This is a genomic window from Cupriavidus sp. FW305-3-2-15-C-LB2, from assembly GCF_058787575.1.
Genome location: NZ_JBYSZW010000014.1, coordinates 1 through 112,165 on the forward strand (window position 1 = coordinate 1; position 112,165 = coordinate 112,165).

The window sequence follows — 112,165 nt, forward strand, 5'->3', positions numbered from 1 at the left end:
CCACCACCGCCTCCACCACCGCCAAACACGGTGACGTTTGTGCTTGTTGCTGGCGGCTTTGCGGCGGGTGGCGGCGTGCCGGTTCCAGCGGCTACCCCGTACGCATACTCGTACACATCCCGGCAAGGTTTCGGGGGCAGTAATGTAGAGTATGTGCTGTTCGGCAGTGTCCCCTACGATCAGTTGAAAGCTTCTGGCGGATACGCAGCATTGACGTCTGCGCTGGTCACCGTGAGAAATCCGGGGGCGTCGACGGTCGTGAACGGGTGGGTCATCACTCATGGCACACCGTCAATGCAGTTTCAAGCCGTTACTGGGCCTGGGTTCGACTCGGCCTTGACCGGCGGCGGCAGCAACGGCCCAGGGACGTGCTTCACTTGGACATACCTGGCGCCGGCCAGTGTTTGTAATAACGGCGCTACAGTGCAGTGAGACTAGCCCGCGGAAGAAGAGAAAATGGCCCGCATCGATGCGGGCCATTTCCAATTTTGCAGCTTGGCGCTACGTCAGTATACCGTGAAGCTCCAAGACTTGCTGATGGCTACGCCGTTGCGAGCGCCCGCGAAAGTTGCGGTGTAAGTGCCAGCCGAGAGCGGTTGGGTAGGGAGAAGGAAGGCCACTCCACTGTAGACGTAGGGATCCGAGATAGCCGAAGCGACTGAGCTCGGCTTCGCGGCGCTGGCAACCAGAACTCTGGCGGGAACTGCGTTACCCGCTGGGCCCGTGAGGATAAAGTTTGAGACCGTCAGCACGTCACTTGCATTGGGAGCTGGAACCCTGAACATGACAGGGTGGCCTGCGCTCGGCAGATCTGGTGCCGGGCTTGGCGACTCGGCGGTGGCGGTGAATGTTCCTGGGACGCTTTCGGCGTCGATTGGAGAATAAGCAAAGGCGTTCGTCGCCATTTGCTGTCCACCCCACTGCGGGAGGCCATATCCGCTGCCGTTTGCACCGGTCTTTACGCCAAAATTCATAACGCAATAACCGTCACGAATGGAAAGGCCGATCGTCTCCTGGTTGCTGGTGATGCCCTGCAGGTGATACACCGAGTTCCTAAAGTCCGCCAGGCAGCCGATGGAACCATCTGCCGCTTGGCTGATCCACTGGTCCTTCGAGGCACCCGCGGCTACGCCCTGTTCGTAAGGAGTTGCACCGGTAAAGCCGGGCTTGCCGGCAGTTTCGTCGTGGCCAACCGCAGAATTTGCTTTCAGGTACGCGACGTGGTTGTCCGCGGCAACATCGAGGGCTGTATCTTGCTTCAGGGCACCGACGCCCATCTTGATCCGATAGTCGCTCAGGGCATTGAACGCTGCCAGACGCAGGTCGCCACTGGGGTACGAAGGGGCGGAGACCGTTGTCGCCGGCGGCACCGACGTCGGAGCCTGCGGAACCGTTGGCGTGGTTGGTGTACTCGGCTCCTGCTTGGAGCCACCGTCGTCGCCACCACCACCGCCACATGCGGCCAAAGTGAGCGCCGTGGCCGTGGCCAGGACCGAGAAAGCGAATTTGGAGTTTTGCATTTTTCTTCTCTGATTTTGAATCGGCCGGGGATCGGTCCGTTATTTTTAGCTTAACGTCCGGGGCGCAAAGTCAAGTCCGCGCCCAGCCTTCGGCCGGCGTGAGCATACACGAAGGGGAACACCATCTAGACGACAAACTAAAGCCAACTTTGACCCCCTGAAGGTGGGGCTTCAGCATCAGTGGTGTAAGGGGTCCGGCCGCAGTGGTTGCAAATATGGTGCTGCCGCATGGAGAGGAACCGTTGTTCGCGCCACAGGCGGATGCTGCGCGATCCGCAATAGCAGGCCATGCCAATATTCGTTGCGCATTCGGGATGCTTCTCGCAGTACTGCTGAAGCTTTGGGGTCTCCCTTGACGGCAGCAGATACAGCAGGAAGAGGCCGATGTAATGCGTGCAGAAGCAGATCAACGCCCACTTCCAGCCGCTTCATCCCCATTGCCGCGCGAGCATGTATGCCAGGACCGGGGGCACTACAAAGACGAGAACGAATAGAATAGCGGTACTCATCATCCTTCAGTCCTCTTTGATCTATTTGTGCCGGCGCGCCGCGCCATTTGGACCGCCAAGTAGCCCACTGCAGCCGGGGCAGGAGAATGCGTGGCTGAGTTCAATACGGGGCGCCGCGTTTGCAATGAGATAGGGGGTCCGACATACCCTGCAAGGTGCCAATTCCAATTGCGCATCGGTGGACATGGTTCGGCAAATGTGACATGCCCGATCGGCAGAGATCTTGGACGAAGTTCCGAAGAATTTTTCAAAAAGATCGTAGGCTGCGATGAATGCCTCCGGAACATTGGCGCCGAACGCCAATGCAATGCGATACAGCGTGACGATGGTCGTCGCCTGAAGGCGATGGGTAGGATGTTCGAAGTACCAGGCGGTCGACGTCGGTAGCTGACCGGAGGGAGAGGATTTTCCGTGGATCAGGTGGAACAGCTTGCGGGTACGTGTCGAGGTTATGCCCAGCAGCGATGTGATAGTCGAGGCGCGGCAGTAGCTTCGGACCATCATTTCGCTGTAGACCTTCTTCTGGAATGGCTCCAACCGGAGGTTCGTCCAGCTGTTCTTCGTCGCCAAGCGATCGGCGCGCAGCGGGGTGGAGGTCAGGAAGTGATGCCCTTTCGAATCGGTCCCCAGCCGACTGGAATCAAAGTCGATCCAGAAAGTCTTGCTATGCAGGCGCCAACGGAAAATCGGGAAGTCCACCCGCGCAATGGCCGTGTCAAGGACGTGCTGCGGGAGCGAACGCAGATACTCTGCTAGCTCCTTGGTGATCCCGAGAAGCGGCGCGGCCAGAATGCTGACGTGGAGCAACTCGACCATCAGCCAAATGTAATGGCGATTGTTGTAGAACAAGCGAAGCTTGTCGTCGTTGGTCCAGCCAGGTAACTGAGAACGCAGTGTGTCGACGGCCAGTGTGGTCGTTGTGTTTTCACTCAAGCAACGCCAGTCCTGTACCTCGGAGAGCGTCGGCACGACAACGAGGAACGGGGTGCCCATCAAATCGCGTTGCGTGGCCTCCGCCTTGCGGACCTTGTCGACGCCACCTTTGCCAATATGCAGCATCTGCTCAAGCTCAGGGTGCGCGCCGAGCAGTTCCGCAAGGTGATCGGTGAGGTGATAGTTTGCCGACCGAATCCGATCGCATGTCATCCTGGTGAGTCGCAAACGCTCAAACTCGGCGGTGGGGGAGTGCTGTAGCATAGCTCTTTGCTCTCATCGGGCATTCAGGGCCGAGCGAATGTCGGCGTGGAGACGTGAGACGATGCTGTCGAGCACCGTCAAGGCCGGGCGGAATTCGGAAACGTCTCCGGCCATCTGTACGGCGAGCTGCACCGACGCGAATGTCGAAACGACTTGCTCGAATTCCGTCACCAGTTTGGCGAGTTCATCACGGGCGCGCGCACGCTTATCCAGGACGGACGAGCGTTCTGCGATTTCGTCCTCAATCTGCTGGCGCCGCGACTGGATATCGGCCAGCTCTGCCTTTGCCGCGGAGAGTTCGTCATTCTTGGCGGCCAGGGCGTCTTCCAGGGAGGCGTAGCCTAGCGGAACCACTTGCACTTCAACGGTTTCCGGGCGGGTATTGGCCTTCGAGAACGCCATGCGGTCCTGCAGCTCTCGCTTCTCGCGCTCCAGATCATCGATCTGCATCCGGATAGCGCTGTAGCTCAAGTTTTGCCGGGTCATCTCCTCCCGTACGTGACTCAGCGCTTCCCGATCCGCGTCGCGTTCTGACGCCAATCGTCCGAGCTCAGTGTTGAGGCGCCTAATCTCAAAATCCTTGTCGGCATTCTCGGAAACCGTACTTGCAAGTTCCGCTGTCGCGATGTCCAACTTGGTTTGGACGTCGATAACCTCCTCCTCCTGCTTACGAAGCCGCTCGACGAACTTGCGAATGTCCTTGCGATGGTAGGCCGGGTCGTTCTCCTTGAATTCGATGACCGCGTCAATTTCCTCCGCGGAGTAGTCACGCCGGCGTAGAACCATAAGTTCACCAATATTGAGCTTCGAAAGCGCGCCGTTGTGCTGAAGAAAGCGATGGTAGAGACTCAGGTATAGCTGTGCCTGGCTACGAGTGAGGTCGAGTGCGTCCTCAGCGATGGTGAAGAACATCTCCCGCGCGCGTGACCGTGCCGCTCGGGTGTCGCCATACTCAGCAGCGACGATTTCCGTCGTTGATTCATGCATGAGCTGAAGGTCCGCCCCAAGGTCCTGGAGCAGACGAGAGATCTTGTCCTTCGTGCGCTGAATGTTTCGGACACATTGAAGAAGACGGCTGAATGCGTCCTCGTTGACTGGGACAGTCCCGAGCGCATTGCGTAAGGCTATCTCCGCTCGGGAGACCTCAGGTTGCACAGGGAAATTCACGATGTCTGCCCGCACGGCAGGAACGTCTTCAGTTTTGATTTTTTTCTGCGGCATTTTTCGCTCACTTGGAAGGAACCTGACAACCAGCGTTACGGCCCAGAAGCGTTGTCAAGTCCTCATGGAGAGTACGGAACGTGCGACGCCTTTTGGTCAGCAAAAGCTCTTCATTTAGGGGTGTCATTTGCCGGGACAGGTGCAAAGCTGGTTGCTTATGCTTCGCTTATCGGTACCGTTTGCCCGGGAATTTAGGGGTTTACCCCTAACGTTAGGGGTCGATATTAGACATTCGAAAAACAGAAATAAACAAACCTTAATTTGCGGACGCGACCTCAAACCATGAGCATGCTCATGCGTTTTTCCCGGAAAGCCACCGTGTTTTGGTTAGCTTTCTGCCTACCTTCCTTGATCCTCTGTCGTTAGGATCGTGACAAACCTGCGTTCAGACGCATCGACCTAGTGCGCGCCGAATGGCGGCAGCGCTCAATCTCATAGTCCCCCGCCCACGCCAGCGTGCTTTCGCCATGCGCTACTGCATGCCGCAAGCGCGTTGAAGCGCAGCTGTTCCTCCAGAGATTCCTTGCTCCCTCGGAGCATCGAACCATCGCCTGGCATCTGCCAGGAAATCCCTTGCAACGTTTCTGGAGAGAAACTATGGAATCCTTTGTCACGAATCTCATCAAGCGTCCATTCAAATTCTTCATGCTCTGCATGGTGTTGTACATGGCGTCGCAGTCGTTCATCGTCGGTGCCTTTGTGACCGTCGTTGGACTGTCATTCCTGTATCACCGGGCCATGGTCTGGAACAAGGCCGTGCCCGCAGCGCCGAAGGTTTCGATGCCGGATACCCAATCCAAATCGAAGCACGAATCGCATCAAGTGGGAGATCCGCTCGAGCAACCGTATGAACGCTCGGCTGTGGTGACGCCGCTTCGTCGAGCGGGAACGCACGACCGTTCCTGATCCGTTGCCGCCTCTCTGAGGCGGCGCTTTCCACCTGTCGCGGGTACCCGTTATCCGCCGGCTGGCGGGTCTCCGGGTGCCTGTCCGGAGACCATCATGGAAACGACAACAGCGGGATGGCAGCTCGACTTCTTCGGTGAGGCGGCCGCCATCGTAGTGCCCCCTCCCAAGCTCGACCCGTTGCCCGACCCTTCTCTCTGGAGCAAGGCGGTGCGCGAGAAAATGGTCGACGCTCTCATCAGCCTCGCCTGCGATAGCCGGCGCGGCGACAACATGCCGGAGTCCCTCATCGACTGTGCCGAGATGCTGCGTGCCCGCATGCGCAATCGGCCTCTCGATCTGGAGGAATACTCGATGACGCTCGGCTGGATCTTTGGCTACTGGAATGGCGCGTTGCCATATAGCTACGTCTGCGCAGTATCCGGGGTCGACCCTGAGACCCTGCAAGACGTGATTCTCAATCATGCCAGGCTGCGTTGCGACCTCGATGTGGTCCGACGTTTGTGCTGTGGCTCCCTTCTTTAGACCATGACTTGGCTCAATCTCATCAAGCGTGTGGCCGGTGTTCTGAGCGCGGAACACAGAGGGTCATCCTCTCCCAGCACGATCCCGGTCGGCACGGGCGCCGCCAACGAGCGGCAGTTCTATGTTCACGGCGTCCCCCATCTGCTTCGGGACGAAGGTGATCGCGTGATCCACTTCGTTGGGGGCTTTCATCATCGGCTGCAAAGCACGCCGTATGGCGACAAGCTGCTGCCGGAGGTGATCCCTCGTTGGAAACAGGTCAGCGTGCATCCAGGCGAAGCGCTGGAGAAGGTCGCGGCTGACGTCATTTTTCAAGCCGAGCGCGAACTCACGCCGGACGTGCCGACAAGTAGTGACGCGCCAGCAGGAGGGCGCCGCTTTCAGCCAACGCGTAGCTTGGATGGCGCCCAGCCATCGCGCAGCAAACGCGAAGACGGCGAGCGGGAAGGGGGCGGAAGCGCCTCCTCTGAAAAGGGTTCCTCTTCCGCCTACACCGTGGGCAAGCTCATCGAGTGGGGCGAAATGGAGTTCCCCAACCGTAAGTCTGGCGGGCCTCGTACCTACACTTCGTTTGCCGTCAAGCTGTACACGAGTGCCGGCGAGAAGACCCTGCAGGGCGAAGGTCTGAAGGACGCTCTCGCAGAAGCCGGTTGCAAGCTGGGTGACCGTGTTGCGGTCAAACGCCTGCGCAAGGAAAAGGTGCCAGCCTTCGATAAGAAGACTGGCGATCCCATTAAGGACCCAAGGACCGGAGAGCAGAAGCTCTGGGACAGGTGGGTCTGGAACATCAATCTCGTTCATTGAATAGGAAGCACCATGGCATCCGTCAACAAAGTCATCCTCCTGGGCAACCTCGGGGCAGATCCTGAAACTCGTTACATGCCCAGTGGCGACGCGGTGACAAACATCCGTATTGCGACCACCGATCGCTACAAGGACAAGCAGTCCGGCGAAATGAAGGAAGCCACCGAATGGCATCGCATTTCGTTCTTCGGCAAGCTGGCAGAAATTGCTGGTCAGTACCTGCGCAAGGGTTCGCCGGTCTACATCGAAGGCCGCATTCGTACGCGCAAGTGGCAGGATCAGTCCGGCCAGGACAAGTACAGTACCGAGATCGTCGCCGATCAAATGCAGATGCTCAGTGGTCGCGCGGGTGTCAACGATGACGACGGCGATGCCGGCGCAGAGCGAGCGGATTCGCAGCAGCGTCGTGGGAGCGAGCAGCGCTCGGCTCCGCCAACGCAACGCTCGGGCGCGGCGCGTCAGCAGCCTGCGCAACCGCCGTCGGGTGGATTCGGCGGATTCGACGACAATGAGATTCCCTTCGCGCGACCTGCAGTGCTCGATGGCATTCCCTTCCGCAACGATGGCGCGCCGATGTACTGACGCGCTCCTCCAAGAAGTGCCTCTTTGAACTAACTGCTACCGGCTTGCCCGGTAGCAGCGGTGCCTTTCTCGGCCGCTCGGCCAAATCCCCATATTCCCCTCAGCTAAACGCAATGCTGAAAAGACCTTCTGGCCTCGGCCGGGATGTCTTTTGAGCAAGCGTTCCTTCGCCTGTCTCAGGCATCGACCAACCCTCCACCTGGAGCCATCCCATGAAAGAACTGAGTGATATCGTAAAAAGCTGGACGCCCGCTCAATGGGACGCTCTGGTGAGGCAGTACGTGCCAGCGGAAGTCCTGACGGACAACTTCTGGCGAGGACGCCCAGGTCCGTGCCCCCTCTGTGGTGGCCATGACCGCTTTACCTATGACAACAAACGCGGCCGCGGCGATTGGGTCTGCCGGAAGTGCAATGCAGGGAATCCGAAAGCCGGCGACGGCCTCGAGCTCGTGCGTTGCTACACCGGCATGACCTACTCGGAACTGTGGCGGGACTTGAATGGCGAGCGGGCTGTGCCGATCGACCCCCCCTTTACGAGGCCAAATTCAGCTCGCCGGGGGAAAGCAGTAGATCCCGCCACCAAGATGCGGCGTATTGCGAAGCAGTGGGAAGCTGCTGCCGGGCTGGTGCCTGGCGATCACGCCATGCGCTATCTTGCTGCCCGGGTTCCTGGCCTGCGCGCGCCGCGGCCAACGGCCTTGCGCCTGGCGGTGCAGGACTATTGGTATGAAGGCCAGCTTGTTGGCCGCTACCCGACCATCGTTGCGCAATTCACACGGCCAGATGGGCGCATGGCCACGGTGCATCGCACGTCGCTCGACCCGCGACAGCCCGCCAAGGCGACGATAATCACTGCGGATGGGGAGATCCTCCCGGCCAAGCGCAATGGTGTGTCTGCGTTGCCGCTGACCGGTGGTGCAGTGCGTCTGATGCAACCGCGCGATGGTGAAGTTGGTGTCGCGGAAGGGCTGGAGAGCGCCTATGCGGCGTACATGCTCTTCGGCGTGCCGGCATGGAATTGCCTCAACCGGGTACTGCTGAGTCAGTTTGTGGTGCCGCCGGACCTGGGCATCCGCACGGTCCACATCTTCGCGGATTTTGACAGGATCGACCCGAAGACCCGAAAGTCCCCAGGCATGGCCGACGCGCTCGCGTTGGAAAAGCGGTTGCGCGCCGAAGGGCTGCACACCGTCATGCATCGACCAAAGGTTCGTGGAACCGACTTCTGCGATCAATGGCGCACCGAGTACCAGTTGCGCCTGATGTCTCAACAGGCTGTTACCGCCTGATCAGTTCGCCACCAGCCGGTGGCGCCTTACCTAACCTCTGCCCTGTGGGTCCTTCCCACAGGGAAGGAGTCCCCCCTTGGCAGGCTCTCCGAGGAGAAAAGCAATGCCGCAAAAGGGTTTCACAGCAATCATCAATAAACTGCATATCCAAGCTATGCGTGCGACCGCCGCTACGGAAGTTCAGGCCGGACAATCGGAAGCGCAATTCTTCGATGTGTACCGCCGAGAGCCGTCCGGTGGCTTCACGTTCCTAGACCGGAAGTTCTCGTTCGATTCCGCCCTCGACTACTGTTTGGCGCCGACTCTTCACTGAGAGGCCATCCCATTCACAAAAAAGCCCAGCAAACTGCTGGGCTTTTTTTTGGTTCTTCGCCGATCTGCGTGACCGTTTAGAAACAAAAAGGGCCAACACGCCCACCACTGTTATCTTGGAGTTGCGACACAACAAGAATCAGGAAGGTGGAGGTTGGCCCCACGCGATTGTATGGCCCAGCTCGGCTGCTGGGAAGGCTATCGCATGCGCGATAGTTGGGAAGAGACCCGCAATGGGCAGCGTATTTGCATCATCCGGCTGGAACCTAAGGGGCGCCGTAGGCGGTGCTGCGATGGCTGTGGTCGGGGCGTTAGCAGTATCCATGATCGGGTAGAGCGGCGCGTGCGGGATCTGCCTGTGTTCGAGATTCCGGTGGAGCTGATCGTGCCGCGACTTCGTCTGGCTTGCCGGCGATGTGGCCCGAAGCTGGAGCGCCTGGACTGGCTCGCGCCCTATGCGCGGGTTACGACGCGGCTTGCGGCCAGCGTAGCGCAACTGTGCAAGGTCATGTCGTTGCGCCATGTCGCGGCCTTCTACCGGTTGGCCTGGACCACGGTCAAGCGCATCGATCTGCGCCATCTTGAGCGGGAATTGGGACCGGTCGATCTGAGCGGGGTCACGGTGATCGCGATGGACGAGTTTGCGATCCAGAAGGGCCATCGCTATGCCACAGTCATCGTCGAGCCGTCGAGCAAGCGGGTACTCTGGGTCGGGCGCGGTCGCTCCCGAGAGGAAATCCGGCCCTTCTTCAAGCTGCTTGGCCCTGAAGGCTGTGCCCGGCTTCGCGCCGCGGTGATGGACATGAATACCGCCTACGACCTGGAAGTGCGGATGCACTGCCCGCAAGCGGAGGTTGTCTATGACCTGTTCCACGTGGTGGCCAAGTACGGTCGTGAGGTCATCGACCGCGTCAGGGTGGATGAGGCTAATCGGCTGCGCGGCGACAAGACCGCTCGTCAGGTGGTGAAGTCTTCTCGTTGGTTACTGCTGCGCAATCGGGAGAACGTCACGCGTGAGGCCGATCAGATCCGGCTTGATGAAATACTGGCTGCCAACCAAGCGCTGATGACCGTCTACGTGCTCAAGGACGATCTCAAGACGCTCTGGACATATCGGCATCCCGGCTACGCCCGGCGCTTCTGGCAAGGGTGGTACGAGCGCGCAATGGCCAGCGGCATCGCACCTCTGTGCCTGTTCGCCAAACGCCTCAAGCCATATTTACCCGGCATCCTGGCTCACAGCCGCTGGCCGTTGGGAACCAATCTGGTGGAAGGCATCAATAACCGGATCAAGGTCATCAAACGGATGGCCTATGGCTTCCGCGATGACCATTACTTCTTCCTGAAGATCCGGGCGGCCTTCCCCGGAAATCGGTGAAGAACCTTTTTTTTTTGGTGCGCCCGGCAGGGCGCACTCACTTGAGGGTGCAAGTCCCTTACACACCCGGCAAGGGGAAGTGTTAGCCAGAGACAAGGGTTTCCCGGGCGACTGGGAGTCTGAAGGAAGTCCGAGGCAAAGCGCTGGCCTGACGAACAGGAAGCGGATGAGGCGTCGTATCGGGGTGAGGTAGCCAAAATTGCCAAAGCCCAGTACTTGCACGGAACGGTGCGGCGTATATCCGACAGGCATAAGCGTGAAGGTGGGTGCGTCATACCCGGGGAGATCTGCACCGCTGCCATGGTGCTACCGACGTCGAGAGGCGTCGGGATGGCGGTGTAGAAGTCAGCAGAGGCCATATTGTGCGCTGAGCAGCGCGTTGTTCGGGAGGGTTCAAGTCCCTCTGACGCTCAGATGAGGGGCGTCATATCCAAAAGCGGGGGTAATGCCTCGCTGGCCGGAGAGAGAAGGCAGGTATGGAGATGCCTAACCGGGCACGAAGGCGAAAGCCGGAGACAGCCAAGGCAGACCTGGAGCCACCTTCCCGTAGGTCTCCGGAGGGCAGGGTGTCCACCGCGAGGTGGAATCCGAAGGGCATGAGGAGAAGTACCGGGCCGTAGTCGATGGGGGCTGCCCCGATGACGAACCGGTCGGCCAAAGGTGGGGCAAGGTCGAGCCCGCAGTATGGGGGCGAAGGCGTTCTCATTCACCCACCGCACCAAGGTGTTTGCGGACGGCACGGTACGGAAGAACAGCGTGTGACCTCAGGAGGACTGGCACAGTCTGCGGGTGGCACCGCGGGAAGTGAGCCTATAAGCGAGGAGCGAAGTGGCGAGCGGTGCTGTGCCAGTAGTCGGACGGCTGAGTAGTACCTGAAGCGTGGCCAAAACCACGTGACCGAGCGATCGGCGACAGAAGTGGGTCGGGGAAGGCAGCCGGCGAAGATGATTGGGAAGAGCCCGGACGACAGTGAGTAAGGACACGGAGGAGGATCAGTTCCATGAGTGAAATACCCGTACATCCGCGCCCGAGGAGACTGTCTGACTGGATCAACCCGATGGAAGCAAGGAAGGTCCACTCATTAATTGACAAGGTTTTTCAACGGAAGAATCTGGAAGTCGCCTGGGAGCGAGTCCGGGCCAACCGGGGCAGTGGCGGTGTCGATGGAATCAGCGTGGCAGACTTTGCCGAACAGGCGGACCAGCATCTGGACCGTCTGCAGGCAGAACTGCGTGCGCGGACCTATCAGCCGCAACCGGTCCGGCAGGTCTCGATCCCGAAAGTCGGCAAACCGGGGGAGTTCCGCAATCTCGGCATACCGACGGTGATCTCATAATGCACCTCTCACAGTTGAGTGTGGGAATGTTGCCCCCGAAGATGCCCTGAAGTGCGCACCCAGTCCCGCAGTTGCTGTTCCTTGACGGGATCCAGCGTGATCCACCATGGGCCCCGCCCGTCGAGCTTACGAGCGTGGACGACTTGGCGCTCAATCCAGTAATACACGACGTGTGGACTGATGCCCAGTCGGTGAGCGAGTTGCTGAACCGTGAGTTCGTCAGGCCGCATGAAGTTGGTCGCCGCAATCCCGTACCGGAAGCGGATCCATTTGACCATGGAGAGCGTGAACGATTTGCCAGTTGAACTGCGCAGGCCTTCCTGATTGAGGTGCGCAGCGATTTGCGGGTCGGACAAATGTTGCGACAGTTTGCGCACGTGCTCGACGGTTGCAGTGGGATAGCGCATCGCGTCGGCGACCGGCTTGGGCAAAGTCACGGTGGTGTCGGTACAGGTGCCGCCCTGCCAACGCACGTGTAGGACCACCTGTCTGGTTGCGGGAAGTTTCTCGACCGTAATGTCCCGGATGAGCAGTCGCAGCATGCGCTTGCGATCCTTCGCCGGGGTCGCCGGAGCACGCCAGAGGCGCGGCAGATTGCGCGCCAGTGCGAGGATCTGGGCCTTCTGTTCGGGTGTGGCAACGCGCGCCTTCTGGCTCTGGAACTGGGCGGCTTCCGTCTTGATCGCTGCGAGGCGAAGCATCGCGTCATTCCAGCGCCGCTCGAGGGTGCCCGTGACCAGACGGTTGGCGGGATCGCATTCCTGATAGCGACGCTCGGCAAGAGCGACTTCATACTCGGCGCGTTCGATGCGCATATGCCACTGACGCATGATGGCCTGATCCCGCTGCTCGAGTTCGTTCAGGGCGGTCACGGCGAGTTCGAGTTCGGCTGGCCGCAGGGCCGCGAGCATCGCTTCGCCGATCGCGTTGTCGAGCAGGTCGCTGCGCACGCTCATGCAATCTCTGGTCGCTAAACCCTGGCGGCGCTGCGCATTGCACAAGTACATTGGGTAGATGCCACCGTTACCCTGGTAGCGCACGGTCAGCGCCCGACCACAGCAGCCACAGATCAGCATCCCCTGAAGCAGCGCCAATCCTTCACGCGCCGGACCGCTGAGCACGGTGCCTTCACCGTTGGTCCGGTTGCCCGCCAGGCGTGCCTGGTTCCGCTCAAACTCCTCCGGGCTGATGTATCCCTCGTGATGGTCGGGTAGATGGACGCGCCAGTCTGCCTTGGGTACCGGCTGCACGCGCTTATGCACCTCCCCCTGTGGCGTGATGCGCTGGCGGTACTGGTACCGTCCAAAGACATAAATGCCCGCATACGAAGGATTCTTGATCAGGCCGATCACGCGCTCATGGCTCAGGCGCCCCCAGATGAGCCGGCCCGCCCAGGCGCCGCCATAGGCGCGCTTCGGAAAGCGCAGGCCATCTTCGGCAAAGCGCTTGACGACCGCGTATGCGCTGCCGGTCTCTCGAAAGAGACGAAACACCAACTGCACGGCGCCGCGCACCTCGTCATCGGGATCCAGGACGATGTGGCCTTCGTCGTCATAGCACAACCCAACCGGGAGCGGAAAGCGCAGCTCACCCTTCTGCGCCTTGTTGAGCTTGCCGCCTTGGAGGCGCCCGCGCAAAAAGTGCAGTTCCGCCTGTGCCATTGTGCCTTTGAGACCGAGCAGCAGGCCGTCGTTGAAGTCGCCTGGGTCGTAACAGCCATCGGCGTCGATTACCAGGGTATGGGTGAGGGCGCACAACTCGAGCAGGCGATGCCAGTCCAGATTCGAGCGCGCCAGGCGCGAGACCTCCAGCGCAAACACGGCGCCCACGTGCCCCATCGAGACATCTGCCACCAGCGTCTTGAAGTCCTCGCGGCCCGTCATCTGCGCGCCTGACTGACCGAGGTCCCGATCCAGGATCCGGATCGACGTTTGTGGCCAGCCCAATGCCAGCGCTTTGTCGCGCAACGCATACTGGCGCTCCGTGCTCTCCTGATGGTGTCGCACCTGGGCCAGCGTCGATTGGCGGATATAGATGTACGCCGGCTTGCTCTGATGTTGGGGGGTGATCTTGGTGTTCATCGACGGCCTCCTCGGTCAACTCCAGCGCGGGCTCTGCGATGAGCCAGGCTTCGAGCATGTTGGCGATGAGTACGCCGGCCGATTGCAGGTCGATGGAGTTGGTGAGCGACAGCGGCGACTGGCTCACCGACGCCCCTTATAGCGCCTCGCGGCGGCGTAATAGTTCGCGATTGATCTCGCAGATCTCCTCGATGATCTCGCGGACCCGGTGATAGTTCGCCAGGTGTTCGGTGACGTCGGCGTAATCGGCCTGTGGCACGTAGTCCATTTGTGGTCGGCGCCCGGGAAAACTCACCGACAAGTAGTACTTGGGGCCATGACCTGGGCCATCGGCGCACTTGCAGCCGGGCTTGCCGCAGCGCTTGTAGCGTTCGATGAGCGAGCCCCGCAAGAGCGTGTCCAACGCCGGCATTTGCTTGAGCAATTGCGCGCGACGCCTGCGTAATGTTGACGACGGAATATCTTCCATTGGCGGACCACGTTAAAAACTGGTCTGATAGTAGGGCAATGAAATGCATTGATCAAGCTCCTTTGGTTGATGACTTCTTGGAGGACGAAGCGGCAAGCTGGTCGATCAACGCGATCAGCTCCAGCAGCATGCCCAGATCGAAGCGAGACACAGGGATCTCGCAATCGTCTTCGACGGCAGGCGCGCCCCAGTCGGTCCATTCGCGGGCAATGCTGAAGCTGCCGCGCTCGACATGACCCAGTAGCAATGTGTCGACGCCTGTCACCCGGCGCGTCTTCAGGACCGGAAAACGCTGGCCCCGGAGCGGATGAAACGGATGGCGGATCTCAGCCCATCCCAAATGCTCGTTGAGCGCTTGTGCAGTTCGCGCTGACCGTCCCCTCTGCGCTCGACAGGTTCGTCCAGCAGGCAGTGTTGCAGGTGCTGCAAAGGCAGTGGGACCCGACGTTCTCGGACTCCAGTTACGGCTTCCGTCCGGGACGCTCGGCGCATCAGGCCGTGGAGCGCGCACAGGGCTACATCCAGGCAGGGCATCGCTGGGTTGTAGACCTCGACCTCGAGAAATTTTTCGATCGCGTGAACCACGATATCCTGATGAGCCGGGTGGCGAAGCGGGTCAGCGACAGGCGCGTCCTGAAGCTGATCCGCTCCTTCCTGACGGCAGGTGTGCTGGAGAACGGGCTGGTTGGTGCAACGGACGAGGGCACGCCCCAGGGCGGTCCGCTGTCACCGTTGTTATCCAATCTGTTGCTCGACGATCTAGACCGCGAGCTTGAGCGACGCGGACTGCGCTTCGTGAGGTACGCAGACGACTGTAACGTCTACGTGCGCAGCGAACGCGCGGGCCAACGGGTGATGGGTGGGCTGAAAGCCTTCCTCACCAGCAAGCTGAAGTTGAAGGTCAACGAGGCGAAGAGCGCGGTCGCCCGGCCACACACTCGGAAGTTTCTGGGCTTCACCTTCTTGGGGCGGGAGCAGGTCAGAAGGCGCATCGCGCCCAAGGCCCTGGCTCGCTTCAAGGATCGGGTCCGGGAACTGACGCAACGCTCGCGCGGGATCAGCGTCGACCAGTTGATCGGCACGCTGAAACGATATCTGACGGGCTGGCGTGGCTACTTTGGTTTCTGTGAAACGCCCAGCGTGCTCAAGCAACTGGATGAATGGACCCGACGCCGCCTACGCTGCTTCTTCTGGACGCAGTGGAAGCGTGGCCGGACCCGATTCCGGGAGCTAGTTGCGCGAGGCGTGGACCGCAACCTTGCCGCACAAACGGCGGGTTCGCCCCACGGTGTCTGGCGCCTAAGCCACAGCCCGGCACTGAACAAGGCGCTGTCGAATCGTTACTTCCGCTCGTTGGGCCTTCCGTCGCTGGGACCATCGCCGATCAACTGATCCGAACCGCCGTGTACGGACCCGTATGCACGGTGGTGTGGGAGGAGGCAGGCCGCGAGGCCTGCCCCTATCCCGATCGAAGATCAGCCGCGCTTTCGGTTTTTGACGCCGTTGTAGACGACCAGGACGGCCTCCAGAAGACACCACCCAATCAGGACAGTGAAGACGAAGCGGTTAATGCCTTGAGTCGTGGACAGGTATTCAAACATGGCTCGGTATCCTCCTGTTTTCTCTGAATGCTATTAGGTTGCCACATGAAGAGGCGGAGTCAAGCGCCGCCGTGCGCCGCAGATTCTCGCTTAGCCGAATCGCGCCATTGCGTCATTGAGCGCACCGAGATCCAGTCCCGCAAGCGGATCAGGACCGTCCGCGGCAGGCTCAGATGCGGGCGCCGGTGTAGCCCGTGGCCGCTCCTGTGCATGGGCTGAGGCAACCTGCGGTCGATCCGCAGCAAGCCGGCCTGCCGCAGCCGGCGACAATGGCAGGATCGCGGCTACTGTAGCGTATGGTGCGGCGGTCTCCCGCTCCCTCGCTCCTGAGGGTTCGGGGTGAGCCAGCAGCGGTGGAGGCGGTACCGGTGCTGCAACGGTCGGCGTCGTTGCAGCAGTGGGAGGACGCAGCAGCGTGTCGGGACCAGCGCTGAGCACAAGCTGCAGCCCCCGTTGCGCGAGCAGTTTAAGCATGAACGCCCGCTCCCGAGCTCCCGGGAACTGCCGCAGATACGCGAGCAGATCAGGAGCCGAGTCGGCGGACAGCGTCACGGTCATCTGGAGCTTGTCCATGGCGGGCGTCCTCAGGCGGCCTTGGCGACTTGCCGTGCGGAACCGATGGTATAGAAGCCGCGAACGTTGGCGAAGCAGGGCGCGTCCATGATGTGGATCACGTTGTGCGGGAAGGCAGCACGAATTGTCGGGGCGTAGAGCTGGGCCCCGCCACCAGTCAGGATGATTGCCCGGATATCGTCGGTGCGGCCGACGCGTGCCTGGATTTCCTTGACCGGCTGATGGGTGACGGCCATGGCCTCTGCCAGGTAGGGCGAAACGTCCAGATCCTGACCGAAAAACACCATTGGCTTGGCGTCGCGGATGGCCTTGTCGATGCGTTCGATGCTGTCGGTGGGATGCCCACGGTCAGCCGAGATGAGGCTTGCCACCTGTTGGTAGATGCGCGCGACGCCTCCAGGCACCCCGCCGCTTCGCGTGTCGTCCATGGTGTAGCCACGCGCCACCACCCAATCGGTTGTGAAGTAGCCGACATCGATCACCAGGTATGCGTTCTCAGGGTCGTACTTCTTGCCGTTTTGCTGGATGTACGTAATCAGCGTGCCCAGCGGCTGCGGCAGCGGGAGCACGCTGTTGATGTGAACGTCGCCCCACCCAAAGTTATGGGTGCCGGTGAAACGGTCCTTGAGGTAGGCAGCGTACTTCAGCGTATTGTGCACCGGCAGGCCCAGGACGAGCCGATCAACTTCCATGGCATTGGCATAGTGCAGCGAGCCGGCGAGCAGGGCAGCGTAGTTGGGTGTCGTTACATAATCCTCAGACAGGGAGCGACCGGTATGGACATGAGCGGCGCTCAGCGAAACATCGGGTCCGACCTCGTATCGCGCACCATCGACCTCCACATTCACTACGTTTCGAGCCCGGAAGATGCCGCCGGTATGCGCGGTGAGAGAGGACGTTGCGGCAATGGGTGCCAGCGAGGGGAACATGTTGGTTGCGATGTCCGAGCCAAGCGGAAAGGCGGACTTGGTGTTGCCGTAGCCAACATCGATTGCGACGGTCGAGATTCTCATTTGTGCTCCTTGGCGATTCATTGAAGTGGATGGCTCCGATGTGTCGAATGTCCTTCGTGTTCCGAGCAAGTGGGACTTTGTACCTCCGAGCCCCATTCACTCGCCTCAGGTCGGTGGGAGCATCTGGGACTTGGTCGGACTTTGTCGGTCTTGCTTTGAGAGCGTCGGATTAGATGGCACATCGACATAGCCCACTCTACCGTCGGAAAATCGAAGTCAAGTCGCCGAAAGCTCGCGATTTTGCAGTGGCAAACGTTGCCGTTTGGCCCATGCCTGGTATATGCTTCGAGCACTTACCGCGTCCCCGACGCATCGACCTCGCCGCCAGTTGCGCGGCAAATCCAGCACGCAAAACCCCGACATTCGGGCCTTGCGATCGCCAGTTGTTCACGCCGGAAATTGAAACGGCATTTTTTTCAATTAAATCAAATGGACCGTGTCGGATAGTGAGGACACCGGACACCGCGATACCAAGCCGATTGGCGGTCTGTTCGTGAAAATAGACCGCAGTGTGGACAATTCCGAAGCCGGACACCGGACAGGTGCTCTGTGGAATTTCCACGAATGCCCGACGCCCTTTCAGCCGCTTGGCTGGGCGCGGATCACGAAGCCCGACACACCGCAGCAGGGATGATCCGGCTTTGGGGCGGGGAGCTGTTTGCGTACCGAACGAGCGGTGGACGCAGGCTTCTGAGCAATATCGACCCGGGGGGCGCTACCGGTACCAGAACGGCGCAACAAGTAATCACTCATCACGGCATCGGCCGGCTGCACCAGGACGAAATCCCTGGCGCCGTCAGGCTGGCATCCATTGATGCACCGGATAGGGTGGCCGCGCAGCGGCGTGCAAGGCGAAGGCCTGCGCCCGCACTGCGGACAGTCACGACGCATTGCTTCCATGCTCAGGGCTGATCGGTTTGGCATCGCTAAAGGACAGGAAGGTAGTGGCAAGACCGGCTGGGTGGGCTGGAAAGCTGGGGGTGGTACCCCGGAGCACCGAGGGGACAAAGCCGGATCGGGGGTCGGCGCTGTCCAGCAGCGAGCTGCGAGGTCCCATGGCGGACACTCGCCCGTGGCCGCACGCGCGAAGCGCAAAAGTTCGAGAACGCCGTATGACTAAGACTATCAACCTGCGCCCCATCATTAACCAATACAACCTGCCGGAGAGATTCAAGGCTGAGTTCGCAGTACTGGCTGCGGAACACTTGCACCTGCCGCATAGCGGGACGCGAGTTAGCGGCAGATCGCTGTCGCAGATGTCACAGCGACAGCGCGTGCAGGCACTTCTCGCCATGTTCGTGGAGCTGCGCAGCATTGGTGGCATGGCCGTAACCTCGCCCTACAGCATTCGGCAGAAGCACATCCGCTGGCTGGTCCAGTATTGGGTGGAGGAGCGCAAGCTGAACGTGGGAACGGTGGAGCTACGCCTCACCCACCTGCGTGCGCTGATGTCATGGATGGGGAAGACCAACGTGGTCGGCCGAATCGAAGACTATGTGCAGCGACCGGCCGGATACGAGCGCAGCTATGTTGCGCGCGAAGACCGTTCGTGGGATGGCAAGGGCATTGATGCGGCGGCGAAGATCGCCGAGATCGCGGTCACGGACGCCCACGTCGCACTGCAGCTCAAGCTGGAAGCTGGCTTTGGCCTGCGAGCAAAGGAAAGCTGGCGATTGCGGCCTGCTTTGGACGTCCTGCCATCGGGAATGCTGCTCGTGCATGACGGCACAAAAGGCGGGCGCGCCCGCCGGGTCCCGATAGAGTTCGGCTGGCAGTACGAGTTGCTCGGGCAAGCGGCAACACTTGCATACGTCACGAATCCGGAGCGAGGCACGCTGATGCCTGCTTCCTTCTCCCAGACTCGGTGGCGCCGACGCTTCTATACCGTTCTGGAGAAGCACGGAATCACCAAAGACGGCGACGGTGTGACGGCGCACGGGCTGCGTCACCAATACCTGCAGCAGATGTATAAGCGGGAGAGCGGCCAGCCGGCGGCTGTGAAGGGGAGCGGGCCAGTTGTTGATGTGGAGGCACACCGCGAAGCGATGCGCAAGGTGGTGGAGGCCGCTGGCCACAGCCGGGCGACCAAAGCGAATGCCTATCTTTCTACCTATTCCACCCAGTTGAGCTTGGGTAAGAAGGAACCCACTCTGAATGAGGTCAAGGCCGCTATCTTGGCCGCCGATGGCAACAAAGCAGTGGCTGCGCGGCAGCTTGGGATTTCAAGGACCAAGCTTTATCGAATTCTCGCGAAGGAGGGCTGAGGCCGGGACTGCTCTTCGGAAGCGGGCTCTTATCCGACGCTGGTCGGCCGGCCTTCCGGCCAGTATCGGCAAACGCTCGATCGCGAAGGTATGAGCATGCTCATACTGTTTTCCCAGAATGCTCGCAGGAGAAGGGTCGCTTTTACCGAAAAGCCGCGTCGCTCCATCGAGCAAAATCTAGCGAGGGCTCGATCCAGCGCTGCCGCGAGCGGCACGTTGCCATTTCTGTTGCGGCAACTGGGGGGTCTTTGAGCTAGCAAAGCTATCTGGACTGGGGCTGGCTGGTTCTTTCCATACTCGTACTCACGGCGGTCCTTGCGATCCCTTTTGCAGGAACTGGTAGCGCCATGGCCTGCACTTGGGTCGTTTCGTCCGGTATCGCTTTGCCTTATCGAACCGCGACAATCGACTGCGTGCAAAGCCAGCGTACGGCCGCAAGAGCTCATCCAACAACCGTGAAGGTCGGTGCGCTGTGGAACGCGAGTTGGGGACGATCGTGCGTAGGCTGCCGCCAGCGCGACCAAGGAGCCGGCCGCGCGGACAAGCTCCTGTACAGCGTCTGGAGCCGGCACCGCCTTTGCCGAGTCGGCGCTGGCCAGCCAGGCGAATGAAACGCGCCCGCGCTGGCCGCTCGCCCGGATGCCGGCATGGGCGGTGGCAAGTCCATCGGGGACATTCGCATCGACTTTGGCAGCGATGGGAAGGGATCCACGCCGGCAAAGTGAACCAGTTCTGCGATGCTCACTACACTGTATGCAGGTGCCGCATCATTGCGCGCGATGTAGGCTGCGGCTGGTGCGCAAAAGTCGGCATTCATCCGCGACGCTGGCGCGCTGCGGGGGCGAATCCGCTTCCCTGATTTCGTCCGGAAGGCCTGCCAGCCTAAAGCTCTCGGCCTGCGACGCCTTGTCGCCAAAGTCGGCGCTGGATGCCAGGTGCCACGGTCGAGCCCAGCGCCACGTCCATAGTCGCGCAAGCTGCCTCGCTCACCGGCAGGCAACCGCTCTTCCTCGTAGAAGTCGCTGTCCCGCGGCAGCGCGCGAGCGGCATCAGCCGCCCCCCGAGTGAGGTGTTCGCAGACCAGAGCGCCGTTCGCGTCTGGGCGGAGTGCATGACCGCATATGCGCATTAGCACAGAATTCGGGTGTGGCTGGCCTTGGTGATGACCGGCTGCTGGCCATGAGCGAATACGTAAGCACAGGCTGGTGCCGGTAAGTCCTTGGCGCCGACCTTGGTCGGTGCGAGGAAGAAGAGGATCGAGAGGGCGGGCGGCCGCAGCATTTGGATTTCCAGATCAAAGTAGCGCTTCCAGCTTGCCGCAGGCCGGGCGAAGTCAAGGTTCGGTGCTATCCGGAAGGCTGTCCACGGCTCGGGCGACGAACTCTTCTAGAATTGGGAACGGCCATTCGTCGTTCTCCTTCGCCTCTTCAGCGATGATCGCAGTCAGGGCGGGTACGTGTTCGAACCGGACCATTGGGGCACCATCGATATAGATAACCTTGGATCGCCGAACAACCTTACGATAGCGGCCGGCATCCTCGATGACGGTCTCCGGCGGCGAGACGTGCTTGAACTGAAAACCCGGCTGCGCCAACGCTGCGGCCATGGCTGCGAATTTCGGCCCGTTCGTTGCCCAATCGGTGGTAGTCGATGCGAGCAGGTTCAGGAAATAGGGGATGTCGGACGAGGTCAGCTCACGCCGGGCGAGCATGGAAATCGTCTGCTGGTCTGCCGGCCGGTGTTCCACCCGGGAGTTCCAGATCGCGCGCAACTGCGCAGAAGCGGTGTCCGTGTCGGTGGATTCCAGGCGGACTGGCGACGTTGAGATACCGCATTCCTCACAGACGACGACAGCCTGCAGACGGCCGGCGATGAAGAGGGGGGCGCCATCGCAGTGGGCGCAGTTGAGCAGGCCGGTTGGCATGGCAAGGTCCGGGTGGAGAAGCCGGAATTATGCCTTGCACCGGCCGGCTGCCCGTTAAGATCGCTCGTCGGGCTGTTCGAATACCGGCTCGTTGATGGCGAGGTATCGCGTCGAAGTGCTGAGCAGGCCGCGGCGCGCCGTGCCCTGGAAGCCCTGCAGCATTTCGCTGTGGTCGCGAAGCGTCCGGCCGATCTGCCAGAACTCGTTGAGCCAGTGACCCTCAGGCCCCATCGAACCGCCGTGGCGGCCGGTTGCGATCGCGCCGCGGATGGCTAGGACGGTCTCAGGCTTCGGGTATTCGGATTGGTCGTTTTCGAACTGCTGCATTGCTACCTTGGTTGATTGGCCCAGTGCAGGGCCGGGTGGAGGTGGAACCCGGCGGCCTCTCGAAACAACTCGGCGGCACGGCGGATATATTGAAGAATCCATTCTGAGACGAGCCTGCGTCGGCCAATACGTCCAGCGCCGAGGCCAGTTCGAACCGTGCCGCGGAACGGTTCGATGACCCGGTCGCCTGGTTCGGTGAGAAAGCGGACAAAGAACTCAGGAATTGCCGTCGGCTGCATGGTGCCATGAAGTGGCAACCCGAGCGCTACGGCTTCCTGCCGTACTGCACCGCTGGCCCCGCTCGAGCACATTTCGCGATAGTCGGCCCGGTGTGGGCTCGCCAAAGGACCGGGGCCGGATTCGGTAGGCGCCATCACCATAGACGGTGGTTCTGCGCTCCCCGCCGGCGTCCATCAGGCGCTGGTGACATGCCGTGTGCGCCTCCAGCACACGCAGGTTGTTGGCGCGGACGCTGGCCGGGTCGTTCGTGAGCCAGAGTACTCGGCATAGCAGTTGTCGCAGCCCGGGCCCACTTTCGGGCACCCCTGCCACGGTTTCCAGCTGTGGTCTGCCCACTCGATACGGGTGTTCTCACTCATGCTGGCACATCCTCGAACATGTCGATGGTACGGCGTGTCGCGTTCGGGCTGGCCGTCCTCGGCGAGCAGTATTTGACCGATATAGGCCGATCCGAGACCACAGTAAGGGTAATCGGTCTCGGTCCAGCCATCTTCGAAGTCCGCAGGAGTCCGATAGGGGCCGACCAGCTCGTAGCGCGGCTCCGCGCAGTCGCCCTCGATGTCCCGGCGCTCACGTTTGGTGGCGACGAGCGCGGCCTCGGCGTCATCGGCTTGAATGACGGCGCGGTAGACGATCTCAGTGTTGTAGAGCGGCATTGGTGAATCCTCCTTGCCTACCAGGCTTTCGTGGATGGTGAATGCTTTAGTGGACCGCCTGAACTATCGTGAACCTAGCGTAGCGCGCGCGACCCGAAGTCACGCAAGGAGTGAACCATGTGGACTTGCACGAAGTGCCGTCTCTCGGTGATGTTTAACACGGCAGACCCACAGCTGGACGAACGCGGTTTCTTTTTCACCTGCCTTGGGTGTGAACATAGAAATCCGCTCGCCCGGGTTGGACCAACGCACAGGGGCGACGATGATCCCCTGTATCTCGCTCAAGTCGTGGATGCCTAAGGCTCACCAGAGTCCAGCGCCGCCCCGCTTGCCCTGAAGCATCGGACCGGGAACTCGAAGAGCGTCGCGCAGGCGCACTGGTCGCCGCAACGAGCCGAGACGGTTGTCTCTTCAGCCAGGCCATAGCGAATGGCAGAGGCCCGAAGGTGGGCCGCGTCGATGCAATCTTCGGTAAGCGCGGCCAACACCTCCTGCGCAAAGCCGTTCAGGCGCGCAAGTTCCGCGCCGATAGGGCCGTGGATGTAGAGGTAAAGGCCGTTCTGCATCTTGCGAACGGCCATCGTTTCGGCGGCCATGCGGGCCAACAGTGCTTCCGCAGCCTCCCAGCCAATGCGCAGATGGCGCTGGATTAGCGCCACCGACGCGGCGCGGTGTTGGTGGACCAGTTCCATTGCCCTATGGAACAATTCTCCATCCATCGCTGCGTGTTCAGCCTGCATGGGTGGCCTCCGAGGCTGTCCCGACAGGGGACGGCAGCCGAACCGCGGAAAGCGGTTGCGCGGGAGCGTTCCATTCGACGAACGGCACGCTGGCGGCGCGGTAGTGCTGGCGCTTTGCCGCCATTCGGGTGACGTACTCCGGGTTGCCAGCCATTCCCAGCACTTCGATTACCACCTCCGGCGATGTGTCGGTCAGCACGAAATCGGGATGAACCGGCGCGTTGACGATGTGCCGGAGCGGTTTGCGGAAGGCGCGCCGCTGTGCCACCAGGTGGTCCGCCATCGCCACCTCGTGCGCCGAGTCGCAAGGCAGAAACTGCGCGTTGGTGAGCATCGCGGCCGCGTCCGCGATCGTCAGGTAGTTCGACTTGGATCGTTCGAACAGCAGGATCGCCACACAACGCTGATCAGGTTGACCCGCCCCCGCGAGCGCCGTGCCATGGGAGCGCCGCCAGCGGGCGAGCAGGAAAATATCTCGGTGGCGCCGTATCACTAGCGTCGGGCGGAGCGTGGAGGTCTTGCCCGCGCCGGCGTAAGCCTTGACCTTGAGGGCGTCGCCGCCCTTCACCGCGTCAACGACGGCGTCCCGCTCGTCGGTCGGGGCCATTAGACCACCTCCAGCGCGGCTTGGCGGTTCACGGATTCCCACGCGCGGCGTCGGATCTCGGCGTGGCCGGCGTCGGCCTCGGCCACCCGGCGTGCCCGGTCACCGCTCAGTTCGTCGACGATGTAGATGAAATTGGTTGCGGTAGTCGGGCCGGGCCAGGACAGCCACTTCGCGCGGATCTGCGCCTTGCCGGCTTCCGGCAACGAAAAGAATCGGGTACGGGCCTTGCGCCACACGCGGGCCTCGAACGCACGCTGGCTCGCTTCGAACCTGTCCGCTTGCCGTTGCCGGCGATCAATCTCTTCGTCGGCTTGGTGCTGCTCCGCGGCGACGTGCTCGGGGAAGAGCGGGTATCGGTCGCGCTCGCGCTGCTGCTTGCGCGCGAAAGCGGCCTGCCGGCGGGCGTTGAACTCGATGGGGGTGTAGCGCCCGAAGCGGGTGAAGCGCATGGTAACGAGGTATCGAATGGTCTATGACCAAGATACCGGCGCCATCGCGAAGTCAAGGCCGCCGGCCGGCGAGATTCGCCAAACACATTCTCAAGGCGCCCGTGGCGGGAGTTGCGCCCGAAAGCTATAGAATTTGGGGTATCTTTTCGGGAAATCCCATGTCATCACCCCAGACCCCCGCCGTTCGCGAGGTTTCCCTCGGCGCGCGGCCCAAGAGCGAACGCGAGTTCATCCCGCCCGGCGACCCGCAATACGCGGAAATCGCGATGCTTGATGCCTTCACGTTCAAGCGCTATCTCGACCGGACGTTCTGGTACCCGAGGCGGGAAGTGCTGCGCTTCGAGGTTCGGGCGATGCCGTCGCCGACCGGCAGCATCTACGACGTCGTGGCGCTGGTCGCGTCGGGGGAGGGCGAGGCGTGGTTTTCTGAGGCCGCAGTGCCCGCACGATGGGACTATGTCGCCATCAGCGAAACCAGTCACGGCCTGTCGAAGATGCAGACCGCCAAGCTGAAGGCAGAGGGCAAGCTGCCCGCTGACTATGAGCCGTTCGGGGACGATGGGCCGGTGCTGGATCACTCCAACCTGGAGAACCCGGAAGAGGTTGACCTGCGCCGGTGGGATGTGGTGAACCGCGTGCGCGAGGCAAGCCGGCAGCGACGCGCGACAGGTTGAGCCGCAGCTGGGGGGACTTGTCCCCGAGCGACGATTCGCAGTAATATCCGCCCGATTCTTCGCGCTTTCAGCGCATCGACCCTGCCGGTGTACCGGCCATCTTTTTTTTCCACCCATTGGGGCTTTGCCCAATGGGGAAGGCTCCATTCTTTTTTGGAGCCTTGCATGGTTGTCTCCTCCCGTATCAGCGCTCTGGCTGTCTTTGCGACGGTCATCAACCTGTTCGCGGTCCTGTATTTTCTTATCTTCACCGCCGACGATCGCCTTGCGATGATGCAAGTGCACTTCGTTGCCGAAATCGAGTTTCTGGTCCTGATCAGTTGGCTTCTTGCGAAGCTGTCGATTGCGGAGCAGAAGCCTTCCATTGCAGGCTGACCCATCGCGGGCGCCTGCCAATCCATCCACTACCCACCGGGGAAACGTCCCCGGTGGGGCGTTTCTCCAACTCGCTTGAGGAAACGCTATGTTCATCCACTCTCTTTCCATCGAAGTCGGGCCGGTGCCTGCCGATGAATCCTGCGCGCAGGTCGGGCACCCCGACTATGAGGCGAAATCTCGCCTGGAATGCGCGGTCTACATCCGTCAGCTGAAGCGGGTCTTTGGCAATCCGGATCCGCTCACGCTCACGTTTGAGCGCCGCGGATTTGCGCACGACCTCGGCCGTTACCATGAAGTGGTTGCCATCATGACGGCTGCGGGCGCGGATCTATTCGACGAAGCCAAGGTCCCGACGGGCTGGGATGCGATAGCGCGCGCGGAGCTCACATGGCTGCGCCTACAAGCACGGTGGCGCGAGCAGGTCGTTGCCGGAGCTGTCGACATGACGGAAGTGCCGGCCGTGTTCTGCAGCACCACGATTCCGGATTTCCCTGATCACCCGGTTTCGGCCTGGTGGGCGATGGGCTTCTCGCCCTTGCCCGCTGGTCCGGCGATCTCCCTGCACTAATTTGGAGGCCGCATGTACAACGAAATCATTGAGCGCTTCGTCAGGGCCCAGGAGGCGGCATGTGCAGCCTATCGTTCGGCTGCGAGCTTCGAGCGCGAGTGCCTGGCAGGCATCCCCGGGAACAGCCACACTGTGGAGATTCGCTCCGAGTATGGAACGGCCAGGGAGCTTGAAAGCTTCTGCTCTTCGCTTGCCGGCAATGTGGTCAACCGCGCTCGCCGCGAGTTTGCTCCTGCGGGAACACGTCTGGACATCGACGATACCAAAGAGCATGAGCACGCGGGCCTGGACATCGGCAAGGCGCTCAAGGCTGGGAAGATCCCCGACATTGACGGGCTGTGGGCGTCGCTTCATGACCGCTATGGCGGGAGTGGCGGCAAGGAACTGGCCTACCAGCAAGCTGCGCAGCGGATCATCAAAGGCTTCTGGCTCAACCGGCGCAATGAGGTTCAGCGCACCGCGTCAGCGGTGATTCTGCGCATGCGAGTGACTTCGGAAGGCTGCTACGGGCGATCGTGCAGGAAGGTGGGCTACTACAGCTGCCAGACTGCCGCGGATTGCCTGCAGGGCCTCACCGCTTTTGCTGCCAAAGCGGGTCACTCGTCGCTGGCCAGTGGCCTCTCGCGTATCAATGTCCACAACATTGAGTACAACTACCGCGAGAAGCAAAGCCATCCTGGGCTTGACATCGTCTTCTTCAAAGACGGGTGGGAGTTCAAGTTTTCCCACCAGGTGGCCGAGGCGTTGATGCTGTTCATCGGCGAATTTGGCGCTGCGTTCATGGAAGAGACGGCCTGACACGCGATGTAAGCTACCGATGGTGAGACGCGGATTCCCGTCACCGGCCATGCCAAATCTGAGAAGCCATTCGAGCCGGCGATGCACCCGATCTCGATGACTTCCGGGAAACGTCTGCGCCGCATCTATGGGGCCAACGGACACGCCATGGCCGTTCAGTAAACGGCCCAGACACTCCCACGGGCCCTTGGGCTAGCCAGCAGTATGGCAGCCCGGCGCACAGCCACGGCGATGCGGATGCGTTTGGTGGCGATATCGGAACAGGTCGACGGCGCCGAACATCCGATGCGGCAACTGCATTTCGGCTCGCTGGAGCGGTGATAGCCGCCTTCTTCGCGCTGGCAGTGTTTGCGCGCTGCATGAGCCACGCGCCGCTGGCAAGTTGCCTGGCAAGGTGCCACGCAAGCGATCCATTCCAGCCGCAGCAGCGTCAGACCCTCCCTGGCCTCAACAACATCCAGTTAAACGAGTACTGGGAGTTGCGCTTCGCACTTCCGATCGCGGGCACGTTGCTGGCCTTCGTCCAGCAGCAGGCTGGCACCTACCGAGTTTGAATGGCGGATTTCGCATTCGATCCACTACATGCCTCGTCTTTGATGGGGCGTTTTTCTTATGGGACCTATCATGACCAATTGGTACGAGCCCTTACGGGCTATTGTGAGCCTCGGCTCGCAAGCCGAAAAAGTCGCGCACATGGGCGAGTTGCACGCGGCGCGTAAGCGCCATCTTTCGCAGTTCTTCACCCCGGATGTGATCGCCCGCCTGATGTGGGGTGTGGTGGCCGACTGGTTGCCGGATCGGAAGGTGTCCATCCTGGACAATTCTGTCGGGTCCGGCCGTCTGCTGCAGTTTGCAGATCCGGTCAGGTACAGCCTCTTTGGTGTGGACGTGCACAAACCAACGATCGAGATAATTCAACAAGCAATCGAGGCAGCCGGCTTCGACGGCAGCTTTCGGCACGCTGGGATGGAGGATATTCATCCGCGCAGATTCGATATCGCGCTAATAAATCCCCCGTTCTCGATTCATCTGGAGTCGCCACACCTGCAGCCCTACGACTGCACGACATGGGGCCGGTTTGGCCCGCGTACCAGCGCGCTGAGCCATGAGTACGCACTTGCCCAGGCACTCGACGCCTCACAAGTCGTGGTCGCCTTGCTTCCGACCACGTTTGTCGACAAGTTTGCTGATGGGTCGATTCCGCATGGCGAGCCATATAGCGATGCCTCGCGTCGCGTGGTGGGTGCATTCGACCTACCCGCGAACGCGTTTCGTGAGGAAGGCGCCGAAGTGCGCACCTCCATCGCCGTGTTTGCTCGCTACCGCGTGCGGGGAGGCATTCTGCGCCAGCCGGTGCGGGATCTGTCGACACCGTTGCCGAAGCTCCAGCTGGAGTGGGACGAGCGGCGATATGGAGAGCCGAAGCTGGCACACCAGCTGCTGGACGATCACGGTCCCGCTATCACGCGGCCTGTAACCTCGCAGAAACGGGTACGCATCTCGCATGACGGCCGCCGGATCATCCTCGGCTTCGAGTGCGGATTCACCGAGGCGATGGTGCTCAACCATGTGTTGGAACGCCGAATCGTATCGCAGGAAGGTCAGCGGCTACCGAGCGGCTTTTGCTATGCGGGCACGGGTCGGCTGGATCTGGAAACCTACCTCGTGCAGGCAGATCCGATCGCTGCGCTTCGCGAGCTCGTGAGGCTGGTGAAGCGCGCAGGCGGCGAGCCGGAGTTCGCGCCGGGCTTTCTGGAGCATTTGCACCAGCGGCTGCGCCGCAGTGCGCGGCAGGCGCTGCCTCTGCGCCATGCCGTTTGGACAACGGGCGTCGGCGCCGTGAACATGCTCGTTGCGGTCGCGACCAAGACGCATGTGGTCGACACCACCGTCTGGGGAAGCCCGATTATCAAAGCTGGCCAGGCAGTGCAGTTTGCCCGGCAGGCAGATGGTCGATATGAGTACGAGGTGCGCGGGAAGCGCTACGTCGTCTCGTTGGACGAAATCACCACCCGATACAGTGTCGAGAAATCGGCGCAGGCCTGGGAAATCGTCCATGAAGGGCTGCAACGCCGTTATCCGCAACAGGCCAACCAGCTGCGCAAGCGGCTGCTGGCGTTGGGAATCGACAAGTGGTTGGACTGGCAATTCCAGCAGGAAGACCTGGTCGAGCTGCTGATGAAGCCCAACGGCGCAGTAGCGGCATGGGAGCAGGGCTGTGGCAAGTCGCGGCTCGCTGCGGCACTGATCCTGCTGTCCGGGGTTCGGCATGGCCTGATCGTGGTGGAAGCCAGACTGGTCCCGGAGATGCGCGCGGAACTGGGGCAAATTCTGCCGGCGTCGGATGTTCACGTGATCGAGTCGCCGGAAGACCTGAGTACGCTGGGACGAATCAACCTGATCGCCTACGAACGGCTTCGCATGCCGGTATGCCGGAAGGCGTCGCGGCGTGTCACCTATGCCCATCGGCTGCGCCGGCGTATCAGTCTGCTGGTGGCAGACGAGGGCGAGCGGTTGTCGAACCCGACCAGTGACCAGAGCCGCGCGCTATGGCAGCTGTCGGCCAGACGCCGCTATATCCTGACAGGCAGCCCGATCGCCAACTATCCGCGTGACATCTTCGGACTGATCGCGTTCACGGGTGGCGACGGCACTGCGGCCCAGCCGTACGGCTACCGGCGCGGCTACCTCGAGGCGAACTGGCTGGCCACGGCGCAGCATGCCGAACGAGGTATCGACCGCTTCCGCAGTGATTTTGTGGTGCTGGAGTGGGTGACCTGGGAATTTGCGGAGAGCCTGCAGGACGGGGCGAAGCGCGAAGTGCCGAAGATTGGCAATCTCCCGCGGTATCGCCAGATGCTGGCGCCGCACGTGAAGCGTCGCTTGGTCTGCGAGCCCGACGTGTCGCGGTACATCCAGATCGAGCCACCAGCTGTGGAGGTGGTCGAGACGGACTGGGATCCTGCTCACCTGTCGCTCTACCTGCGTACGGCGGACGAGTTTGCCGAATGGTACCGGGACGTCCGCAAGGATGGCCGGCCGAACAATCTGATTGCCATTCTTGCCAGGATCCGTGCGGTGCATTTCGCCGCCAACTACCCGCAGCACGGGGTAGACGGTGTCGGCGGGCTGGCGCAGCTCACCAGCAAGCAACGCGCCGTGGTTAAACGGCTGGTGGCAATTGCCGCCGAAGGGAAGCAGGCCATCCTGTTTGCCGAGAACCCGGGGGTTATCGACCTCATCGCCAGTCAGCTGAAGGCGAAGGGGGTGGAGACCGTGCCGTTCCATGGTGGCATTCCGATTGCGAAGCGCGTGGCCGACAAGGACAAGCGGTTCGTCGGCGGCAACGCCACAGGGCTTCTTTGTACCAAGGCGTCCGGCCGGGCTGGCTACAACCTGCCCAATGCTGACTACGTCCTCTTCTATGATCGTTCGTGGACGTGGCGCATCGAGTATCAGGCGATGCGGCGCGCGCTGCGGTGGAACCGGAAAGGGCAGTTAAAGGTGGTGTATTTCCATCTGCCGGGAAGCGTCGATTGCTATCAGGACCAGATGGTGGCGCACAAACGGGACGCCATGGAGGCTGGTCTGGACTGGGCGACGCCGGAACTCGAAGACGAGGCGTTCCTGCACATGGACACGCTGTTAGACCATTTTGTTGAAGATCTCGCCAAGCTGCACGGCCGCAAGGTCCGGGATCAACGCGAGCTGCTTAAGGAGGCGGCATGAAGACTGACGACTGCAGGATCGCCATTGGCGATGGCTTGGCGACGATCAAGTGCCGCGGCACCCGCGGTACCACCGTGGCAAGGATCCTGGGTACCGTCGAGGCAGACGGGATGGAGGTGATCTGCCTGGATCGGCTGGTGCATGGCATTTTTGAATCGGAGCTGGACGGCTGGCAAGTTGCCGGCGCGGTCACCACGCTGCTGTCGCGGCCCATCGGCCCGCGGCATGGCGTGCACCACTAATCGAATCGCCTGGTCGCGCGCGGCCGGGCTTTCGCTCGTACCTGACTCGACCGAGTCAATATCAGGCGAAAGACGAAAGAAATTGGCGAGCGTTTGGGCGACAGCGAAAGCTGTTCGCCCCATGCTGGTTTCGGCAGCCCCCGCTACGGAAACCCTCTCGCACTTGCTCCCAGCCCTCCCTTCCAGAGGGCATTTTTTTTTGAACAACCGCAGGAGCCAATCCGTTGCTACGATCATCAGGTCGGGTGGGCTAGCGTGGGCCTATTGATCCGGAGGGCTGACTTCGGATACTCTCTTACCACTTTCCGCGTCCCAGACGCATCGATCCGGCACCGCAAGGTGCCAGCTTCTGCAGTACGGTGGCCGCCGGGCCAGTCCATCCATTCCATCCCGCCGGGAACCACGTTCCCGGTGCGGCAACGGGTTCCCCATTCCTCTTCGGAGAACCCCAATGCTATACCCAACTGCTGTCGCCCTTCGCAAGATCCGTACGGCTCGCAGTCCGCGCACGTACTTTGTCCGGTTGAAATGGCTGAAATCACCGAGTCCATCCGGGCTTCCGGTGTCTACCAACCCATCCTACTTCGCCCTATCAACGGACGATGCGTTCGATTTCAAGCTCGTCGCTGGAGAGCAGCGCTACCGTGACGTCGCTCTCCGCTGAATTACGATTGGGAATCACAATGAAAAAATTGCCGGTTAACGACTACTTGACGCTTTCCGCCTTCCACCTATCGGAAGAGACTTTTTGCTGCTTTGGACAAGAGCCCGTTTTGGCTAACAACTTTGCGAGCTATTTTGTGGAGGTCATCAACGTCTACGCACCTTCTGCTAGACACTATGCAATACCAGAGGACCTGGAGAAGGTAATGCAATACGCGATGTCACTTGGCATCACGTTGCTGCATTTCGATGTCACGGCCGACGAGATAGAGGTTTTGCCGCGGTATGAGTGGTCGTAGCCGTTTCACGCCATGGTAAGAATTGAGGTGCCAATGCATGTTCGTGCTGTAAGGCGCAGAAGCCATGTAGGCGCGGCAAGCGGCCGCCAGCTGTCACCAAAACTTTTACGTTTTCCTCAAGGCCGCCTTCCATACGAACCTGGTCTGTGCCTGGTTGTTATTCGCCGCCACGTGGCAGCAACCATTTTGCGGGATCTTGCTACGCAAGCCAATATTGGCTATCCTCACATCACTTTCCGCGTCCCAGACGCATCGACCCCGCACCGCAAGGTGCCAGCTTCTGCAGTACGGTGGCCGCCCGCTTAGCCGGGCCAGTCCATCCATTCCATCCCACCGGGAACCCGTTCCCGGTGCGGCAACGGGTTCCCCATTGCTCTCCGGAGAATCCACAATGCAATTTCCATCTGCTGTTGCCCTTCGCAAGATCCGTACTGGCCGTAATCCGCGCATGTACTTCGATCCGGTCGAAATGGCTGAACTCACCGAGTCCATCCGGACTTCCGGTGTCTACCAGCCCATCCTGCTTCGCCCCATCGAAGACGACGAGTTCGAGTTCGAGCTCATCGCAGGCGAGCGTCGCTACCGCGGTGCCGTGGAGGCCCACGGCATCGACTGGGTGATTCCCGCCCTCGTCAAAGTAATGACCGACGACGAGGCCGACCGAGCGGCGCTCATCGAGAACGCCCAGCGCGCGAACATGTCGCCGTCTGAAGAGGCCGTTGCCGCCTCGAAGATCGTCGGCCATTGCAAAGGGGATCGCGAGGAAGCCGCCAGGCTCCTGGGCTGGTCCCGCGCGACGCTGGATAAGCGCCTTGCTCTCATGAATTGCAGCCCGGATGTTCAGGCGGCACTGAATGAGCGCAAGATTCAACTCGGTCACGCCGAGTTGCTCGCCACACTCGCCAAGGACAAGCAGGACAAGCTCCTGCCGGTCATCCTCAGCGAGAAGAAGGCGGTGTCGGAGTTGAAGAAAACGATCGAGGCGGCTGCGTGCAGCCTGGAAGTGGCGATCTTCGACAAGACCGACTGCGCCACGTGCCCGCACAACTCCTCGTTGCAAACGGAGATGTTTGGCGAGGCGATCGCTACCGGCAACTGCACCAACAAAGCCTGCTACGCCGAGAAGACCGACCGTAAGCTCGAGGGCATCGTCTACGGGCTCAAGGAAGAGTATCCGATCGTGCGCATCATCCGGTCCGGCGACAACCATACCCGCATTCAGCTGAAGGTGGATGGACCAACCGGGGTCGGTGAGGAACAGGCCAAAGCTTGCCATGCCTGCCAGAACTTCGGTGCCGCGGTCAGCGGTCTGCCGGATTCCATGGGCAAGGTCTATAGCGGCCAGTGCTTCGACACGGCATGCAATCAGAAGAAGGTAGCGGCCCGAATCAAGGCGGAGCGTGATGCGGCCAAGGCGCCTGCTGTCAAGCAGACCGCCGGCAAGACGGCTGCGGCAACGAAGGGCGACAAGTCGTCCGCGGCTGCCGAGAAGCCGGCCACGGTGATCAGCGAGTCGGAGAGGGTGAAGCAGTACCGCACCGAGCTCTGGCGCAAGGCGCTGCGCAAGGAAGTTGCGCAGAACGCTGAACAGGCCAATGCCTACCTGCTGGCCGTCGCCCTGAACGGTCTGTCGCGCAACATTGGCGGCGACGTGATGGGCAAGTTCTTCGAGAAGCTCACCGAGCAGAAGTCGTCCTCGACCCTGCAAGGTTGTCTCACGGCCGTCCATGCCATGGACGCGGGCCGTCGCCAGCAGCTGACGATCGGCATGACGGTGGCGGCAATCGACGGCATGGAGGTGAACAACCTCCGGGAACTGTGCCGGTACCACAAGCTCGACCTGCGCGATCACTGGAACCTGCAGAAATCGCAGGACTTCCTGGAGATGCTGACCAAGTCCGAGATGAAGGTCCTGGCTGACGAACTTGGCATCCGCAAGGTGCTGGGAGATGGCTTTGCCAAGCTGTTCGGCAAATCAAAGGCTGAAGTTGTTGCTGGACTTCTGTCCGTCGACGGCTTCGACTACACCGGCAAGGTCCCCAAGGTCCTCGGCTACTAAGCTTCTTTCCAATCGGAGGCGCCAGGGCGTCCTCCGCCTCATTCATTTCCCAAGGATTCACTATGTTCACTGAATTGGCTGCGCTCGTTCGCGCGAGCGAAAAGGTCGTCGTCACGCTCACTACGCAAGGCGACACTATGTCTGTCGTTGTCGTGCCCGTTGTCAAGGACGCTGCGGATGCTGCGCTGAGCACCCCCTTGGCGCTGTCGGCGACACCGGCGGAGCTTGATGAAGGTTTCGCCGCCGCGATTGCAGGAGTCAGCGCTGCGCGTCAGTCGCTGGCTGAGCAGGTCGAGGCCACCAGGTCCATCCTGGAGGCGGCCAAGACCTCGCAGTCGACCAAAGCCACGAAGGCCCTGACCACGGCGGCGGCGCCGACGGCATCCGAAACGTCCGAGGAGGACGATGACAACGACAAGCCGGAAGGCAGTGTTGGCGCGCAGGCAACGGCGAACGACGGCGCGGCCAAGACGGCCGGCACCGACCTCGCATCGCTGCTGTAAAGGAGACTGGCATGGCACTCGAGGTTAAGAAGCTCACGCGCGAGTTCTCCTATAACGGCATGACGCTGATGGACCCCGGTCCGCAGTTCACGCCCCAGCAGGTGCGCGACGTCTATTCCGCCCAGTACCCCGAGCTGACCACTGCCGCAGTGGATGGCCCGGAGCACAAGGGGGAAGTCGCGCGCTACACGTTCGTCCGCGCTGCCGGCGCAAAGGGCGCTCATGCGCAAATCTGACCTCATGAAGGCACTGTCTACGGGTCAGTTTGCCTCCATCAACAAGGAGCCGCCCGAAAGGGCGGTTTTTATACATTCTGAGGAGACCCAACAATGTTGTTCGATCCTCGCTCGTTTGTTCCTGACATCCATCCGGGACAGCAACCCGCATGGACGCCACACCGACAGCATTCCACTGCCGGACGTCGACCTGCCCATGATTTTCTGACACTGCCGAAGCTTCCAGGCTCTGTTCCAGCCACTGCGCGCCTCACCTATGGCGATGAGTTAGAGGTTACAGATCTGGTGCTGGCGCAATTTGCGGCCGGCATCCTTCGGGCCAGTGATGTGTTGAACCCGACCAGTGCGGGGGATGCTTTCGCGCAGGCCATGTTCGCATGGCTGGGAAAACGAATCCCAGCGTGTCAGCGATTGCAGTTCGGCGCGAAATTATTCGATCGCGGCGCCGCCATGGACCAGGTCATGCAGTTCGGCTGGGAAGACGGGCTGGAAGCGCCGCTCTACCTGGCCATCGAACTGCCCGGCGAGGAGGTGTATGCGATCGGGGAAGCGCGGGCGCACGCCATGCGTGCGGCACACCCGTCGTTGCTCTTCACGGCAATGAACCTGATCAATGCCGCGTGCGGCAAGTCGCTGTTCGTTCGTACGCCTGACATGCTGCTGGACCAGTTCGCCCGCTGGCACTGGGATTACGACGCGACCCTGGCCGACGACGAGAACGCCCGGGAGTTCCTCAAGGAGAACTTCGGTGGCGAGGATGCCGACATCGAGCGCTATCTGCCGTCGGTGGTGCGCGCCGAGCTTGCACCGGACGACACCCTGCCAAGGTATGCGCAAGTCGACGCAGCTTCCGCGCATCTGCGTGAGCTGGGTCCGCGCAACTTGCGCGCTCTGGCGCGCATGCATAGTGGGTGGCTGGGCGAGTTTTGTACGGCGCTCGCCGACCTTCGGCTGCTGCTGGCGAGGGCGGGGGAGCAGTCGGCCATCGCCGGCGCCCAATGGGCAGAGCCGGCCTATTCGGCCGCGACCATCGCCTATCGTCCCAGTGACTATGTGTCGGAGATCCTGGACGACCACTATGAATGCCTGAACAACGCTGGCGACGCCACGATGTTCCAGTGTTTCATTCCTCTTGCAGACGATGCCGCCGCGATTCGCCAGCAGTTCCGCGATCTGGCAGACATGCTGCAAATCATCGGCGCGCTTGACCGCGTGCTCACACTCATTTCTTCATAGGAGGGCCCCATGGCCGAGATCCTGACCGCTTCGCGGTCGCATGATGTGGCCCTGCAAGGGGCCATTTTGCTTTATGGCCGCGCTGTCGGAGACTTTTCGTATGCCACCGCGCATCGAATCGAGCCGGACGGAAACAGCGGCCGCCCCGTGATCGGGGCCGGCACGCCGCTCAATCGGCTGGCGCTGATTCAAGCGGTGCGCCAGGTCGCCGAGGCCTCGTTGCCAAAGGGCGAATTCCTGACGCCCAATGTGCTGTCGATCAGCCCCGCCGCGGTGACGTGGTGGTGTCCGGCAGACCGTCGGCGCGTCTTTTTCAACTGCATGGAGCTTGGCGAGTGCAGCGCCGTGGTGCCGCATCCGGCCCTCGTCTTCCAGGCGTCGCACACGGGGTTCCGTGTCTTCGCACTGCCCGGGCAGGAGCGGCCGGTGCCGGCAACGGTGCTTTACGAGCCGCCTTACTTCAACACGTGGGACAACGGGAAGATCTGCATTGGGAGCGCACATGTGCCAAGGCAGATCGACGTCACCTCCATTGCAGGCTGGGAATCCGGGTTCTTCAACTCGGCATTTACCCATCCCAACCACGGCGGCCAGCGCGTGAAGTACAAGCGCGGCGCCTACGCCTTCTGGAAGGACATGCTTGATGGGAAGTTCCCGGACTACCCGAGGCAGGTTTTCATCCCCATGAAACATACGCTGGCCGATCTGATCGCCGGCAAATTGGACAATTGATCATGCATCCTGCCGATGTGACCCTGCAACAATCCTTCCCGTCCATCATGGTTCCGCGCCTTTCCAGGCTCGAACCCATGACCCGGGCGGGGGAACGGCTGCTCATCGCAGCCAACGGCGTGTTCCTCGAGATCACGCGCCCTTGGCTAAGGGTCGTTCGCCGGCTTGGCGGTTTTCAGCATCGCACGGCTATCCCGTATGGCAACGCGAGCGAAGAGACGGATCTACTGTGCGGCCGCATTCCCGCACGATTGATCGGCGAGTTTGCCGAATTGGCGCGCGCCGCGTATCCCAAGGAAACGGGTGCGTGGGTGGTGTGGAATACCAAGGACCCTGCCTTCAGGCTGGTTCCGGTGCAGATCCTCGAGCACAGTGCGGGTCACCTGAAGTATGACCGGCCAGTGTTGGCAGACGGTGACGTGCTGGTGGTGGACTGCCATTCCCATGGCCGATCACCTGCATTCTTCTCGCCCACGGACGATGAAGACGACCGGCACGACGTGAAGTTTGCGTTTGTGTTGGGCAACTGCGCCGCGGCTGTGCCTTCTTTGGCCCTCCGGCTTTGTGCCAAGGGAATCTTCGAGGTCATCGAGACGGTGCCGGCAGAGTGGTATGCGGCGGCGTCCTTGGAGGTATTGGCATGATCGAGCATCGTATTCCGGAGATCATGACCCGGCGCGCCTGGAATGTCGTCGTCGTCGGTGCTGGCGGTACCGGCAGCGCCTTGCTACCCAATCTGGCGCGGCTGCATCACGCCATGCTCGAACTGGGCCACCCCGGTGGCATCGAGTGCACGGTCTACGATGATGATACGGTCAGCGAGACCAATGTCGGCCGTCAGGGCTTCTATCCCGTGGACGTCGGTCAGCCCAAGGCGACTTTGCTGGTCAACCGGCTCAACAATCTGATGGGAACGCGCTGGGAAGCGCGCGTCTGTCGCGTTGGTAGCCGGGATCGCTTTACCTGCGACATGGTGGTCGGCTGCGTCGACACACGGAAGGCTCGCAAGGCCATCCTGGGCGCGATGAGCCGGGGGATCGGTGGCTACTATCTTGACTGCGGCAACGAGTCGGACAGTGGCCAGGTCATCCTCGGCCAGGTTCGCGGCAAGGCCGCTGAGCGCCTGCCTCACGTGGGCGATCTCTTTCCGGAGCTGTTGGACCCGAAGGGGGACAAGAAGGACACGGCTCCGTCGTGCTCCATGGCCGAAGCACTTAGCAAGCAGTCGCTGGTCATCAATCAGGCGATGGCGGTGCAAGCGTACAACCTGCTGTGGACGCTGTTTCGCACGGGTACCTTGCAGTACTGCGGCGCGTTTGTGAATCTGGCGGTGGGTCGCACGAATCCGCTGCCAGTGGATCCCCAGGCTTGGGAACGATTCGGGTATCACCTCCCCGAGCCGAAGCGGCGTGCGAAACCCGCCCCGCGCCAAGCCGTTTGAGCCCGCCATCCCCGCTTTCCTTGGGAATGGCTTCTTTCATCGGCGAGTTCCGGTTGCATTAACCTGGGGCCCGTTTGAACGTAACACTCGCGCCGCTGGCGCGAACCACCTTCATCAACCCGTTGGGGCACTAGCCCTGCGGGCGTGCTCCATCTCTTACCTTGGAGCACTTCATGAGCAATTCTTCAAACACGCTGCGCGCTTATCGTCGCATCTTCGTGACCGGGAGCTGGCTGCCAGACAACACCGCGGTCGGCGCCTGCTGGAATGGCACGATGTGGAACGGCTTTCCGGTCCCTATGTTCACACGCGAAGACGGCGACGGACTGTGTGCGGTCATGCCGAACCTTGTCTACGTGGAGCGCCGGCAGGCGTTCCTCTTCGACGAAAATCAGCAAGTTGAATGGTTTCGTCCCTCGATCGCCGTGGTGGACGGCAAGGAACAGCACCTCTACGCAATCGGCGATAGCTGGTGTTGGCAGTTCGCGGACTACGCGGACGATCCGAACGTGCAGAACTGGCTTGCGGGTAGCTACCTGCAACTTCACCTGCGACCAAGTGTGCGGGCGTGGATCCAGGAACTCGCATGGGCGAATGGCCAGTCGGTGGAGCACCACGCCGAATTTCTTCTGGCGTGTTTCTGTGAAGAGCGCAGAGACGGGCGGTCCAAGTTCGATCTATCAGGTTTCGAGGCGACAGCGTCGCGCGCGCAGCATGCAACACCCGTTTCGGATGGCGATGCTGTGCGCGTGCGCAGTGGACCGTGGCTCAACGTCGTAGACGCTTTGTTGTCGCTTGTCGCAGCAGAAGACGGCGGCGAGCCATCGAGGCTTTCGCGCGAGATGTTTGCAGAAACCGTTCTGCATGGTCTCGCTCGCGAGCTCGGCGGTGTGGCGTAGCCGGACCTCTCCACATTCGGCGCCGACCCTGCTACCATTGCGGCACCTACCGCGTCTCAGACGCATCGACCCCTTCCGGTTGTATAGCCGGACATCTCTTCTCTCCCCTACGGGCCTTCCTGCCCGTGGGCATGTTGGCCGATTTTTCTTGAGGCCATCATGTTCAAGCGATTCTTCCTGCTTTTCCTTTGCTGCGCCATTTTCACCGGCTGCGCTGCACAGCCGACTTCGCCGAACACCTATCGGGGTTCCGAAGCGCTGCGCCGTGGTAGTGCCGAAACCGTCACCGTCCTCCGGGTCCGTCCCGTCACGATTGTCGACAGCGACGGATTGATGTCCGCAAACACCGGCGTGCCTGGCGTTCTTGGTGCCGTTGTCGGCGCGGTCCTTGGCGCTCGCGTCATTGGCAACGGCAACGGTCGTTATCTGGCTGGCGCCTTGTCGGGCAGCGTCTCCGCGGTGATCGTGCAGACGGCAGCCAACCATCTGAGCCGCCGCAATGGCGTTGAGGTCATTGTCCGCACGGACAACGGCCGGCAGATCGTTGTCACCCAGGATGCCGATCAGCAGTTCGTCACCGGCGAGCAGCTGTACCTTGTCTCGGGTGCCGGCGGTCTTCGCCTGACTCGCTAACGGGCTCCAGTCGTAGCCTTATCTGTTTCACCCTTGCCTCGCGGGCCTCCCGCACGGGGGGCTTTGTCGCGAACTGGAGTTCACCATGTTCGACGTTGCACAAGCCTCTCCTATCACCATCATCCCCACCGAAACGAAAGGGAAATACATCTTTGAAGTCGCGGATGCCATCCGTCGTCAACTGTGCAGTGCTGGGCTCGAGCCGGAATGGCTCAATGCTGCCAACTTCATGGATGACGACAACGAAGCCTTGTACGGTCCGAAGTCGTCCCGTCAGTGGCCCCAGTTCGGTGCGCGTGAACGGCTTGCCGTCTCCGTGCATCGCGGCTGGTCGGAAGGGTGGGCGGTCTTCGTTGACCGCGTCGGTTATACCGGCGATGCGTCCAACCTGGTCACCACTGCCCAGAAACTGTTGGTCGGCAAGACGCTGTCCGAGCGCCAAGCTTGGGCCACCGTCAGGGCGATCACCAAGATGTTCGATATTGCCTGATATCCGGGCCTATCCATTCGCAAGCCCGAGAGGGCTTGCCCAACCCCTCGGGGTTCGGCAAGTCGCTTTCACCCGCGTTATCGACGCATCGACCCACTGTCCGGCAACTCCGGACCAACCCATTGCGGGACACTCGTCCCGACAAGGGAGGGGATGTCCCCATCTGATTCGAGGATATCCATGAAGCTTCCCAAGTCTTTTCTTCGTCCCCACGCTCCCGGCAATCCGGCAGCATGCCAGGCGCTGCGTCGCGACGCATGCCGCATGCTGCGCCGCTTTGCCGGTGACATGTCCTTGCGCCCACGCGATTACACGATCCGCGAGCATCGGCAACGCCGGCGCGCGGTGGCCGTGTTCGCGCTTCAGACGGAATCGTTGCTGCTCGAGATCCAGCATCCGCCAGGCGCCGAAGGCATTCGTATGTCCTACCGGACGTGCCGCGGTCGCAATGACCTCAGCGGTGGCCGCAACAACGCCATCCACTTGCCTTCGCTCTCCACCGATGATGGCTATACCAATCTGCTGACCACGCTTCGCGTGGTTGCCGGTCGGCGCAGCTGAGGGATCATCATGACGACTCCTATTAAGGTCACATTCACATCGACGGCAGGCGAGGAGATAAACGGTCAGGCGCAGTTCGAGCCGATGTCTGAGCTCGTGACGCTACCCTCACAATTGCTTGAGCATGTACAGCGAGCCAGGGCTGCATGTGATGGGCATGCCCTCGTCGCACATGAGGACGGGTATCGCTATCCGCTGCAGCCGGTTGAAGATGGTGTCTACCAGCTTGACCGCTCGCGTCGGCATCGGCAAAGGCTACTGGAGCAAGCTTGGAAGGCTGTTACGGCGCCAACCAAGGATCAGCGGCAGCAGTCTGGCCGCTTTGCACACACGCTGTCAGCCGCTGCGCTCATCGGCGCCAGCGTTTACGTAGGGTATAGCAATGTATGGATGCTGGTCGCCCTAACCGACGTTCTTAGCCTCGTCGGCGTTGGCGCTGTACTATTTCTCGTAGGCGCAGTTCTTTCCAAAGGAGATTGAGTTATGACTCTCGGCCTTTTTGTATTGATTCTCGGCGGTGCCATCTCGGTCTTCCTGCTCTGGGCAGACCGAAACGGTCGTCGTGTACACAAGGACTAAGCGCCGTTTCGTCCACGCCCAGCCATCTGCGCGTCGCAAGGCCGAAAACGCCGATCCAATCGGCTCACCGCATGAACGCACTCCATACAAGGGGTGCGATTTCATTTCCAGACCCACACGGGCGTCGTCCCGATGGGGCGGCTCCCTCCCAAAGGAGTATCCCCCAATGGACGACATCGTCTATGGCGCTGGCTCGGCCAGCTATCCTGCCGGCGTGCTGTTGCGCGTCGGCCTTTATGACTCGAACCTGCGCCCGGCACTGCGACTGGTCTGCGCTGACGATGGCATGCCCTATGCCTCGCTCAGCGTGAACTTGCCGGAGGCGCCATTGCTCGCCGGCGAATTCTGCGTGGCGGCCGACTGGAACCTCCCCGCGGACTTGAAAGCGGCGTTGCTTGCCACCGGCAGGTTCGCGGACACAGGCCGCGGTATCGAAGGCTGTGGCCAGGGCGGCGCCATCTGGCGCATTACGTGTCCCGCGCTGCTGTCGCAGCTGGGGGCTGCCCGCATCGTCGGCAGCCGGTCCCGTCCGACCCCGAGCATGGCCGCCTTCGCTTAGCGCTACATCCCATTCCAACCCTTTCGGGGCACGTCCCCGAAGGGGCGTGCTCCGTCTTGGAGCACATCATGTACGTCATTACCCTCGGCCAGCGAGCCGAAACTCGCACGACGCTCGCCGGCGTGCTGCATCTGCTTAACGACGACCGAAGCGAGACGGCCCAGCCGCGCTTCGAAGAGATCGCAGTGCGCCACGTGGAGGGCAGTAACATCCCCGTTGTGCGCCTGTCGCATGGCAAGCTCGGCGTTCGTCCTGCCGGAAGCGCCCGTTCGATTATCGCGCGGGTCATCGATGAGGTGGATCGCTTCATCGTGCGTGTGTGCGGAAAGATCCTGCGTCCGCAGGAAATGAGCCGCGCGTCCTGGGGTGCCGTGCTGGCGGCGGGCCGCTTGGCCTACTTTCCGGAGGAAGCCATCGACCTGTCACCAGGCGCGGCCGGACCGCTGTTCCAGACAGCGGATCTCTTCGAGGAGTCGGGGCCCTTCGACATTGCGCAATACGTGCAGTCCGAATTTGTCCGGCGTTTTGGCTATGGCACCAACGGGCCGTTGTACGACCCAGCTCAGATCCCGAACGCCCGTCATGAAGTGCACGTCGCGTACGCGCTCTTGCGAGGCGAAAAGATTCGTGATTGTGTGCTGAACACGTACCGCGACAATCCGCGCTTCGGGCAGTCCGACCTGGACTGGCTGCAGCCGCTGATCGCTGTGCCTGCACTGCGTGGCGCGCTGCCGGCCCATCACCTGCGGGCGCTCTGCCGTCTCCTGCGACTCGAGAAGATCGCTATCTCGCCGCAAAACGCGCCGAAGCTCCTGGCGATCGCTCGACGCGTCCCTGCCGACGGCACCGATGTGCACGTGGACGACGCCTTGTACGAGGCTGGCGTACTAGCACCGCGGCCCACCCCTGTGGCGCGCCCGGAAGAGGGGCAGGCCGCAGCGCCCGTCTCTGCGCTCGCCTCGCGAATTCATCACCTCATCTCGCAGCGGCAGTTCCATGCGAAGATGGATAAGGCGAAAGCGCAGCGCGAAGTGTTGGAGATCAGCCAGCGGCATTTCGATGATATTGCTACGCGGGCAGTGCATGCTCGCGTGTCGACCAGCTTCGACTGGCCCAACAAGGTTGCACTGGCGGTCCTCCAGCGGGACGTGGCCACGCTTCTGCACATCTTCGACAATCCGAAGGACTGGAACGTCGACTCCAAGCGTGCCTTGCGCGAAGAGCTCGAAGTGGACCTACTGCAATGCACCGCGTCGGTTCGTCGCCAGCGCATCTTTGAGATGTGCGGCTTCTCACCGACGGAGCAACAACGCTGGGAGCAGCAGGCGGCAGCCGCGAAAGCCAACCGGCTCGCGGTGCAGGACTTCGAGGATGCGCGCAGGCGTGCTGAGGCGTCCAGCTGGCGGCTTGAGACCGGGAAGGTGCTCAATGGCCGCGAGTACGTGGACTTTTGCATCGCCGAGGGCTTCTCGGAGATCGTCGACGTGCCGCGCGGCAGGGCGCGCGAGTATCGCATCCGCGATCCGCGCCGCAGCATGTCGCGACGCCTGCGCGCCAAGGACGGCACGCTGGCATATGCCAAGGCAGTGATCGCGCAGACCAACGCGCCAGTCGCCCTTGCAGCTTGACTATTACCCCTGGCCTACGGGCCGGGGGATTTTCCTGGAAACACATAGCATAAGTGTGAGCTTTCGCCGGCGCCGAGCATCGCGTCGCAGGTTAGTCTTTCTCAACCGCAAGCTGTGTTCGCACTGAACCGAATCAGTCCAAACACAGTTTTACCCGCGTCTCTGACGCATCGACCCACCGCCGGCATGCCGGCCCATCTCTTGAACCTTCCCACAGGGACCGCTCCCTGTGCGGACGGGCCTGTGGGATCTCCGTAAGGAATCCCATGGAACTGAATCCCCCCCAACTGCAAAAGCTGCTCGCCGCCTGCATTCCGGCCACGTTGCCGGTCCTCGTCACGGGCGCTCCCGGCATCGGCAAGAGCGATATTGTCGCCGGGGCCGCTATGGATGCTGGACACGACCTGCTTATCTCCCACCCCGTAGTCGAAGATCCGACCGATTCGAAGGGCTTGCCCTTCCCGTCATCGGACGGCGCCCACGCACGCTTCCTGCCCTTCGGGGATCTGGAGCGCGCGCTGGGTGCCAGGCGTCCGCTGGTCTGGTTTATCGACGACCTGGGCCAGGCCACGCCTGCCGTTCAGGCCGCCAAGATGCAACTGCTGCTGGCCCGCCGGATCGGCGAGCATGCTTTGCCGCCGTATGTCACCTTCGTTGCAGCGACCAATCGCCGCGTCGACAATGCCGGCGTTTCAAACATCCTGGATCCGCTGAAGTCACGCTTCGCGACCATCGTGGAACTGACGACTTCGGTCGAGGACTGGACGCGCTGGGCGGTGGCAACGAACCAACCGCCGGAGCTGATCGCGTTCTTACGCTTCAAGCCCGATTTGCTGCTGTCTGAGAACAGGACTCGCGAAATCGAGAACCTTCCCAGCCCCCGAAGCTGGGGAATGGTCGGCAAGCTGTCGAAGGTGGTCCCTGCCGAGCTCGAGCACGTGGCCTTCGCCGGCGCGGTCGGGGAGGGTGCTGCAACGGAGTTTGTCTCGTTCAAGCGCCTCTTCCGCGAGATGCCGTCTCCGGATGGCGTGCTCGCGGCGCCCGCTACCGCACCGATCCCGACCGATATCGCGGTGCAGTACGGCATTGCCACGGCGCTCGCGCGCCTGGCCAACGCCAACAACTTCGATCGCGTGATGGTCTATGCGAATCGGCTCCACGAAGCGGGGCTCGGCGAGTTTGCCGTGCTCCTTGTGCGGGACGCCGTGGAGCGCGATGCGTCGATCGCCAGTACCCCTGCATTCATCGTGGCGCAGGGCGGCCCGATCGGGGCTCACATCCGCGGCCAGTAAAGCCGCATTTCTGCAACAGCACCACATCTGCCGGCCGGCTCGGGTCTTCCCGAGTCGGCCTTTTCTTTTCGCTGCCGCTTTGCGGCACATCCCAGTGAGGATTCATCATGAACATTACCAATCTGACGTCTCGCGTCATGCTCTCGACCCTCAACATCTCGCTCTGGCGCGCGCGTCGTTTCGACACCCGTGCCACGCAGGAGGTGGAGGCTAAGCACGAGGCCAAGGACATTGGTCGCTTCAACAAGCGGCTACTGACCGACGGTGCAACGTCCTACAAGGAGGTCTGCGCCATCGGCAATCGTGCACGCTCGCTGTTCGATAGCCACTCACTGGACTACGATCAGCTGGGCGTGCGTCTGCTGCCGACAACTGTCTATATGGAGGTCGCGGAGAAGCTGCGTGCCCTGCGGGACGAGTTTGACGGCGCCAAGGCACAGTTTCTGGCCGACTATCCTCGTCTGAAGGACGAAGCGCGCGTCGCGCTCAACGGTCTCTTCGACGAGGCGGATTATCCGACCGAGGCAGAGCTGCGCAAGAAGTTCGGTATCCGCTTCTCCGTGCTGCCTTTCCCCGATGCTAGCCAGTTCGGCATCGATCTGCCTCCCGACGTGCTGCAAGGCATCCGCGATGAGATGGATGCGCGGGTCATGGGAGCTGTGAAAACGGCCAACAATGACCTGGTCGGCCGTCTGTATGAGGCCGTGCAACACTTCGCCAACCGCCTGTACGGGGAGGGCAACGTGCGGCTTGACGTGGCCGACAAGGTGCGCGAGCTGAGCACGCTACTGCCGAAGCTGAACTTCTCCGAAGACCCCGTGCTCGCGGACCTCCTCGCCACGACCCAGGACCAGCTTGCCTGCTACACCGGAGCGCAGCTGAAGGATGACCCGCTGCTGCGGCTGAATGTGGCTGAGCGCGCGATGGAAATCGAAGCGCAGATGGCCGCATTCATGGGTGGCCCGCCGCCGGCGATGACGCGCGAGCAGAGCGACATGCCCATGCTGCAATTGCTTGCTGCGTGAGGTTGCCATGCATGCGCGAATCGTGAAGCAACGCGCGGCGCTGGTGCTATCGCAACCGTTCTTCGGTGCGCTGGCCCTGCGTCTGGCCCTCGTTGAGGATCCTGCCTGCCAGAGCCTGTGGGTCGATGGCGTGCGCCTGGGCTACAACCCAGCGTATGTCGCGTCCCTGGATGACCTCGAGCTGCGGGGCGTCCTCGCGCACGAAGTGCTCCACGTGGCCAATGGCCATTGTTGGCGCATGGGGGCGCGGGATCAGGAGCGGTGGAACCGCGCGTGTGACTACGCGGTGAACCCGCTGGTGCTCAACGCCCAGTTCAAGCTGCCTCAGGGCGTCTTGCTGGATGGGCGATACCTGGGCAAGTCGGCGGAGGAAATCTACGCGATGCTGCGACAGGAAGAATCGTCGCAGCAGCCGGATGCCGAGGCTGGCAGCGGCTCGGGAACTGAACCGTCACCGCAAGCCAGTGGCCAGCAGCCAGCACCACCGTCGACAGGATGTGGCGAGGTGCGGCAATACACGGGCGCCGACCGGCCGGCGGTAGAGGGCGAATGGCGCGTAGCTGTGAATCAGGCTGCGAAAGCGGCCAAGATGCGCGGCGCGTTGCCTGGCGACCTTGAGCACCTGGTGGAAGCCGCGCTACGTCCGTCCGTCGATTGGCGAGCGGTGCTGCACCGCTTCGCCGCCCAGGCGGCCAGGTCAGACTACAGCTGGAAGGTGCCCAACCGTCGCTATGCGCATCTGGGTCTCTACCTGCCGTCGTTGTACTCGGAAGCGGTCGGAGACGCGGTGTTCGTCAGAGACTCCAGCGGCTCGGTGTTTGACGAGACGCAGCGGCAGTTTGCGGCGGAGATTATTGCGGTGCACCAACACCTGCAGCCGGCCCGGCTCATCGTTATCGATTGCGATACGCGGGTCACGCAGGTCCAGATCTTCGAGCGTGACGAGGTGGTTGATCTCCGGCCGTTGAAGGGCGGCGGGGGGACCAGCTTTAAGCCGCCATTCGTATGGCTGGAGCAGGAGGGCATCGAGCCCGCTTTCCTTGTCTACCTCACCGACCTGTACGGTCCATTCCCTGCCGCGGCGCCTGCCTATCCAGCCCTCTGGGCTTCAGTCACGCCGTTGGATCGCATCGCCGCACCACCTTTCGGTGAATGCGTAGAGGTCATCGTTTGACCCAAGCCCTGGCTACGGCCGGGGCACTATCTGCGGAACGAAGTCACTACTGAGCTGTCAACTCATGTAACCCCTCAAGCGAGCCACAGACGTGCCGATGGTGGATACCGAAGTGGTCGTAGCAGGCTCCAGCCCCGGCGCTTTTCTTTTTTGGATTCCTATGTCAGCAAGCATTGCCCAATCCGAAGCATGTGGTCGGACTATTCGCGTAGCCGAAACAACGGCAGGTGCCAGTCGCAGTGAGCGGCTGGACCGTTGCCAAAGGCGGCGCGCGTGTTGCCGGCATGGGACGCCAGAAGAGCGAGCTTTGGAGCCCCAGCTTCTTGTGATGGACGTCGACCGCCTGCCGAAGCATGGCATGGCGCTGCGTGTCGACGAGTGGTTTTCAGTTGTCCGCAACGGAAATTTCTTGCCGTTTGACGACTGGCTCCCGATTGTTGCAATGCCGGTGCAATCTGCGGTGGCGGGCATGCGATTGCCGCAAGGCAATGTCGCGTTCGAATTGCGCCACGGCAAGCAATACGCGATCGAAGACTCGGCGCATGGCGCCAGGACGTTTCAATGCATCATTGACGGCCGCGTGCCGCTTGTGGCCTTCATTGACGAGCCAGGCTACCGGGGACCGTGGATCACGGTCCGAAATCTCTTTACTATCGAAGAGATGGTGAGCATGCGAGAACTGCGCGAATGAGAAAGGAAAGGGCCCAACGCGTCTGCGTGTCGGGCCCTTGTTCTTTACCGGTTTTGGCAGAAAGACGCCGTTTATGTGCGAGCTTTCCGGAAAATTGCTTTGAGCATGCTCATACTTTTACCGCCGGCTCGGCCTCCGCCGTCGGCGCGGCGGCTGTGATTGTCGCCTCCGGACCGTCGCCATAGGTGAGAGCGGGAATCCGCGAGATAGTCCCCTCCAGGGCTGCAGAGCTACCAAGCCGGATGGTACCGGCATAGGCAATCCGGCCTTTCACGCGGCCATTGATATGCAAGGAAATCCGGGCCGCCACATCTCCCTCGACGGTGCCATCGATCAGCACGTGATCGCCTTCAACGGTGCCGCGAATCAGCCCTTCCGCACCGATATGGACCAAGCCTCGGGATGAACGCAAATCGCCATCGACCAGGCCAAAGCAGCTAACGCCGTGATCGCAGGCCACGTGCCCGTGGATACTGAGTCCTGCCTGAATCAAACTGAAGGTTCTTTGCTGGGTCATGTCGGGAATCAGAACAGTTTGATCTCGTTTCCGCGGCTGGATGCCGGGGTTACCTGCGCGGTCTGTGGGGGGGAGGCCGGTTGCAGCCTGGTGGGCGCCGGCGCAGCCATGTTCTGCTTCGGGACTTGCGCCTTGGGCGCTTGGGGCTTCGCCCGGTTCTCGGCAGCGGCTGCTGAGCTCGCCGCAGGCGCGGGCGCGGACACGGCCGGCGCAGCTGACGGCGAGGGGACAGGCGTGGGCTCAGCAGCGGCTGGCTGCGCGACGCTTGGCTGCGACGCGGGCCATTCGTGGCCGCCATCTTCGGCTGGTCCAATGGCCGCTGGCAAAGCGGCAGCCGTCGACGACTCGGGGCGCTTGTGCGTGTCGCCCGACGCGAGCCATCGACCTCCGCCGAAGGCGAGAACGGCAATCAGCACAATGCCAAGGCCCCGCCAATGGATCGGCTTGATACGCGCCCAGGCAGGCACTGCCTCGTTCCCGGACGGCGTGTGAGTTGGGGGCAGCGCCGACGAGGCGCTAAGGCTGGCGGCACCGGACGGGGCCAGTTCGATCGTGACGGGCGGCTCCGCATAGTGCGCGTGCAGGCGTTCGATTTCGTTGATGTCCATACTGTCTTTCAGGTTTCAGGCTTGATCGATCAGCTTTCCGTCGGGGGAGAAGCAGTCGTTGTCGGGGATGCAAAGCCGGTGGATCGCACGGATTTGTCTGGCAGCGCCAAAAATCGCCTCGTCCTTCTCAGCGTCGGTAATAGACTGGGCCATGTATGCCCCGAGCGCACGGTGGAAGAGTCTGTCGTGCTGGTTAAGCAGTCGGATCAGCCGTCCGGCTAGCGAGTGTGTCACCACGAGCTGCCGTTGGTCGAATCTAAGGCTGAGATGGCGCCTTGGCTGCCGCTCAATCCATTGCAGCCTCGCGTCCATCCATTCCTGCGCCGCTCGGAAGGCCTCGTCCAGGGCGAGGATCTTGCCTTTGCTGGCCACCGAGAACTTCGACGTGATGAAGTTGTAGTCGCTGCGCAGGAAGTTCCGTACGAAGTCGGTGCAGTAGGACACTTCTGTGCCGCTGTCCGTTTGAGGAACGATCTTTGCGACGCGTCCCTCGCTGAGCATCCGCCGGATGGGCTTGGGTCCGGCGTCGGATGCGGTGGTGTCAGAAGGCGCGTCCCGCGACGATATCAGCGGTATAGGATGCGGCTCGCCATCGGGCAGATGATGGGAAGGTTCGGCCATGTTCCATGTGGTGGGATCTCTCTCAGCAGGCATTCTGAGACACAACGCTGCACAGATGCCTGGAGAAAGCGACACATAATTGGCGAGCTTTCTGACTTTTTTCCGGGTGCTGATGTGCCACAATTCACTCACACCTCGCGTCACTGACGCATCGACCCTGACTCCTGGCGAGTCCATCTTCTGCTCCAAGTCGTGCCATTTGCGCACGCGCCGACCGGCTGGCTACCGGTGTGGATATTCCTTGTGATAAGTGTTTTCGCCGAACACTTCCCTCATCAGCTCGTAATACGCGTCTTTCGCTGTGCCTCTTCATAAGTGCACGCTGGACACCGTTCGAGCCTGGGACCATGTGGCGTCTCTCTCCAGGCCCCTCCTAGGCAGAACGGCTGACGTCGAGCCGATCCGTGAACCTGCGGCCGAACCTGTGGGTTCGCGAAATGGGTTGTTGTGCAGCGTGACCATGCTGCACGAGGACGACTTTACGTCCTCAGCATGAGCGGCGGGCGATTAGCACGCTGCTCCCTGAGTGCCACGCCCCCGGAAGGGGCGTGGCATGCAGGTCTCTCGAACAAAGCTCGCTCTCCGGCGCATCCGGGACGCGGGCTTTCTTTGTTTGTGAGAAGCCTGTTTCGGGGAGATGTCATGCACCACGATTCCGAGATTTCCGCCGCCATCGCGGCAATGCTGGTTCGTCGGCGTCCGATGTACAAGGACATGCCGGCAGCCTGGCGCAACCTTTGTGAGGCGGCACACGTCGCAAGTCTTCCGGAAGCCGCTCGTGCGGCCTTCCTTTCCACCGTAACGACCCAGCGCGGGGCAGACACAGCCTTGCGCCTACGGGAGCATGGTGCGTCCATCCGGGCGAACGTCGTTCGATTTCTCTCAGAAAGGAGAATGAACGCATGCATGCACCCATTACCTACAGCGGCTTCGACGGACCGAGAAGCCTTCTAGAAGAGCGGCCCATGCGGCCGCCTATCATCGGCAAGATCCGGCCGGGAATCAAAGTCCTGACTCGCAAGGCCCGGGAGAATCCCGAAGCCGTGCGAATCCATGACGCGATGCTTGCCCAAGGGCATTCATTTGAGTCGATCGGCATCCAGATCGAGCGCAAGACCCAATTGCGCAACGCCCTCGTGCCGAAGAACGTGCCATGGTTTACCTGTCGAGGATCGGACTTCGCGAATCCTGCCGTAGCCGACGACATCCTACAGCGCTACGGCGAAGACCGCGGCGATGGCAATGGCCTGAAGCTATGGCGCTTCCCCGTGGTGTTCGCCTTCGATGACTGGCTGCGCAACATGCCAAATGAGCTGGTGACGTACACGGCCAGCGGCAGGCAGTTCTTTTCGGAGTACGGACCGGACGGCTTGCGCTACTGCAAGACCTACGCGCTGGTGCAACGCGATGCGCGAGCCAATCGTGCGAAGCGCGTGTGGGGTGGTCGACCTGTCATCCTCCGTCAGGACGATGCTATCCCGGACGGCCGGTGCGATCCACACAGCTGCCCGCAGTACCAACAAGGCTTCTGCAATCTGTCTGCCTCGTTCTTGTTCGCAGTTCCGAGCACTCGGGGCCTGGGCTTGATCGAATTGCCGACAACGTCAATTTATGTCCTGCAGAAGGCGCACGCGGCCATGCAGACTGTCGCGCTGGCACGTGGGCGTCTGGTCGGGGTCCAGTTCTTTCTGAGCAAGCAGGAGGTCGAGATCAGCCGGATCGAGCCTGAATCCGGCAAGCCGGTTCGGCAGATGCAGTGGCTCATCACCCTCGATGCGGATCTCGATCTGGCCGGGCTGCTTGACGGCTCCGATCGGCCGGAGCTCGCGCATGTCGAAGCCGCGCAACACGCGATCGCAGCGCTCGAGGGCACACCGGAAGTGTCGCAGCAGCGTGAGTCTTCAGGCGATTCTCCGCCAGAGGATGAGCGTGCGTTGCCCGACGCGCAGGCCCAGCACGCGGCCGATGAAGACCTGGCCGCGGAGTTCAACGAGCTCGCCGGGCGCCTCGGCTTCGGCAACGAGCAGGATCGCATGGATCTGCGTGTATTTCTGCAGAACAGCTTTGGCGCCGGATGGACGAAGCGGCCCGAAGCGGTTCGGCAGGTGGTGAACGACATGCGCATTGCGTTGGCGAATAACCCGGTCGCATACCGCGAGCAGGTGAAGGCTATCGCCGCCGAGATCTCTCCCTGAGCCTGGCCTGCGTGCCGGCTCGACTTATGGACGCCCGATGGTGTCCATGCTTCCTTTCGCTTCGCTGGCCAATCCGGCGGCACATTCCCTATCCATAGGAGGTTCCATGCTCAACGAAGGCGAAAGCCTGCGTCTGGGTCATTTCTCAGACCTGCACTACTCGCCCAGCCATCTGGCCGAGGCGGACCATTGCTTTGGCTTTGCGGTCGACGATGCGATTGCGTCGGGCTGCCACGTCGGGGTCGTGTCGGGAGATTCCACCGATCATCGTCTTGACGCGCACACGCCAGCGTTGTCCGCGCTCGCACGGCAGATTCACCGGCTGTCGGCCCACATGCCCGTCCTGCTCCTGCAGGGCACTTACAGTCATGAGCCACCGGGCACGCTGGACCTGTTCCGACTCATCGGTGCGCACCATCCCGTATACGTAGCCGATCGCATCCATCAGGTCGCGCTGTGCGCGGGGCAGTTTGTACCGTCGGACGGCCCGGTTTTCTCGCCCGCGGAAATCGACGTGCTGATGGCCCAGCACGGCATGCCCGAAGTGGTCTTCACCTGCGTGCCGACCGTCAACAAGGCGGTACTGGCTGCTGCCGCCGGCGTGGCCAACGCAGCGACGGCGGTGGGCGACCAGCTTGCCCACTACCTGGCCGCGGCTGGCGCTATCAATCGCCAATGGCGGTCATGGGGCGTGCGCACGGTCGGCGTGTCGCACGGCACGGTGAACGGCTGCCAGACCGAGCACGGCGTACCCATGGCCGGCTTCGACCATGAGTTCACCATTGGCGCGCTGTTCGAGGCCGAGTGTGACGCCTTCATGCTTGGCCATATCCACCGCGCTCAGCAATGGGAGCGGGAGGGCAGGGTAGTGGCATATCCCGGCTCCATCGGGCGATTCCACTACGGCGAGATCGGGGAGAAGGGATACCTGCAGTGGCAGGTGACCCCCGGACATGCCACGGCCTCGTTGGTGGCCACGCCTGCACGCGCGACGGTGTGTGTGGACTTCGATGGCCCGCCGGACATGGCAAGGCTCGCCGACATTGCCATGGAAGCCGCTGAGAAGTTCGTGCGCATTCGTTGGACGGTCAACGAGGAGCATCGTCAACTGGTCGACCGTGACGCGGTTCTAGCGCTGTTCGGAGAAAGCGCCGAGGTCAAGATCGAGACGCGCGTCTTGCCGGCCGTGCGTAGCCGCGCTGAAGGCATCAGCCGGGCGGCCAGTCTGCCGGAAAAGCTCTCCCGCTGGGGTGAGCTGACCGGCGTTGACACTGCCCCGTTGGTAGACCGTTTGACCATGCTGGAAACGCTCGATGCACAGTCGATCGCGGACGGCGTGCTCGCCCAACTGCGCGAGGCTGGTGCGCATGAGCATCCCCGAGCGGAAGTGACACCAAGCGGTGTTGAACGCTCCGACCCGAGCCCGGACCCCGTGGCGGTTCTCGCGTCGGCGCCGCTGGCCGACCAGTCAAGTATGGACTGGCTCACCGATGACCTGTTCGCGGGGCAACCCGCCTAACCCTCTGAACATGCGAGCCCTGTTCCGACAGCCGTGAGTGGCTGTCGAAACCCGGTTTCACCCGCGTCGTTGACGCATCGACCAGCAGTATCCATTTCTTTTCTATCTACCCAGACGTGGTGCTTCCCGTCCGGGGCGCGCTCCGTCCTACCCTGGAGTGCAACATGATTCTCTATCACGCCGGTCCGAAGTGGCTCCATGTTGAGGAAAGTGCCATGACCCGCACGGATCTGGCCAAGCGGTTGTGCGAGAACCACCAGTTCACGCAATGCATGATGTATGAGCCGTTCGGCCGCGGCCGCGGCGCAGTGATTGCCAAGCGCGATCACATACTGGTCATGGCGATTGCCACCGACGGTGGCAACACCTGGTACTCCGTGGCACCGTCCAAGGAGCTGCAAGACGTTATCTGGTCTTTTTCGAACGGCTTTGCCGGACAGTGGAGCGCATTGGAGCTCAGGGCCATGACAGGCCTGGACGACTGGAAGGCGCTTCTGCAAATGGCCGGAGTTCAGTTTGCGGCGGCGGTGCGTTCGGTCGAACGCGCAATCGCGGGCCAGCCGGAGCAGGATGTGCCGGCCGCGGCCGAGATGCCGGTGTTTGATGGCGGCGCCATGGAGCTCCCGTCTGACTATCTCCACTCCTTTGGCGCGGAGGTCCTCGAATGCGCCCATTGAAACTGACCCTCGCCGGCTTCCACGGTATCCGCGATGGCATGCACCGGGACAGCGTTACGGTGGATCTGACCGATCTGCCGGCTGGCCTGATTGCAATTGTCGGCCCCAACGGCGCCGGCAAGACCACGATCATGGACAACCTGCATCCGTATCCGCTCATGCCGAGCCACGCAACGAAGATGTCGGCCGACGCTTTCTCGTACTGGGACCACCTCTGTGCCCCGCGCGCGGAGAAGGACCTGGAATGGGAGCACGGCGGCAAGGTTTACCGGTCGGCATTCGCGTTTCGCAACCCGGGCAAGAGCCGCAAGGCGGAGTACTACCTGTTCGAGAAGAGCGCGACGGGCGACTGGAGCCCGGTGCAACTGTCTGACGGCACCGTTTCCGATGGCAAGGCCGACACGTACGGCCGCTGCCTTGACTCGGTTCTGGGATCGGCCGAAGCCTTCTTCACCAGTGTGTTTTCCGCGCAGAACCGGCGGCCGCTGGCAAGCTACCAGCCCGCCGAGATCAAGAAGCTGCTCGCCGAGCTGCTCGGGATCGATCACCTGCGCGAGCTGTCCGCGAAAGCGGGCGACGTGGCCAAGGCGCTGAGCCGTGCTCTGGATGGGCTGCAGCGGGATGTACTTGTGCTGTCTGGCAAGCGCGACACCGTGGCAGCGATGACCAGGGAGATTCAGGAGATCGACCAGGCCCTTGCTGCTGAGCGGACGCATCGTACGGAGCGGCTCAACCGTGGCAGCAAGCTGGAGCAGGAACGCGCCACGCTGGCTGCCAAGCAGGCGGCATCGGCCGGCACTGAAGCCCGGTTGCGCGAGTTGCATCAGCGCAAGCGGGAGTTGATGGCACGTGGCCAGCAGCTTGCCATGGACGATCGCACGGCGATTGCGAAGGCGACTGCGCGGCAGCGGGACCTTGAGCATACCCTGGCGACGAGCCAGGCAACCCTTGCGCAATCCGAGGCGATCACCGCCGCGGGCGCGCAACAAGATGGCGTGCAGATGGCCCTTGGCCGTCGGCAAGCGGAACTTGCCGAACGGCAGCGGGAGCTGGCCGAAGTCGAAGCGCTTGCGACGCGGCATGCGGGGCTGGTAAGTGAGCTGCGCGGGATGGAGCAGCGCGGCTCGGTGGCGGCACAGCTGGCGCGGACCCTCAAGGCCCAGACCGATGTCATGGATACCGTGCCTTGCAGCGGCCACCCAATGCACAGCCAGTGTCCGTTGCTTGCGCAAGCCCGCGAGGCCAAAGGCCAGTACGAAGCCCAGGCTATCGTGGTGACCAATCTGCGTACCAGCTACAGGGATAAGCAGGAAGCCCTGAGGCCAATGGACGCGGCATTGCAGCGCCTGCCGGCGGCTCGTGAAGCGGTGGCATCCCTGCAGCGAGACATCGCGCGAGACAATCAGCAGCTTCAACGCCTGACTGCCCTGGCGGCTCAGAGACCGTTGCTTGACACCGCCGCCGCTGCGCTTGGGAAGGCACGGGGCGACCTGGCAGCCCTGGCGCAGGAGGAGACTGAACGGAAGGACCGGCTCGTCCGGGATCTCCAGGATGTTGAATCCCAGCTGGCTGTGATGCAACGAGAGGTTGACACGCTGGCCGTAACCGATGTGACGGGCCTGATTGCGGACCTCGACCGCGACATTGCGGGCGTCCGGGAAGGGGTCAGCGCGGCCGACGGCAAGATCGAAACATTGATCCGCCGTCAAAGTGCGCTGGCCACTGAACGTGACCGGATCGAGCGGGAGCTTGGTGGTTTGCCGGGGCTTGAGTCGCAGGTGCAACGCCTGTCCGACGAAATCGCGCAGTGGAAGCTGCTCGGCAAGGGGCTCGGCAACGACGGCGTGATCGCGTTGTCGATCGATGATGCGGGGCCAGCCATTACCGGCATCGTCAATGACTTGCTGCTCGCCTGCTATGGGCCGCGATTCACAATCGCGATCCGGACGCAAACGACGCTGGCTAGCGGGGAAGCCCGGGAGGGGTTCTCGATTGCGGTACTGGATGCCGATAACGATAGCTCGAAGGAGTTTTCCGTGATCAGCGGCGGCCAGAAGGTGTGGATCAACGAATGCCTGACGCGCGGTATCGCCCTGTATCGGGCGCAACACGCGCGGCAGTCCTTTCAGACGCTGTTCACTGATGAAGCGGACGGTCCGCTGGATCCGGAGCGCAAGCGCGCCTTCATGAAGATGAAGCGTGAAGTGTTGCGGGTTGGCGGATATGAACGGGAATTCTTCATCTCCCAGACGCCGGAGCTGGTTGATGAGGCCGATGGCATGATCGACGTCACGGCGCTTGCTGCCGGGGCGTAATCGCCTTCTCTATTTCAATCCATGGCCGGTTCCGAAAGGGACCGGCTTTTCCATTTCTTCTGACAGAAAACTGGAGCAACCATGGGTGAGGGGCCCAGCTTTCATAGCTCGGACGGCTCCAAGGCGGCATGGGAGAGCCGTGTGCTATTCTTGGTGCACAAGTGCACCTAAGCGCGAAGTTATGAACGAAGTCAAAGAGGATAACGGCGCGGAGCTGCGTGCGCTGATCGTGCAAGCCGGCATCACCCAGGTGGAAGCGCTGGCGTTGGTCAACAAGGGGCAAGCCTTTCCGATTTCCCTGTCCACTTGGAAATCATATCTGGCAGCACCGGACAGTACGCGGCGGCGTAATTGCCCGGATGCGGTCATCAATCACGCCAGGAAGACGATCGGGAAGCCAAGCGAGCGCGCTTGACGTGGTGCACGTGTGCACCTGGCATTAAGCCACATTTGATGGAGCCGTCATGGGTACGGCCTATGAGAAGGATGTGGTGGCCTGGGCAGGCGAGCAGGCCGCACTGCTGCGTGGGGGCAAGCTGTCGGCCATCGACGTTCGGCACATTGCAGACGAGATCGAGGACGTGGGCAAGAGCGAACAACGCGAATTGGCAAGCCGCATGTCCGTGCTGCTGGCGCACCTGCTGAAGTGGCAGTTTCAGCCTTCCCGCCGCAGCAAGAGTTGGCAGTTCAACATTCGCACACAGCGCAAGGAAGTTGCCTACGTGCTGAATGAAGCCCCAAGCTTGCGGGGTAAGTTCAGCGATGCTGCGTGGCTCGACATCGTATGGTCAAAGGCCCGCAGCATCGCGAGCAATGAGACCGGCCTGGATCTCGATGTCTTCCCGGAAGCGTTGCCTTGGGCTGTTGATGACGTGCTCTCGCAAGATTTCCACCCTGAATAACGGAAAAGCAAAGCATGGCACAGACCCTCGATGCTTTCATCGCCGAGCTGCGCAGCGATGTGGAGCGATTCGAGCAGGCTTACCGCGCGCGCGTGGTTGAGAAGCCGGATCAGTATCCGCTGAGCCTGCCGGATGGCCAGGAAGGGTTGTGGTTCGAGTTCTTCTTGGACTTCGTGACCAACGATAACGTTTGAGACGGAAAAGAAATTGAACAACGTCATCCTGACACCGGCGATAGTGGCAGCTCTTGTGAGCGACTGTCTTGGAACAGTGAAGGTTCTTGGAATCGTTGGTCGGTGCCGAACGGGAAAGACCTTGTCGTTGAAGCAGTGGACGGAAGAAACACGTGCACAAGATGGCTTGCGAGTTGCGTATGCCGACAGCCAGACGCTACTGATGAGTGAGAAGGTTGAGGTCGATTTCGAAGGCAAGGTGCGGGGTGCTACGGTAGGTCACTACCCGATGTTCGATTTTAACGGTGCTGATATTGTGGTCGTGGATGAGCCGCTGCAGAACCGGGAACTTGTGGAGAGGCTGTTTGCACACGTCGATCCCAGCGGGGGCGCTTTCATGCACCGGCTGATGGTACTGCCACTCCAGACTGAGGATTCCATTGAGCGCTTTGGCATCCCACGTTCGGCGGTTCGGCTGTACTCGGTCGCCGGTCTGCCGCTCTAACATAGGAAAAGAGCGATGCTCCTGCACTACGAGACCGAAGCCGATGCGCACGCGGCGGCGATGCGATTGCGCGCCATGGGGCCACATGCGCGGCGGCTACTCGAAGAGTGCGTGGAAACGCAGGAACTGAAGCGCAAGAAGGTATCAGCTGCGGCGCAGATGCTGTCCGACTCCGGTTTCATTTTCATCCGGGACAGCGGCGATATGTGGCAAGCAGAAGTCACGCTCAGTCCATCGCTGGCAGGGGAGGAAGCACTAGAGGCTCTAGAGTGGAACGAAGAGCGCTTGCGATGACGATGCTGCGATCGAAGCCGATGTACCGCGAAACGGATAAGAGCAATGGGTGCGAGCGATGGATTGGATGTGGGGGATGAGTTAGAAGCGAAAGCGACATCTAGGACTGGAGTCGAAGACGGTAAGCCCGTATTGCTCCACAAGGGGGGCAAACACTACAAAGTCGTTTTCTGTGGGCCACCACGGTTGTAGTCGTCGATGAGACGGGGACCAAGCAATGAGATTGATCGCGTGGATGCCTTCCTTACGACCTTCCATTGGCATCTGTTGGAGGTTGGGTCGCGCATGCACAGCAGTTGAGGCTCATGATGTTCGAGGAGCCAGAGCTGCCGCCGCCTGAGCGTGTGCCGCGTCAAGACGCAATTGGAAGCGGCGCAGGCCGCATTTGATCGGGCGGTACGGGAACACGGTGCCGATTCCTGCGTCGAGCTTCAATTCATGGCGGAGGTCCTCGCGCCGGTGCCGGATCTGCTACTGCGCTCCCGGTATCGCGCGGCTGTCCTGAAGCAGCGCGGTTGACAGGAAAAGGGGCAAGCGCGACGAGCGGCTCACGGCAAACACCAGTTCAGGTTGACGGCGAGACTATCGTAAGCGCTCGTTTGAGCACACCAACACCAGTTAGCGCTGGGTATTGAGACGGCTACTGACTCTCCAAAGATTTTGTAGAAGCCACAACTTTCCGACTTTGGATCGTCATTCGTGTAGGCGTGCCGTCAATCGCGCGTGCTGCTTGCCCCGTTGAAGAGTGAGGCGATCCCACGGGGCGGCAATGCTGAATAACGCTGGCGTTGGATCCCCCGATCTTGACTGCCGACTCATCTCCTTTGGCCTCGTCTTCAAAATTCGACGTCGCACGCAGCTTGTCCAGCACTTCCCGATAGTTGTCATGCAGTTCCGGCCAGTCCTCGCCAGGCTCTAGTGCTGCTGGATCAAGCCGACCGGAGACCACTGCCAGGCGCACCGCGGGATGGCGGTGTCCGACTTTCGCCAGCCATCCAGCGCACGCGAACTCCTCTCCTTGCCGGGATTGATGACACGCAAAGATACTGGCTCCAAAGTCCGGCCCCATGCCCCGGTGGTCAGGGCATGTATCAGCCAGCTTTTCGGCCAGCTCGAGATCGAAGTTTGGAATGTCTCCCGCACCCGCAGCGCGACGCCAGGGACACGATGCACAAGGTTTGCCTGGTGTTTTCATAGTTCAACTCTTGCCCTTACTCTCCAGCTGGGACGTACTCCGGAAATCCAACTTCTTGCGTCCAGAAATGCAGGCGCGGCCAGGCAGCGACACCGTTACGCTCGCGAATCGCGCAAAAGCCGGCGTGAGCGAGTCCGTGTACTCCAATGTAGGCGCGCATCTGCAGCGCCAGCCGGATTGCCTCACCATCACCACCGTACTCGTCGTCTCGAACAATCTCTTCGCCGGGCAGCCCCAATTCGGTACCCGCTGCCCAAGCCCATGCAGTGGCTTCTGGATCCGAGCATTGAATGACTGCACGATAGAGGGGATCGTCCGGATACACACCTGCCTCATCGACGACCTTCAGCATTTCGCGATGACCTGCATAGAGGTTTCCGTTCATAAGTGATCGGAAGCGCCGTGGTGTAATGGCCAGATGCCCCGCTTCGTGCAGAATTGTCGAAATCCGGCACGCAGGATCTACATGTAGCGCACCCTGCGCGATGCAGCATCCTTCGGAGAAGCCGGTTGCGCCGTCTTCGTATCGGGCAGGAACCCCGATTCCATTGAGGAAATGCATCACCCTGTCACGCGTTTCCGGGGCGTCAATTTGATAGTCCGGTGACAAGCTTGTCCGCATAAGTGATTCTCTTCCCCCCGCCGAATTTGCTTACCTGGACCGTATTGTAGCCGGTAGAATCCCCTGTCAAGCGAACCGCTTTTAGCCGTTCGAGTGGCCGCATTTCCGACAGTTCAAACACCGTGTAGCGGGTCAATATAGGTCCGCTGCCAGGCAACGCACGACGTTGCGAGCGACTGTGGTCGACCGACGACGCTTACGCGAACGCGCCGGGATATGCGACCGATTGGCGTTGGCACACGTTAAATCAGGCGCTATCGTGCAATGGCCGTCACGAACGGTGTCGCGCCGGATGATCCTTCCCTTGCCGCGTGCCGGGACTGACTGCATAGAAAAGGCCATGGAACACATCGCGGGATCGCTACCGTGATGGGCGACCCGACGTTTGAGCTTTGGCTTCCCCGTGACGACCGCACAGGCATGAGCGAGATGCAAGCTAAGCTAACGGAGCGCGAAGTCATCGACCATCTCTTTCGGATGGCGACGACGAGACTTCGATGGCACCTCCGAAATTTTGCCCTACCCGTGTGGAAGGAATGGCGAAATCTGACTGAGTGCTTTGCGTTGTCTGATCACGTCTACACGCAGTATGGATGCCTGAAGGGGATGGGGCGCGATGAAATCGCCCGGCGCACTTCATACAAGGATCGCCTCGGGCTAACCCTTGAGTACGACATCGATGCGTTGCGCTTGCGGAGGTGCTTTTCGAGGACCTGCCGGCAACCGGGGCTGGCATGGCGGCAAGTTGCTACGCCGCAGCCCTCGCCCTTCTAAGTAGGGATCCAATGCAAAAAAGCCCCGAAATCGCGAGTCGGGGCTTTTTTGTTCGCGGGAATCGTCGCGATTACGCTGCGGCGTCCTTCAGCTTCTTCAGCGGACGCACCTTGACCTTGACGCTGGCCGGCTTGGCCGCAAACCATTGTTCCTGGCCGGTGAACGGGTTCTTGCCGAACCGCTTCTTTGTGGCCGGCACCTGGATGGCCGCCACTTTGAACAGACCCGGCAGGGTGAATTCGCCGGCGCCCTTCTTATGGATCGCGCTCACCATGGTGTTTTCGAGGTGGGACAGCACAGTCTGAACGGTCTTCTTGTCCAGCTCGGTCTGGGTGACCAGGTGGGCGAGTAGGCTCGACTTGTTGAACGTGTCCTTCAGAGGCTTGGCGACCGGGGCGGCTGCGGCAGCCTTCTTGGCCGGAGCGGCCTTCTTTGCCGGAGCAGCTTTCTTTGCTGCGGTCTTCGTTGCAGTCTTTGCTACGGGTTTCGCTTTCGTGGCCATAGTCGTGTCTGGTTAGAAAAAAATGCGCGCCTGTAAGCGATTTAGGGTGGCGCACCGGCGAAGAATAGCAAAAGCAGGCGCGTATGCAAGAGGGAGGGCCCGATATCGTGTGCGCGCCAAGGGTTGCTCGATCAGCCGATCCTGAGCGCGCGGGAAGCGCGCCGGATGCGTGCAGCTGCCGCTCTCGCGGAGTCGCCCACTGCATGCCAGTCGTGGTGCCACCATGCGATAACGCTGGCAGCGGCCACGGTGTCCTCGGCACGGACGACGGCAATGACTTCCTCCGCGACGGCGGCCCACCAGGCCGCACCCTCACCGTCGCTCGCCCTTGGGTCGATCGCACGGCGGTAAATGACCTTCACAGTGTCCAGTGGAATATCCATGATCTTCCTTATTTGGCCTTTGCTGGCGCGTCAGGCGAGCTATCTTGGTGCATTGGCTCGTCCGCTGCCGGCAGTGTCGCAGCAATTCGGTCACAAGTGCGATGGCTGGCCAGCCCCAACATGCGGCTGACCTCATCACGTGAGCTGCCTGCCAGGAGATGGCGCCGGCAGAAGGTATTGCGCAACGTGCGGGGGCTTGGCTCTGCACCGGAGAACCCCATTGCGGCAAGTGCTGTGGCCACGATCCGACCGAAGCTCATGTCGGTGATCGGTCGACCATCGGGGGTGAGCGTGAATAGTAGGTCGCCCTCGACGGGGAGGATCGAGCGGCGCGCGCACCAAGTCCGCAATACAGGTATCGCGAAGTCGGCGAGGTGAACCGTGTGCGCGTCCCGTGCGCCGTGCGCCGACACAAAAAGATAGGGCGGGCTCGCATCCGGAATCAGATCCCTCAAACGCGCTGCTCGCGCTTCCCCCGCTGTAATACCCGTTGCGAGGAATGTCGCGACGATCGCGCGGCTGCGCAAGCCGGCCAGATCCTCGGCAGGCGATAGCAGATAGGCCTGTAGCCGCGCATCCTCAGCCTCATCAAGGAACAGGGGTGTGGGTTCTTCGTCTGGCCAGCGCTCAGCAAAGAGAAGTGCGGCCGCTGGGTTGTCCTGCCGCACGCCGGCGAAGACCAGATGCCGGCACAGGCGGTCCAGCAGCTTCACATACCGCATGCGGGTAGCCTGGGAGTACGACCGGCCGTCGGTCGTCTGCCAGAACGCGTCGACATCGGCGGTGCCAAATGAGGCGATGGTCGAGCCCCTGGTCATCACGTGTCGGCGGAAATGCTCGAACATTGCCTGATGTTGGACGATCGAGCGTGCTGAGAAGGGGCGGCGATCTGCGCCGGCCGCCTCACGCGCCTGCCAGTCGCGATAAGCCTGGGTCGGGTTGCTGAGCCAGAGGGAGTCCATTTGCGCCATACCCGCTGTTATATACTGAAATTATCTCATCTCCCACTCGTGCCGCCGCTTCGCGGCGTGTATTGCTTCCAAGAGAGGGTTCGGAACCGCGGCCTGCCATAGCAGTTGCGGCGCGCGGCAAGTTTTGCGCGGGTGCAGGCATAGCGTGGATAGGTGGCATCCAGCATGTCCGCGATCCGCTCCAAGCGGAGCTCCTGCGTGAAGCAGCACGCGAGCAGGCATTCCCAGGCGCAGTAGCGCATGATTTCCTGTAACAGCGCATACCGCTATTCGGGCGGAAACTGGAGATTGCCGACCTTCGCCCACACCTTCAGACCTGCATGGGCTAACGCCACGAGTTTGTCGGGCGGGGCTGGCCAGTTTCCTTCGGCATAGAGGGCCGCCACAGCGTTGTGGAGTATAATTTCACGTTCATGAAACAATCGTGACGAGCAGCTTCCACGCTGACCTCTCTTCTTCACGGGACGGGCCTCCATGCCGCGACCACTACCTGATCCGACGCCGCCTTCGCGCGCGACAATTCGCGCCATTCACCAACTGGGCGAGCGCATTCGAGCCACGCGGGCAGGGGAGGGGATGCCGATTGACCAGGCGGCAAGGCATTGCGCTGTCTCGATCGGCATGCTGTCCAAGCTGGAGAACGGCAAGGGCGTCAATCTCGAGCACGCCCTGCGTGTGCTGGACGGCCTGGGTTTGACGATGCTGGTCGTACCCAAGGCGCATGCGCCTTGGCTCGAACAGGCAGCGGCTCATGCGGCCAAGATCGGCGATGCGGCCAGGGATCAGCATGCCTGGCTGGAAGGCTAGAGACGCCGATCAGGACGGGCGTCATGCCCGGGTGCGGTCTTCGACCGGTACGGAAATGCCATTCGCTTGGCATGCTGACGCGCCTTATGCCTTGCTGGGCCATCCGATTCAGTGCCGATCCTGTGGGCGGCTTTTCCCCGGCTGCGGCGTGGGCGGCCGCCCATGCGTGCGGGGAAAATCGGCGAAGAAGCGCTCGTTGGGGCGGTCGCATTCGAGGGCACGGACGGCGGTCACACTTCCCTAGCGAGGAAGAGGCCATTGCCGCCGGGACAGAAAAGGCCAACCAAGACAAGGTCGAACTGCTGATCCATGGTCGGGACGGTCAGCTCCGCGAGCGCAACTCTTTCGGCAACGATCCACGCTCGATCAAGGGGTGATACGCTTCCCCCACGGGGTGGCATCTGGCGTCGCGGCATGGCCTGCGGCGATCTTTGGAGCTTCTGATGCCTGCAAACAGTATTAGCGTCGTGCCGGCCGAACATCAGTGGGCGCTACAAATAGACGGCACACCGGAGCCGCGTCAGTTGTTCCCCACGCTAGAAGCCGCGATTTGTGCCGGCTGGGCCAGAGCTCGTCGAGAGAATATCGAGCTTCACATCCAGCCGCTAGCTGGCAGCGTACGACTGCGCGCGGAGAGCGTCAATCCGGCGGACGTGGTTGGATAGGGCAGTCCGACATGGCGGCTATCGCCCGCCTCGGACGAGGCGGATATCGCTGGCAGCTGTGGCAGGGCACGCACCGTTGGCACGTTAGACGCACGGTCTGCCATAGCGGTTGCGGCGCGCACGCAGACGCGCTCGCGTGCACGCATAACGTGGGTACCGCCCATCCAGCATCTCGGCAATCTCCCGCAGGCTATCCCATTGCGTCGGATTGCACTCGAGCAAACTCCCGTAGGCGCAGTAGCGCAGGATCTCGTGGAGCAGGGCGTAGCGCTTTGGCTCCGGGAAATGCAGATTGCCTTCCTTGGCCCACGCCTTGTAGCCGGCGTGCGTGAGGGCCAATAGCTGGCCAGCTGTGCCATCGAGATTCTCGCTGAGCGCCTTCGCCTCCTGGTGCAGCGCTTTTTCGAATTCGCTCACGCGGCCTCCTGCAGCGGGTGAAGATCCGCCACGCCGACCCAGCGAGGGCCAATGCTGGTGCGACCGCGGATGATTTCCTCGACCTCCGCGTCGGCGGTCGGTCCGGATGGGCCTTGGAACAAGGCAAGCACACGGGCCTTGACGGCGGGCAGGTAAGGGGCCGCCCGGTAGATCAGGCCAGTCACGGCACCGGCTTCGATCCAGCCGTAGCGCCGGTAGAGCGGCGTGCCATTGGGGTGATGGCCCATCGGCTCGTTGAACCTCGGCGCAAGACCGTCGAGAAACGCGCCGAGTTGTGAGCGTTGCATGCCGATGCCGCCGGTCGTTTCCTGAAAGGCCGGCAGCGTGGTGTTGTATTGGCGAGCGAGCGCGGCGCGCATGACACGGCGGTACTCCTTGCCGCCGGCCAGCAACACCTTGCCGACCTGGGCTGGCCAGTTCGCCGATCCCGCGAATGCCGGCAGATCGGCCAACATCGCGTCGGCACGCTGCGCGGTCATGCGCTGGTCGTAGGGATCGATCACCGCGTGCGGATCCAGGAAGCCGTGACGTGCGGAGAGGATCAGGACATTCGGTCTAGCCTCCCGTCGCAGGTGCGCCCGATAGGAGTCGTACATCACGCCTTGGTAGAGGTCAATGGCACGCGCCTGCCGGTCGAGCTTCGTGCCGGAACAGGCAAGTAGCAGTAGCGCCGACGCGCTGGCGGGATGGACGCGGCCCGACGAGGTCGGGAACAGGGGGAGCTGCGTTTGGTGGGAGAGCATTGGCATCGTTGTCGAAGGGATGCTTTCACTCTATCGGCACCAACGCGAAGTCAAGGAGCGACGCCCGAACGGTTGGCGCTAGATTTCGCGCTTTCGATTCCGCATCCATTCCGCCGGAAATCGAGTACCTCGGGTCGTTGCGGCCCCTTGCGACGGGGCGCCTACCAGTCTCGAGGTAGACCCTTGGCCGCTCGCGGCCTTTCCACCCAGCCTGTTCGGCGGCCGAGCGGCTCGGCGGCGTCTGCCGGGGCCATGCACCCGTTTCCCCCTTCACCGTCGTTTCGTACTTGTTTTTCGTATCGTATCGTATTATTTTCAATACGATATCAACGGAGCACGAGCAATACGAAATGGCACGTCCGGGCATCACCTACGAGCAAGTGGCCGCGGTTGCCGAGGCGCTGGTCGCCCAACAGCTAAAGCCAACGCTGACCGCGGTGCGCGAGCGGTTGGGCAGCGGCAGCATGAACACGATTCATCGGTACTGGTCGACCTGGCAGGAACAGCAGCAGAAGCGGCCACCACGCAAGCTCAGCGAACCGAATTCACGCCTCCTTGCCGCGCTGGGCGCCGAGTTGTCCAAAGTCGCCGAGGAAGCGGCCGCCGAAGCGGAGGCCGCCCTGGCGCAGGCGATGAATGAGCTCGCCGCGATGGCAGCGAACGGCGAAGCGCTTGAAAAGGAGCGAGACGACCTGGCGCAGCAGCTCTTGGAAGTGACGACCGATCGCGATACCGTCGCGGGCAGGGCGAACGAGCAGGCCGACGAAATTGAGCGTCTGCAGCAAGGGGCGGCACGCCAACAGGAGGAGTTGGCACGCGTACGGCGCGCGCTGGCACAAGCGGAACTGCGCCTGGAAGCAGTGTCTCGCCTGGAGGACGAAGTGGTCGCGGTACGGGGTCAATGGGGGAGCGAGCAGGCTTTGCGCGCCGCGGCCGAGAAGGCCGCGGCCGTTGCCGAAGCCCAGCGCGCGGCAGAAGAGGCGGCTCGCCAACGCGCTGAAGCGCGCTTGAGTAGCGCCGAGACGCGGGAAGGGCAAGCACGCCAGGAACTGACAGAGGTGCACGCCGCGCATCAGTCCACGCGGGACAAGCTAATCGAAGCGGTCAGCCTGGCCGCTGAGGCACAGGCCGAGCTGAGAGCGTTGCGTGCTCACTTGGAGGCCAAGGGCGCGGAGACGTCCGCCGTTGGGAGTCAGCAACCGGACGAAGCGAGCGCGAACGCAACGGGGGCCGACGAAAGCAAACCGCCGGCGCGACCCCGTCGGCGGCGCTAACGGCGATCGGCATCTCCAGCTCGGGTCCTTGGGTGGTCGTATAGCAGAGCCGGGCGCTGCGTGAGCCTCTGCACTTGAGGCAAGCGGTTCTCGCTTCGGTGTTAAACACCCGCCTTTCAACCGCCCCGCGCGGCCGGCGCGCACGGCTCGACTGGGTTTTGCCGGGTAAGGCGTTCTGAGCCGTTCGCGCACTTTGATTTTCAAATGGTTGCACTATTGATACCACGCTGTCATGACAGACACCCGTAAGATCTTGGCGCAGATGCGCCAGGAGCCTGCCAGCCAATGTGCGGTTTTCGAACCTCATGAAGGTGTGCGAAGAATATTTCGGTACCGCCAGGCAATCGGGCACTAGCCATGCAGTGTTTAAAACACCTTGGCCGGGCGACCCACGTGTGAACATTCAGAATGACAAGGGGAAAGCCAACCAAGTGCTGAAGGCGATTGAGAAGCTGCACGAGGGAAAAAATGCCAACTGACCACTATACGTACCGAGTAACCTGGTCGACCGAGGACCAGGAGCACGTCGGGCTATGCGCAGAGTTCCCGTCATTGTCTTGGCTCGCCTCCACGCCTGAAGACGCCTTGGCCGGTATCCGGCAGGTCGTGGCGGAAGCCGTTGCCGACATGAAGTCCGGCGGCGAAGAAGTCCCCGTTCCGCTGGCGGACAAGCAATATAGCGGCGTCCTATCGCTTCGCATCCCGCCGGAGTTGCATCGTTCCTTGGCGACGCAGGCGGCGGAGCAAGGCGTCAGCCTTAACCGGCTCGTCAGCGCTCGCCTGGCTGTTCTGGCATAGGTAATGCCAGTCAAATTATCCCGGCGAAAGCGGCCTGGGCGCCATGCTACATCCTGCCATAAGTGATTTATACGGCATATGACGCATTCTTGGTGGGTCGGGATGGTGTTGCGTGACCCTTGGCAAGAGCCGATGCAGCGGTTTTCAAGGTCAAAAGACGGCTTGCAGAGGAAAAAGCCAATGGCCCGCTGTTGCGCGATGGTAGTCGCCGCATCTGTTGCGCAGAATCGCCTGGAAAGCCTTGAACTACTGTGGCCGACCGCCGCCACAGCGCAACACTTCAAAACATACCAGTTGTCAAAGCTAAGTTGAAATGTCCGGGTCGGGGGTGCGGATGAATTCTTGGACTGAGTTAAGTTGCGATTCCAAGGTGGCGCCGGTATTCGACCGGACTCATGCCGCGCAGCGACAATTTGATGCGCCGCTCGTTGTACCACTGGATGTAAGAGTTTAGCTCGTGCATGAATCCTTCTACCGTCGTGCCAGCCCAGTTGCGACAGTAGTACATCTCATTTTTCAGGCGACCGAAGAAGCCTTCGCAGGCTGCGTTGTCAGGTGAGCAGCCCTTTCGCGACATGGAACGGATGAGACCAGCCGCCTTGATGCGCTGCAGCCATCCCGGCCAACGATAGTGCGAGCCCCTATCACTGTGTACTACGGGGCTGTCGCCATCGGTGAGCGTGGTGATGGCGCCGTCGAGCATGCTATTGACCAATTGTGCGTCAGGCCTCGTGCCGATAGACCAACTTACAACCTTGCCGTCAAAGCAATCGATCATGGGCGATAGATACACCTTGCCAGCTGGAAGCTGGAATTCGGTGATGTCTGTCAGCCATTTTTGATTTGGCGCCTGCGAATGGAAATCCCTAGCAATCAGGTTCTCGGGGGCAGCGCCAATCTCCCCGCTGTAGGAACTGTACCGACGACGAGGCCGACGGACAGTAAGCTGCTCCTCCGCCATCAATTTGCGCACGACCTTTTCGGAGATCCGAATATCTCGCTGACGCAGCATCGCGTGGATACGACGGTACCCATAGCAGCGATGGTTGCTGTCAAAGATCTCGACCATGGCCTTACGTACATCGCCGTACTTATCGCGCAGCCTCAAGCCTGTCTTGTGATAGAAGTAGCTACTGCGCGCAAGCCCGACGACGCGAAGAAGCTCAGGCAACGGATACGTAGCTTTCAAGGCATCAACCACCTGTGTCTTCTCCCTGTTTGTCAGGGTCAGGGAGTTGATGCCTTGGTCTTTTTTTATTAGATCGCCCGCCTGCGCCAGGATGTCGCGCTCAAGTTGCAGCTGGCGTACCTGCTGTTCGAGCTGCGCGATTCTTTCCAGCAACGCTGCATGCTCGTCTTCAGGCGAGGCCAATTTACGTTTGCGCATAGATCGATATGCCTCGTCTCCGAGCAGTTGATCTTTCCACTTGTACAGCATCGGTCGGCTTACTCCAACCTTTTTCGCTACTTCCTCCGCTGAGCCCCGGCGGGCGCAAAGGTCAGTGACTGCCTGACGTCTCTGCTCGGACGCAAACGGCGCACTGGTGTTTGTGCTCGTGACCATGCGACGCGAGCCAGGGCGCAGCTCCTCAATCCAGCGGGCCAGCATTTCGGTGCTGGGATACCCGAGGGCTCTGCGGGTACCAACTAGAGAGCAGCCATGACCGAAGTAGTGATCCACCGCCACGCTTTTTTGCTCCAGCGTGTATCGATGCCTTGGACGGCGGTGCTCGGGCAGGTCCCCCAGTGCCTGGTAAAGGTTGACCCACCGCTTCAGGTTCTTACCCGACGGATAGCCCAGCTCACGAACGACCGTTGCCGTCTTTCCTCCATACTTTAAATACAGCTTGACCGCCCTGATGCGATCCTCGTACGAATACATGAACTACCTCCAAGTAGTCCAAGAATTCATCCGCACCCCCGTCCCGGCAAAGTTAAAATGTCCGGTTGTCCGGTGTCTGTCCAGCTTGTTTGTTCTGTCTTTTTTGGGGTTCCCGTAGGGCGGTGGTGCTGGCCTGAAGCGGCAGAGTTGTGATCAGGGTGAGGCCGTCATGCCAGCAGGGCGGATTTGAATTTCCAGGTGTCAAGCTGAAATCAATTCTCCGTTCCGTTCAGCGGCCACGGCTGCTGCTGCAACCGTTGCAGCGCTTCCAACATATCGTTCTGGCCCAGCGAGCGCTGCGACTTCTTGCCGGGCGGTCGTCCACGCTTGCGGGGAGCCCCCTCCGTGCCAGGCACAGAGAGTGACCGCGTGTTGTCGCGCTTCTCCTGAACGTATTGCGCTAATTGCAATACGTGCCCCAGGCGCTTGTTATCAACGATCGCGCCTTGATCCACTTCCGAGAGCCGATCGTAAATCGTGTAGGGCAGGGCGGCGCCATTTGCGCGTGGCTCGATTCTGCCGTCCGGATAGTGATAGACATCGATATAGCGACCGGCCAGTTTCCGATGCTCTGGCGTATCCGCCAGCAGGTAGAGCATCTTGTCGTACTGAATCGTCAGGCTCTTGGACACACAGCGCGGCTCGCGCCACGCGAAGATGAGATCCAGGTTCTCGTCGGGTCGCAGCGGCCGATGGGCGTTGTGGTCATTGCGCGGCGCCTTGGCAAAGCGCGCGTTATAGTCGGCGATGAATTCCGCCATGAAGGCATTGGCTGCCTCCATCGTGTTGATCCCACGCAGGCGCAACTCCTTGACCAACCGGTCCTGCAAGGTCAGGTGAGTCCGCTCGACACGGCCTTTTGCCTGGCTGCTGTTGGCGCAGATACCTTCGATGTTCAGCTCGAACAAGGCCCGCGCAAACTGGGTGTGGCCGTCGCCACTGGTTGCCCCTTTCTTGTTGACCCGAAAAACGCTGGCCTTGTCGCTGTAGAACGCCACCGGCTTGCCGTGGCGCTCCAGATAGGCCCGCGTCGCCGCAAAGTATGTGAACGTGGATTCCGAATGAGTAAAGCGTAGTTCCATGATCTGGCTGGTGGCGTCGTCGACGTAAACCAGCAGGGTGCAGGCTGGGGCGCGCTCCTCAAACCAGCGGTGATCGCTGCCGTCGATCTGGATCAGTTCGCCATAGCAGGCGCGCCGGTTACGAGGCTGGTAGACCTTCGGCGGCCGCTGTTTGCGCGGCACCCACAGGCCGGCCACCGTCATCAGTCGGCGGATCGTTTCTTTGGACAACGTTAGCCCATGACGCTCTCGCAGCTTCTCGGCCGCCAGGGTCGGGCCGAAGTCGGCGTAGTGTTCCCGAATCAGGCCGAGGGCCACGGATTCGCGGTCCGCTGGCATGCGATTGTTGCTGGGTCGACCGCGCCGGCGAGAAACCAGCCCGGATGCGCCTTCTTGCCTATAGCGCTCCAGCAGCCGCCGGAATTGCCGGTCCGTGATCTCCAACCGTTCGGCAGCCACCCCGGGCCGCAACTGACCATCCACGACCGCCTGGACGATCTTGAGCCTGTCTAACTCACGCATGCTTACTGTAATGACCTCGGTTCCCGCCATCCCCGGACATCCTCCATTGCATTCAACCGGGCAGGCTGAATACCATGGACAGGCGCCTCAGGCGGACATTTCAACTTTGCTAGAAGGGGGTGCGGATGAATTCTTGGACTGAGTTAAGTTGCGATTCCAAGGTGGCGCCGGTATTCGACCGGACTCATGCCGCGCAGCGACAATTTGATGCGCCGCTCGTTGTACCACTGGATGTAAGAGTTTAGCTCGTGCATGAATCCTTCTACCGTCGTGCCAGCCCAGTTGCGACAGTAGTACATCTCATTTTTCAGGCGACCGAAGAAGCCTTCGCAGGCTGCGTTGTCAGGTGAGCAGCCCTTTCGCGACATGGAACGGATGAGACCAGCCGCCTTGATGCGCTGCAGCCATCCCGGCCAACGATAGTGCGAGCCCCTATCACTGTGTACTACGGGGCTGTCGCCATCGGTGAGCGTGGTGATGGCGCCGTCGAGCATGCTATTGACCAATTGTGCGTCAGGCCTCGTGCCGATAGACCAACTTACAACCTTGCCGTCAAAGCAATCGATCATGGGCGATAGATACACCTTGCCAGCTGGAAGCTGGAATTCGGTGATGTCTGTCAGCCATTTTTGATTTGGCGCCTGCGAATGGAAATCCCTAGCAATCAGGTTCTCGGGGGCAGCGCCAATCTCCCCGCTGTAGGAACTGTACCGACGACGAGGCCGACGGACAGTAAGCTGCTCCTCCGCCATCAATTTGCGCACGACCTTTTCGGAGATCCGAATATCTCGCTGACGCAGCATCGCGTGGATACGACGGTACCCATAGCAGCGATGGTTGCTGTCAAAGATCTCGACCATGGCCTTACGTACATCGCCGTACTTATCGCGCAGCCTCAAGCCTGTCTTGTGATAGAAGTAGCTACTGCGCGCAAGCCCGACGACGCGAAGAAGCTCAGGCAACGGATACGTAGCTTTCAAGGCATCAACCACCTGTGTCTTCTCCCTGTTTGTCAGGGTCAGGGAGTTGATGCCTTGGTCTTTTTTTATTAGATCGCCCGCCTGCGCCAGGATGTCGCGCTCAAGTTGCAGCTGGCGTACCTGCTGTTCGAGCTGCGCGATTCTTTCCAGCAACGCTGCATGCTCGTCTTCAGGCGAGGCCAATTTACGTTTGCGCATAGATCGATATGCCTCGTCTCCGAGCAGTTGATCTTTCCACTTGTACAGCATCGGTCGGCTTACTCCAACCTTTTTCGCTACTTCCTCCGCTGAGCCCCGGCGGGCGCAAAGGTCAGTGACTGCCTGACGTCTCTGCTCGGACGCAAACGGCGCACTGGTGTTTGTGCTCGTGACCATGCGACGCGAGCCAGGGCGCAGCTCCTCAATCCAGCGGGCCAGCATTTCGGTGCTGGGATACCCGAGGGCTCTGCGGGTACCAACTAGAGAGCAGCCATGACCGAAGTAGTGATCCACCGCCACGCTTTTTTGCTCCAGCGTGTATCGATGCCTTGGACGGCGGTGCTCGGGCAGGTCCCCCAGTGCCTGGTAAAGGTTGACCCACCGCTTCAGGTTCTTACCCGACGGATAGCCCAGCTCACGAACGACCGTTGCCGTCTTTCCTCCATACTTTAAATACAGCTTGACCGCCCTGATGCGATCCTCGTACGAATACATGAACTACCTCCAAGTAGTCCAAGAATTCATCCGCACCCCCGAACCGGACATTACAACTTTGCCGCTACACCAGTAGTTCGCATAAAAAGATTTATGTTAAATCATTCAGTGCGACCGGGCACAGCACGCACATAACAGCGCAGCGTGGACCTCTTCCTGGCTTCTTTCCATAAATGGAGGCCTGCGGTACGCGCTATCAAATGACCAGCAAATAGAAGCGCTTCTTCTAACTTACTGAAATTATTAGCATTTATATCAGAGAGAGGCTCGTAGCTTCGAGGTCGTGAAGTAAGCTATCAAATTAGTTAGCGATTGTGACAGCGCCGGCCGCAAGTTCATCGTGAGGCCGCGACAAAAGGCCTCTAGCCGCTGGCTGTCACTCTAAACGCACGAGCCTGGCGCGCCGACTTCGACGCCGGTCGCCGCGACCTCCGACCAGGCACTCGCCTGGAGGAGTGGCTGCATCGAGGGCAAGGCCGTGCGAGGTTGTGCCATGAGCTGCTGCAGCGAAGACCATACCACCGTGGTGGAAGGGCTGCGGCTGGAGGAACTGCTCAATCGTTCAACTACCGTTGCAAAGACTTTCTGGTCCGAAGGGGAACGTTTCTGCCATAAGAAGTGGCAGCCCAGGAACAGAAGATTGGTCGCCCCTCGAGAAGTCCCAGAAGGGCAAGCCAGTAAAACTCCTGCCACGCATTCTTCCAGATTTATGAGCCCACACAAGGCCGATGGCCGACCCCTTGTTCAGCGTGGACACCAAGGACTTCGACATCGACAAGTGTCGGTTCGCCCTGATCGCCAGCAGCGCGTTGCAGATCGTGATCGGCGTGACGGGGCGCCCACTACAGACGCCTGCCGCCATTTCCGACAACGGATAGGGCACGTCCGTCCGGCCAAGTAGCGTCCATAGCGAGATCATTTTGAAGCCCGGCCCTTTGGTGTGCCTCATAATGGCACCCTCATATAACCAACGCATCACGCATGACCTCCAGCTTTCGCGTCTATATCGACGAGTCGGGCGACGAAGGATTTGTGTTCCTTCCCAACGAGCAAGGTAGTTCGAGGTGGTTCGTCCAGTCCGCCACGGTAGTTCGCACTGTGAACGACCTAGCAATGGTGCAACTCGTCAAGAACGCTAGGGAGCTACTGAGGAAGCCTGCTAAATCGCCCCTGCATTTTCGCAACCTGCGGCATGAGCACCGGGTGCCTCTGGCGCGCATGATTGGGGAGGCGCCACTGCGGCACGTGCATGTGCTGGTCCACAAGCCCTCAATCGCCGACCCGGAGGTTTTTCAGCAGGAGGCGTTTTCCTTATACCGCTACACGATCCGCCTTTTGCTGGAACGCGTGAGCTGGCTGTGCAGGGATACCGCGCGCCCTGGTGAGGGTGATGGTAAGGCCGAACTGATTTTCTCGAACCGATCGGCGATGTCCTATGCCGACCTCCATCATTACCTTGTGCGACTGCAGGGCCGGGAAGACTGCCGCATCCATTGGGACAGCCTCGACCTTGATGGCGTGCGCGCAGTGAATCACGACCAGTTGGCAGGCCTGCAGGTCGCCGACGCCGTGGCGACGAGCGCGTTCTACGCAGTCCACAGAAATCAGTATGGGGAGACGGAAGACCGATACCTGCGCATGCTCGCACGCAACCTGTATCGGCGCAATGGACAGGTGGACGGCTACGGCTTGAAGTTTTGGTGCGGCGACGCAGAAGATGGGGAGCGTCGGCGTGTGATCGCCGCGGTGCGCGACGACTGAGAAAAGACGGTTGCAGGCCCCGGATTCGAGGATCCCACCCAAAACGGGCTGCCGTCTTTCGACGACCTCTACAAGCTCCGCGCTTGCCTGCAACACCCAAATTATACGAGCCCTGATGCGATTTTCGCAACAGGGCTGGTTGGCCGCTGGTGGCAGCGATCGCGCGATGGAACCGCTCATGTGACGGATAATGCAGGTGAATACTGTATAAATATACAGTACACTGGGGGCAGGAGCTCGCCATGCTAACCGTCGCCCCAGAATCCATTCATCCGTCACTTTGGCTTGCCTCGCAGCTTGCTCGGGGCAACGCACGCACCGTTCCAACCGGGTATCCGTCGCTCGACAAGGAGCTTCCGGGCGGCGGCTGGCCGATCGGTTGCCTGACGGAGTTGCTGCAGCGCCAGCCGGGTATCGGCGAGTTGCGCTTGCTACGCCCTGCTCTCGTCGCGCGCTCGAACCGCCCTGTCGCGCTTCTGGCACCGCCGCACGCGCCTCAAGCGTTGGCGCTCGCCAACTGGGGCGTCCCGTCCGCGCAGACTCTCTGGATCGAAACCCGGCACACCGCTGACGCCCTGTGGGCCGCGGAGCAGATCTTGCGCGCCGGGACCTGCGGAGCGCTCGTCTTTTGGCAGTCGCACCTGCGTAACGATGCGCTTCGGCGTCTGCATCTTGCCGCCCAAGCCTCCGATGTCCTTTTCTTCGTGGTTCGTCCGACGGCCTGTGCACGCGATGCCTCGCCGGCGCCGCTGCGCCTGACATTGGAGCCCGCATCGGACGGAATTCGTGTGCAGTTCGTTAAGCGTCGAGGCCCGCAGCAGGAATCGCCGCTCCACATAGCGCTGCAGCCCTCCCCCATTCTGTTGTATCGCCATGCTGCGCCTGTGGATCTGCCTGCGCCTGTCGTCCCTGCCCCTCGAAGTATTCCGACCGAACTGGTCCACTGAGCTAGCGGTTGCTGTCCTGGACAGGGAGCGCGTGCATATGGCGTCGCCGCTGGCCATTGCGGCCGGCGTGAAGCCGGCAATGCGCCGCGGTGGCGTACAGACGATCGCACCGCAGACCATTCTCTTTGACCGCGATGGTTGCGCAGAACTGGCGGCGCTCGAGCGTGTCATGATGGCGATGCTGCAGTTCTCGCCCAATGTCGCTGCGTCCGAGGAGGCGGCGGTGCTTGTCGACATCAGCACCACGCTGCGACTATTCGGCGGCGTCCGCAAGCTGCGGCAACGGATGCTGGCGGCCGTCAGGGCAATGGGGTTCAGTCCTGTCGCGGGATGCGCACCAACCGCCGAAGGCGCTTGGCTACTTGCGCGCTCTGGTGGCGGAACGGCATTAAGTATGCCCACATTGGTGCGAGCGCTGGTCGGCATCCCCGTTGCGATCCTGCCGGCGGCGCGGCCGTTTGATGAGTGGCTGGACGGACTCGGCTGTCGGACGCTAGGAGACCTGCGCCGGCTGCCGCGCGCAGGCCTGCAGCGCCGATGCGGCGCCGCCATCCTTGAGGCGTTGGATCGCGCCCATGGGGAAGCACCTGAAGTCTTCGAATGGGTCGAAGCTCCCCCATCGTTTGACGCCGCGGTGGATCTTCCGGATAGGATGGACAACGCTGAGTCCGCCCTTGCCTACACTCGCGGCTTGCTGGTACAGATGGTCGGCTGGCTAACCGCCCGGCACCTGGCCATCAAGCGGTTTGCGGTCGAACTGCGCCACGAGCGCGGCCCCGCTGCCATCGCACCAACGAAGATTGAGATTGCGCTGGCCGAGCCCAACTGGCATGAAGAGCATTTGGTTCGCCTGCTCAAAGAGCGTCTGACGCGGCTGACTGTCGAGGCGCCGATGATTGCCGTCGCGGTGTCTGCCATCGAGACCGAGCCGGTGGCACCCCCCAGCGATTCATTGTTTCCAGAACCGGGCGGCACGCCGGCGGACCATGCACGCCTGCTTGAGTTGCTGGTGGCACGCCTCGGCGCTGACAATGTCCGCCAACCGTGCTTGCGTGCAGACTACCGCCCGGAAGTCGCCAACAGCTGGCAGTCTGCCACTGACAAGCCGCCCAGCGCAACGTTGCCCGCAGGCCTGCCACGTCCTGTTTGGCTGCTCGGCAAGCCGGTGCCGCTGATTGAACGCGACCACCGTCCCTTCTACGGATCGCCACTGCGTATCGTCTCACCGCCTGAGCGCATCGAGTCGGGCTGGTGGGGCGGCCAGCTGGTGACACGCGACTATTTCGTTGCGGAGGCGAAGGACCACACCTGCTACTGGATCTTTCAGGAACGCATGGGCAGCCGAGAAGGCGATGAGGCTCGGTGGTATCTGCATGGCCTCTTCGGCTGAAAACCATGGACATCAACGCCAAGGCAGGTCTGCCCGCCTACGCGGAACTGCACTGCCGCTCCAACTTCTCCTTCCTCGCCGGCGCCTCACGGCCGGAAGAGCTCGCTGAGCGCGCCGCTCAGTTGGGCTACCACGCGCTCGCCATCACGGACGAGTGCTCGCTAGCGGGCATCGTTCGTGCCCACACAGAGGCCAGGAATGCCGGCCTTCGCCTTGTAATTGGCGCCTGGTTCCGGCTGCAGAACGCCGACGGCTCTCCCGCGCTCTCATTCCTTGCGCTTGCCCGTAACCGCGAAGGTTATGGCAACTTGTGCGAACTGATCACGCTCGCGCGCATGCGCGCCGCCAAGGGTTCCTATGTGCTGACCCCACGCGACTTGGCCGCGCCCGAAGCGCCGTCCGAGCATCTGAAGGGGCTGCCAGATTGCTTGATCGTGTTCACGCCGGACTATGGCGTGGCGGCCGAGAAGCTGGAGGCGCAATCGGCATGGGTGAGCGCGACTTTTGCTGGCAGGGCGTGGATGGGATTGAGCCTGCTCTACAAGCCGATGGACGATATCCACCGCGGCACGGTCGAAGCGGCCGCGGCGCGACATCACCTGCGCATCGTCGCCACTGGCAACGTCACCATGCACGTACGCTCGCGCAAGCCGATGCATGACGTGCTGACTGCCATCCGTGTGCATCGCCCGGTTCCCGAATGTGGGTATGACCTCCTGCCTAACGCCGAGCAGCACCTGCGCTCCCGCTTGCGACTCGCCAACATTTACCCGCACCGCTACCTGACGGAGTCGGTCCACATTGCAAACCTGTGTCAATTTTCGCTGGACGAGCTCCGTTACGAGTATCCCGAAGAAGTGGTGCCGGATGGCGTCACGCCGTCCGACTATCTGCGGGGCGAAGCCTATGTCGGCGCGCACCGTCGCTATCCGGACGGCATCCCCCTTGCCGTCCAGCAGCAACTCGAACATGAATTCGCACTGATCCGCGACATGTCGTATGAACCCTATTTCCTGACGGTCTACGACATCGTGCGGTTCGCCCGCTCCAACGGCATTCTCTGCCAGGGTCGCGGGTCCGCAGCCAATTCCGCCGTCTGCTACTGTCTCGGCATTACCGAAGTTGACCCGGCACGCGGCAACCTGCTGTTCGAGCGGTTCATTTCAAAAGAGCGCGCCGAGCCGCCCGATATCGACGTCGACTTCGAGCATCAGCGCCGCGAGGAGGTGATCCAGTACCTGTATCGCAAGTACGGGAGGGACCGCGCGGCACTGGCTGCCGCGGTGACCACCTACCGGCCTCGCAGCGCGCTGCGCGACACAGGCAAGGCATTAGGTGTGGATCCCGCGATCGTCGACCTGGTCGCGAAATCTCACCATTGGTTCGACAGCAAAGCGGATCTCCTTAAGCGTTTTGGCGAAAGCGGCGTGGATACGGAAGCGGCATTGTCCCAACGCTGGGCACACATGGCCGTGTCGCTGCTTGGCTTCCCGCGGCATCTCTCCCAGCACACAGGAGGTTTTGTGCTCGCGCGTGGCAAGCTTTCCAGGCTGGTGCCAATCGAGAACGCGGCCATGGCCGATCGCAGCGTGATCCAGTGGGACAAGGACGACCTTGACGCCTTGGGGTTGCTCAAGGTTGATGTCCTCGCGCTCGGCATGCTGTCTGCGATCCGGCGAGCCCTGGATCTGGTGACGCAACAACGCGGAGAAGCCTTTGAGCTGCAGGACATTCCAGCGGAAGATCCGAAGACCTACGAGATGATTTCGCGGGCGGATACGGTGGGCGTGTTCCAGATTGAGTCGCGCGCCCAGATGTCGATGCTGCCCCGCTTGAAGCCGCGCACCTTCTATGACCTCGTCATCGAAGTGGCGATCGTTCGGCCGGGCCCGGTTCAGGGTGGCATGGTGCATCCCTACCTGCGTCGCCGGCAGGGCTTGGAGCCGGTCAGCTATCCGAGCCCGGAGATGGAGCAAGCCCTGTCCCGCACGCTGGGTGTACCGATCTTTCAGGAACAGGTGATGCAGGTAGCCATGCTGGCGGCAGGCTTCTCAGCTGGGGAAGCGGATCAACTGCGTCGCGCCATGGCCGCCTGGAAGCGAAAAGGTGGGTTGGAGCGATACCACGAACGCATCGTGACGGGCATGCTCGAGCGCGGCTACGATCTGGAGTTCGCGGAGAGCATCTTCCGGCAGATCCAGGGCTTCGGCGAGTACGGCTTTCCGGAAAGCCATGCAGCAAGCTTCGCACTTCTCGTCTACGCGAGTGCGTGGCTCAAGTGCCACGAGCCTGACGCCTTCCTCTGCGCCATGCTGAATAGCCAGCCGATGGGCTTCTACACGCCATCCCAGCTGGTGCAGGACGCCAAGCGCCATGGCGTCACGGTTCTTCCTGTTGATGTGACAGTGAGTGGCTGGGACGCCAGCCTGGAAAGTCATGAAGGCTCGGTGCTGGCTGTACGCCTGGGCCTCTCGCAGCTGAGGGGCATGCGCCGCGAAGCGGCCGAACGCATCGAAACGGCACGCGCACTCCGGCCCTTCGCCTCCGTCAAGGTTCTTGCTCGCAGAGCGTCGCTAGACCGGCACGATGTCAATGTACTGGCCGCTGGCAATGCGTTGATTGGCCTTACGGGTAGTCGACGCCAGGCGATGTGGCAGGCGGCTGCAGCGGTACCTGACAAGGATCTGCTGCGGCCCGCGGATCTGGACGAGCCAATGCCCGAACTCTCACAGCCAACGGAAGGCGAGGAGATCGTCAGCGACTATCGCTCGCTCGGCCTCACGCTGAACCGCCACCCGCTTGCCCTGCTCCGCCACAAGCTTGCTGCATTGCGCTTTGTGCCCGCCGACGTGCTTGCCACCTACGCGACGCGGCAGATTGCCCGTGGCTGCGGAATCGTGACCGTACGGCAGCGGCCGAGCACGGCGAATGGCGTGGTCTTCTTGTCATTGGAGGACGAGACCGGTACCGTCAGCGTCATCGTCTGGCCGTCCGTGATGGAGAAGTACCGACGCGAGGTATTGACGGCCTCCCTACTCGGTGTCTATGGCCAGTGGCAATGCGAAGGCGAGGTGCGGCACCTGATCGCGCAACGCTTTGTCGACTTGTCGCCCATGCTTGGATCCCTGGACACCGCGAGCAGGAATTTCTGCTAACAGTATCCTCGTTGCCCTCATCAGGAACCCGAAGGCTCTCGCCCACGTGAGGCCTGGAACTCGGCGATGCATTGGATGGCCTGTTCGCACTGCTCAAGCGAAAGGGCATGGATGCTGGGACTGTCGACTGGAATGCGGAGCGATGCAATCAGCCACTTCATTGCCTTGCCCCTCGCCTCAAAGGCATTGACACCGTCGCGCCGCATCTTCGCAGTGACCAACGGATCGAGGGCATCGTGCAGTCGGCTCTTCTTTTCGCGCAATGCCGCGTCGGCCAATCTTCCAAGCGGGGTGTGTTGCTTGCTTCGCGCACGCACGCCGATCCACGCCTGGCACGGGGAGCAGATCCACACAGGCCCGTGGTCCTCCAAATACGGGTATGCCTCTTCTCCCACGCGGGCAAGAACCGCCTTCCCGCCGCAGTAATCGCAGAGGGGCTGAGGAGGAGCAGGTATCGGTCGGCCAACACGCATCAATGACCCTGAGTTGCCAGGAGGTGAGCGATTCTACGACATGGAATCGGGATTCTTCGTTCCCTACGCTGCCAACCGGTGCTCGTAGTAGGGCTGGTTCCGGTCGTCCAGGATTGCATCGAGCGCGGCCAAGTTCTTCGCGTCGGGATTCAACCAGGCTTCCACATGCTCGGGCTTGACTGGCACGATACAACGATCATGCCCTGCGGCCGACACCTCAGCGGGCGGCTCGTCGGTAATGGCAGCGAAGGAATAGAGATCGGCCTCGCCCTCTCCTCCTTTGCTGATCGACCATAGACACGCCACCAACATGTCCTGCTGCGGCTCGGGCCTGAACTCCAAAACCACGCTCTCTTGCTGCTCGCCAGGTGCCAGCTCTCGCTGCTCCATCCGATGCCGTGCGACATTTTCGTAGAAAGCATTGACGATCATGATGCCGTGTCGATAGCCGTATAGCTGTCGCCATGCCTTCTTCAAATTGTCGCGTCTGGCGTTGTTCTGGAACCTTGTATCTGTTAGGAATTTTACTAGTCTTTCCAAGACGAGTAGCCGGTGGGGGCGCGGGGGAGGGAAAAATGGGTCGGAGGGTTGTGGATAACTTCACTCTCGCGCGCTGGCGAAGACTGGAGGCGGTCGTGGTCCTTCGTGCAGTTGCTGAATACGCCAAGCAGGATGGGCAATTTAGACCACGGCAGAGCCATGGCACAACTCGCTGGCACGCGAACGTGGACGGCGTGGACTACGAAATCCTGTGCACGGGACCCCGGTTCCTAGATACACGTGCGAACCGAGGCGGTGGAGGTGCGGTCGATCTGGTAATGCACCTGATGCGGCTCGACTTCAAGCGCGCCGTAGCAGTGTTGAAGGCCAAGCAGCTCTGATGCGTCTTGTCGCATCGACTGAGGATCTTGTTATGGGCGGGCGGCCCTACCCCGGCTTCCCAATCCTCCTATGGGACAGCATGGAGAGCTGCGCGGAAGCCAACGAATTCCTGCGCCACTACCTGCTCCGCGGTGCTATCGGCTCGCGTAATTCTTGGGAACCGACAGGGCGTTCTCTTTACGACTACTTCAGCTTCCTTCAGGCGCACGACCTGCGTTGGGACGACGTAGATCGCGGAGAGAAAAAAACGCTGCTCGCCGCCTATCGAGACTACTGCTTCAAAACTGCGGGTCTCCAACGCAATACTGTACGGAACCGTCTCTTATACGTGTGCGAGTTCTATTCCTTCGCACAGCAGAGGGGCTGGATCAAGCAGCTTCCTTTTGGCTATGAGACGCGACGAACGATGCGTACGGGGGGCTTTCTCGCGCATGCCGATGGAAGTGGCGGAACGAAAGCCGTGCGCGATGTGATGCCGAGGGCTCGCAAGGACCTGCCTCAATATCTCACCCTCACACAAGTCCATGCCCTATTGACTGCAGCCGCTAACCCTCATCATCGCATGATTATTAGGCTTGCCGTGGGCTCTGGCCTGCGCCGGGAGGAACTGGCCTCCTTCCCGCGCGCCTATGTCTTCGATCCAGACCTTGCCGGACGGCCAGAGCGCAACATCCGTGTCCACCTTGATCCTGAGGATGGCCAAGGGATGCAGACCAAAGGCAACAAGCCGCGCTCAATCTACATCGGCCGGCGGCTGATGAAGGACCTGAACCACTACGCAATCCATGAGCGCGGCCTGCGCTCCTCGCTAAGCGGGGCGCCGCAAAAGGCGCTGTTCCTCAATCAGTTCGGCGAGCGGTTTACGGACGATGGAAAAAGTCTGAATCGTATTATCAAGGAGATCGGCAGGAAGGCCGGCGTTCGCGTGTGGGCTCACCTTCTGCGCCATACGTACGCGACTCACACCCTCGTCTCGCTCCAGCGGGTCCGCGACCGAAGCCGAATCGAACCCCTGGTGTTTCTGAAGCAGCAGTTGGGCCACGCCTCAGTGCAGACCACGATGGTGTACCTGCATCTGGTCAATGAATTGGCTGACGAGGCTGTGCTGGCGTACGACGACGAACTCAATGACCTGGCGGATGCGCTGAATGGGCAAGCGTAAGACCTTCTTCAAGACGGATCTGACAATTCCTCAGATAGAGCATGAGCGCGATGCTGAGGGGAGGATCGTCATCACCGCGGCAGCAATGCCTCCGAGCTGCACTGAAGTGAGATTCGGACGGAACACCACCAGGCTCCGGACATTCGAGTTCGCCCCTTGGTACGGCGTCGGCATTGACCCGATCACCTATGCCTGTCAGCGGCAGGTTGAGCGCTTCCTCGGCAAGCAGGACTCAGACGTCCAGGTGACGACTGTCGTGGGCTACTGCAAACTAGGCCTCGCGAGATTTTTGACGCACCTAACCATGCTCGGCACCGCAAACGGCCGACCGATGCGCCTGACCGACATCACCCGCGACACCATAGATAGCTACCTGCTCTTTCTCCGAGACCAAGGCATCGCCACGGACTCGCAGCGAACGGCGTACAGCTATACCAAGTCCGTCTTGCAGGCCTTGGGACGGCGAGGACTGGTCCACGTGATCGAACGCGGCAGTGAAGCCACGTTCCCCAGCAACCCCTTCCCCGGCTCGACACGCGGAGGCAAAGGGGAGCGCCCGCTATCTGCCACCGAGAAGAAGGCCTTCACGCTTGCCGTGAGGACGGCGGTGCAGCCACTGTTTGGAGAGGACGCAGAACCCACGGCAACACTAGCAGCCTATGCCCTGCTGGTCGTAGCCTTGCACACGGGTCGGAACACCACGCCATTGCTAGAGATGCCGATGAACTGCCTGCGCGCGCATCCAAAGGAAGGAATAGAGTTTCTGGTCGTGTTCAAGCGCCGAGGTTACTCCTCCACCAAGGTGGCGCTGCGCGCATCCAATTCCGTGATGCGTGTTGTGGAATCTACGCCGACACTGCGCTCCACGGTAGCTGGGTTGATTCGCCGCGTTCTTGCGCTGACGGCTGGCCTGCGCCGTGAGGCGCCGGAAGACATTCGTGATCGAGTATGGCTGTATCGACGAAGTAGGGACAGTGAAAGTCGCGTCAGCGCACTGACGCACGGCACCCTCGAAGAGGCAATCAAAAAGCTGGTCAGGACGTACGACCTCCGGGGCGATGACGGCGAGCCGATGCGGATCAACGTCAGCCGGCTGCGCAAGACCTTCGTCAACCGCGTGTACGAGATTCTGGACGGCGATGTCGTCGCCACCGCGACCGCGGCTGGGAACTCACTCGTCGTCACCATGCGCAACTACCTGCGACCTAGCGAAGATGCCCGCAAAAACTGGCGCTTCATGGGCCTGGTGCTGGTCGAGGAGCTTTTGACAAACACCCTCGGTGCCACTGAACGAACGCCGGTTGGCCGGTGCTCGGACACCACCGCCGGCGAGTATGCCCCAAAACGAAACGGCGACCTTTGCCAAAGCTTTCTGAACTGTCTTCGCTGCCGCAACTACGTCGTCACCGGCGATGACCTATGGCGGTTGTTCTCGTTTTACTTTCGGATCTTGCGCGAGCGCCCGCGCGTGGATAAGCGCCGCTGGGACCACCACCTTGCCCACATCCCTCGTCTGATCGACCGCGACGTCATCCAAGCCGGCCTTCGCCGCAAGTTGTTCAAGCCTGAGCAGGTGAATGCCGCCCGAGAACGGGCACGACACGATCCTCACCCCCTCTGGGCCAGCCCCACAATCATCAACGAATTGAATTCACTGGCGTGATGTCCCTAGCCAGAAGAGCGCTGGACCAGGAGCCTGTCGGCCAGCCAATCCTTGATCAGGACAACCTCGCCGCCACCATCATCTCGACTTGCACGATCAACGGCAAGGTGGTCATCCTCAGCCGGTACGGCGACCCAAAGTGGCGGCTCGTCGGGCAGCCTACGAACAAGGGAGCGTCGGAACAGTACGTAGACTTCAACGCCATACCCGCGGGCTGGCGGGCCACGATGAAGGCGATCTTGTGGCACTACATGCGCCGCGGACGCGAGGGAAAGAAAAGGCCGTCGCCTCGCGCCGTGACGAAGCTCCTTGTGGACGCCAAGTCATTCCTGCAGCACTTGGTGCGATTGAACATCACTAGGCTGGCCGATGTCACGCCCTTCGCGTGCTCGCTGTTCGTTGACTTCTGCAGACAGCATCGCCAGCGGCAAGGTTCCGCCAGAGCGGGAGAACTGCTGAAAGCCTCCTCGCTTGGACAGCTATACGGCGCTGTCGAGGCGCTCCATGAGTTGAGTCAGTACACGAGGGATGTAATGCCTGACCATCCTTGGGCCGGCACGTCGGCCACCCACTTGGCCGGTCTGACCGGTCAAGGAACGGGGTTTCGGGGAGGCAAGACCCCGCTTATGCCGGACGATGTGTTCACCACTCTCTTTCAGCGCGCCTGGTCATTGGTTGAAGCAGCCGATGATCTTCTTGATGTCCGCGATGAGATCTTGATCCTGCGGCAGGCGGCCGGCGGGAAGACACCGGCCGAGGGTATTTTCGTCCGAAGTCGGGGCTGGGCGGACATGTGGGAGTTCAACAAGGCGGTGATCGAACTGCGCACCGCCTGCTACATCGTCGTGGCGAGCCTTTCCGGGTGCCGCAACCATGAACTCGGCTTTGTCCAAAGGGGAGCCTGCTACGCCACGGAGGCGGCCGCAGACGACAAGGGTGAGCCCCGGACTTACAACTGGATGCGTTCGCAATCCACCAAGACAGGCGAAGGCCGCGCAGAGTGGATGGTTCCTGAGGCGGTTGTGACTGCGCTGAAGGTGATGGAGCGGTGGTCTGCTCCCTATCGGGCCGTGATCGAGGCCGAGATCGAAGCTCTTCGTTCGCAGAACCCCCTGGACCCTGAGCTTGCCGAGGCGCAACTGCATATGAACGCCGTCTTCGTGGCCATGACGCCGAACAGAGGCAACCAGGTGCGCACGATGTCACTAGGGGCGTGGAACAAGGCGTTGAAATCGTTTGCGCAGAATTGCGGCTTGGATTGGGACTTGGCCAGCCATCACTTTCGCCGGAAGTTCGCAAGCTATGCCGCCCGGAGTCAGTTCGGAGACCTGCGGTACTTACGATCACACTTCAAGCATTGGTCGATGGACATGACGCTAGGCTACGCTCTCAACGAGTCACAGGAGATTGCCCTCTACGCCGAGATCCAGACTGAACTCGACGACATCAAGAATGAAGTCGTGGAAGGCTGGCTGCGACCCGGCACCGCCCTAGCCGGTGGATACGGTCGAAATATCGTGTCCTGGCGGGGCGGCCAGGCCGTGACCATTTTCAAAGACCACCGCCAGATGGTTCGGTCGTTGGCGGAAAGTACGTCCATCCGCAGCAACGGGCATGCGTGGTGCACAGCCGACGATAACCGGTGTGTCGGCAATGATCTAGAGCGCACGCGTTGCAGCGGCTGCAATAACGCGGTCATCGGGCCAGAGTACGCTCCGCTCTATCGGGGCCTCCATGATCATCTGCAGGAGGTGCTAGCCTGTGATGACATCGGCGAAGGCGGACGAAATCTGGTCCGCCGAGACATGCAGCGTTGTCGCGATGTGTTGGTGACCCTGAGTCAGGGGGACAATTCGGAGTCTGCCGCGCCATGAGCAAACAACGCAAGCCAGCAGATCAGCGCGAGAAGGATCTACGCCTGGCGATGTTTCGAATCCAGCAAGGTCGTGCTCGCCACACCAAGGCGAAGAAGCTTACCATCAGCGCAGTTGCCGAAGAGGCTGGGGTGACCGGTCCGCTCATCCACAACCACTACCCCAAGATCGCTGAAGCCATTCGACTAGCCCAAGGTCGCGACAGTCGCGCTCAGCGCAACGCAAAGCAACTGGAGCTAAAGGCGGCACGTGACAAAACTCGTGAGCTTCGGCAGGAGATTGCAAACCTCCGCTCGGATGTGAGTCGGCTGGCATCGATCAACGAGGTATTGCTCGCTGAGAATGCCATGCTACGGTCGCGGCTGGGCGATTCCGACGTGGTGCCGATGGTCAAGCGACGTCAAAACTGACGCCCACGGCTTCGCAGGCTGATCATGCCGCTACGAAACCATACCAAGCGCGGAACAGACTCCGATAATTGTTGGTCCGGATACCAATTCACAGACATCGCCGTTTGTGCCGTTGGCGGAAGTCGCTTTCCGGCCATGAAGAGCCGTTCGATTTTTCATACCGAGCGTCCGCTGCCGATCGCGATGCGGCCGCAGAGAGAGCCGTCTATCAGCACAAGCTGAATTGTAGGCTCCGCTGTACCCTCGGCCGTAGGTGTCAGTGAGAGACGGTCGACGACTGGCGCTCGCCAACTGCAAATGCCTCACGCGTCCGGCGCCACCGCCAGTGCCATCAGCGGCGCCATGCATGGGCTGGCCGCCGCCAGCGCGCGCTGTTCGTCGAGGATGTCCTGCAGGATGGCATGCGTCGTATCCGGGTTGGCCAGCACCACGCGGAAAACGGCAATCGGGCGGCCACTCCACTGTGTCGACGTCAACTGCGTGCGCGATACGAATGAGCGGCCGGCATCGCGCTGCATTTCCTGAATGCTGATGGTCAGCGCATCCAGCGCGTCCAGCATCTTCTCGCGCCTGCCGGCCGAAGCGGTTGCCAGCGCGGCACGCACGGTCTCGGGCACATGGCGATAGGTCAGGATGCAAAGCTGCGGGTGGCTGTCGAGCTCGAAATCCGGCTGCTGCACTATCAGGGATGCAAAGTAGCGGGCGTTATCGATGCTACGTTCGATCAACTGCGCCAACCCCTTGCGACCGAGCAGATGAAAGTTCGCATAGAGCATGATCGCCGCCGCGCCGCGCGATCCTTCGAGCGTATGGCGCCCCAGGTCCACCGAGCCCTTGCGCACGATGTAGTTCGCATGCTGGATGATGTCCTGCGTCCACGCCGCGTGCCGGAACAGCACCATGCCGGCGCCCATCGGCACGTAGAACTGCTTGTGCGCATCGATGACGACGGAATCGGCACGCTCGATGCCCGCGAAGCGCCAGCGCTCGCGCTCCGACAGCAGTGTTGCGCCGCCCCATGCGGCATCCACGTGGAAATGGCAGCCGGCCTCCTGAGCAACATCCGCGATCGCGTCGAGCGGATCGACCGCGCCCGTCTCGGTCGTCCCCGCTATGCCGACGATCGCCATCGGCCGGATGTTGCGCTGCTGCAGGTCACGCATGGTATCGCGCAGCAGGTCGATGCGCATGCGACCGTCTGCATCGACCCCGACCGGCACGAGATTGTCGCGCCCGATGCCAAGGACATCGGCTGCCTTTCGCAACGAGTAGTGCCCGCGCTCTGAGACGACGACCGCAAGCCCGTCATGGCCGTAATGGCGCAGCGCAGCCACCAGTCCGGCGCGATGGATGCCGGCGAAGCCATCACGCGCGCCCAGCAAGTTGTTGCGGCTCGCCCATAGCGCGGTGAGGTTGGCAACCGTGCCGCCGGAGCAGATCGCGCCGAGCGCGTGGTCGGCATCGTGCAACCATCTCGCATAGAACGCGGTGTCCTGGGCAAACACCAGCTTGTGCAGCATGCCGATGACCTTGCGCTCAAGCCCAGTCAGCGCGCCGGACGTCTCGAGCTTCACGACGTTCTGGTTCAGCGCTGCCACCACCTTGGCCAGCGAGGGCATGAACGACGGCAGCGACGACGTCATGTGTCCGACGAACGTGGGCGATGCCACGGGCATCACGTGCCGAAACACGTCGTTGAGCAGATGATCGGCATGCGCTTGCGGCGATGTCGGCGTCTCGGGCAGCTCAACCGACGCGAATACAGCCTCGCGTGTAGCGCACGCGCCAACCGGATCAAAATGCTCACCCGCAAAGAAATCCGCCGGATGCTCGGCGATCCATCGCTCGAGCGATTCGAATGCACCCCGATCCGCGTCGAACCAGCGCAAGGGGCAGTCGTCGCCCCCGTCCGTGCTTTGTGAGGTCCCTTCGCGAGAGATGTCCGGCTTCATTTGCATTACCCAATGTTGATCGGTACCAGATCCAGGTGTCGCAGGACCTCTCAAGTTGAGACCTCGAGGCCACGTCCGGTCGACTCCGGTCCCCCGAATTGCGCAATCTCACGGACAAGCTGCATGACGGTGCGGCACGCTAGCGTGAGTTCACCATGGCGCGACATGGCCAACGCAATATGGCGGGTGATCTGCGGATTGATGATCTTCGATGCCTGCAAGCGGCAATCCCGGCCGGCGTTGGAAATCGCATACGGCCCCAGCAGCGCGTACATGCCCCCGTCGGCGACGATATGGGTCTGCAGGCTTAGCGAATCGGCCTCCACTGCGACATTCAGCGCAACACCATGCTCCAGTGCCAATTGATCCAATCGGTCGCGCCAGCTATTGGGTCGGCAGAACATTACCAGGGGAAGGTTGTGCAGCGCGGAAAACTGTACGGTGGGGTTGGCGGTCACGCGGTCTCCCTCGGCGCCCACAAGGTAGGTCACAGTTTCGACTAAGTACACGTCGCCGTGCTTTGGCATCGGACTATGGCGGAACAGAATAGCCAGATCGACGTGTCCAGCTTCCAGCCAGTTCTCCAGTTGCGCGCCTTGCCCCTCGCGAACACTGAGTTGCACCAGGGGGTAGCGCTCCTTCAAGCGGTAATAAAGCGTGCTGACCAGTGGATGCGCCATGGAAGGCAGGATTCCGATGCGAACTGTGCCGATAGGCTTGCCTGAGGTCGAGTGGATGTCGTTGACCAGTTGGTCCGTGCCTGCCACCCACGCCCGGACCTTGGGCGCCACGCGCTCTCCGAATTCGGTAAGCACCACCCCGCGACCCGTGCGCTGGAATAGACGCCCCCCGCACTCCTGCTCAAGTTCATTGAGTTGGCGGCTGATGTGGGGCTGACTCGTGCCATAGGACTGAGCCACCTTGCTCAGACTGCCCAGGTCGGCAGCCGCCAGGAACAGTTTCCATGCGGAGTAGTTCATCGCTTGCCTTGGCTTCCATGCTATACGGAATCAGTATATCTGAAATATCCAGCATGGCACTTCCGGTATGCCATGGCGACTCCTAGACTGCCTCACATGCCCGCCGCCGTTATGGAGACACTAGCAGCGGCAGGCTCTCCGGGCAAAGCATCCGGCACCCGGTGAACCCCATACTCATACAGGAAGTGACATGAAAGATATCGACCTCCGCGGCCTCAATCCTGCCCCGGTTACGCCCTTCACCCGCGACGGCGCGGTGGACTACGCCGCCTGCAAGAAGCTGGGCGCCTGGCTCGGCAGCATCGATGGCGTGAAGAGCCTGACCGTGCTCGGCCACGCTGGCGAAGGCACCTTTCTGACGCAGGCGGAGCAGATGAAGGTCATCGAAACCTTCGTCGAGGCAGTCAATGGCGCCATTCCCATCATCGCCGGCATCACGTTGGAAGGCACCGAGGTGGCCGCCGAGGAAGCCAAGCGCGCGGTCCAGGCGGGCGCGTCCGCCGGCCTGCTCTACCCCTCGCACGGCTGGCTGCGCTTCGGCTACCAGAAGGGCGCACCTCAGGACAAGTACCGCCAGGTGTTTGAGACCAGTGGGCTGCCGCTGATCCTGTTCCAGTACCCCGATGCAACCAAGTGCACCTACGACCTGGAGACCCAGCTTGACATCGCGGCGCAGCCCGGCGTATTCGCGATGAAGAACGGCGTGCGCAACATGCGCCGCTGGGACACCGAGATCCCCGTGATTCGTCGCGAGCGCCCTGATCTGCAGATTCTGAGCTGTCACGACGAGTATCTGCTGCACACCATGTTTGACGTGGACGGTCTGCTGGTGGGCTACGGCAACATCGCGCCGGAACTTCTGGTCGAGCTAATCAAGGCCGGCAAGGCACGGGACTACAAGGCCGCCCGCGCCATCCACGATCGCCTGCTGCCTGTCACGAAGAACGTCTACCACCGCGGCTCGCACATGGAAGGCACTGTGGCGCTGAAGCATGCGCTGGTTGCCCGCGGCATCCTGGAACACGCCACCGTGCGTTCTCCGCTGCTGCCGCTCGCCCCGGGTGCTGACATTGAAATCGCAAACGCGATGCGCGCCGCCGGCATCGTAGGCTGAACGGTGGCCAGGCGCAGCCATCCGGCTGCGCCTGCTAGCCGCGTCAGTGTTTTTCCCATTTTGCTGTAGCCAGCAGGCATGCACAACGGGAGGAATACGAGGCTTCACGCTGACCTGAGCTTCTGGGCTGCCCCCTGTCGCGGACTTCCAGTGGCTCTTGGGGTGCGAAAGACCGTGGCGACGGCAGAAGCGGATGACGCAAAAATAATGATGGCCGGTGCTCGCACACCATGAGCCAGTCAACTTGGAGACAGCATGGACACCACTACGGTCGCACCCATGTACAGCGGCAGGAACGATGCGGCAAGCAGTGCGCCATTTGATCCGCAGCAGCGGGCAGCGCAACTTCTCTTTCGCATCGAGAATGTTCCCTTTAGCAGGTGGCACACCAAAGCCCGCATTGTTATGGGCAGTGCTACCCTGTTCGATGCATTCGACGCACTGTCCTTGGCGTTTGTCATGCCGGTCCTGGTTGGGCTTTGGCACTTATCGCCGGGCGAGATCGGCGTCCTGATCGCTGCCGGGTACCTTGGGCAGGTCATCGGCGCACTATGCTTCGGGTGGCTTGCCGAGCGCCTGGGCCGGGTGCCGAGTGCCACCGTAACCGTGGCCCTGATGTCGGTCATGAGTGTGGCGTGCGCCTTTGCCGGCAACTTTCACATGCTGTTCCTGTGCCGCTTCATCCAGGGCATTGGTGTCGGCGGCGAGGTACCGGTTGCGGCAACCTATATCAATGAACTGTCGCAAGCCCATGGCCGCGGCCGCTTTTTCCTGCTCTATGAACTGATCTTCCCTGTTGGCCTAATGCTGGCGGCCCAGGTAGGTGCCTTCTTGGTTCCTCGCTTTGGCTGGGAGTACATGTTCCTGGTTGGCGGGATACCCGGCTTGGTCGTGGCACTGCTGATCATGCGGCTGCCGGAATCACCACGATGGCTGATCGCCAAAGGCCGGTTCGACGACGCAGAGCGCGTGATCGGCGAAATCGAGGCCAGCACCCCCAAGCGAAACCTCGATCCGCAGCACAACGCCGCAGAGATGGACCGGCGCATCTCGGAACTGTACGGGGGCCTCCATTCGCAGAAAAAGGGCAACTGGAAGGAGCTGTTCTCGCCGTTCTATCGTGGCCGTACGGTGGTGGTATGGCTGCTATGGGCGAGTTCCTATTTCGTTGCAAATGGCATCAACAACTGGTTGCCGAGTCTGTACAAGACGGTCTATCACCTGCCATTGCAGGAGTCGCTGCACATGGCCTCGCTCTCCAACGTGCTCAGCACCTGTGCCGTTCTTGTCTGCGCACTCTCGGTGGACCGCGTGGGTCGTCGTCGCTGGGCCATGGGGTGTTTCGTGGTCAGCGGCATACTGCTCGCCGTCCTCGGAGCGTTCGGCGCCGCCAGCCCCTGGTCGGTCATGCTGCTTGCATCCTCAGCTTATGCCGTGATGGGTTCGGCGACGGTGCTGCTGTACCTGTACACGCCGGAAATCTATCCCACGCGTATCCGTGCGATCGGAACCGGCCTGGCGACGTCATGGCTACGAGCTGCCTCCGCCACCGCACCGACCGTTGTCGGCATGGTACTGACGGGACAGGGTATTGCCACCGTCTTCCTGATGTTTGCGGGCGCCTGCGTGGTCGGCCTTGTCGCGGCCAGCCGAATGACCGAAACCACCAACCGCCCGCTGGAAGAGATTTCACCCTGACTGGCTGACCTGCCAAACGCAGCAGCGCAGACCGCTGCCGTCAGACGCTTCACGGCGATCATCGGACCCAGTATCCCTTGCAGCCGTGCACTCGAAACGTATCGAGCGCACGGTGCTGGGGGGAGACCGCTCGCCTGCCTTCACAAGTTTGTAACGACTCGCCATAACAAGGAGACACCCATGAGGAGTTGCGGGAAATGGTACGCGGGCCTTCTTTGCGCCGCACCGATGTTCGCTTCGGCACAATCAGTGACGCTTTACGGCCTCGGCGACACCGGGGTCGAGTATGTGAACAATATTGGTGCCAGCAAAGACAGTGTCGTGCGGATGCCGAACCTGACTGCCACCGTGCCTTCGCGCTGGGGGATGCGCGGGACTGAAGACCTTGGGGGAGGCCTGAAATCCGTCTTCGTCCTGGAATCCGGCTTTGCCCCGGACTCCGGATCGTCAAATCAGGGGGGACGCTTGTTCGGTCGCCAGGCCTTTGTGGGGCTGAGCAATCAGTGGGGACAACTCTCCTTCGGCCGTCAGTGGACGATGACCTTCTGGTCAACGCTGGACTCTGACGTACTGGGGCCCAACATCTACGGCGCCAACTCGTTGGATAGTTATCGACCCAATGCCCGCGCCGATAATGCCATCGCCTACAAGGGTACATTCGGCGGATTGACTGTCGGCGCGACATACAGCCTCGGGCGCGACACAGTCAATGCTGGCCAGAACCCCGCGGGAACCAACTGCGCCGGAGAGAATCCCGCCGACAGCAAGGCCTGCCGTGAATGGTCAGTGATGCTGCGGTATGACGCAAGCTGGTGGGGCCTGGCAACTGCATACGATTCCTTGCGCGGAGGCGCCGGTGCTGCAGCAGGGCTGGTGAACAGCGGCCTCAAGGACGATCGCCTGCACTTTGGTGGCTACATGGTCCTGTCCAGGACGAAGCTTGGCATCGGTGGCACCTTCCGGAACAATGAGGGCAGCACCACGTCCCATAGCCAGTTGTACTATGCGGGCCTGGCCTACGACATCACGCCCGCCTTCAATCTCGCGGGGCAGATCTACTATCTGGGATTCAACCATAGTGCCAACAAGGCATGGCTCGCGGCCCTGCGCGGTGCCTACGCCTTCTCCAAGCGGACCTCCGCCTATCTTACGACTGGCTTCATTGATAACCGGGGCCAACTGGCCATGTCGGTCAGCAGTGGCAGCGCCGTCGGAACCAGCGCGCCGGCACCGGGCGGCAACCAGTTTGGTGCGATGATTGGCATAAAGCATGTCTTCTGAGTCGGCGCCATACCTGTTTATGGCAAGAGCAAGAGCTCAGGCGAAAGCATCGGATGCAAGAATCCCTTCTCTGGACGCTCGCCAGTCGAGGCAGAGCGGCAAGCATGCAAGTCAATATCAGGAGACGACAATGAGAAGTATTTTGAGAGCGCTAGTGGCCACAAGCTTTGGTCTTGCCGCCACGCTGGCTCTCGGCCAGAGCTACCCCAACAAGCCCGTCAGAATCGTTGTGCCGTACCCCGCTGGTGGAACAGTGGACGCTGTTACGCGGGTTGTTGCGCAACGCCTAAGCGAAAACCTCGGCCAGCAATTTATTGTCGATAACCGGCCCGGAGCCAGCGGAACGCTGGGCAGCAAGTTGGTAGCGACCTCGGCGCCAGACGGTTACACCCTACTTGTGCAGGCATCGACCTTCGTGGCCACGCCGATGCTGATGAGCGCAACGACCTATGACATCGAAAAGGACTTCACGGCGATCACACAACTGGGTAGCGTCCCAATGCTCGTGACGGCGCATCCCAGTGTTCCAGCAAAGGACCTCAAGGAGTTCATGGCCGCCATCCGCAAGGAGCCCGGGAAGTACACCTTTGGAACTTCAGCAGTCGGCTCGGCTAGCCACCTGGCCGAAGAAGCGATCAAGCACGACGGGAAGCTCCAGTTCGAGATCATCCCCTACAAGGGTACGGCTCCGGCGTTGACGGAAGTCATGGGCGGCCACATCAATGCCATGGTGGATGCCTTGCCATCGACGCTGCCCCATGTGAAGAGTGGAAAGCTGAAGCCGCTTGCAGTCACTAGTGCGAAGCGCATTGCCGCGTTGCCGAACGTTCCGACGGTTGCAGAGTCGGGATTGACCGGCTTCGAGATGGTTTCCTGGTACGGCTTGTGGGGACCTGCGAGAATGCCCGCCGAACTGACTCAACGCATTCGGAATGAAGTCGCGAAGGCATTGGCTTCGGAAAAAGCGGTCAAGGTATTGGGCGAGTATGGATTCAGCGCCACGACGTCCCAGCCGGCGGACTTCACCGCATACATTAGGCAGGAGAAGGCCAGATTCAGCACCCTGATCAGGGAGGCAAATATCAAGCTCGACTGAGCGGCATTTGGAGAGCCACGATGAGCACATATACCGCACGCGACCGGGCCAGCACGGTGGAACACATCCATGGTCGCGGTGCCGGCACGCTTGAGTTGGACTACGAGACCGCATGGCAGGACGCGATCGAACTGGAGCAACTCGGCCGTCAATACGGTGTCGACGTGTAGTATCGCGCCGTCGAGCATGTCTCCGTGGCATCCCCCGAAGCATTGGTGCACGGCCTGCGCATGGAGAAGCCCACATTCAGGCAGCGCTACCTCTACTGCAGGTTCGACATGGCCGCGCTGTCTGAGGATACGCTGCGCAATCTGGAGGAGCTTGCCATTGAACACGGCGACTACCTCATGGCCGGTCACCTCTTTACGGAGGAAACGCTGACCTGGGTGTGAGCGGCCGGATTCACATGCCGGTCCTCGGCCGCCGCAGGAATTCCCCTTTGAGCAGGATCGGTGACTGCAATACCACGGTCATTGGACATTGAGCTCGCGTTCGCGGATGACCGAGAGGGGTCGAGGCTGTGTGAAAACGTCTCGATCACCTAGACTGAGTCAACGCATTCAGACTGGGGGATCGGATGAAGCGATTCATAGAGGGAGAAGACCGCAAGCAAGCTACCCTGCTTCCAGAATGCCTCGATGATTTCATCGCCGAGGACAACCCCACCAGGATCATCGACGCGTTTGTTGAAGAACTGGATCTCGAGTCGCTCGGGTTCGAAGGTACCAATCCCTCGACTACAGGTCGCCCTTCATATCATCCTGCTGTCCTGTTAAAGATATACATCTATGGTTACCTCAACCGGGTCCACTCCAGCCGCCGTCTGGAACGCGAATGCCAACGCAATATAGAACTGATGTGGCTTACCGGTCGACTGGCGCCGGACTTCAAGACGATTGCAGACTTTCGGCGGGATAACGGCACGGGCATTCGCAATGTCTGCCGTCGCTTCGTTGTACTGTGCCGAGATCTTAAGTTGTTCTCACAGGCCCTGGTCGCCATCGACGGCAGCAAGTTCAAGGCAGTCAATACTCGGGACCGCAATTTCACCGCTGGCAAGGTCGACAAGCGCCAGCAGCAAATTGAGGAAAGCATCCAGCGGTATCTGAGCGCGCTGGAGACTGCGGATCGCACGCAGCCTGCGGAGGTAGAACTCAAGACAACTCGACTGCGCGAGAAGATTGTGCAACTGCGTCAACAGATGCATAGCCTTGACCAGATAAAGGAAGAGCTCAAGACGCTGCCAGATGGTCAGATCTCGATGACCGATCCTGATGCGCGCTCGATGGCGACAAGTGGCAAGGGCTCTGGAATGGTCGGCTACAACGTACAGATGGCCGTAGATGCCAAGCATCATCTGATCGTTGCTCATGAGGTCACCAATATCGGCAATGATCGGGCGCAACTCAGCTCGATGGCTCGAGCTGCTCGCGATGCGATGGGTAAGACCAGGCTTAAAGCCATAGCTGATCGTGGCTACTTCAGTGCGCAGGAGATCAAAGCATGCGCGGATACGGGCATTGCTGCCATCTTGCCCAAGCCAGCAAGGTCCAGCGCGAAGGTAGGTGGTCGATTCGTTCGGGCGGACTTCATCTACATTGCCCGAGACGATGAATATCAATGTCCCGCCGGAGAACGTGCGATATACCGCTTCACCAGAGAAGAACACGGACTGCAGCTACGCCGCTATTGGAGTAGTGCATGTCCTCAGTGCACGATGCGGTCGCAATGCACGCCGAGTCCGTACCGGCGCATCTCCAGATGGGAGCATGAGGAAGTGCTGGAGGCCGTCCAGCGCCGGCTCGACAAGATGCCGGATGCAATGACGGTTCGCAGGCGAACCGTCGAGCATGTCTTCGGAACCTTCAAACATTGGATGGGCTACACGCACTTCTTGACGCGCACGCTGCCGAATGTAGGAACTGAAATGAGCCTGCATGTTCTGGCGTACAACCTGAAGCGCGTCCTTCGAATTCTCGGGTTCTCGAAAACAATGAAGGCCATGCGCCTGGTGGGTGCGTAAGCACCCATTTGCGCGCAAAAGATGGGGCTGAAGATCGCTCTCAGGGGCCCCATTAGCGCTGTTCCCACCCGTTTCGACGCCGCCGACGACCGGATTGGCCGAAAATTCGATAAGGCAGGCTACGCCCCGGAGGGGGCGCGCATTGGTGCGATTCGAGAGACGTTTCCACACGGCCTCGGTCGATCAGAGACGATCGCCTTCCCAACTCTGCCTGAGAGTAGGAGCAGCCGCTGAGTTGAACTGGCGTCAATCCTTCGAGTACCGCAGCGAAGTTGGCGCGCCGGCCGCACCGCTGGCCATAGGCCCACAAAGGATTCAACCTCAGAACGAAAGGGTTAGGGAAAAGAGTTAGCCGCCCTAAGTGGTTGATTGGAACAAAAATTTTTCCACCTAACTGTTAGCAACGTTCCCAAAGCGTTGTATGTACCGGGTTTCTGTCGCTCCATCGCGGGCGTCCACCCCGGCATCCTGCATTGATAGCGCATCGGGATCACAACTCGCTGGCCATCCTGCACCACCATCACGGGCGCGTAGTGGCCCGGGAAAATACGCGAGTCTCGATCCAGCAAATCAGTTCGCTGCAGGTCTGCTAGATTGCGCTGCGCCCTCGCGATCTTGTCAGTCGCGACGCGTTGATCGTTTTCCGCCTTCTTTGTCGGCTTGCCTGCCAATGCGCGCTCGGCGGCAGTCAGCCGTGTCTTCTGCTGGAACAGCTCCGTCTCCAAGGCTATCGCCTGATCTTTGTCACCCGCCGCAACAAGGTCGGCGACAGCGCGCTCCTTGTCGTTCGTGGCAGACGGCACGCATTGCTTTAGGCAGTTTGGACCAGCCGCCGTCTCTGCGCTTCTCCCAGAAGAGTTCGACAAAATGCTCAAAACTGTCAGAGGCCCCGAATTCCCGAACGTACTTTCGATAGCTGGCGTGAATCTGCGCGGAATAGCACATCGCTGTCACCGTGGCGTTGTGGCTAAAGAAGCCATTCTAGTGGCGGCGGCCTGACCCTGCAGGGGCACGCCCTTAACGGGTGAGCATGCCGGTTGCAAGGCAGGCCTTCCGGGTGGACGTGTAAGACGCTGCCTTCTACAGGGCATTGAGATAGCGGCCTAGACTGCAGAAATATGGCAACCCGAGGAGCCGACATGTCAAACGTTTATGTAGTGCCACGCGGCGACCGACGGAAGGTTGAGGTAGGTGCCGCATAGTTAACTTATGTTGGGACGCAGCGATTGGCTCCGGGACGATGCTGGCATAAAGACAGAGGGGCCAAGCGGATCGTCCACGGAAGGGAGCGATCCGGATGCGAAACGCCTATGGCAACGACACCAGGGATGTCAAAGGTTAGAGCGCGCACCGCGGAGCGGTTGCCCGACCTCGACCGCTATCAGAAGAAGCGCAACTTCAGCGTCACCCCAGAGCCGGCGGGAACACGAAAACGGCGCAAGAATGCCGAACAGTTGCGTTTCGTGATCCAGAAGCATTGGGCGCGGCGGCTGCACTACGATTTCAGGCTCGAACTCGATGGCGTGCTGCTCAGCTGGGCGGTGCCCAAGGGGCCTTGCTACGATCCCAGCGAAAAGCGTATCGCGGTCCATGTGGAGGACCACCCGCTCGACTATATCAACTTCGAGGGTGAAATCCCGGCTAAACAGTATGGCGCCGGCTCGGTGATCGTCTGGGATCGTGGCACGTGGGAGCCAATCGGCGATCCGCGTGAAGGTATGGCCGCAGGCAAGTTGCTCTTTGAACTTTACGGAGAAAAGTTGGCCGGCCGTTGGGAACTGGTACGCATCGCCAAGCCCGGCGACAGCTCAGAGCAGTGGTTCCTCTTCAAGAAGCGAGATGCCTGGGCGCGACCGCTGGCAGAGTTTGACGTGTTGGCAGCTTTCCCGGATAGCGTCATCAAAAAACCGCTGGGTGCGCTGACCCAAGCGTCGACGGGCTCTACTGAAATGGCGTCCGATACCGCCATCGTGAACGCCCCGCTCGTCCCCTTGCCGGCAAAGCTCGGGCCGCAGCTCGCCACCCCGGCACCCGCACTTCCGACTGGTACCGGGTGGGTCATCGAAACAAAGTTCGATGGCTACAGAATCTTGGCCAGAATCGAGGATGCCCGAGTAGCGCTCTTTACTCGTAATGGCCATGACTGGACGCGCAAGCTGGGATCCCTGGCGGCAGAGATCGAGACGCTAGACATCTCGGAAGGCTGGCTGGATGGCGAGATCGTCGTGCTTCGCGATGGCATGCCGGATTTCAATGCCTTGCAGAACGCAATCGATGGGCATCGCAACGACGCAATCGTCTTCTTCGGCTTCGACCTACCCTTCTGGGAAGGCCGGGATTTGCGCAATGTGCCCCTGACCCAGCGGCGCGCGAAGCTGGCGGAGCTTGTCGGAGATCGCTCCGAACGGGTGCGCTTTAGCGAGGCCTTCGATGCTTCCCCAGTGCAGATCTTCCAGGCGGCGTGCCAGCTCGGTCTCGAAGGCTTGATGTTCAAGCGGGCCGACGCCTCCTATGTTTCCGCACGCACCCAGACCTGGCTGAAGGCCAAATGCAAACTGCGCCAGGAGTTTGTGATTGGCGGGTTTTCGGACCGCAGTGGTGCAACAGCCGAGGTAGGCAAGCTATTGCTTGGCGTATATGCGGATGGAGAACTCCGTTACGTCGGCGGCGTTGGAACCGGCTGGGACAGCGCGACGGCAACAGAACTCAGAAGACGCTTGACCACCTTGGAAACTGAGCGAAGTCCCTTTTCGACGGAGGCGCGTTCCAGCCGGCGATGGGGCGGAGGCCGGGAAGGCGTTGTACGTTGGGTGAAACCGACCCTCGTTGCAGAAGTCGAGTTTTCCGAGTGGACCCCTGAAGGCCAGGTACGCCAAGCCTCGTTCAAGGGCCTGCGCGCCGATCATCCGGCTAAGTCGACCCGGCGAGAGGCGATCCAGACTGCCGTGACGCCGCACGGCGTCAGCGCTATCAAGGTCTCCAATCCGGACCGTGTCATCGACAAATCCACAGGCATCACGAAGGTCGAGCTGGTTCGCTACTACGCGAGCGTGGCGGAGCGGATGCTGCCCCACCTCAAGGATCGGCCGCTATCCTTGGTGCGCGCGCCGGAGGGCATCGATGCCCCGACCTTCTTTCAGAAGCACGCGGAAACGGCGATGCCTGGCCTCACCGAGCAGCTCCCGTCCCTTTGGCCCGGCCATGCCGCATTACTCACTGCTGATTCGGCAGACGCAATCGTCGCCGCTGCCCAGATGAATGTGCTTGAGTTTCATACGTGGAATTCGACGGCCCACCACATAGATCGTCCGGATCGAGTCATTTTCGACCTCGATCCTGGCGAAGGGATTGCATGGGAGACGATGATCGAGGCCGCCATGCTGGTGCACACGCTGCTGGATGAGCTGGGGCTGCAGTCCTGGTTGAAAACGAGCGGCGGCAAGGGGCTGCACGTCGTCGTGCCATTGGCGCCGCAGCGTTCCTACGACGAAGTGAAGGCGTTTTCGCGTGCCGCCGTCAAACACTTGGCGGCCACTCTGCCCCAGCGCTTCACCGCCCGCTCTGGGGCGGCTAACCGCAAGGGGCGGATTTTTGTGGATTATCTGCGCAATGGCTTCTCCCAGACCACCGCAGCCGCGTTCTCGGCGCGAGCGCGGCCAGGACTCGGTGTCTCCATGCCGGTGTTCTGGGAGCAGCTTACCAAGCTGAAAAGTGGCGCACAGTGGACTATCCGCGATGCCCGCGAATACCTCAGTTTCCAAGTGGCGGATCCCTGGCAGTCTTACTGGGAGGCACCCCAAAATTTGACCGCAGCCATCGAACGATTAAGCTAAATGCTGGCGCATCTGCGCTGTGGAGTATCCAATGCCTGCACGATCCCTCGCCTCTTTGTCGCTGTCTTTCGGCCTGGTGTCCATCCCCGTCAAACTCTACACCGCCACCGAGACAAGCTCTGCTGTGCGCTTCAACTTACTGAGCAAAGAAGGCGCACGGCTGAAACAACAGTACGTTTCCGAGCAGACCCAAAAGGTTGTCGACCGTGCAGACATGGTGAAGGGCTACGAGTTTGAGAAAGACCGCTTCGTGACGTTCTCCCCCGATGAACTCAAAGCCTTGGAAGAGAGTGCCAGCCACATGGTCGATATCGTTGCGTTCATTCCCGAGCGCAGCGTGGATCCGCTGTATTTCGACAAGGCGTACTTCATCGCTCCAGATAAGCGCGGCGGTAAGCCTTACAGCCTTTTACGCGAAGCCATGTCGAAGACCGGTCGCTGTGCCATTGCGAAGTGGGCCTCGAAAGGCAAATCGCATATCGTGCAGATCCGACCGGTCGAGGGCGGCCTGGTGTTCCAGCAACTGTTGTTCGCGGATGAAGTGCGCAACATCGCCGAACTGCATATCGAGGAAGTGGCAGTCTCAGATGCGGAGCTAAAGCTGGCGATCCAGCTGATCGAGCAAGCCTCGGAAGACCAATACGATCCGGCCCAGTACAAGGACGAGGAGAAAGTCAGGATTCTCGCCGCCATCGACGCAAAGATCGCCGGCAAGCAGATCGTATCGCCCGAACCAGTTGAAGTCACCGCCGGCGGGCAGGTCATCGATCTGATGGATGCACTTCGCGCGAGTCTGTCCAAGAAAGGGCTGCCCGCGACAAAAGCCAAAGCCGCCGAGCCATCAACTCGCAGAGCCGGTAAGCGGGGCACAGCGCCTTCCGAGCCGACACCGATCCGACGCACCACTAAGAAGTCGGCATGAGCCACGGCGAAGGGTTGACCAGGCGCGAGCTGGAGACGCGCCTGGGCGCTTCGCGCCGGCTGATCTCCAGCCTGGTAGCCGCCGGGCTGGTCACGCCTGCACGAGGCCCACGCGGCCAGTACGTCTTCTCCTTTCGGGACGTGGTTCTGATTCGTACCGCCGAATCCCTGCACAGGTCGAGCGTTGCGCCTGCACGGATTCTGCGGGCGCTGCGTCGTCTCGAACGGCTCACACCGAACCGACACCTATCGGCCCTGCGAATCTCCGCAAGCAGCGGCAACGTATCGGCATGGGACCGGCACGGCGCGTGGCTGGTTGAGAGCGGCCAACGGCTGATCGAGTTCGGGCCGGATGAAGCCGATGTGCGAGTCGTTGATTTAACGCGAATGCGTGCCAACGAACCGACCGCCGAGGAATCCTTTGCGCAAGCCTATGCACTTGAACCTGTCGACGCCAATGCGGCTGAAGCGGCCTACCGACGCGCCTTAGAGATCTCGCCAGGAATGCTGAACGCCTACCTGAACCTTGGGTGCATGCTGGCAGACCAACAACGATTCGACGAAGCCATCATGCTCTATGAGGGGGCGTTGTCCGTCCTTCCGAACGCGCCGCAATTGCATTTCAACCTGGGGGTTGCACGCGAGGATGTCGGCGCCCCGCAGTCAGCTCTGGCAGCGTACGAGCGATGCATCGAACTTGCACCGGACGACGCCGATGCCCACTACAACGCAGCGCGTTTGCATCAGGAACTGGGCCACTTCCAGAAGGCGCTGCGACACTTCAACGCATTCCGGAGGCTCGACCGTCCATAAAGCCAAGCCGCGGCATTATTCGGCGACCAACCTGATGCGTCGCCCCAAGAGGGCCGCATAAGGCACGTATCGAAAGAGGCTCAATTGATCACTTCCACGTGCAAAAGTGATGACCGCTCCATTCTAGTAAGACGCGGGAGCCTTCTGCTGAAAAAAGCGCGTTAAATTCGGACTAATTCAGACTTAAGCGTTTCTTGCGACGTCATATCATGCCTGGGTAGTCCTGCTACCGCCCGCTTCGCCGCCCTGGTGACGCGGGCTCTTTTTTGGGTAAAGCGAGCCCGTGCGCAACAGTGGGCAGGCCGATTGCCTGGTGCGGGGCGACTGGGCGATACTGGGCGCGGGAAACTCCACAAGTTTCCCGATTTCTTCATGGACGTTCTGCGGCTCTCTGCTACCGGTCGAGAGCCGTCTTTTTTCGGTCATCGCCCGATTTGACCGCGTGTGTTGCGCGGTCCGCCGCGGGGTGGCCATTCCCATGACGAGTTGCCTGCCCCGACCCGCTCACATTGGCGTTGCAAACAGCTCATTCCTGCTGGATAAGGAAACGCTCGGGCCGCTTGCCCAGCCAAGCCGGCGTCCGGCCACGTCCCGACCAGGTCTTGCCGGTTTTGGGATCCATATACTTCGGCGGCAGCGGCGCTTTCTCGGTGGCAGCGGACGCTGTACCGGCAGGCCGGCCCCGACGACGCCGCGGCGCCACGTCTTCCGGCGACAGCTCATACCGAGTCATCAGCTCGCGAATCTGCTCGATGACGCCAGCGACCTCAGTTGAACGCGCCTCTTCGAGCTGGGCTTCCAACGCTTGCTTCCGCGCCATCAATTCTTGATACGTTGCCATCTTCGCCTCCAATTGTTCAGTCGCTTTTGACTTATACGCATTCTAAAGTCGGCCTGCAAGGTATTCGTTCTCTACCTTCATACGGAACTTAACATTCCATTCACTTTAATGAATATTCGTATGGGCCTGTGACAGCGGTCGGCGGCGAATAAAGTGACACGAAGATATCGCCCTCCCCAGGAATGGCGGCCATTCGCCCCAAAGCCGTAGCTCGCAGAAATAGGTACGCTCGGCGGCGTGAAATCCCATTGGGCGATGTAATGGAGCTCGGCGCAAGCGATCCGCATACAACGAAGGCTTCACGATGAAGTCGCCGCTGCGCATCTGCGGTTGAATGGTGGGCCTCCCGTGAGTCGAACACGGCACCAACGGATGAGTCCGCTGCTCGAACCAGGCATGAGCTAGAGGCCTAATTGGAAGGGGGAAAGCTGTCAGCACAAAGTTTGTCGGGCCTCAGCTTTCCTCAGCAGTGCTCCTACCTTGCGCCAATCGGCTGGTTGCGGATAGGCGTTACCAGCCGATGCAAGGATCACACCGACGCTTCAGGCGAAGCTACAGCTGGAACCACCTTCTTCGCCGAAGCCCGTTTCTTCGTCACGGATTTCACTGCTGCCGCCTTCGGCGCTGCTTTCGCGGCGACCTTGCCCTTGATACCGGGTGCGGCCTTTTTCGCGGCCTCTTTCGTTGCGGCAGCTTTGTTGCTCGTCGCCTTCTTGGCGCCTGCAGCCTTGGCCTTCTTCGCCGCGAGCTTGTCCTTTGCGGCTTGCTTTTCAAAGCGGGCCGCGGCCTTTGCGGCTTCCACGGCCTGGGCAATTTCGCGCTTTGCCGCTTCAATTGCCTTCTTCGTGTCGGCGCGCAACTTCAGCAAGCGCTTCTTCGCTGCCTGAGCCTCACGGGCGAGCACGCTAGCCTTTTTCGTCGGCACTGTCATCTTCTTCGCGGCAGACCTTTTCTTCGTGACTGCCTCTGCAAGAACAGTTCTTTTAGTTGCTGCGACCATGTTGATTACCCGTTAGTTGTGGAGAGCGGAGTATAACCGCAGGGCTGGCGTACCTAATAGCGGTCTGGCTTGTCCTTGTGGGCGCGACGCCTTTGGCAGCCTGGCGCAATTAGCGGCGGCCAAAAAGCGGCATCACGATTGAGCCAATACGGCGCTCTGGCGCAATTGGCGGAAACGACTCATCATTCGCGCCGGCTTCTCACGTCGTTGCCCACCCCTTCCTCTGCTGCTAGCCTGCGCAGCGGACACCGCTACTCTCGATCATTTCGGCGCCGCCTTCCGGCGTTCAGCCGGGGGCATCACGAGGTAGCCAATCGCGCGACGCTCGAGTTGAGCGAGGGGTCACCATGATCAGGCCGTAGTGGCGTGCCTGACCGCTCTTCCACATAGGCTCCGAACAGAGGGTCGGAGATGATCGGCACGCCGCCGATGGTAGGTGCGCGCAACATCGCCTGGTTGCGTTGCTTCATGCTGCTGCGTTGCCGCATTCTTTTGGCTTGATGCCGGCGACAAAGAAGTTTATTGTGGCCGCTCGGTGTACGCTTCCCCGCCCTCCTCGCACCAATCCACCATTGCCCCGGCCACTGTCCACATTGTCGACTGGGGAATCTATCTCGCGGCAGCAGTAGTAGTAGTTCGTTTTTCCAAACCACGACAACGGAGGCCGACATATGCTAAGCCCGCATGAGATCGCCGCGCTACTGCTGCTCGGCGACGAGGAGGAGATCGACGACCTCGAACCTGAGCAATTGGACACCTTGTTGGCTCACAAGCTGGTCACGATGGAACATGGTCATGCCAGCGGCAATGCCTATCCTCGCCTGACAAGTCAGGGGCATTCCATTCTCGAAGCGGTGCGCCGAATTCGGTAGTCAGTCAGCTTTAGCCCAAAAGCAGACGACCGTCGCGGCCGAAGCCGCGAACTGGTTGATAAGCTGTGGCTTCCTGGCGTGTGGCGCCTGTGGCTGGATCCTGGTGCATTGTTCGGTGTCACATTGCCGTGGCAGCGGCTGGCGCGGGCGGCTGCGTGTTGCGCCTATGATCTTTCCCCCGCTTCCCCCGTTCCGCGGCTCCCGTGCCCAGACGCGGACCTCCAGCATATTGCTCGGTTCAACCTGCTCCCATGACGGGACCTGACAAAGACGGCCGCTCCCCGCTTACAATGCTGCTATGCAATATGGATCAGGGCTGAAGAAGCGCGAATAGCCACACGCCCTGTATGTAGTGGAGGAGAAAATGGCGACAGCTCTGGCTGGGACGAAAAGCGAGGCGCTGAAGCTCCTGGAAACAGAGGGAGTAACGGTCGTGGATTTGAACTACGAGTCTGGTTGGCAAGATGCGATTGAGCTTGGCAGGCGGGGTGAAAAGCTCGGTGTACACGTCCAGTATCGCGGCCATGAGAGCATTGCCGTTAGCTCCCCGGCGGCGCTCGTTGGCGGGCTGATTCGCCCGAAGTTGACCTTCCGTCAGCGCAATCTTTACTGCCAATTTGAGCTCAGCAAGCTGCCAACGGGTGAGCTAGAGCGCCTGGAGGCAAAGGCGGCCAGGCTTGGCGATTACATCCTCGCGGGACACCTAACAAGGGATGTCGATGCGGTGTGGTCGGAGTAACGCATCGCCAGGCAGCCTTGGTGAAGCCGAGATCAGATTCAGCTCCCCGAGTCACGCCTTGATGCTCTGCCCCGCCCCAACAGACCCGCATGGGGACGAGCACGGCCAGTGTAGTCGTACCTAGCCACGGGCCTTTCTACCGGAGCAGCTCAAAGATCTCTTTTGCGTGCTCAAGGTGGCGCCTTCTGCTCTGACAGCGTCGATGCCTTCGATTTGATCGCAGCCGGAGGAGGCCTGAGCCTCGGCAGCCTGCGACTAGCGCTGAAATCGCGGGAGGATGCTGAGCTCGCCGAGTGCTTGTGTCCGAAGGTGCACGGTGCCGGTCCGGACGATTTCCGGACGTGCCCTTCGCGAAACAGGTGATGGTATCGCCCGTGAGCACCGATACGGGATATGCGCCTCGTCGAGCGCGGTGGCAACGAGCTCGAGCATGCTGGTGAACTGCGAGAACAGGAGAATCTTTCGACCTTCCTCGACGAGGCAACACTACCCACCGCATATTGCGGCGCACAACGTCGTCCGGTATTATTCAAAATTCCCCCATTCTGCGCACACCGGATTCCGCGAGAGGCATTCTGACCTCGACTGTCCGTGCGTCATTCCACGATTTCGTTCGCACCCCGACAGGCTTGAACAGCCGTCATGTCCGCGACGATCGTCGGCCAACCTGTCGAGGAGAGTGTATTGGCAAATCCAGTTCGCGACGATTCAGCATCCCGCACGATCGCGGTCACGTCAAAGACCGGCCGCCGCTCTCCAAAAGGAAAGATCCAGGCGGTCGCAACACCGCTGGACATCGCGTCCATGGCGCGCCAGGACGAGGAGCGTCAACGCCAGATGCGCGCGCTGATCGCGCTTGGCCGTGAGCGCGGCTATCTCACCCACGCGGACATCAACGATCACCTGCCCGACAACTTTACGCAAACTGCTGCGATGGAGACGATCGTCAGCACATTCAGCGACATGGGGGTGGCCGTGTACGAGCAGGCGCCGGACGCGGAGACGCTCCTGTTAAGCGATGCCGCGCCTGCCGCGGCATCCGACGATCAGGCGGATGAGGAAGCGGAAGCTGCACTGTCGACCGTCGATTCCGAATTCGGCCGCACTACTGATCCGGTCCGGATGTACATGCGAGAAATGGGCGCCAGTGAACTGCTGACTCGCGCCGGCGAAATCGAGATCGCAAAACGCGTCGAAGGCGGCCTGCAGGACATGATTCAGGCGATCGCCGCGTGTCCGTCAGTCGTGTCCACGATTCTTGCCGATGCGGACCGCATCGTTGCCGGCGAACTGCGTATCGACGAACTGGTCGATGGCATCAGCGACGACGTGAACGAAAGCGAAATGGCGCTAGAGTCCGATGACGTTCAAGTGGAAGCAGACGCCTCCGACGATGACCCGGATGGTGATGACGCTGAAACGGACGCCGCGGATCCGGAGAAAGCGAACGCAGCCCGCCTCGAACAACTCACGATCGACAGTCTTGCGATTTTCGCGCGCGTGCGTGTACTGTTCGAGCAGTTGCCGGATGCACCCGTTACTGGGAAAGCCCGTTCCGCAGCCGTTGCGCAATTGCGCTTGGAGATCCAGCGTGAACTGGCTCCGATCCGCTTTACGGCCAAGACTATCGACCGCCTGTGTGCCAGTGTGCACGAACAGGTTACCGAGGTTCGTGCAATCGAGCGCAGCATCCTGGAGATCGCCGTCGACCGTTGCGGCATGCCACGCGAGGCGTTTGTCGAGTCGTTCCCGGGCCACGAGACCGACCTTGAATGGACCAGCCATCTGGCGGCGACTTCGCGGCAGTTTGGCGCAGCGCTCGAGCGACATCTGCCGGCCATTCAGGCCGGCCAGCAGAAACTCATAGACATCGAGGCCGGGGTCTCGCTGCCGCTCCAGCAGCTCAAGCGGATCAACCGCCAGATGAGCGCCGCGGAGTTGAAAATGCGGCAGGCCAAGCGAGAACTGATCGAAGCGAATCTTCGTCTTGTCATTTCAATCGCCAAGAAATACGTGAACCGCGGCATGCAGTTCCTGGATCTAATCCAGGAAGGCAATATCGGCCTGATGAAGGCGGTGGACAAGTTCGAATACCGGCGCGGCTGGAAGTTTTCGACGTACGCCACTTGGTGGGTCCGGCAGGCTGTCACGCGTGCGCTTGCCGATCAGGCGCGAACCATTCGTGTGCCGGTCCACATGATCGAGATGATCAACAAGCTGAATCGGATTTCGCGCGAATTCCTGCAACAGACGGGACAGGAAGCGCATCCCTCCGTCCTCGCCGAGCGCATGGAGATGTCCGAGGAAAAAGTGCGCAGTATCCTCAGGATCGCGAGGCAACCTGTCTCGCTCGAGACCCCTGTGGGCGACGACGCCGACGCGACGCTCGGCGACATGATTGAGGATGTCTCTGCGAGTTCACCGGCTGAGGCCGTGATTCACGCGAACATGCGCGCCGCGATCGATGAGGCACTCGACGGGTTATCGCCGCGCGAGGCCAAGGTCCTGCGGATGCGATTCGGGCTCGATACGATCTCGGACCACACGCTTGAAGAGGTCGGCAAGCAGTTCGACCTGACCCGCGAGCGGATCCGTCAGATTGAGAGCAAGGCGATGCGCAAGCTGATGCATCCCAGTCGTGCTGACAAGTTGAGGCCCTTTCTCGAGCGCTGAGCAAAGGCGAGGAGTACGCGCCCCCTTTCGACGCCCTACTCCAGACCCACAGCGATCACGCATCGGCCCGATCGCTGCCCTGGCAGGACGCGTTTGCTGCGCGGAGAACTTACAGCGGTTTGATGTTCGCTGCCTGTTTCCCCTTGGGGCCTTGCTTGACTTCAAAACTGACCTTCTGGCCCTCCTGAAGTGATTTGAAGCCATTTCCCTGAACCTCGGAGAAGTGCGCGAACAGGTCATCGCCGCCGTCGTCCGGCGTGATGAAACCAAAACCCTTCGCATCGTTAAACCACTTGACGGTACCTGTTGCCATGTTCTGAATGTTCCAAGGAAGACTAGTTGTAGATGACGCCACCGGCCTGCGCCAGACGTGCGGCTATCTTGTATCACAGGTGAGCCGTCGCAGACAATCCAGGTTTTTTCGAACGGGCTCCGACGAGCTGTACCATGACGTTGTGCGCGAAGGTTTGCGTCAACTCGCCGGTCAGCGTGGTTTCGACTTCCCCGGCCACCTGAACGCGACCGGTTGCCGCAGCGTGCGATCGCGCTGCAGCAGAATGCGATGTTCGTACAGCCACCGTTTGAGATCCCGCAGCAAGCCATTGCGATCCTGTTTGCCCGAGATCGCCCTTGAACCAGCGCACCACATAGCGGCGCTGATGCTCCGTCATCGCGCCGAAGCCGAGTGCCCGATACGCGCAGGTCTGTGCTCGACCAGCGTGTCGATGTGACATCATAAGGCGCGTACAGCGTGCCGAGATCGGGCGGCTCAATGCCCAGTTGCTCGCCCGGGTGTTGCCTGAGATTGCGCGGTACGTACCGGCAGGCCTCGGTGCGCCCCGACTGCAGTGAAGCGAATGTTATCGCCGAGGGCATCGAGCGCCGTCCCAGCGCGGATGGTGACTGGGCAGACTACGCGAACACCGGTCTAAGCACCGACGCCCGCGGAGTTACCGATCGCTGTGGGAGCAGATCCACGGCCCCGGCTCATGGATCGCCAACCCGTGAGTGAGCCTGGTGGAGTTCAGGTTTCAGACATGAGCATCAACCCACGCCCTCGCCCAGACGAGGCCTTCCGCGACTGCCCGCTGGAAGCTCGGGTAGAAGCCAATCGGATCGGAGGTCTCCAGCACTTGGGTGCCCTTCTCTACGGCCCCCGAAGCTTCGAACGAGCCGTCCCCCATGGGCTTCGCAAAGCCTCGAATGGTGTATCCCCCGTAGGTCTCTGTTGCCATAGTCCCCCCCGTCCGTTTCGGAGGATCGTAGCATGACGAAACAAACGCCCCATCCCGGCCATAAGCGGTCCCTCCACATTGTCAGCGCGAAGCGGTCACTCGCCGTATATCATCAAGGCTCCGCACGAGCGGACCCGCCAAGGAGATCACGTTGAAGGAAAATAGTCTTCGCCTATATGCCGATGCTCAGTTTGCTAGCCCCTACGCCATGTCGGCTTTTGTGGCTCTTCACGAAAAGCGATTGCCATTTGAACTTTCGACTGTGGATCTCGGCAGTCGTGCAAACTATGACGAGAGCTATACAGCCAAGTCGTTGACCCAGCGCGTACCCACGCTGATGCATGGGGACTTCGCTTTGTCGGAATCGTCAGCAATCACGGAGTTCCTTGACGATGCTTTTCCGGAAACGCCCGTATATCCCCAAGACAGATATCTTCGCGCGAGGGCACGCCAGGTGCAAGCCTGGCTCCGCAGCGATCTGATGCCCATCCGACAGGAACGCTCAACTGAGGTGGTGTTCTACGGGGTGTCCGGACCGGCGCTTACCCCTGCGGCCCATGCAGCGGTGCAGAAGTTGTTTCGTGCGGCCGAGGCTTTGCTCTCTGGAGATGCGCCAAATCTCTTTGGGGCTTGGTGCATCGCCGACACAGATTTGGCGTTAATGCTGAATCGCCTCATCCTGAATGGCGATCCGGTACCAACAAGGTTAATGGACTACGCTGCGCGTCAGTGGGAGAGGCCCTCCGTGCAGCGATGGGTTGGACTGAAACGTCCTCCGCTTTGAATGTGCGAAGCCAGACAAGAGTTGACTTTGCGGCTCCAGTCCAATGCTGCTGGCAACCTGACTCTTGTTTCGGCTCGATGTCCGCTCGTCAGAAAAGCGAACGGCGGAGATGGGTTGCGCCGACCGCCGCCTTCCATTCAGCTGACGCCAGTCGACCCGAAGAGTCAGTCAGTTCCTAGCCGAAGCGGCCGTTCCCCGATTACGATCGAAGGGGGAGACTGGTCCCGTGGGCTTCAGAGTGAAACTTCGACAAACTGCTCGCCGGCCATCGGATAGAGGGGCTTGAAGCTCGGCCACCCTTCCGGTTTGAGGCGCCATCTCGAGGTGTGCGGCACGTCGTAGTTGAAGAAGATCTCTGGGTGCTTGCCTTTGGCAATCAGCCGCGCGATCAGCTCGTTGTCGGGATGCCGGTACTTCTTTCCGCTCGTGCTAATCAAGAATCGCGAGCACCGGAGGGACGTCAGGAGATCCAGGTCAGTATTGGCCTTGCTGCCATGGTGAGACACCTTGAGCAGATCGATCGGCTCTTGCTTCGAGTGATGGACCGCGAGCCCAGCCTTCACCACTTCGGCGAACGCGTCTGCGGCCAACAACATGCGCTTGTCGCCGAACTGCAGTAGTAGAGCAATACTGCTGCCGTTGGGAGTGGAGCTATCGGACCGGGACTTTGACTTGGACAACTGTGAGAAGTCTCCTGGGGGCCAAGGGTCCTTGCGTCCCAGTCGGTCACCGGGGCCTGCGGGCGGCTCCGTCGGCGGCAACTCGGGATTCGCCCATTCCTCCGACAGCTTCTTCAGCGCCAAGGCATCTGGTGACAGCACCCGCACCTGTAGCTTGCCTTCAAGGATGACCTCCTTACACGATTGTTGGATCGTGCCCCTATCCGGAAACGCGTGATTCCAGGGAAGATTCCGGCGCCGGATCAACTTCGACAGAGCGTCGCCTTCACTCGGACCAAGCCTGTCTGCCTGTCGCAGGTGTTGATAGCCGTTGAACCATACGTCCGCGATGTCGAGCCACTCGGGCGGGTCGCTCAGCAGTTCGATCATCCCCTCGATGTGATCGAGGTCATAATGCGTCACCACCAGAGCCTCCAGTCGAAGCCGGCCGTTGACGCATAGCGGCTTCAGTACGGCCAGCAGCGCTTCCCGGGTGCCAGCGGGTCCGCCGTCGACTAGCACATGGCGAGGCCGGTCCGGGTTGCCGTAGCTGACGAGCAGCGCGTCGCCGTGTTCGGCTTGGATGGCTCTGATTCGAAACATGCGCTTCTCCACTCCGCTCATTTGTTGCCGAGCACCGTGTCGGCATCGCCGAATGCCACCAGGGCCAGGCCAAGCGCGATCTCGTCCGCCAGGAATTTGCGCCGCAGCGTGCCCATGATCTCCCCGACCAGAACAGGTGTCGGTGACTTCGCCGCACTGAGAAACCCAATCGCTAGATCCCGTGCCGCCCGATTGGCATGGCGACCTAGCACGTCCGTCATCGCCGCTACGACCATGCGCGCGCCATGCCTCAACAACACCGTCGGCAAGGTGCCCCCCGGCAGGTCTCCGTAGCCGGTGCTGCATCCAATGGTGATTGCCACGGGCGCCCCCATCCCGACATGCATCCGGGATATCCCCGCCAGGTTGAGGCCGACCTCTTCTTCCAAAAAGAGTTGGGTATTCTCCATGTGGACCACGAGCAGCAGCAGCGACGGGGACTGTTCGGCGACGCGGGCCTTCCAATGGGCCCAGGTTGGAAGCCTTTGAACCCCCAAGGACTTTTCGATGTCGGCGAGTCGAACCACCGCGTGTGGAGCGACGTCTTCGTCTTTGAAGTCATCGGCGCGGTCGCTTGCCGCGAAGGCGACGGTAGACAAGTCCTTGATCTCCAGTCGCGTCCGTGCTCCTGGTGCGGCCGGTCTCCACAGAGGCGCGGGAAGTCCAGGCTTCCATGTGTGTCGTTCGACGATCGCGGACACGCCGACAAAGCCCATGGGGCACAGCTGCACGGCGGCCTCCCGAATGGGACATCCCGGAATGGCATGTCCGCTCTTCAGGCATCCGTGGCGTTGTGAGCACAGTTCCGCATCGCTCGACTCCGGCACTGTGCCTTCATAAAGATACTCGATCGGGAAAAAGGCATTGCTCTGCGTCACCAGCTGGACGCGTGTCAGTTGGCCCGGCCAGGTGGGCACGAGCTCGCGGAGGCTGGACAACAGCAGGGAACCCTGATTGGCCAGGTCAAGCAGCATCGGCGCAAGCGGCGTTTCGGGGTCCACCACGGCCTGTTGAAGGATAGCCAACAGCTTTTTGCGGGCCTTCTCGGTGTCCGTATCGGTCAGCGGGGAGAAGATCGCTTCG

Annotated in this window: 114 protein-coding genes and 2 pseudogenes (1 of these 116 cut by a window edge); 75 read left to right on the forward strand and 41 right to left on the reverse strand. The window is 61.2% G+C overall.

Annotated elements, in window-relative coordinates:
* Nucleotides 1-506: 506 nt before the first annotated feature.
* The 3 genes from AC3WRR_RS12630 to AC3WRR_RS12640 all read right to left on the reverse strand — a co-directional run bounded on the left by AC3WRR_RS12630 (nt 507) and on the right by AC3WRR_RS12640 (nt 4,447).
* Nucleotides 507-1,520 (reverse strand): CAP domain-containing protein, encoded by a 1,014-nt coding sequence (locus AC3WRR_RS12630; RefSeq protein ID WP_058698188.1) that lies wholly within the window; start codon nt 1,518-1,520, stop codon nt 507-509.
* Nucleotides 1,521-2,050: 530 nt separating this feature from the next.
* Entirely contained in the window at nt 2,051-3,226 is a 1,176-nt protein-coding gene (locus tag AC3WRR_RS12635) for a FlhC family transcriptional regulator (protein WP_058698187.1), read from the reverse strand.
* Nucleotides 3,227-3,238: 12 nt separating this feature from the next.
* On the reverse strand, nt 3,239-4,447 hold the full coding sequence (locus tag AC3WRR_RS12640; RefSeq protein ID WP_058698186.1) for a coiled-coil domain-containing protein: 1,209 nt from the start codon (nt 4,445-4,447) through the stop codon (nt 3,239-3,241).
* Nucleotides 4,448-5,044: 597 nt separating this feature from the next.
* Here AC3WRR_RS12640 and AC3WRR_RS12645 point away from each other — a divergent pair.
* From AC3WRR_RS12645 to AC3WRR_RS12680, 8 genes are all read left to right on the forward strand, one after another.
* Complete coding sequence (locus tag AC3WRR_RS12645; RefSeq protein WP_058698185.1) at nt 5,045-5,353, forward strand: hypothetical protein; 309 nt, start codon at nt 5,045-5,047, stop codon at nt 5,351-5,353.
* Between the two features lie 96 nt (nt 5,354-5,449).
* Nucleotides 5,450-5,878, forward strand: coding sequence for a hypothetical protein (locus tag AC3WRR_RS12650; protein WP_058698184.1), 429 nt, complete (start codon nt 5,450-5,452; stop codon nt 5,876-5,878).
* A gap of 3 nt (nt 5,879-5,881) precedes the next feature.
* The gene (locus AC3WRR_RS12655) at nt 5,882-6,682 is read left to right on the forward strand and encodes a hypothetical protein (protein WP_058698183.1); all 801 of its coding nucleotides are present in this window, start codon (nt 5,882-5,884) and stop codon (nt 6,680-6,682) included.
* Between the two features lie 12 nt (nt 6,683-6,694).
* The gene (locus AC3WRR_RS12660; protein ID WP_058698182.1) at nt 6,695-7,264 is read left to right on the forward strand and encodes a single-stranded DNA-binding protein; all 570 of its coding nucleotides are present in this window, start codon (nt 6,695-6,697) and stop codon (nt 7,262-7,264) included.
* Between the two features lie 212 nt (nt 7,265-7,476).
* Complete coding sequence (locus AC3WRR_RS12665; protein ID WP_058698181.1) at nt 7,477-8,553, forward strand: primase-helicase zinc-binding domain-containing protein; 1,077 nt, start codon at nt 7,477-7,479, stop codon at nt 8,551-8,553.
* A 103-nt stretch (nt 8,554-8,656) separates the two neighbouring features.
* On the forward strand, nt 8,657-8,866 hold the full coding sequence (locus AC3WRR_RS12670) for a hypothetical protein (protein ID WP_058698180.1): 210 nt from the start codon (nt 8,657-8,659) through the stop codon (nt 8,864-8,866).
* Nucleotides 8,867-9,019: 153 nt separating this feature from the next.
* Nucleotides 9,020-10,243: an ISL3 family transposase gene (locus AC3WRR_RS12675; RefSeq protein WP_116318649.1), complete on the forward strand. Its 1,224-nt coding sequence runs from the start codon at nt 9,020-9,022 to the stop codon at nt 10,241-10,243.
* A gap of 1,000 nt (nt 10,244-11,243) precedes the next feature.
* Complete coding sequence (locus AC3WRR_RS12680; RefSeq protein ID WP_176844252.1) at nt 11,244-11,579, forward strand: reverse transcriptase family protein; 336 nt, start codon at nt 11,244-11,246, stop codon at nt 11,577-11,579.
* Nucleotides 11,580-11,587: 8 nt separating this feature from the next.
* On the opposite strand, the gene AC3WRR_RS12685 is transcribed toward AC3WRR_RS12680, so the two are convergent.
* From AC3WRR_RS12685 to AC3WRR_RS12695, 3 genes are all read right to left on the reverse strand, one after another.
* On the reverse strand, nt 11,588-13,660 hold the full coding sequence (locus AC3WRR_RS12685) for a recombinase family protein (protein ID WP_058698177.1): 2,073 nt from the start codon (nt 13,658-13,660) through the stop codon (nt 11,588-11,590).
* Between the two features lie 136 nt (nt 13,661-13,796).
* Nucleotides 13,797-14,129 (reverse strand): DUF6788 family protein, encoded by a 333-nt coding sequence (locus AC3WRR_RS12690; protein WP_058698176.1) that lies wholly within the window; start codon nt 14,127-14,129, stop codon nt 13,797-13,799.
* 52 nt (nt 14,130-14,181) lie between these two features.
* A complete protein-coding gene (locus AC3WRR_RS12695; protein ID WP_058698175.1) occupies nt 14,182-14,469 on the reverse strand; it encodes a DUF5372 family protein in 288 nt (95 codons plus the stop codon).
* A gap of 17 nt (nt 14,470-14,486) precedes the next feature.
* Between AC3WRR_RS12695 and ltrA the strand changes: the two genes are divergently transcribed.
* Nucleotides 14,487-15,521: a group II intron reverse transcriptase/maturase gene (ltrA, locus tag AC3WRR_RS12700; RefSeq protein ID WP_081050307.1), complete on the forward strand. Its 1,035-nt coding sequence runs from the start codon at nt 14,487-14,489 to the stop codon at nt 15,519-15,521.
* An 83-nt stretch (nt 15,522-15,604) separates the two neighbouring features.
* Here the strand turns inward: ltrA and AC3WRR_RS12705 are convergent, their stop codons facing one another.
* From AC3WRR_RS12705 to AC3WRR_RS12715, 3 genes are all read right to left on the reverse strand, one after another.
* Nucleotides 15,605-15,730: a hypothetical protein gene (locus AC3WRR_RS12705; protein WP_256333827.1), complete on the reverse strand. Its 126-nt coding sequence runs from the start codon at nt 15,728-15,730 to the stop codon at nt 15,605-15,607.
* A 90-nt stretch (nt 15,731-15,820) separates the two neighbouring features.
* The gene (locus tag AC3WRR_RS12710; protein ID WP_143010732.1) at nt 15,821-16,303 is read right to left on the reverse strand and encodes a hypothetical protein; all 483 of its coding nucleotides are present in this window, start codon (nt 16,301-16,303) and stop codon (nt 15,821-15,823) included.
* Between the two features lie 11 nt (nt 16,304-16,314).
* Nucleotides 16,315-17,316: a PRTRC system protein D gene (locus tag AC3WRR_RS12715; protein WP_058698174.1), complete on the reverse strand. Its 1,002-nt coding sequence runs from the start codon at nt 17,314-17,316 to the stop codon at nt 16,315-16,317.
* A gap of 1,112 nt (nt 17,317-18,428) precedes the next feature.
* Here AC3WRR_RS12715 and AC3WRR_RS12720 point away from each other — a divergent pair.
* Nucleotides 18,429-19,580 carry an integrase domain-containing protein gene (locus tag AC3WRR_RS12720; RefSeq protein WP_058698173.1) on the forward strand — a complete coding sequence of 384 codons (1,152 nt, stop codon included), beginning with the start codon at nt 18,429-18,431 and terminating at the stop codon, nt 19,578-19,580.
* Nucleotides 19,581-20,708: 1,128 nt separating this feature from the next.
* Here AC3WRR_RS12720 and AC3WRR_RS12725 read toward each other — a convergent pair.
* The 7 genes and pseudogenes from AC3WRR_RS12725 to AC3WRR_RS12755 all read right to left on the reverse strand — a co-directional run bounded on the left by AC3WRR_RS12725 (nt 20,709) and on the right by AC3WRR_RS12755 (nt 24,523).
* Entirely contained in the window at nt 20,709-20,861 is a 153-nt protein-coding gene (locus AC3WRR_RS12725) for a hypothetical protein (protein WP_158577659.1), read from the reverse strand.
* A gap of 52 nt (nt 20,862-20,913) precedes the next feature.
* Nucleotides 20,914-21,504 carry a hypothetical protein gene (locus tag AC3WRR_RS12730; RefSeq protein ID WP_058698171.1) on the reverse strand — a complete coding sequence of 197 codons (591 nt, stop codon included), beginning with the start codon at nt 21,502-21,504 and terminating at the stop codon, nt 20,914-20,916.
* 54 nt (nt 21,505-21,558) lie between these two features.
* Nucleotides 21,559-21,831: a hypothetical protein gene (locus AC3WRR_RS12735; protein ID WP_058698170.1), complete on the reverse strand. Its 273-nt coding sequence runs from the start codon at nt 21,829-21,831 to the stop codon at nt 21,559-21,561.
* Nucleotides 21,832-22,316: 485 nt separating this feature from the next.
* A pseudogene (locus tag AC3WRR_RS12740) lies at nt 22,317-22,430 on the reverse strand (DUF5131 family protein); the annotation flags it as partial.
* A 593-nt stretch (nt 22,431-23,023) separates the two neighbouring features.
* Nucleotides 23,024-23,467, reverse strand: a complete 444-nt coding sequence (locus AC3WRR_RS12745; protein ID WP_058698168.1) for a DNA translocase FtsK — start codon at nt 23,465-23,467, stop codon at nt 23,024-23,026.
* Nucleotides 23,457-24,074, reverse strand: coding sequence for a DUF1173 family protein (locus AC3WRR_RS12750; protein WP_081050304.1), 618 nt, complete (start codon nt 24,072-24,074; stop codon nt 23,457-23,459). The genes AC3WRR_RS12745 and AC3WRR_RS12750 overlap by 11 nt, the downstream gene beginning before the upstream one ends.
* Entirely contained in the window at nt 24,074-24,523 is a 450-nt protein-coding gene (locus tag AC3WRR_RS12755; protein WP_058698167.1) for a hypothetical protein, read from the reverse strand. Before AC3WRR_RS12755 ends, AC3WRR_RS12750 begins: the two co-directional genes overlap by 1 nt.
* Nucleotides 24,524-24,681: 158 nt before the next feature.
* Between AC3WRR_RS12755 and AC3WRR_RS12760 the strand changes: the two genes are divergently transcribed.
* The 26 genes from AC3WRR_RS12760 (at nt 24,682) to AC3WRR_RS12885 (ending at nt 47,612) form a co-directional block, all read left to right on the forward strand.
* Nucleotides 24,682-25,197: a hypothetical protein gene (locus AC3WRR_RS12760; RefSeq protein ID WP_058698166.1), complete on the forward strand. Its 516-nt coding sequence runs from the start codon at nt 24,682-24,684 to the stop codon at nt 25,195-25,197.
* Nucleotides 25,198-25,362: 165 nt separating this feature from the next.
* Entirely contained in the window at nt 25,363-25,572 is a 210-nt protein-coding gene (locus AC3WRR_RS12765; protein ID WP_058698165.1) for a hypothetical protein, read from the forward strand.
* Nucleotides 25,573-25,660: 88 nt separating this feature from the next.
* Nucleotides 25,661-26,143, forward strand: coding sequence for a hypothetical protein (locus AC3WRR_RS12770; RefSeq protein ID WP_058698164.1), 483 nt, complete (start codon nt 25,661-25,663; stop codon nt 26,141-26,143).
* A 12-nt stretch (nt 26,144-26,155) separates the two neighbouring features.
* The gene (locus AC3WRR_RS12775; RefSeq protein ID WP_058698163.1) at nt 26,156-26,941 is read left to right on the forward strand and encodes a hypothetical protein; all 786 of its coding nucleotides are present in this window, start codon (nt 26,156-26,158) and stop codon (nt 26,939-26,941) included.
* A 317-nt stretch (nt 26,942-27,258) separates the two neighbouring features.
* Nucleotides 27,259-27,495 (forward strand): hypothetical protein, encoded by a 237-nt coding sequence (locus AC3WRR_RS12780; RefSeq protein ID WP_058698162.1) that lies wholly within the window; start codon nt 27,259-27,261, stop codon nt 27,493-27,495.
* Nucleotides 27,496-27,565: 70 nt separating this feature from the next.
* Nucleotides 27,566-30,670, forward strand: a complete 3,105-nt coding sequence (locus tag AC3WRR_RS12785; RefSeq protein ID WP_058698253.1) for a DEAD/DEAH box helicase — start codon at nt 27,566-27,568, stop codon at nt 30,668-30,670.
* Entirely contained in the window at nt 30,667-30,912 is a 246-nt protein-coding gene (locus AC3WRR_RS12790; protein ID WP_058698161.1) for a hypothetical protein, read from the forward strand. The genes AC3WRR_RS12785 and AC3WRR_RS12790 overlap by 4 nt, the downstream gene beginning before the upstream one ends.
* 644 nt (nt 30,913-31,556) lie before the next feature.
* The gene (locus tag AC3WRR_RS12795) at nt 31,557-31,874 is read left to right on the forward strand and encodes a DUF5983 family protein (protein ID WP_143010731.1); all 318 of its coding nucleotides are present in this window, start codon (nt 31,557-31,559) and stop codon (nt 31,872-31,874) included.
* 391 nt (nt 31,875-32,265) lie between these two features.
* Nucleotides 32,266-33,933, forward strand: coding sequence for a PRTRC system ParB family protein (locus tag AC3WRR_RS12800; RefSeq protein ID WP_058698159.1), 1,668 nt, complete (start codon nt 32,266-32,268; stop codon nt 33,931-33,933).
* Nucleotides 33,934-33,995: 62 nt separating this feature from the next.
* A complete protein-coding gene (locus AC3WRR_RS12805; protein ID WP_058698158.1) occupies nt 33,996-34,436 on the forward strand; it encodes a PRTRC system protein E in 441 nt (146 codons plus the stop codon).
* Between the two features lie 11 nt (nt 34,437-34,447).
* Nucleotides 34,448-34,672: a PRTRC system protein C gene (locus tag AC3WRR_RS12810; RefSeq protein ID WP_058698157.1), complete on the forward strand. Its 225-nt coding sequence runs from the start codon at nt 34,448-34,450 to the stop codon at nt 34,670-34,672.
* 93 nt (nt 34,673-34,765) lie between these two features.
* Nucleotides 34,766-35,908, forward strand: coding sequence for a PRTRC system protein F (locus tag AC3WRR_RS12815; protein ID WP_081050303.1), 1,143 nt, complete (start codon nt 34,766-34,768; stop codon nt 35,906-35,908).
* A 9-nt stretch (nt 35,909-35,917) separates the two neighbouring features.
* Nucleotides 35,918-36,640 carry a PRTRC system protein B gene (locus tag AC3WRR_RS12820; protein WP_058698155.1) on the forward strand — a complete coding sequence of 241 codons (723 nt, stop codon included), beginning with the start codon at nt 35,918-35,920 and terminating at the stop codon, nt 36,638-36,640.
* A gap of 2 nt (nt 36,641-36,642) precedes the next feature.
* On the forward strand, nt 36,643-37,284 hold the full coding sequence (locus AC3WRR_RS12825) for a PRTRC system protein A (RefSeq protein ID WP_058698154.1): 642 nt from the start codon (nt 36,643-36,645) through the stop codon (nt 37,282-37,284).
* On the forward strand, nt 37,281-38,081 hold the full coding sequence (locus AC3WRR_RS12830; RefSeq protein WP_058698153.1) for a PRTRC system ThiF family protein: 801 nt from the start codon (nt 37,281-37,283) through the stop codon (nt 38,079-38,081). Before AC3WRR_RS12825 ends, AC3WRR_RS12830 begins: the two co-directional genes overlap by 4 nt.
* Before the next feature lie 173 nt (nt 38,082-38,254).
* Nucleotides 38,255-38,980: a hypothetical protein gene (locus AC3WRR_RS12835; RefSeq protein WP_116318648.1), complete on the forward strand. Its 726-nt coding sequence runs from the start codon at nt 38,255-38,257 to the stop codon at nt 38,978-38,980.
* A 159-nt stretch (nt 38,981-39,139) separates the two neighbouring features.
* Nucleotides 39,140-39,613, forward strand: coding sequence for an outer membrane lipoprotein (locus AC3WRR_RS12840; protein ID WP_070940837.1), 474 nt, complete (start codon nt 39,140-39,142; stop codon nt 39,611-39,613).
* A gap of 85 nt (nt 39,614-39,698) precedes the next feature.
* Entirely contained in the window at nt 39,699-40,103 is a 405-nt protein-coding gene (locus AC3WRR_RS12845; protein WP_058698151.1) for a hypothetical protein, read from the forward strand.
* Between the two features lie 180 nt (nt 40,104-40,283).
* Nucleotides 40,284-40,664, forward strand: a complete 381-nt coding sequence (locus tag AC3WRR_RS12850) for a hypothetical protein (RefSeq protein ID WP_058698150.1) — start codon at nt 40,284-40,286, stop codon at nt 40,662-40,664.
* 9 nt (nt 40,665-40,673) lie between these two features.
* A complete protein-coding gene (locus AC3WRR_RS12855) occupies nt 40,674-41,144 on the forward strand; it encodes a hypothetical protein (RefSeq protein ID WP_081050302.1) in 471 nt (156 codons plus the stop codon).
* A 265-nt stretch (nt 41,145-41,409) separates the two neighbouring features.
* Nucleotides 41,410-41,802, forward strand: coding sequence for a hypothetical protein (locus tag AC3WRR_RS12860; RefSeq protein ID WP_058698149.1), 393 nt, complete (start codon nt 41,410-41,412; stop codon nt 41,800-41,802).
* Between the two features lie 68 nt (nt 41,803-41,870).
* Nucleotides 41,871-43,430: a hypothetical protein gene (locus AC3WRR_RS12865; protein WP_058698148.1), complete on the forward strand. Its 1,560-nt coding sequence runs from the start codon at nt 41,871-41,873 to the stop codon at nt 43,428-43,430.
* 266 nt (nt 43,431-43,696) lie between these two features.
* The gene (locus AC3WRR_RS12870; RefSeq protein ID WP_058698147.1) at nt 43,697-44,722 is read left to right on the forward strand and encodes an ATP-binding protein; all 1,026 of its coding nucleotides are present in this window, start codon (nt 43,697-43,699) and stop codon (nt 44,720-44,722) included.
* A 107-nt stretch (nt 44,723-44,829) separates the two neighbouring features.
* On the forward strand, nt 44,830-45,747 hold the full coding sequence (locus tag AC3WRR_RS12875; RefSeq protein ID WP_058698146.1) for a DUF3150 domain-containing protein: 918 nt from the start codon (nt 44,830-44,832) through the stop codon (nt 45,745-45,747).
* 7 nt (nt 45,748-45,754) lie between these two features.
* Complete coding sequence (locus AC3WRR_RS12880) at nt 45,755-46,921, forward strand: vWA domain-containing protein (RefSeq protein WP_058698250.1); 1,167 nt, start codon at nt 45,755-45,757, stop codon at nt 46,919-46,921.
* Between the two features lie 328 nt (nt 46,922-47,249).
* A complete protein-coding gene (locus tag AC3WRR_RS12885) occupies nt 47,250-47,612 on the forward strand; it encodes a hypothetical protein (protein ID WP_058698145.1) in 363 nt (120 codons plus the stop codon).
* Between the two features lie 109 nt (nt 47,613-47,721).
* On the opposite strand, the gene AC3WRR_RS12890 is transcribed toward AC3WRR_RS12885, so the two are convergent.
* The 3 genes from AC3WRR_RS12890 to AC3WRR_RS12900 are packed head-to-tail and all read right to left on the reverse strand — an operon-like array spanning nt 47,722 to nt 49,358.
* Nucleotides 47,722-48,129, reverse strand: coding sequence for a bactofilin family protein (locus AC3WRR_RS12890; RefSeq protein WP_058698144.1), 408 nt, complete (start codon nt 48,127-48,129; stop codon nt 47,722-47,724).
* A gap of 8 nt (nt 48,130-48,137) precedes the next feature.
* The gene (locus AC3WRR_RS12895) at nt 48,138-48,737 is read right to left on the reverse strand and encodes a hypothetical protein (protein ID WP_058698143.1); all 600 of its coding nucleotides are present in this window, start codon (nt 48,735-48,737) and stop codon (nt 48,138-48,140) included.
* Between the two features lie 15 nt (nt 48,738-48,752).
* Nucleotides 48,753-49,358 (reverse strand): hypothetical protein, encoded by a 606-nt coding sequence (locus AC3WRR_RS12900; protein WP_143010730.1) that lies wholly within the window; start codon nt 49,356-49,358, stop codon nt 48,753-48,755.
* 714 nt (nt 49,359-50,072) lie between these two features.
* Between AC3WRR_RS12900 and AC3WRR_RS12905 the strand changes: the two genes are divergently transcribed.
* From AC3WRR_RS12905 to AC3WRR_RS12950, 10 genes are all read left to right on the forward strand, one after another.
* Nucleotides 50,073-50,312 (forward strand): DUF7696 family protein, encoded by a 240-nt coding sequence (locus AC3WRR_RS12905; protein WP_442875270.1) that lies wholly within the window; start codon nt 50,073-50,075, stop codon nt 50,310-50,312.
* Nucleotides 50,261-51,553, forward strand: a complete 1,293-nt coding sequence (locus AC3WRR_RS12910) for a recombination directionality factor (protein WP_058698141.1) — start codon at nt 50,261-50,263, stop codon at nt 51,551-51,553. Before AC3WRR_RS12905 ends, AC3WRR_RS12910 begins: the two co-directional genes overlap by 52 nt.
* A 106-nt stretch (nt 51,554-51,659) precedes the next feature.
* Nucleotides 51,660-53,072, forward strand: a complete 1,413-nt coding sequence (locus AC3WRR_RS12915) for a metallophosphoesterase family protein (protein WP_058698140.1) — start codon at nt 51,660-51,662, stop codon at nt 53,070-53,072.
* Nucleotides 53,073-53,236: 164 nt separating this feature from the next.
* Nucleotides 53,237-53,749, forward strand: a complete 513-nt coding sequence (locus tag AC3WRR_RS12920) for a hypothetical protein (protein ID WP_058698139.1) — start codon at nt 53,237-53,239, stop codon at nt 53,747-53,749.
* The gene (locus tag AC3WRR_RS12925; RefSeq protein ID WP_058698138.1) at nt 53,737-56,064 is read left to right on the forward strand and encodes an AAA family ATPase; all 2,328 of its coding nucleotides are present in this window, start codon (nt 53,737-53,739) and stop codon (nt 56,062-56,064) included. The genes AC3WRR_RS12920 and AC3WRR_RS12925 overlap by 13 nt, the downstream gene beginning before the upstream one ends.
* A 181-nt stretch (nt 56,065-56,245) precedes the next feature.
* Nucleotides 56,246-56,479 carry a hypothetical protein gene (locus AC3WRR_RS12930; protein ID WP_058698137.1) on the forward strand — a complete coding sequence of 78 codons (234 nt, stop codon included), beginning with the start codon at nt 56,246-56,248 and terminating at the stop codon, nt 56,477-56,479.
* A 49-nt stretch (nt 56,480-56,528) separates the two neighbouring features.
* Nucleotides 56,529-56,966, forward strand: coding sequence for a DUF29 domain-containing protein (locus AC3WRR_RS12935; protein ID WP_058698136.1), 438 nt, complete (start codon nt 56,529-56,531; stop codon nt 56,964-56,966).
* A 14-nt stretch (nt 56,967-56,980) separates the two neighbouring features.
* Complete coding sequence (locus AC3WRR_RS12940) at nt 56,981-57,160, forward strand: hypothetical protein (RefSeq protein WP_058698135.1); 180 nt, start codon at nt 56,981-56,983, stop codon at nt 57,158-57,160.
* A 13-nt stretch (nt 57,161-57,173) separates the two neighbouring features.
* Nucleotides 57,174-57,644: a hypothetical protein gene (locus tag AC3WRR_RS12945; protein ID WP_081050300.1), complete on the forward strand. Its 471-nt coding sequence runs from the start codon at nt 57,174-57,176 to the stop codon at nt 57,642-57,644.
* Between the two features lie 15 nt (nt 57,645-57,659).
* A complete protein-coding gene (locus AC3WRR_RS12950; protein WP_058698133.1) occupies nt 57,660-57,938 on the forward strand; it encodes a hypothetical protein in 279 nt (92 codons plus the stop codon).
* 640 nt (nt 57,939-58,578) lie between these two features.
* Here the strand turns inward: AC3WRR_RS12950 and AC3WRR_RS12955 are convergent.
* The 5 genes from AC3WRR_RS12955 to AC3WRR_RS12975 all read right to left on the reverse strand — a co-directional run bounded on the left by AC3WRR_RS12955 (nt 58,579) and on the right by AC3WRR_RS12975 (nt 62,385).
* A complete protein-coding gene (locus AC3WRR_RS12955; protein WP_143010729.1) occupies nt 58,579-59,133 on the reverse strand; it encodes a DUF6283 family protein in 555 nt (184 codons plus the stop codon).
* Nucleotides 59,134-59,149: 16 nt separating this feature from the next.
* Nucleotides 59,150-59,755: a hypothetical protein gene (locus AC3WRR_RS12960; RefSeq protein WP_201025223.1), complete on the reverse strand. Its 606-nt coding sequence runs from the start codon at nt 59,753-59,755 to the stop codon at nt 59,150-59,152.
* An 844-nt stretch (nt 59,756-60,599) separates the two neighbouring features.
* Nucleotides 60,600-61,031 carry an HU family DNA-binding protein gene (locus tag AC3WRR_RS12965; RefSeq protein ID WP_058698129.1) on the reverse strand — a complete coding sequence of 144 codons (432 nt, stop codon included), beginning with the start codon at nt 61,029-61,031 and terminating at the stop codon, nt 60,600-60,602.
* A 131-nt stretch (nt 61,032-61,162) separates the two neighbouring features.
* A complete protein-coding gene (locus AC3WRR_RS12970; RefSeq protein WP_058698128.1) occupies nt 61,163-61,414 on the reverse strand; it encodes a hypothetical protein in 252 nt (83 codons plus the stop codon).
* Between the two features lie 8 nt (nt 61,415-61,422).
* Nucleotides 61,423-62,385, reverse strand: coding sequence for a tyrosine-type recombinase/integrase (locus tag AC3WRR_RS12975; RefSeq protein ID WP_070940836.1), 963 nt, complete (start codon nt 62,383-62,385; stop codon nt 61,423-61,425).
* A 576-nt stretch (nt 62,386-62,961) separates the two neighbouring features.
* On the opposite strand from AC3WRR_RS12975, the gene AC3WRR_RS12980 reads away from it, so the two are divergent.
* From AC3WRR_RS12980 to AC3WRR_RS12990, 3 genes are all read left to right on the forward strand, one after another.
* Nucleotides 62,962-63,192: an XRE family transcriptional regulator gene (locus AC3WRR_RS12980; RefSeq protein WP_233528059.1), complete on the forward strand. Its 231-nt coding sequence runs from the start codon at nt 62,962-62,964 to the stop codon at nt 63,190-63,192.
* A gap of 86 nt (nt 63,193-63,278) precedes the next feature.
* On the forward strand, nt 63,279-63,569 hold the full coding sequence (locus AC3WRR_RS12985; protein ID WP_081050317.1) for a DUF2188 domain-containing protein: 291 nt from the start codon (nt 63,279-63,281) through the stop codon (nt 63,567-63,569).
* A gap of 66 nt (nt 63,570-63,635) precedes the next feature.
* Nucleotides 63,636-63,857, forward strand: a complete 222-nt coding sequence (locus tag AC3WRR_RS12990; protein WP_081050298.1) for a DUF2188 domain-containing protein — start codon at nt 63,636-63,638, stop codon at nt 63,855-63,857.
* A gap of 84 nt (nt 63,858-63,941) precedes the next feature.
* Here the strand turns inward: AC3WRR_RS12990 and AC3WRR_RS12995 are convergent, their stop codons facing one another.
* Nucleotides 63,942-64,274 carry a hypothetical protein gene (locus AC3WRR_RS12995; RefSeq protein WP_233528058.1) on the reverse strand — a complete coding sequence of 111 codons (333 nt, stop codon included), beginning with the start codon at nt 64,272-64,274 and terminating at the stop codon, nt 63,942-63,944.
* On the reverse strand, nt 64,271-65,038 hold the full coding sequence (locus AC3WRR_RS13000) for a DUF6884 domain-containing protein (protein ID WP_233528057.1): 768 nt from the start codon (nt 65,036-65,038) through the stop codon (nt 64,271-64,273). The genes AC3WRR_RS12995 and AC3WRR_RS13000 overlap by 4 nt, the downstream gene beginning before the upstream one ends.
* A gap of 287 nt (nt 65,039-65,325) precedes the next feature.
* Here AC3WRR_RS13000 and AC3WRR_RS13005 point away from each other — a divergent pair, with 287 nt between their 5' ends.
* The 3 genes from AC3WRR_RS13005 (at nt 65,326) to AC3WRR_RS13015 (ending at nt 67,110) form a co-directional block, all read left to right on the forward strand.
* Nucleotides 65,326-66,312, forward strand: a complete 987-nt coding sequence (locus tag AC3WRR_RS13005) for a DNA-binding protein (protein ID WP_233528056.1) — start codon at nt 65,326-65,328, stop codon at nt 66,310-66,312.
* 305 nt (nt 66,313-66,617) lie between these two features.
* Complete coding sequence (locus AC3WRR_RS13010) at nt 66,618-66,791, forward strand: toxin HicA (RefSeq protein ID WP_233528055.1); 174 nt, start codon at nt 66,618-66,620, stop codon at nt 66,789-66,791.
* A complete protein-coding gene (locus AC3WRR_RS13015) occupies nt 66,781-67,110 on the forward strand; it encodes a type II toxin-antitoxin system HicB family antitoxin (protein WP_058698124.1) in 330 nt (109 codons plus the stop codon). Before AC3WRR_RS13010 ends, AC3WRR_RS13015 begins: the two co-directional genes overlap by 11 nt.
* A gap of 352 nt (nt 67,111-67,462) precedes the next feature.
* Here AC3WRR_RS13015 and AC3WRR_RS13020 read toward each other — a convergent pair whose 3' ends face one another.
* From AC3WRR_RS13020 to AC3WRR_RS13030, 3 genes are all read right to left on the reverse strand, one after another.
* Nucleotides 67,463-68,992, reverse strand: a complete 1,530-nt coding sequence (locus tag AC3WRR_RS13020; protein WP_058698951.1) for an IS3 family transposase — start codon at nt 68,990-68,992, stop codon at nt 67,463-67,465.
* Between the two features lie 212 nt (nt 68,993-69,204).
* The gene (locus AC3WRR_RS13025; RefSeq protein ID WP_058698950.1) at nt 69,205-70,605 is read right to left on the reverse strand and encodes an ISNCY family transposase; all 1,401 of its coding nucleotides are present in this window, start codon (nt 70,603-70,605) and stop codon (nt 69,205-69,207) included.
* Nucleotides 70,606-70,718: 113 nt separating this feature from the next.
* Nucleotides 70,719-72,248 carry an IS3 family transposase gene (locus AC3WRR_RS13030; RefSeq protein WP_058698951.1) on the reverse strand — a complete coding sequence of 510 codons (1,530 nt, stop codon included), beginning with the start codon at nt 72,246-72,248 and terminating at the stop codon, nt 70,719-70,721.
* 728 nt (nt 72,249-72,976) lie between these two features.
* Between AC3WRR_RS13030 and AC3WRR_RS13035 the strand changes: the two genes are divergently transcribed.
* The 5 genes from AC3WRR_RS13035 (at nt 72,977) to AC3WRR_RS13055 (ending at nt 79,501) form a co-directional block, all read left to right on the forward strand.
* On the forward strand, nt 72,977-73,126 hold the full coding sequence (locus AC3WRR_RS13035) for a hypothetical protein (protein ID WP_158577658.1): 150 nt from the start codon (nt 72,977-72,979) through the stop codon (nt 73,124-73,126).
* A gap of 103 nt (nt 73,127-73,229) precedes the next feature.
* Nucleotides 73,230-74,009: a DUF3800 domain-containing protein gene (locus AC3WRR_RS13040; protein WP_058697666.1), complete on the forward strand. Its 780-nt coding sequence runs from the start codon at nt 73,230-73,232 to the stop codon at nt 74,007-74,009.
* A 242-nt stretch (nt 74,010-74,251) separates the two neighbouring features.
* The gene (gene imuA, locus AC3WRR_RS13045; protein WP_058697665.1) at nt 74,252-74,956 is read left to right on the forward strand and encodes a translesion DNA synthesis-associated protein ImuA; all 705 of its coding nucleotides are present in this window, start codon (nt 74,252-74,254) and stop codon (nt 74,954-74,956) included.
* Nucleotides 74,883-76,346 (forward strand): Y-family DNA polymerase, encoded by a 1,464-nt coding sequence (locus AC3WRR_RS13050; protein ID WP_058697664.1) that lies wholly within the window; start codon nt 74,883-74,885, stop codon nt 76,344-76,346. The genes imuA and AC3WRR_RS13050 overlap by 74 nt, the downstream gene beginning before the upstream one ends.
* A 5-nt stretch (nt 76,347-76,351) precedes the next feature.
* Nucleotides 76,352-79,501: an error-prone DNA polymerase gene (locus AC3WRR_RS13055; RefSeq protein WP_058697663.1), complete on the forward strand. Its 3,150-nt coding sequence runs from the start codon at nt 76,352-76,354 to the stop codon at nt 79,499-79,501.
* A 20-nt stretch (nt 79,502-79,521) separates the two neighbouring features.
* On the opposite strand, the gene AC3WRR_RS13060 is transcribed toward AC3WRR_RS13055, so the two are convergent.
* The gene (locus tag AC3WRR_RS13060) at nt 79,522-79,974 is read right to left on the reverse strand and encodes a zinc-finger-containing protein (protein ID WP_058697662.1); all 453 of its coding nucleotides are present in this window, start codon (nt 79,972-79,974) and stop codon (nt 79,522-79,524) included.
* Nucleotides 79,975-80,037: 63 nt separating this feature from the next.
* Nucleotides 80,038-80,469: pseudogene (locus tag AC3WRR_RS13065) on the reverse strand (SOS response-associated peptidase family protein); the annotation flags it as partial.
* A gap of 385 nt (nt 80,470-80,854) precedes the next feature.
* On the opposite strand from AC3WRR_RS13065, the gene AC3WRR_RS13070 reads away from it, so the two are divergent.
* From AC3WRR_RS13070 to AC3WRR_RS13085, 4 genes are read left to right on the forward strand one after another with little or no spacing between them, the layout of a single operon-like run.
* A complete protein-coding gene (locus AC3WRR_RS13070; protein WP_058697660.1) occupies nt 80,855-82,018 on the forward strand; it encodes a tyrosine-type recombinase/integrase in 1,164 nt (387 codons plus the stop codon).
* A complete protein-coding gene (locus AC3WRR_RS13075; protein ID WP_058697659.1) occupies nt 82,005-83,681 on the forward strand; it encodes a hypothetical protein in 1,677 nt (558 codons plus the stop codon). The genes AC3WRR_RS13070 and AC3WRR_RS13075 overlap by 14 nt, the downstream gene beginning before the upstream one ends.
* Entirely contained in the window at nt 83,678-85,555 is a 1,878-nt protein-coding gene (locus AC3WRR_RS13080; protein WP_143010704.1) for a site-specific integrase, read from the forward strand. The genes AC3WRR_RS13075 and AC3WRR_RS13080 overlap by 4 nt, the downstream gene beginning before the upstream one ends.
* Nucleotides 85,552-85,965 (forward strand): hypothetical protein, encoded by a 414-nt coding sequence (locus tag AC3WRR_RS13085; protein WP_058697657.1) that lies wholly within the window; start codon nt 85,552-85,554, stop codon nt 85,963-85,965. Before AC3WRR_RS13080 ends, AC3WRR_RS13085 begins: the two co-directional genes overlap by 4 nt.
* A 302-nt stretch (nt 85,966-86,267) precedes the next feature.
* On the opposite strand, the gene panP is transcribed toward AC3WRR_RS13085, so the two are convergent.
* Both panP and AC3WRR_RS13095 read right to left on the reverse strand, forming a co-directional pair.
* Entirely contained in the window at nt 86,268-87,917 is a 1,650-nt protein-coding gene (gene panP / locus AC3WRR_RS13090) for a pyridoxal-dependent aspartate 1-decarboxylase PanP (RefSeq protein ID WP_058697656.1), read from the reverse strand.
* Between the two features lie 50 nt (nt 87,918-87,967).
* Complete coding sequence (locus AC3WRR_RS13095; protein ID WP_058697655.1) at nt 87,968-88,897, reverse strand: LysR family transcriptional regulator; 930 nt, start codon at nt 88,895-88,897, stop codon at nt 87,968-87,970.
* 190 nt (nt 88,898-89,087) lie between these two features.
* On the opposite strand from AC3WRR_RS13095, the gene AC3WRR_RS13100 reads away from it, so the two are divergent.
* The 7 genes from AC3WRR_RS13100 to AC3WRR_RS13130 all read left to right on the forward strand — a co-directional run bounded on the left by AC3WRR_RS13100 (nt 89,088) and on the right by AC3WRR_RS13130 (nt 96,109).
* A complete protein-coding gene (locus AC3WRR_RS13100; RefSeq protein WP_058697654.1) occupies nt 89,088-90,011 on the forward strand; it encodes a dihydrodipicolinate synthase family protein in 924 nt (307 codons plus the stop codon).
* Between the two features lie 279 nt (nt 90,012-90,290).
* Nucleotides 90,291-91,709, forward strand: a complete 1,419-nt coding sequence (locus AC3WRR_RS13105) for an MFS transporter (protein WP_233528069.1) — start codon at nt 90,291-90,293, stop codon at nt 91,707-91,709.
* Between the two features lie 180 nt (nt 91,710-91,889).
* Nucleotides 91,890-92,990: a porin gene (locus tag AC3WRR_RS13110; protein WP_058697652.1), complete on the forward strand. Its 1,101-nt coding sequence runs from the start codon at nt 91,890-91,892 to the stop codon at nt 92,988-92,990.
* A 130-nt stretch (nt 92,991-93,120) separates the two neighbouring features.
* Nucleotides 93,121-94,086 (forward strand): Bug family tripartite tricarboxylate transporter substrate binding protein, encoded by a 966-nt coding sequence (locus tag AC3WRR_RS13115; RefSeq protein ID WP_058697651.1) that lies wholly within the window; start codon nt 93,121-93,123, stop codon nt 94,084-94,086.
* Between the two features lie 20 nt (nt 94,087-94,106).
* On the forward strand, nt 94,107-94,256 hold the full coding sequence (locus AC3WRR_RS13120; protein ID WP_327077297.1) for a hypothetical protein: 150 nt from the start codon (nt 94,107-94,109) through the stop codon (nt 94,254-94,256).
* A 24-nt stretch (nt 94,257-94,280) separates the two neighbouring features.
* Complete coding sequence (locus AC3WRR_RS13125) at nt 94,281-94,478, forward strand: hypothetical protein (protein ID WP_327077295.1); 198 nt, start codon at nt 94,281-94,283, stop codon at nt 94,476-94,478.
* Nucleotides 94,479-94,663: 185 nt separating this feature from the next.
* The gene (locus AC3WRR_RS13130; RefSeq protein WP_058697650.1) at nt 94,664-96,109 is read left to right on the forward strand and encodes an IS1182 family transposase; all 1,446 of its coding nucleotides are present in this window, start codon (nt 94,664-94,666) and stop codon (nt 96,107-96,109) included.
* Between the two features lie 335 nt (nt 96,110-96,444).
* Here the strand turns inward: AC3WRR_RS13130 and AC3WRR_RS13135 are convergent, their stop codons facing one another.
* Nucleotides 96,445-96,912, reverse strand: coding sequence for a hypothetical protein (locus AC3WRR_RS13135; RefSeq protein ID WP_234788184.1), 468 nt, complete (start codon nt 96,910-96,912; stop codon nt 96,445-96,447).
* Nucleotides 96,913-97,419: 507 nt separating this feature from the next.
* Between AC3WRR_RS13135 and ligD the strand changes: the two genes are divergently transcribed.
* From ligD to AC3WRR_RS13150, 3 genes are read left to right on the forward strand one after another with little or no spacing between them, the layout of a single operon-like run.
* The gene (ligD, locus tag AC3WRR_RS13140) at nt 97,420-99,942 is read left to right on the forward strand and encodes a DNA ligase D (RefSeq protein WP_058697649.1); all 2,523 of its coding nucleotides are present in this window, start codon (nt 97,420-97,422) and stop codon (nt 99,940-99,942) included.
* Between the two features lie 31 nt (nt 99,943-99,973).
* On the forward strand, nt 99,974-100,864 hold the full coding sequence (gene ku / locus AC3WRR_RS13145) for a non-homologous end joining protein Ku (protein ID WP_058697648.1): 891 nt from the start codon (nt 99,974-99,976) through the stop codon (nt 100,862-100,864).
* Complete coding sequence (locus AC3WRR_RS13150) at nt 100,861-101,676, forward strand: tetratricopeptide repeat protein (protein WP_058697647.1); 816 nt, start codon at nt 100,861-100,863, stop codon at nt 101,674-101,676. The genes ku and AC3WRR_RS13150 overlap by 4 nt, the downstream gene beginning before the upstream one ends.
* A gap of 526 nt (nt 101,677-102,202) precedes the next feature.
* On the opposite strand, the gene AC3WRR_RS13155 is transcribed toward AC3WRR_RS13150, so the two are convergent.
* The 3 genes from AC3WRR_RS13155 to AC3WRR_RS13165 all read right to left on the reverse strand — a co-directional run bounded on the left by AC3WRR_RS13155 (nt 102,203) and on the right by AC3WRR_RS13165 (nt 103,987).
* Nucleotides 102,203-102,517: an H-NS histone family protein gene (locus AC3WRR_RS13155; protein ID WP_058697646.1), complete on the reverse strand. Its 315-nt coding sequence runs from the start codon at nt 102,515-102,517 to the stop codon at nt 102,203-102,205.
* A gap of 529 nt (nt 102,518-103,046) precedes the next feature.
* Nucleotides 103,047-103,517 (reverse strand): hypothetical protein, encoded by a 471-nt coding sequence (locus AC3WRR_RS13160; RefSeq protein WP_058697645.1) that lies wholly within the window; start codon nt 103,515-103,517, stop codon nt 103,047-103,049.
* Between the two features lie 299 nt (nt 103,518-103,816).
* Nucleotides 103,817-103,987, reverse strand: a complete 171-nt coding sequence (locus AC3WRR_RS13165) for a hypothetical protein (RefSeq protein WP_158577657.1) — start codon at nt 103,985-103,987, stop codon at nt 103,817-103,819.
* Between the two features lie 201 nt (nt 103,988-104,188).
* Here AC3WRR_RS13165 and AC3WRR_RS13170 point away from each other — a divergent pair, with 201 nt between their 5' ends.
* From AC3WRR_RS13170 to rpoD, 3 genes are all read left to right on the forward strand, one after another.
* A complete protein-coding gene (locus AC3WRR_RS13170; RefSeq protein ID WP_081050240.1) occupies nt 104,189-104,389 on the forward strand; it encodes a hypothetical protein in 201 nt (66 codons plus the stop codon).
* A gap of 364 nt (nt 104,390-104,753) precedes the next feature.
* Nucleotides 104,754-105,128, forward strand: a complete 375-nt coding sequence (locus AC3WRR_RS13175; protein ID WP_058697644.1) for a hypothetical protein — start codon at nt 104,754-104,756, stop codon at nt 105,126-105,128.
* Nucleotides 105,129-105,770: 642 nt separating this feature from the next.
* Nucleotides 105,771-107,801 carry an RNA polymerase sigma factor RpoD gene (rpoD, locus tag AC3WRR_RS13180; protein ID WP_171514463.1) on the forward strand — a complete coding sequence of 677 codons (2,031 nt, stop codon included), beginning with the start codon at nt 105,771-105,773 and terminating at the stop codon, nt 107,799-107,801.
* A gap of 109 nt (nt 107,802-107,910) precedes the next feature.
* On the opposite strand, the gene AC3WRR_RS13185 is transcribed toward rpoD, so the two are convergent.
* Nucleotides 107,911-108,114, reverse strand: coding sequence for a cold-shock protein (locus AC3WRR_RS13185; RefSeq protein WP_013954359.1), 204 nt, complete (start codon nt 108,112-108,114; stop codon nt 107,911-107,913).
* Nucleotides 108,115-108,187: 73 nt separating this feature from the next.
* A complete protein-coding gene (locus AC3WRR_RS13190; RefSeq protein ID WP_143010703.1) occupies nt 108,188-108,472 on the reverse strand; it encodes a hypothetical protein in 285 nt (94 codons plus the stop codon).
* A 715-nt stretch (nt 108,473-109,187) separates the two neighbouring features.
* Between AC3WRR_RS13190 and yfcF the strand changes: the two genes are divergently transcribed.
* Complete coding sequence (yfcF, locus tag AC3WRR_RS13195) at nt 109,188-109,820, forward strand: glutathione transferase (RefSeq protein ID WP_081050239.1); 633 nt, start codon at nt 109,188-109,190, stop codon at nt 109,818-109,820.
* A gap of 233 nt (nt 109,821-110,053) precedes the next feature.
* On the opposite strand, the gene AC3WRR_RS13200 is transcribed toward yfcF, so the two are convergent.
* Together AC3WRR_RS13200 and AC3WRR_RS13205 are read right to left on the reverse strand one after the other, a co-directional pair.
* Nucleotides 110,054-111,082: a ComEC/Rec2 family competence protein gene (locus tag AC3WRR_RS13200; protein WP_058697642.1), complete on the reverse strand. Its 1,029-nt coding sequence runs from the start codon at nt 111,080-111,082 to the stop codon at nt 110,054-110,056.
* Between the two features lie 17 nt (nt 111,083-111,099).
* A protein-coding gene (locus AC3WRR_RS13205; protein ID WP_058697641.1) for a hypothetical protein crosses the window boundary here: on the reverse strand, nt 111,100-112,165 show its 3' end. Its footprint extends 1,520 nt past the window's final position; the window shows 1,066 of its 2,586 coding nt (coding positions 1,521-2,586); its start codon lies off the right edge, out of view; its stop codon occupies nt 111,100-111,102.

Coding starts and splice junctions, on each gene's coding strand:
- AC3WRR_RS12630 (WP_058698188.1), bottom strand. CDS start 1,520: ATGCAAAACTCCAAATTCGCTTTCTCGGTCCTGGCCACGGCCACGGCG.
- AC3WRR_RS12635 (WP_058698187.1), bottom strand. CDS start 3,226: ATGCTACAGCACTCCCCCACCGCCGAGTTTGAGCGTTTGCGACTCACC.
- AC3WRR_RS12640 (WP_058698186.1), bottom strand. CDS start 4,447: ATGCCGCAGAAAAAAATCAAAACTGAAGACGTTCCTGCCGTGCGGGCA.
- AC3WRR_RS12645 (WP_058698185.1), top strand. CDS start 5,045: ATGGAATCCTTTGTCACGAATCTCATCAAGCGTCCATTCAAATTCTTC.
- AC3WRR_RS12650 (WP_058698184.1), top strand. CDS start 5,450: ATGGAAACGACAACAGCGGGATGGCAGCTCGACTTCTTCGGTGAGGCG.
- AC3WRR_RS12655 (WP_058698183.1), top strand. CDS start 5,882: ATGACTTGGCTCAATCTCATCAAGCGTGTGGCCGGTGTTCTGAGCGCG.
- AC3WRR_RS12660 (WP_058698182.1), top strand. CDS start 6,695: ATGGCATCCGTCAACAAAGTCATCCTCCTGGGCAACCTCGGGGCAGAT.
- AC3WRR_RS12665 (WP_058698181.1), top strand. CDS start 7,477: ATGAAAGAACTGAGTGATATCGTAAAAAGCTGGACGCCCGCTCAATGG.
- AC3WRR_RS12670 (WP_058698180.1), top strand. CDS start 8,657: ATGCCGCAAAAGGGTTTCACAGCAATCATCAATAAACTGCATATCCAA.
- AC3WRR_RS12680 (WP_176844252.1), top strand. CDS start 11,244: ATGAGTGAAATACCCGTACATCCGCGCCCGAGGAGACTGTCTGACTGG.
- AC3WRR_RS12685 (WP_058698177.1), bottom strand. CDS start 13,660: ATGAACACCAAGATCACCCCCCAACATCAGAGCAAGCCGGCGTACATC.
- AC3WRR_RS12690 (WP_058698176.1), bottom strand. CDS start 14,129: ATGGAAGATATTCCGTCGTCAACATTACGCAGGCGTCGCGCGCAATTG.
- AC3WRR_RS12705 (WP_256333827.1), bottom strand. CDS start 15,730: ATGTTTGAATACCTGTCCACGACTCAAGGCATTAACCGCTTCGTCTTC.
- AC3WRR_RS12710 (WP_143010732.1), bottom strand. CDS start 16,303: ATGGACAAGCTCCAGATGACCGTGACGCTGTCCGCCGACTCGGCTCCT.
- AC3WRR_RS12715 (WP_058698174.1), bottom strand. CDS start 17,316: ATGAGAATCTCGACCGTCGCAATCGATGTTGGCTACGGCAACACCAAG.
- AC3WRR_RS12720 (WP_058698173.1), top strand. CDS start 18,429: ATGACTAAGACTATCAACCTGCGCCCCATCATTAACCAATACAACCTG.
- AC3WRR_RS12725 (WP_158577659.1), bottom strand. CDS start 20,861: ATGCTGCGGCCGCCCGCCCTCTCGATCCTCTTCTTCCTCGCACCGACC.
- AC3WRR_RS12730 (WP_058698171.1), bottom strand. CDS start 21,504: ATGCCAACCGGCCTGCTCAACTGCGCCCACTGCGATGGCGCCCCCCTC.
- AC3WRR_RS12735 (WP_058698170.1), bottom strand. CDS start 21,831: ATGCAGCAGTTCGAAAACGACCAATCCGAATACCCGAAGCCTGAGACC.
- AC3WRR_RS12745 (WP_058698168.1), bottom strand. CDS start 23,467: ATGCAGGCTGAACACGCAGCGATGGATGGAGAATTGTTCCATAGGGCA.
- AC3WRR_RS12750 (WP_081050304.1), bottom strand. CDS start 24,074: ATGGCCCCGACCGACGAGCGGGACGCCGTCGTTGACGCGGTGAAGGGC.
- AC3WRR_RS12755 (WP_058698167.1), bottom strand. CDS start 24,523: ATGCGCTTCACCCGCTTCGGGCGCTACACCCCCATCGAGTTCAACGCC.
- AC3WRR_RS12760 (WP_058698166.1), top strand. CDS start 24,682: ATGTCATCACCCCAGACCCCCGCCGTTCGCGAGGTTTCCCTCGGCGCG.
- AC3WRR_RS12765 (WP_058698165.1), top strand. CDS start 25,363: ATGGTTGTCTCCTCCCGTATCAGCGCTCTGGCTGTCTTTGCGACGGTC.
- AC3WRR_RS12770 (WP_058698164.1), top strand. CDS start 25,661: ATGTTCATCCACTCTCTTTCCATCGAAGTCGGGCCGGTGCCTGCCGAT.
- AC3WRR_RS12775 (WP_058698163.1), top strand. CDS start 26,156: ATGTACAACGAAATCATTGAGCGCTTCGTCAGGGCCCAGGAGGCGGCA.
- AC3WRR_RS12785 (WP_058698253.1), top strand. CDS start 27,566: ATGACCAATTGGTACGAGCCCTTACGGGCTATTGTGAGCCTCGGCTCG.
- AC3WRR_RS12790 (WP_058698161.1), top strand. CDS start 30,667: ATGAAGACTGACGACTGCAGGATCGCCATTGGCGATGGCTTGGCGACG.
- AC3WRR_RS12800 (WP_058698159.1), top strand. CDS start 32,266: ATGCAATTTCCATCTGCTGTTGCCCTTCGCAAGATCCGTACTGGCCGT.
- AC3WRR_RS12805 (WP_058698158.1), top strand. CDS start 33,996: ATGTTCACTGAATTGGCTGCGCTCGTTCGCGCGAGCGAAAAGGTCGTC.
- AC3WRR_RS12810 (WP_058698157.1), top strand. CDS start 34,448: ATGGCACTCGAGGTTAAGAAGCTCACGCGCGAGTTCTCCTATAACGGC.
- AC3WRR_RS12815 (WP_081050303.1), top strand. CDS start 34,766: ATGTTGTTCGATCCTCGCTCGTTTGTTCCTGACATCCATCCGGGACAG.
- AC3WRR_RS12820 (WP_058698155.1), top strand. CDS start 35,918: ATGGCCGAGATCCTGACCGCTTCGCGGTCGCATGATGTGGCCCTGCAA.
- AC3WRR_RS12825 (WP_058698154.1), top strand. CDS start 36,643: ATGCATCCTGCCGATGTGACCCTGCAACAATCCTTCCCGTCCATCATG.
- AC3WRR_RS12830 (WP_058698153.1), top strand. CDS start 37,281: ATGATCGAGCATCGTATTCCGGAGATCATGACCCGGCGCGCCTGGAAT.
- AC3WRR_RS12835 (WP_116318648.1), top strand. CDS start 38,255: ATGAGCAATTCTTCAAACACGCTGCGCGCTTATCGTCGCATCTTCGTG.
- AC3WRR_RS12840 (WP_070940837.1), top strand. CDS start 39,140: ATGTTCAAGCGATTCTTCCTGCTTTTCCTTTGCTGCGCCATTTTCACC.
- AC3WRR_RS12845 (WP_058698151.1), top strand. CDS start 39,699: ATGTTCGACGTTGCACAAGCCTCTCCTATCACCATCATCCCCACCGAA.
- AC3WRR_RS12850 (WP_058698150.1), top strand. CDS start 40,284: ATGAAGCTTCCCAAGTCTTTTCTTCGTCCCCACGCTCCCGGCAATCCG.
- AC3WRR_RS12855 (WP_081050302.1), top strand. CDS start 40,674: ATGACGACTCCTATTAAGGTCACATTCACATCGACGGCAGGCGAGGAG.
- AC3WRR_RS12860 (WP_058698149.1), top strand. CDS start 41,410: ATGGACGACATCGTCTATGGCGCTGGCTCGGCCAGCTATCCTGCCGGC.
- AC3WRR_RS12865 (WP_058698148.1), top strand. CDS start 41,871: ATGTACGTCATTACCCTCGGCCAGCGAGCCGAAACTCGCACGACGCTC.
- AC3WRR_RS12870 (WP_058698147.1), top strand. CDS start 43,697: ATGGAACTGAATCCCCCCCAACTGCAAAAGCTGCTCGCCGCCTGCATT.
- AC3WRR_RS12875 (WP_058698146.1), top strand. CDS start 44,830: ATGAACATTACCAATCTGACGTCTCGCGTCATGCTCTCGACCCTCAAC.
- AC3WRR_RS12880 (WP_058698250.1), top strand. CDS start 45,755: ATGCATGCGCGAATCGTGAAGCAACGCGCGGCGCTGGTGCTATCGCAA.
- AC3WRR_RS12885 (WP_058698145.1), top strand. CDS start 47,250: ATGGACGTCGACCGCCTGCCGAAGCATGGCATGGCGCTGCGTGTCGAC.
- AC3WRR_RS12890 (WP_058698144.1), bottom strand. CDS start 48,129: ATGACCCAGCAAAGAACCTTCAGTTTGATTCAGGCAGGACTCAGTATC.
- AC3WRR_RS12895 (WP_058698143.1), bottom strand. CDS start 48,737: ATGGACATCAACGAAATCGAACGCCTGCACGCGCACTATGCGGAGCCG.
- AC3WRR_RS12900 (WP_143010730.1), bottom strand. CDS start 49,358: ATGGCCGAACCTTCCCATCATCTGCCCGATGGCGAGCCGCATCCTATA.
- AC3WRR_RS12905 (WP_442875270.1), top strand. CDS start 50,073: ATGCCGGCAGCCTGGCGCAACCTTTGTGAGGCGGCACACGTCGCAAGT.
- AC3WRR_RS12910 (WP_058698141.1), top strand. CDS start 50,261: ATGCATGCACCCATTACCTACAGCGGCTTCGACGGACCGAGAAGCCTT.
- AC3WRR_RS12915 (WP_058698140.1), top strand. CDS start 51,660: ATGCTCAACGAAGGCGAAAGCCTGCGTCTGGGTCATTTCTCAGACCTG.
- AC3WRR_RS12920 (WP_058698139.1), top strand. CDS start 53,237: ATGATTCTCTATCACGCCGGTCCGAAGTGGCTCCATGTTGAGGAAAGT.
- AC3WRR_RS12925 (WP_058698138.1), top strand. CDS start 53,737: ATGCGCCCATTGAAACTGACCCTCGCCGGCTTCCACGGTATCCGCGAT.
- AC3WRR_RS12930 (WP_058698137.1), top strand. CDS start 56,246: ATGAACGAAGTCAAAGAGGATAACGGCGCGGAGCTGCGTGCGCTGATC.
- AC3WRR_RS12935 (WP_058698136.1), top strand. CDS start 56,529: ATGGGTACGGCCTATGAGAAGGATGTGGTGGCCTGGGCAGGCGAGCAG.
- AC3WRR_RS12940 (WP_058698135.1), top strand. CDS start 56,981: ATGGCACAGACCCTCGATGCTTTCATCGCCGAGCTGCGCAGCGATGTG.
- AC3WRR_RS12950 (WP_058698133.1), top strand. CDS start 57,660: ATGCTCCTGCACTACGAGACCGAAGCCGATGCGCACGCGGCGGCGATG.
- AC3WRR_RS12955 (WP_143010729.1), bottom strand. CDS start 59,133: ATGAAAACACCAGGCAAACCTTGTGCATCGTGTCCCTGGCGTCGCGCT.
- AC3WRR_RS12960 (WP_201025223.1), bottom strand. CDS start 59,755: ATGCGGACAAGCTTGTCACCGGACTATCAAATTGACGCCCCGGAAACG.
- AC3WRR_RS12965 (WP_058698129.1), bottom strand. CDS start 61,031: ATGGCCACGAAAGCGAAACCCGTAGCAAAGACTGCAACGAAGACCGCA.
- AC3WRR_RS12970 (WP_058698128.1), bottom strand. CDS start 61,414: ATGGATATTCCACTGGACACTGTGAAGGTCATTTACCGCCGTGCGATC.
- AC3WRR_RS12975 (WP_070940836.1), bottom strand. CDS start 62,385: ATGGCGCAAATGGACTCCCTCTGGCTCAGCAACCCGACCCAGGCTTAT.
- AC3WRR_RS12980 (WP_233528059.1), top strand. CDS start 62,962: ATGCCGATTGACCAGGCGGCAAGGCATTGCGCTGTCTCGATCGGCATG.
- AC3WRR_RS12985 (WP_081050317.1), top strand. CDS start 63,279: ATGCCTTGCTGGGCCATCCGATTCAGTGCCGATCCTGTGGGCGGCTTT.
- AC3WRR_RS12990 (WP_081050298.1), top strand. CDS start 63,636: ATGCCTGCAAACAGTATTAGCGTCGTGCCGGCCGAACATCAGTGGGCG.
- AC3WRR_RS13000 (WP_233528057.1), bottom strand. CDS start 65,038: ATGCTCTCCCACCAAACGCAGCTCCCCCTGTTCCCGACCTCGTCGGGC.
- AC3WRR_RS13010 (WP_233528055.1), top strand. CDS start 66,618: ATGAAGGTGTGCGAAGAATATTTCGGTACCGCCAGGCAATCGGGCACT.
- AC3WRR_RS13015 (WP_058698124.1), top strand. CDS start 66,781: ATGCCAACTGACCACTATACGTACCGAGTAACCTGGTCGACCGAGGAC.
- AC3WRR_RS13020 (WP_058698951.1), bottom strand. CDS start 68,992: ATGTATTCGTACGAGGATCGCATCAGGGCGGTCAAGCTGTATTTAAAG.
- AC3WRR_RS13025 (WP_058698950.1), bottom strand. CDS start 70,605: ATGGCGGGAACCGAGGTCATTACAGTAAGCATGCGTGAGTTAGACAGG.
- AC3WRR_RS13030 (WP_058698951.1), bottom strand. CDS start 72,248: ATGTATTCGTACGAGGATCGCATCAGGGCGGTCAAGCTGTATTTAAAG.
- AC3WRR_RS13035 (WP_158577658.1), top strand. CDS start 72,977: ATGGCCGACCCCTTGTTCAGCGTGGACACCAAGGACTTCGACATCGAC.
- AC3WRR_RS13040 (WP_058697666.1), top strand. CDS start 73,230: ATGACCTCCAGCTTTCGCGTCTATATCGACGAGTCGGGCGACGAAGGA.
- imuA (WP_058697665.1), top strand. CDS start 74,252: ATGCTAACCGTCGCCCCAGAATCCATTCATCCGTCACTTTGGCTTGCC.
- AC3WRR_RS13050 (WP_058697664.1), top strand. CDS start 74,883: ATGCTGCGCCTGTGGATCTGCCTGCGCCTGTCGTCCCTGCCCCTCGAA.
- AC3WRR_RS13055 (WP_058697663.1), top strand. CDS start 76,352: ATGGACATCAACGCCAAGGCAGGTCTGCCCGCCTACGCGGAACTGCAC.
- AC3WRR_RS13060 (WP_058697662.1), bottom strand. CDS start 79,974: ATGCGTGTTGGCCGACCGATACCTGCTCCTCCTCAGCCCCTCTGCGAT.
- AC3WRR_RS13070 (WP_058697660.1), top strand. CDS start 80,855: ATGCGTCTTGTCGCATCGACTGAGGATCTTGTTATGGGCGGGCGGCCC.
- AC3WRR_RS13075 (WP_058697659.1), top strand. CDS start 82,005: ATGGGCAAGCGTAAGACCTTCTTCAAGACGGATCTGACAATTCCTCAG.
- AC3WRR_RS13085 (WP_058697657.1), top strand. CDS start 85,552: ATGAGCAAACAACGCAAGCCAGCAGATCAGCGCGAGAAGGATCTACGC.
- panP (WP_058697656.1), bottom strand. CDS start 87,917: ATGAAGCCGGACATCTCTCGCGAAGGGACCTCACAAAGCACGGACGGG.
- AC3WRR_RS13095 (WP_058697655.1), bottom strand. CDS start 88,897: ATGAACTACTCCGCATGGAAACTGTTCCTGGCGGCTGCCGACCTGGGC.
- AC3WRR_RS13100 (WP_058697654.1), top strand. CDS start 89,088: ATGAAAGATATCGACCTCCGCGGCCTCAATCCTGCCCCGGTTACGCCC.
- AC3WRR_RS13105 (WP_233528069.1), top strand. CDS start 90,291: ATGTACAGCGGCAGGAACGATGCGGCAAGCAGTGCGCCATTTGATCCG.
- AC3WRR_RS13110 (WP_058697652.1), top strand. CDS start 91,890: ATGAGGAGTTGCGGGAAATGGTACGCGGGCCTTCTTTGCGCCGCACCG.
- AC3WRR_RS13115 (WP_058697651.1), top strand. CDS start 93,121: ATGAGAAGTATTTTGAGAGCGCTAGTGGCCACAAGCTTTGGTCTTGCC.
- AC3WRR_RS13120 (WP_327077297.1), top strand. CDS start 94,107: ATGAGCACATATACCGCACGCGACCGGGCCAGCACGGTGGAACACATC.
- AC3WRR_RS13130 (WP_058697650.1), top strand. CDS start 94,664: ATGAAGCGATTCATAGAGGGAGAAGACCGCAAGCAAGCTACCCTGCTT.
- ligD (WP_058697649.1), top strand. CDS start 97,420: ATGGCAACGACACCAGGGATGTCAAAGGTTAGAGCGCGCACCGCGGAG.
- ku (WP_058697648.1), top strand. CDS start 99,974: ATGCCTGCACGATCCCTCGCCTCTTTGTCGCTGTCTTTCGGCCTGGTG.
- AC3WRR_RS13150 (WP_058697647.1), top strand. CDS start 100,861: ATGAGCCACGGCGAAGGGTTGACCAGGCGCGAGCTGGAGACGCGCCTG.
- AC3WRR_RS13155 (WP_058697646.1), bottom strand. CDS start 102,517: ATGGCAACGTATCAAGAATTGATGGCGCGGAAGCAAGCGTTGGAAGCC.
- AC3WRR_RS13160 (WP_058697645.1), bottom strand. CDS start 103,517: ATGGTCGCAGCAACTAAAAGAACTGTTCTTGCAGAGGCAGTCACGAAG.
- AC3WRR_RS13165 (WP_158577657.1), bottom strand. CDS start 103,987: ATGAAGCAACGCAACCAGGCGATGTTGCGCGCACCTACCATCGGCGGC.
- AC3WRR_RS13170 (WP_081050240.1), top strand. CDS start 104,189: ATGCTAAGCCCGCATGAGATCGCCGCGCTACTGCTGCTCGGCGACGAG.
- AC3WRR_RS13175 (WP_058697644.1), top strand. CDS start 104,754: ATGGCGACAGCTCTGGCTGGGACGAAAAGCGAGGCGCTGAAGCTCCTG.
- rpoD (WP_171514463.1), top strand. CDS start 105,771: ATGTCCGCGACGATCGTCGGCCAACCTGTCGAGGAGAGTGTATTGGCA.
- AC3WRR_RS13185 (WP_013954359.1), bottom strand. CDS start 108,114: ATGGCAACAGGTACCGTCAAGTGGTTTAACGATGCGAAGGGTTTTGGT.
- AC3WRR_RS13190 (WP_143010703.1), bottom strand. CDS start 108,472: ATGACGGAGCATCAGCGCCGCTATGTGGTGCGCTGGTTCAAGGGCGAT.
- AC3WRR_RS13200 (WP_058697642.1), bottom strand. CDS start 111,082: ATGTTTCGAATCAGAGCCATCCAAGCCGAACACGGCGACGCGCTGCTC.